Source organism: Mycobacterium sp. 1245111.1, assembly GCF_001673405.1.
Taxonomy (GTDB): Bacteria; Actinomycetota; Actinomycetes; order Mycobacteriales; family Mycobacteriaceae; genus Mycobacterium.
This window is the reverse complement of record NZ_LZLV01000095.1, coordinates 1-103,131: the sequence shown is the minus strand read 5'-3', so window position 1 is coordinate 103,131 and position 103,131 is coordinate 1. Positions and strand designations below refer to the sequence as shown.

The following is a 103,131-nucleotide window of genomic DNA, read 5'->3' as shown; positions in this document are numbered from 1 at the left end:
CTCGTGGGAGACCGTCACCGAGGCGACGATCAACAAGCTGTCGCGCTATGTGGCGGTCGGCAAGACCTGCCGATGCAACCCAGCCCAGTGTGGTCAGCGCCGCTGCCGCAGCGATAGTCGACTTAGACGTCACGAATAGCAGCATACGGACTTCACGAATTGCGCGCCCGAGCCCAAATACTCGGCTAGGCAGTTTTGGTGAAGAGCGGCAGCAATAGACGACGTCGCGCAGTGGTGGCGTCGGCGAAAAACTGAAGCGCCTCGTGGACCGTCGTCGCGGTCGGGAAGCCGATGTCCCCGTGGGTCACCAGCAGCGTGAGGCTCACAGCCTGGCTGGGGATCACCGCCCATTCCAGCCCGGCGGCGGTGCACGCCTCGTCGAGGGCGTACAGCAGCCGCACAGCCGGCGCACCGAAAGTGTCCACGCCGGTCAGATCGAGCACAAAGGGCTTGTCGGGCAGATTGAAGCGCTGGGCGTAGGTGATGACCTGATCGACGTTGCTTGCGTCGATCACGCCGGTGATCGTCACCACGGTTGCCAGGTGTCGGCACTGCGCGCGGACGAGCGCACCGTTGCAGTCGAAGGGCAGATGGGCGTGCCGCGGTGCCAAGTACGCTGCCGTGGCTTTTGAGTCCTTCATCGAAACGCCCCCATCCCCAAAACACTGTTACTGCAATCGGGATCAGCGACGACCCGAACCTGTTTGAGACGCTAATTGGTTACTCTAAGGTCACTTGTTCCAGCGTTTAATACTTCGGTAAGAAACAATTTCCGAGCATCCGCCCGGGGTGGGGCTAGGTCAACCGGGTGACCGTTCCGGCGTAGCGGAGCGCGGTCTCATACGTGTCGATGTTGTCGCGCGAGATCTTCGCGTGGACCGGTCGTTCGAACAGGAGACGAAGTACCGGGTTGACGGCGCGATAGGTCTCGTGGAAGGTGAGCACGGTGCTGCCGTCGGGCTGTTCCTCGAGTTCGTGATAGCCCTCCACGCGTGACCACAACGGCTTGCCGACCGCCACATAGCGCGACAGCTTGTTGATCGTCGCCTCGGTGACGGTCTCCCACGAGCGCCCCTTGCCACCCGATAGCAAGTATTTGGGCACGGGAAAGACGCAGGTGCGCACGAGACCCTGACCGGCTTCGTCGCCTTCGTTGAGGATCTCCATGCTGCCGGTCGGCCACTCAAGCACCCGCGGCCGCGGCGCGTTCGGCGGGGCCGGCGGGTGCAGCACCCGCCATACCTTTCGCGGGGGTGCGTCGACGTGGAATCGCACGGTGAAGGATTGCATCAGTTATCTCCCCAGCTCTCCCAGAAGGTGACCGTTTCCGCGGGCGGCCGTGCGGCAGGGCGGAAGTCGGTGCCGATCGTGTAGGCCACCGGTAAAAGGGCGGCCTGGGTCACGGCGTCGGGGATCCCCAGCAGCTCGGCCACTTCCCGCTCTCTGGCCAAATGCATTGTGGTCCAGACTGATCCGAGGCCGCGGGACCGCAGCGCGAGCAGGAAGCTCCAGGCGGCCGGGATGATCGACGCCCATGCCGACGAGGCGACGACAAGATCGTTGCCGTCGAAACGGCGCTGCAGGCAGGGGATGACGTGCACGGGCACGTCGGCGAGCGTGTCGGTGAGGGTGAGCGCGCTACCCAGCACACGCTGAGTCTGGGGATCGGTCTCGGACTCCGCCATCCGCGGCAGGTACTGCTCGCCGATGCTGCGGTATATCTCGGCGATCGCGGCGCGTTTGGCGGCGTCGGTGATCACCAGCCACCGCCAGTCCTGGGCGTTGCTTGCTGTGGGCGCCTGCATCGCGATCTGCAGGCATTCCATGATCACGCCTCGCCCGACCGGGCGGGTCAGGTCCAGCCGTCGGCGAACCGCGCGGGTGGTGGTCAACAACTCGTCAACCGACGCGATGTCCACTCGCTCTCCCCGGCTGGCTGTCAGACGTCGATCGCGCAGGACTGATCGACACCGAGAACACTCAATGAACGCCCCAGGCCGAGGAACACCGCGACACAGAGCGTCAGATCGAGGATCTCCGGATCGGAGAAGAGTTTCCGTAGCCGCGCGAAGAACGCGTCGTCGATCGAGCCATGGTCGATCGCGAACCGTTCGGCGTACTCGATCGCCAGGCGTTGTCGCGGCGTGTACCCGGGGAAGGTGGCGTGGGCCGCCACGTTCTCGTAAAGCTCGGGCGCGACCGCCGCTTCGATGACCGAGGGCGCGCGAAAGTCGGAGCAGGCGATGCAATCGTTGATTTGCGCGATCCGCATTCGGGCCAGTTCGCGTTCCTCGGGTGGCAGCACGCTCTGCTGGTAGGCGCCGCGAATCATCCGCTCGACCATGTCGCCGAGTTGCGGGCGCAGCGTCCAGATCATCGCCGCCTCGCCACCGGGGCCGTCGGGCACGTCAAGCCTGGCCATGGATCCGAGCCAACCAGATGCGCGTTGCCGATGTCCAGGTTATTCGCTAGACGGTCAGGTTTCGGCTGCTAAGTCGTTGCCACGGCTCAGGATTCGGCTCGCTTCGGTGGCCATTTCGGTGACGATGTCCGCCGCGGGACGTACCGCGTCGATCAGTCCGATCGATTCGCCGATGAGGATGGCGGCAACGCCGAAATCCTCTGCGGCAACGGCTTTTTCGAAGGTGTCGATCGCATCGGGCAGTTCGGCGTGCAGCTCGGCTTCGTTGCCGTGCCACCCGTCGACAAATGGGTTGCTCAACGCCCGCTCGTTGTACTCGGGCGGCCAATCCAGCTGCCGCACGTAGTCGTAGACCCGTGTGCGATACGTGGTGTCCCCGCTGGCGCCGATGGCGCGCTCGTGCGCTCGCGGGGAGACCAGCGCCTCGGGGGAGGCCCAGAACCTGGTCCCCACGACCGCGCCGTCGGCACCGAGCATCAGGGCCGCTGCCAGTCCGCGCCCGTCGGCCACCCCGCCGGCGGCCAGGACCAACGTGTCGGGTGCTCGTTCGGCGGCCAGATCGACGATCTCGGGAACCAATGTGAAGGTGGAACGGACCGTCATGCCATGCCCGCCCGCCTCGCCGCCCTGGGCGACCACGATCTGCGCGCCGGCGTCCAGCGCGTGGCGTGCCTGATCGAGCGTCTGCACCTGTGCCATCAGCGGAATCCCGGCAGCGTGGATCCGCTCGGCGAACGGCTGCAGTTCGCCGAACGACAGCATCACCGTCGCGGGCTGCCGCTCCAGCGTCTCGTCGAACAGTTCGGGTTTGCGGGCCAGGCTCCACGTGATGAAGCCGCACCCGACCCGTGCTCCGTGGGCCAGATCGAACTCGCGCCCGAGCCAGACCGAATCGCCGTAGCCGCCGCCGATCAGGCCGAGTCCGCCGGCCGACGTCACGGCCGCGGCCAGCCTGCCACCCGAGATCAACGCCATCGGCGCGGAGACGATCGGGTGCTCGATGCCGAAGAACTCGGTGAGACGGGTCTTCATGAGAGTTCTCCGGTCAGAAACTGGGCCCGTCCGTGACCGAAAGACCAGTCCTCGTCGTTGTTTTCGGCGATCGACACGATCAGGTCGGCTGGATCGAGCCCGCATTTCGTCGCCAGGTTGGCGGCGGCGAGCTCGTAGAACTTCTGCTTCATCTCCGGCGAGCGCCGTCGACTCACGACGTGCACCACCACGAGCGCGGCGGAGCGCTCGATACCGAGCCCGGTGTCCCACGCCACGACTTCGTGGCTCGGGTGTGTGCGAACCACTTGATAGCGGTCGCGCAGCGGAACACCGAATGCCTCGACCACTGCGTCGTGAATCGCATCCAACAGGGTGCGAATCTCGGCGGGCCCTCGGCCTTCGATCAGGTCGACATACAACAGAGGCAAGGCTTCTCCTTCTCCGGCGGGCGTGGTGTCGGTGCTGACGCTAGACGTCTCAACACACCGCGGCAGCGATCGCTTCCGCGTCCTGCCAGCGCATTCGCTCGACGGCACACCGAGGCGACGGCTCGCTATCGCTCTGGCGCACTGATACCCTGCCAACGCCGTCGTAAGTGACGATGCGCCGCGGTGGATGAGCACCGACGGCCTCAGGGAAAGATTGTTGTGCGCAGCGGAGAGATCAAGGCCCTCACAGGACTTCGCATCATCGCCGCCGTCTGGGTGGTGCTGTTTCATTTCCGTCCGCTGCTTCGCGATGCCGTACCGGGATTCCTCGATGCGCTGACACCCGTGCTCAACTGCGGAGCCCAAGGTGTGGATCTGTTCTTCATCCTGAGTGGGTTCGTGCTGACGTGGAACTACCTCGACCGGATGGGCGGATCCTGGTCGACGCGCGCGACCCTGCATTTTCTCTGGCTGCGGTTGGCCAGGGTGTGGCCGGTGTATCTGGTCACCTTGCATCTGGCGGCGCTGTGGGTGATCTTCACGTTGCACGTCGGCCATATCCCGTCGCAGGAGATTTACCGCTTCACCGCGATCAGCTATGTGCGCCAAGTCTTGATGGTGCAGCTGTGGTTCCAGCCGTTCTTCGACGACTCGAGCTGGGACGGCCCGGCATGGTCGATCAGCGCCGAATGGTTGGCCTATCTGCTGTTCGGGCTGCTGGTGCTGGTGATCTTCCGGATGGCGCGCGCCACCCGAGCCCGCAACCTGGTCTGGTTGGCGGTCGGCGCCTCGCTGCCGCCGGTGGTGTCGCTGCTGGTGACCGGACAGTTCTACACGCCGTGGAGTTGGCTGCCGCGCATCGTCATGCAATTCACCGCCGGCGCGTTGGTCGCCGCCGCGGTCAGTCGTTTGCAACTCTCCGATCGCGGCCGCCGGGTAGCGGGCTATGTGTCCGCACTGCTGCTCGCCGGCGTGGTGGGCTTCCTGTACTGGTCCGACGCGCACCCGCTCCACGGTGTCTCCGATACCGGCGGTCTGGTCGACATTCTGTTCGTGCCGCTGGTGCTGACGCTGGCGATCGGTACCGGCGGCTTGCCGGCGCTGCTCGCCACCCGGCCCCTGGTCTACGGCGGCCAAATCTCGTTCTGCCTGTACATGGTTCACGAGTTGGTGCACACGTCGTGGATATGGACGGCGCAGCAGTTCGAGCTCACGATGTTCGGCAACGAAGGCAAGTTGCTCTTGGCCGCTGTGCTCGCGGTGACCTTAATCGGCGCGGCCGTGCTGTACCACGTGGTCGAGGAGCCGGCCCGGCTCTGGATGCGCAGGATGGTCGGCGACGGCCGTCCTGTGGTCGACGCCGAGCCCGCGACACCGGGCTCGGGTAACACGTTGCAGTCCATCGACGGCGCCCACGACGGACGGCCGAAATCGGTTACGGCCCGCGCTGGCTGAGCCGACGCGGTGACGCGAGCAATACTGCGCCACAACGTAGATCAAGTACGATCCCTGTGGCGCGAGACCTTCGGGTCCTCGCGCCCGTCGACACAGTGGGGCTTCACCAGCGTTGACTGGCTCCCGCGCAGCGTCCAACCGGATCCCGCGCGGTCGACGGCGAAATTCGTCGTAGAGCTCTTACGATGCCGCTGATACAGGCAAGACACGCGGCCGAGGTGGTGGACATTGCAGCTAACAGTGGGCCGGGTAGCCACAGTCGTTGTCGCAGCCGCGGTCGCGGCCGGCATGGTCACGCACAATCCCGTCGCGCCGCAGTCCTTTCGGACGGTCGCCCGCGGAACGCCGATCGACCACGTGGCGGTGATCGGTGACTCCTACACCACGGGCACCGACGAGGGCGGCTGGGGAGCTAACGCGTGGACCAACCGCACCTGGCTGACGCTCGCACGCCAGGGCGTGCAGGTCGCCCCGGAAGTCGCGTGCGAGGGCAGGGCCGGCTACGTCGTCCGTGGTGACCACGGCAGCGTCTTCGAGGACCTGACGAATCGCGCGGTTCACCCGGACGATGCACTGGTGGTGTTCTTCGGTTCGCGAAACGACCACGGCGTCGACCCGATGCAGATGACGGCCATGGCGCACGACACGCTGGATCTGGCCCACCGGATCGCTCCATCGGCGAAGTTGCTCGTGATCGGACCGCCCTGGACTGACTCCGATCCGCCGTTGGACGTCCTGTATATCCGCGACATTCTCAGCGGTCAGGCCCGCGCGGCGGGAGCGACGTTCGTCGACCCGATCAGCGAGGGCTGGTTCGTCGGAAGGCCCGAGTTGATCGGCCCCGACGGCATACACCCCAACGACGCCGGCCATGCGTATATGGCGGAGAAGATCGCTCCGCTTATCCACGCCCAGCTCTCCCGGCGGGGCTGATCCCGCTCGCGGTCAACGCGTTTCTCACCCGCTCGTCTCGGGTACCTCGGAGTGCACGAGACAAGAGTGGGGATTGACATGAAGTCTTTGCGCACGGCGCTGACACTGGTCTTCGGTGCGGCCATGCTTGTACTGGCAGTCGGCTGCGGCGGAGGTGGAAAGAGCGGTCCCACCACCACGACGACAACCACGACCACAACCCCGTCGTCGAGCATGGCGCCCGCTCCATCGACGGCGCCCGGGGGCGGCGGACCCGGCGGTGCCACCGGCGGCGGCGGACCCAACGGCGGGGGCGGCAGCGTCCCCGGCGGACCCACCGGCGGCGGCGGACCCGGCGGTGGCGGCGGCAGCATTCCGGGCGGACCATCCGGTGGTGGCGGACCCGGCGGTGGCGGCGGCAGCATTCCGGGCGGACCGTCCGGTGGTGGCGGACCCGGCGGCGGTGGCGGTTGCGTTCCCGGCGTCGGATGCGGCGGCTGGCCGTGATCGTGAACTAGTAGCGGATTCCCGCAGCGAACCGCTGGTCGCGGACCGCCCATCGGTTTAGGGTCGGGGCAACTCGACTGCTAGGGGACCGCACATGGCCAAGCTCAGGTTTGGGTATTTCATCGCACCGTTTCACCGCGCCGGGACCAACCCCACACTTGCCATGCAACGGGATCTCGAATTCGTCGAGCACCTCGACGCGCTCGGCTTCGACGAAGCGTGGATCGGCGAGCACCACTCCGCGGGCAGCGAGATCATCGCGTCACCAGAGATCTTCATCGCGGCCGCCGCCGAGCGCACCAAGTGGATCAAGCTGGGTACCGGGGTGATCTCGCTGGCGTACCACAACCCGCTTTGGGTCGCGGACCGCTTGATGATGTTGGATCACCTCACCCACGGCCGGGTGATCGGTGGAGTCGGCCCCGGTTCGCTGCCCAGCGACTCGTCGATGATCGGCCTCACGCCGACTGACACCCGAGAACTGCTGGACACCAACCTCGACATCGTGGTGAGGCTGCTGCGTGGCGAGTCGGTGTCGGCGAAAACGCCTACCCACGAACTACATAACGCCCGCCTGCAACTCGCCCCGTACTCCGACGGTGGCGTGCCGCTGGCGGTGGCCGCGGTCGCCTCGCCGACGGGGGCACGACTGGCCGGAAAGCACGGCATCGGCCTGCTGTCCATCGGGGCGACGCTGACCATCGACGGCTTCAACGCGTTGCAGTACCACTGGGACATCGTCGAAGAGCGCGCCTCGGTGTACGGCACCGCCGTCGACCGCAGAAACTGGACCCTGGTCAGCCCGTTCCACGTCGCCGAAACCGAGAAGCAGGCCCGCGAGGACGTGAAATTCGGTCTCGCGCCGTGGTTTAGGTACTTCCAGAAAGTCGCGGCGTTCCCGCAGATGACGATGCCCGGCGAGCAGGTCGACGAGATGATCGACGTGATCAACGGCAATGGCGCCGGTGTGATCGGCACCCCCGAGCAGGCCCGCGAGCAGGTGCAGCGGATGTGGGATCAGTCGGGCGGTTTCGGCTGCATGCTGCAGATGGGCCACGAGTGGGCGAATCCGGCGGCGACCAAGCGGTCCGCGGAATTGTTTGCCGCCGAAGTGATGCCGCATTTCCAGGGCCAGGCGCAGCCGACCCTGGACGCGGCGGCGCGCGCCAGCGAGGTACGCGAAGGTCTCGCCCAGTCGCAGAACGACGCGGTCGCGCATATGACCAAGAAGTACCAGGACGAAGTCGCTTCGAAATAGCCTCCTTTCGGCCTCAGGCGACCTCGATCCCGAACCAGTCGCGCAGGACGGGGCGCAGTTCGTCGACGTCGGGCCGGGACGCCGACGATGCCCACGCCACATAACCGTCCGGCCGCACCAGCAGTGCCGTGGCCGACACGTCACCGACCGCGCGTCCAGCGACCACCGTAATGCGTTCCGCGACATCAGAAATCGCTCCGACGACGACGGCGTCGGGGGTGAGATCGACCAGCAGCGGTCGGCCGGTGCGGGCCAGCTCGGCCACTCGTTGTTCCCCGCCATCGCTCGCCACGGCGAAATCGGGCACCCACCGTCCGGCCAGCGGATGCGCGCCTAGCGGGTAGTGATTGTCGTTGCCGGACAACAGATCACCGATCCGCTTGGCGTTGTTCGGATCTTCGAGCAGCTCCGAGAACATGTCGCGCAGCGCGGAGATTTCCGTTCCCGGCCGCACCAGGGCCAATTGGGCGCGGCTGTGCATGATCACCCGCTCGGCGGCGGGCCGGCGCTCGGCCTGATAAGTGTCGAGCAGCGCGGTATCCGCGCCGCCGGAGATCACAGCGGCCAGCTTCCAGCCGAGGTTGACCGCGTCCTGCAGGCCCAGGTTCAGGCCCGGTCCCCCCATCGGTGAATGGACATGCGCCGCATCGCCGACCAGGAACACCCGCCCCGACCTGTACTGCGCGGCGATCCGTGAGTTGATGCCGTAGAAGCGGCGAAGGTCCAGCGGCTCGTCGGACACGGGCGTCAGCGGTACGTCAACTCCGAGAACACGTTTGAGGCTCGCCTCGATCTCGGCCAGGCTCACCGGTTCTTCGTTGTAGGCCTCGTCGGTCCCGTCGACGCGGTCCTCGTCGGCCGATCGATCCAATTCCATCGTGATGACCATCGCCCGGTTGCCGAGTCGACGGCATGCGAACACGCCGCGCTCGGCGCGGTGGAACGGGGTAGGAGGCAGTTGACCCCAGCCGGGAATGTTGAGCGCGCCGGTGGTCGGGTCCATCCAGTCGGCAGGAGGTGCTACCCCGAATGCCATTCGGGCCACCGCGTCGTGGGAGGTCATCCCCGGAAAGTCGATGCCCGCGAGCTTGCGGGTCTGGCTGGTGCCCCCGTCGGCCCCGATGAGGTATTGCGCAGGCAGTTCGTACGGGCCGTCCGGGCCCTCGACGTGTGCGACGACGCCGTCGGCGTGTTGCTCGAATCCCGCTAGTCGGTGGCCCCAGCGAATATCGGTGCCGCCGGAGCGGACTCGCTCGGCCAGAAGCTGGACCAGCCGGGGCTGTTGAACCGGGACCATGAAGTGCTGCGGATCGGGCACCTTGGTCAGATCCAGCGCCATCGCGGCGAACATGACCCACGGAGACGGCTGCGGGGGATCGGGCGTCCCGGACACGACGCTGTAAAGGCCGCGATGGTCGAGCAGCCGAACCGCTTGGCCGGTAATCCCATTCGCGCGACGTTGCGGGTTGGGTCCGGCCAACGGCTCCAGCACGACGGGTCGGATGCCGGCTAGCCCGAGCTCGTTGGCCAGCATCAGACCATTCGGTCCGGCACCCGCGATGACGACGTCGATCATTTAGGACAGCTTACTGATCTGCCCCAGGGCGAAGCTACGTGTTTTATCCGAACTGGAGGATGGCGGTCGCGACGGCCAGGCCCAGGCCGAGAACCGCGGGCGCCGTCTCGCCCCCACTGTCGGATGCGCGCGTGTGAAAACCGATGGCGCCCAACAGAAGCAGCGCCGAGCCGATGGCTGCCGCGACACCGATCGGCCACCAGGCCAAGCCCACCAGCACGCCTGCGACGGCACAGAGTTCGAGCACGCCGATCGTCCGCCACTGCACCGGGTTGAGGCCGAGGTGGTCGCGGATCGTCAGCGATTGTTGAACGCCGGCAAGCTTGATCAGTCCGGCAAAGCCGAGCATGGCGGCAAGCAGCGCGGTCACGACAATCTTGGCGATCATTGCTACACGGTAATCCTCAGGCCGCGATGCCGGTGGCAGATGCGAACGCGCGCAACTCACGCTCGATGTCGGATCCAGCTGGCTGGTAGGCGACTTCGGTGACCCCGACGGCGGCGAGGCCGCGGACCCACTCGGCAACCTGATCGGCGGTCCCGGTCAGCGCCGCGGCGCTGGCCATCGGGATGAGCTCGGCGACATACGGCTCGTCGCGCGGGTTGGCCTTTACCAGGTGACCTTCATGGATCGCGAGGTGACGTTCGCTCTCCGGATGTTTCTCCACCGACTCGCGCCAGCCGCGCCCACCCGGCAGCCCGTCCACTGCGGCGGCGCCACCACGCTCGTACATGGCGTGATACACCACCACGGCTCCAGGCCCTGCGGCGTCCATGACCCGGGCCGAGGTCAGCTCTTCGCCGTCGTCGAGCACTGTGCCGAACGCCAGCAACGCCCGCCAGTCGGCGGCCTCGACCGCGTCGGGCTGTGGCACGGCGGCCGAGAACACGCCGTCACCCAGTTCGGCCGCGACCGCCAGTCCCTTTGGTCCGTCGGCCCCGATCAGGATCGGCACGTCGAGCGGTCGCGCTGCGCCGTACCCGGACGCGTGCATCATTGTGATCCGCGCGCCGTCCCACTCGGCGGTCTCGCCCGCCAGCAAGGACTTCAGGCAGCGGACGTAGTCGGCGACCTGCCGCCACGGCATCGGCCGCTTGCCTAACGCGAACCGGCCGGTGAAGCCCGATCCGATGGCCACCGCAACCCGGCCGGGTGCCTGGCCCGCGAGTTCGGCGATCGCGGCCGCGTTGACCATCGGGTGCCGCAGGCTGGGAACGAGCACGCCCGGACCGAGGCCGATGCGCGACGTGCGTTCGGCGCATCGGGTCAGGACCATCCACACGTCGGGGTACAGCGCAGGGGAGTCGTAGAGCCACGCGCGCCGGTAGCCGAGCGATTCGGCGAGTTCGACATGCGCCGGGGTGTCGGAGGAGGTGGCGAACGCACAAGAAATGTCCATAGCCGGACCCTAATCGAAACGGGCCATAGTGTTTTCACTCCTCGGTAGGGTTTTCGCCGACGCAGTCGACGACAAGGAGCCGCAGATGGCGGGGATGGCAGAGCTGGTACCAGTGCTGCCTGCGCATCGCTTCGACGAAGCCACGCTGGCCCGGTACCTGCGCGGGCGGCTGCCAGGATTCGACGGTCAGTTGGAAGTTCGGCAGTTTCAGGGCGGTCAGAGCAATCCCACGTTTCATCTGCACACTGCCGGCGGCGAGTACGTGCTGCGCAAGAAGCCACCCGGCAAGCTGCTGCCACGGGCACACGAGGTCGAACGGGAGCACCGGGTGATGGCCGCACTGGCCGACACCGATGTGCCGGTACCGCGCATGCAGCTTTTGTGTGACGACGAATCCGTGCTCGGCACACCATTTTTCGTGATGGATCATGTACCAGGCCGGGTCTTCCCGGACCGGGTGATGCGTGAAGAGACACCGGCGCACCGTGCCGCTGTGTACGAGGACTTGGCGCGGGTGCTTGCGGCACTGCACGGGGTGGATTGGCGCGCCGTCGGACTCGAGGGTTTCGGTCGGCCGGAGGGTTACATGCAGCGCCAGGTCGCGTTGTGGACCCGGCAGTGGGAGGCCGCGCGCATGGAGGACATGCCGGCGATGGACAAGTTGGCAACGTGGCTGCCCGCGCACCCGCCGGCCGATGATGTGCCCCCGTGCATCGCCCACGGCGACTATCGACTGGGCAACGTGCTGCTGCACCCCACCGAGCCGCGGGTGGTGGCGGTGTTGGACTGGGAGCTCTCGACGATCGGCAATCCGCTGGCCGACCTCGGGTATTTCTGCGTGACGTATCACGTGCCGGGCGGGCCCGGCGGCCGAAGCGGCGTTCTCGGCGAAAACCTCACCGGCACTGGCGTTCCCGATCAGCGGGAGTTCCTAAACAGCTACCGTGCGCATGCCGACCGTGAGCTGCCTGAATCGCTTGACGTGTTCGTGGTGTTCTCGATGTTTCGGCTGGCCTCAATCACCGCGGGGGTCTGGCGGCGCGGGGTCGAAGGCAATGCGGCCGATTCACGCGCCGGCACCAGCGAATACCGGGAGCGCTACCGCAGTATGGCCGAAACCGCCTGGAACTTGGCGCAAAAGATCACTGCCCGAACGGCCTACAGGCCGGCGAAGTAGAAGCCCAGAAGCAGTGTGAAAAGCCCGAGCACCCATCCAGTGGTGGTCAAATTCAGCCAGAGCGGTGCGCGCCGGACTTCCATGAAGTGCTGAATCACCAAGTACGCCTTGACCGCAGCCATCAGCAAGACCACCGTCGTGACCGTCGCATTGATCTGGTGCGCGGCACCGCCGTCGACGGAAATGAACGACGAGGCGATCGTGACCGCCGTGAGAAATGCCCAGACGATCGTGAGGGGACTGCGGATCAGCGACGTCACGGATCTACCTCATCAAATACAGCAGCGCGAATAGGACCAACCACAAAACATCGACCATGTGCCAATAGGTGGCGCCGGTCTCGACGAGCGACATCTTGGGCTTGGCCTCGGTCTTGAGATTGCGGATCACGAAACACATGATGACCAGGCCGAGCGCGACATGGCAGAGATGCATGCCGGTCATCACGAAGTAATACATGAAGAACAGATTTTTTCCCGGCGTCAGACCGGCGCTGATCTCAGGGATCCATTCGAACAACTTCAGTAGCGGGAAGGCAGCGCCGAAAGCGAGCGCAATTGCCCACCCGCGCAGCGCATTTCCCGAATTTCCGGCGCGTGCCGCCGCGGTACCCAATGCGACAAACAGCGAACTCGTCAGCAGCACCACGGTATTGACGGCGCCGATGTCGACGTTGAGCCGGGCCTGGCTCTGCAGGAACATCTCCTGGTGCTGACCGCGGAAGTACATGTAGCCGACGAAGTACATCGCGAATATCAGCAGGTCCCCGATGACGAAGAACCACATGCTGGATTCGCCGGGAACGTGACCACGCGCGTCGACGACCGACTCGTCGACGCCAGTGGCGGAGCCTTCGGCGACGTCGGTCATGCGAGTTCACTCTCGGGCTGGTCCTTGATTGCCTTGAAAATGCACACGTACACGATGAGCTGCCACGAGACGTACAGGATCATGGCGAACCAGAAGGTCATCAGGCCGTTCCAGGCGAACGGTCCGGATTTCACGATCCAGACCGGGGCGACAATCAGCTCGCTCACGTATTGCCAAACGGTGTAGTAGCCCAGCCACTTTGGCAGGATGTTGTTCTCGTCGAGGATGATGGCCAGGCCAAAGGCCATCCACATGACGCAGAAGCAGCCCAGTGAGCCGATGAACGCCAGGTAGCCGAAGTCGTAGAGCATCGCCAGGACTGCCGCGCTGTACCCGGGGCGAAAAGCGCCAAGCCCGAAGCAGAACATCGGAAACAGCATCCCGACGATCGCGCCGGTCATCGCGCCGATCATTATCGAATAGCGGAACGCCGGACTGACCGACATTCGGTTGACTTGCATGAGATAGCAGGCATTGGACACCGGCGCCAAACCGTAAGCCAGCGTGAGGATTACGCACGCGATCAGCAGATTGTGAGAGTGCATGAAGTCGACGATGCGTGGCGTGGGACTGCTGGGGGACCGCGGCGGCATCATCCAACTCAGCGGCACGAACACCAGCCCGAACAGGTTGAAGAAGAACGGCACGCTCCAGAATGCGATCCACTGGTCGAGCTTGCGATTCGTACGCCACGACTTTGCCGGGCCGGCTCCCGGTCGAGGAATCGTCGCCACGCTGCCGCTCATGCCAGCGCCACCCGCTCGTCACCCTGGCGGTTGACCGCCCGCAGCAGGGCCCAGAACATCACCGCGATGTACACGGCAAATGTGGTGAGTCGCAACGTGAATGAGAGTGGACCGTTCCAGGCGAGTGGGCCCGATTTGACGAGGATCGAGAACGCGCTGGGCGCCAGGAATGCAAGGGTCGCGACATTGAAGTGCGCGACCCAACGCGGGAAGATCGGATCCGGCCGCTGGTCGAGATAGACGCTGAGGGCGAAGCACAGGTTCTGCACCATGATGGTGCCGACCGGAGCGACGAAGAAGAACCACGCCATGTCGTTGAGAAGGCTGGTCAGCTGCGGGTCGCGGTCGGGCCTGAATGCGGCCATGCCCCAGCAATAATCGGCGAGGATGAACGCCGTCGTTCCCACCCCGACGCAGATGATGTACGCGTAGGTGAACACCGGGCTCGACGTCGCGCTTCGGGAGATCTGCACCGCGGTCACCGCGAACAGCGGCACCAAGGAGCACGCGATGAGGTTGCACAGGATCGAGACACCGAGGATTCCGGTGACGTTGCCCTGGAAGAACGCCGCGACTTGTTCGGGTGTCAACGTCGGTGACAGCGGGGGAGAGAACACCGGAAACGTGAAATAGGCCAGCACGAACAAGGCCACCGCCGGCGGCGCCGTCCACAACAGGATGCGTTGACCTCTGGTATTCATCGATGCCGTCCCTGCTTTGCCGGATGCGAAGTCGCCCGCTCCGACGAGATGTCCTACCGAGAAAGCGTGCGTCCCACATCTAGCACGTTCGCTGACAGATAACAACGAAATCAGCAACTTGTCACTTGGTAACCGGATTCGACTGCACGGATCATCGGGATCAAAATCGCTTTGACGAGGCCTGATGAGTTCAGCGTCATCAGCCGGAGGTTTTCCGCATTCAACTTTGAGTGATATCTGTCAGCGAATGGACGACATGCGGCAGAATAGTGGGGTGCCGGACACCGCCACAGGTCGCGACGCTCAGCGCCAGAAAACCCGTGCGCGGGTGCTCGATGCCGCGATCGTGGAGTTTCAGCGTGCCGGCGCACAGTCGGCGGATATCAACGCGATCGTCGAAGCCGCGGGGGTTGCTCGGAGCACCTTCTATTTTCACTTTCCCACCAAGGAGCACGTCCTGCTCGAGTTGATCCGTCGCGACGAGGACTACCTCGCCGAGGAGCTCAGCCGGTTTCTCAACACCCGCCGCGGCCTGGAGGAGGTGTTGACCGAAATCATCAGACTCGTCGTCGCACTCGAGACCCGGTGGGGCGCAGCATTGTTCCGCGACGTGATCAGTCTCTATTTCTCACCAACCGCACCCAAAGACGAGAATTGGACCAAGCATCCGACTTTCCTGCTGCTCGCCGCCGAGATCGAACGCGCCCGCATCCGCGGCGAGCTCTACGACGACGTCGACCCCTACGACAGTGCGGCGTTCTTTCTGATCGGCGTCCACGGCCAACTGATCAGCGCCGGAGTGCCCGGGTCCGGGCGTGACGAGGTGCTGAAGAAATTCGTCACGAGCACCCTGCGCAGTCTGCGGCGCTGAACTGTCGGCACCCAACGCTCCCGCGGATGTGGTCGCGCCCATAAACTGACCGATCGTGGGCATTCTGTTTGGCTTCGCGCCGTGGATCGTCTATTGGATCCTGGTCGGCAATACACCGGTCCTGGTCGCTGCTCTGGCCGCCTTTGCGCTCGCCATTGCCGGGCTTTCCGCCGCATATCTCATCAGGACACCGCGACGTTCCCTCGAAATCGGTTCCAGTGCAACGTTTCTGGTACTCACTGCACTGACTCTGGTGGCAGGCCAGTCGGTGGTGCTGCAGTGGGCGCTGCCACTCAGCTTCGCCGGCGCACTGCTGACCATCGTGTTCGGCCGGCAATTCGGGACGTCGTTCGTGCACGAGTATGCCGCGGCGAATCAACCGCCCGGGGTGGTCAACAGCGACGTGTTCGGCCAGATCGTCGCGCGCTTGACCTGGATCTGGGTCGCGGTGTTCGCGGGTATGACGGTCTCGGCGTCGATTCCGCCGGTCGTGGCCGCCGACCCCTCGGTTCTCGACGCCACGACGCCGGTGAGCTACCTCAGCTATTGGGTGGTGCCGTTTGCGCTGTTCGGCCTGGGCGCGCTGGCCACCAGGATCCTGCCTGACTGGATGATCGCGGCGGCTGGCGACGTCGAACGCAAGACCACCTTCGTCGCTTATCACGAGGCCACCATCGACGAGCTGTACTACCTGGCCCAGGAGCATGCCAACCGCGAGGTCGGCGCGGGCGAAGAGGCGTACGCCGTCAAGGTGGGCAGCAAGGGCACCGCACTGGTCGGCGACGAAACTCGCCATTCGTGGCCGTCGACGTACAAGGTGCGCCAGTCCCGGCGCTGACGAGCTCAGGCCAGCCAGTCGATCAGCATCTCGGCGGGTAGCTGCCCGACGCGTCGGCGTGCACGGTGGTCCCGGCCGGCATCTCGGGCACAAGCGCAAGGGGATACCTTCTGACCCCCACCAGCCCGGGCACCTACCGCGCTTCTGGCACCATGGCGAGGTGCTCAGCGGGTATCGCAGACGTCTGGTCGCAACACCGCCGCGCGCGTGGCTCGACCCACTGGTCGTCGCGGTGTTGGCCGCCGCCGTGAGCTTGGCTGGTGCAAGCCGTCCGTCGTTCTGGTATGACGAAGCCGCCACAATTTCGGCCTCCTACAGTCGTTCGCTGAGTCAGTTGTGGCAGATGCTCGGCAACGTCGATGCCGTCGAAGGTCTGTACTACCTGTTCATGCACGGCTGGTTCACAGTCTTTCCGCCGACCGAGTTCTGGTCCCGCGCGCCAAGCGGTTTGGCGATCGGCGGCGCGGCAGCCGGACTCGTGGTGCTGGGCAAGCAGTTCTCGACTCGCGCTGTCGCCTTGACCTCCGGAGTTGTCTGCGCGATTTTGCCGCGGTCGACCTGGGCGGGCATCGAAGCCCGGCCGTATGCCTTGTCGATGATGGCCGCCGTCTGGCTGACGGTGCTGTTCGTTTACGCCGTCCGCCGTGACAGCGCCTGGGTGTGGCTGTCTTACGGGATCGTTCTGGCGTCGTCGGTTTTGCTCGACCTGTACCTCGTGTTGATGTCGCCCGTGCATCTCGTTTTCATTCTTCTGTTTCAGCGCGGCAGGCGCGTCGTCACACGTTTCGCGGTGACGACCGCCGTCGCCGGTGGCGCGGTGGCGCCAGTCGTTGTCGCAGCCGTTCGTCAAGCGCACCAGATCAATTGGGTTGCACCGATCGGACACCGCACGATCGAGGACGTGGCGATTCAGCAGTATTTCGAACGGAGCCCCCCGTTCACGATTGTGTCGGCACTAATAGTTGCGATGGCAATTCTGTTGTGGCTCTTCACCTCCGCGCGCCCAACCGTGTCAGATCGCCAGCTGTTGACGTTGTCAATTGCATGGTCGGTATTTCCGACCGCCGCAATCGTCGCATGGTCGGCCTTGGTGCACCCGATTTACACGCCCCGCTATCTGAGCTTCACCGCACCTGCGATCGCACTCGTTCTGGGTGTCTGCATCGGCGCGTTAGCCGTCACAAGATGGGCAGCTGCGGCTATCGTCGGGCTGCTCGCCATCGCCGCAGCGCCGAATTACATTGCGGTGCAACGCGGCCCATACGCCAAGTATGGAATGGACTACAGTCAAGTCGCCGATCTGATCACCGCACAGGCCGCACGGGGCGATTGCTTGCTCGTCAACGACACGGTGACGTTCATGCCCGCCCCGATGCGCCCCTTGCTGGCGGCCCGCCCGGACGCCTACCGAAAGTTGATCGATCTCACCCTGTGGCGACGGGCGACGGACCGCCACGACGTCTTCGACACCAACCTCATTCCGGAAGTTGTCGCGAAGCCGTTAGGCCGTTGCCGCGTGGTGTGGATCATCACCCAAGCCGACGCGTCACGCCCCGATCATGAGCGCGCCGCACAGCTGCCACCCGGCGAGCGTTTCGGAGCGACCCCGTCATTCGCGGTTCCGCACCAGCTCGGTTTCCGCCTGGTCGAGCGCTGGCAGTTCAACCTGGTTCAGGTGATCAAGGCGACGCGGTAACGATCGGCTACCAGACCCGGATGTAGTCGACGAGCATCTGGGACGGAAAATTCCCGAGGGCCGGATCGCCCGCCCCGACTCCGCCGACCGCAAGCGTGAACATCGGCTGCATCCAATATCCGGGATTGTTGAACGGCCACCGGAGGTCCTCGGGGGGCCCACCGTATACGTGGATGGGTTTCGGCGGAACTTTGAAGTACTCAGCACCGTCGCGCGAGAACTTGAAACCGTCTGTATCCCACCGCATTTGCCAGGTGTGCCACGCGCTGTCCACCAAGCCGGGAATCGACTTGCCTTCCCAGGTCTTCCCGTTGGACGCCGCATGGACGGTGCTTCCCGGGGCCCATTCGCCGTTGCCGTACCACTCGAAGATGTCCACCTCGCCGTCGGGCTGGGGATCCTCGTTGACAGTCCAGAACGACGGCCACAGGCCCGGGAACAAGCAGTCCAGCTTTATCCGCGCTTCCCACGTCGTTCCGATGTGGCCCCGCCAATTGCCGCGCAGCTTGCCGCTGTAGTACTGATCGCCTTCTTTGGTGGCCTGCAGCACCAGATTGGAGTTGCCGTCGAGAAACACGTTCTGGGACCGGTATATCCCGTCGACCGGCGGAAAGACGTCGTCCTGCCAGGTCTGCGGCGTCCATTTCGACAGATCGGGGCCTTGTCCGGCCGGCCCGTCGAACTCGTCGTGGAAGAGGTAGGGGCCGGTGGGTCCCGCGGCGGGCGCCGCTGGCGGCGCCTCATGGGTCGGATTCGCGAGCGCTTCCGGCACAGGGAGCGCGGCCGCGGCCGCAAGCATGCCCAACCCGGTTGTCAAAAACATGTTGCGTCGATTCATCTCCGGCACAGCACGACGATATAGGAGATGGCGTGGCAGCACGCGGAAGCAGCGCAAGATCCGCACCACGAAACCTCAAGTTCGCAGCTTGGGCTGCGTGTTGACAGTCCGTGGCGGCGAACACTGGCCCCCGGCCACGATTGCCCTTCCCGGCTTGGCAGACTGTCCGCATGGCACAGATAACTTTGCGCGGAAACACCATCAACACCGTCGGCGACCTGCCGGCCGTCGGGGCGAAAGCACCCGCGTTCAACCTGACCGGATCGGATCTGGGCGCGGTAAACAGCGAGCAATTCGCGGGTAAATCCGTGTTGCTGAACATCTTTCCATCGGTCGACACGCCGGTCTGCGCGACCAGCGTGCGCACCTTCAACGAGCGCGCTGCCGCCGGCGGTGTCGCGGTAGTGAACGTGTCGAACGACCTGCCGTTCGCGCAGGCGCGGTTCTGCGGCGCCGAGGGGATCGAGAATGTGCAGACCGCGTCGGCGTTCCGCGGCAGCTTCGGCCAGGATTACGGCGTCACGATCGCCGACGGCCCCTTCGCCGGCCTGCTCGCGCGGGCGGTCGTGGTGATCGGCGCCGACGGCAATGTCGTCTACGAGGAGCTCGTGCCCGAAATCGCGCAGGAGCCCAACTACGACGCAGCACTGGCCGCGCTGAGCGCCTCCTGACTCGGTTTGTCGTCTACCTCGTAGCGGCGAGGTAGACACCAAACACCCACTGCCACAACGGCGTTGCCTAGGTACGGACGCGATCTGCCGAGGACAGCGCGACCAGCAGCACGCCCGCGCCGAAGATCACCGCAGTCAGCCACGGGTAATGCCCCGACGGGGCGAAGCCTTCGGCAGCGAGGTACGTCAGCCCGTACGCCGCCATCGCAGCGCCGGACAGCAGCGCCGGCGCTGCCCAGCGTCCCCTGAGCACGTTCAGCCCCGGCAGCGGCGCGGCAAACAGGCGACGGCCCCACCAAAGCAGCGCCAACTCGACCGCCGTCGCGAGGCTGAGAATCGTCACCCATTCCAGCCGGGCGAGCCACCAGGCACCGCCGCCCTCGACCGGCTGCGGCAACAGCCCGGCCGGATAGCCGACGACCGCGACGATCACCACCGGAATCATGTGCCACAGATAGAGGGCCATCACGTTGACGTTGGCCCGCGATAACAGGCGCCGAACGGCATCCGGTCGCAGCGCGCGCTCGACCACCGGAGCGGCGCTGATCACCAAGCCTGCCTGTGCGCACCCAAACGCCAGCATTGCCAGCGACGGTGGTTCGGTGTTCTGCACCGCCTGGCCGGGGACGCCGATCATGCTGACCGGGTAGGGCCCGAGCCAGATCAGCAACCACAGTGCGCACGCCGACCCGAAGGCTAGCAGCCTTGGCCGAATTCCCGCCAAAAGACCGCTCTGCCAAGCGATTCCGAGCTGATAAAGCGCTGCCCAACAGAATAGGTAGTTCAGCCAGCCGAGATGGGCGACATGACCAGCCAGCGAAGCGGTGTCCACCGCCACCACCGCCACCGCGAGTGCTGCGGGCACGAGCAGCCCCCAACGGCGTTGTGCTGCAATCGTAATCGGCGTAAGAGAGACCACGATCAGATAGATGGCGAGAAACCACAGATGCATGGCCACCGCCCAGCCCGCATACTCCAGCAGCGAGCCCGAGGCACCCGCGCTCTCGAACGCCACGACACACGCCGATACCAGCACGACGTACATCGCTGAAGGACCCAGCACTCGGGCAAGCCGATGCCGTAGCCATGCCTGGGCGGACATCTCGTCGTCCGCACGGCGATGGCCCCAGGACACGCCAGTGGCGTAGCCCGCAACGAGAAAGAACGTCGGCACAGCTTGGAACAGCCAGGTGAGCCACTGCGTCCACGGCTGGTCCATCAGCGGGTTCTGCCGTCCGAAAGATCCGTCGCGGTAGGTCACCGACCCGGCGAGCCAATGGCCCAAGACGATCAGCACCACCCCGGACACGCGATAAAAGTCCACCGCTAGGTTGCGAGGCGGACTCTCGGCCATAGCCAAAAAGTACCCGTGCGATGCAAAGCTAGGTGTGACCTATGAGGTTCATGAGTCCAGTCTTCGACCAATCCGGCCCCCGAATTGTTCCGCTAAACTGAAATTCTCGGCGCCGAGGTTCGGCGATTCGCAATCCGGAAGGTGTTCCTCATATGGTCACGCGTTCAATGAGCAAGCTGGCTGCTGCAGCCGGGGGTCTGGCATTGGTGGCGCTCGCCGGCGCGGGGATCGCGTCCGCGGACGGGTTGTCGGAGCAGGCGATCAACACCACCTGCAACTACGGTCAGGTGCACGCCGCACTGCAAGCCCAGAACGCGGGGTATGCAAACCTGCTGGACCAGCACCCGGACGCGCAAGCATTCCTGCAGGACTACCTCGCGTCGCCTCCCGCCGCTCGCCGGGCGAAGGCTGCCCAGCAGGCGGCCGCGCACCCGGGCCAGGCCGCGATGTTTTACCCGGTGATCAACAACGTCGCCGCTACCTGCAACGGCTTCTGACGCCTCTCAGGCGACGGGGTGGACCTTCTGGTTCACCCCGTCGTTTGCGTTGTGGACCTACCAGACCCGGATCCAGTCGACCAGCATTTGCGCCGGATAGCTCCCTGGTCCGGGATCACCGCCGCCCGAGCCGGCAACCGCGAGGTTGAACACGGGGTAGACCGTGTAGCCGGGGCCGTTGAACGGCCAGTCCGGCAGCGAGTCCGCCGAAACGGAGAAGTACGGCGCAGCGCCGTCGACGTAGTCCTTCCAGAACCGCATCCCGGTGGCATCCCACTGGCAGCGCCAGGTGTGCCACGCGCTGTCGACCGCGATGTTCTGGGTCTTCCATTCGCCGCCGTTGGCCTTGGCGTGCACGGTAGTGGCCGAGGGCCAGCTGCCATTGCCGTACCACTCGACGATGTCGATCTCGCCCTGGTCGTCATTGCCGAGCCAGTACGCGGGCCAGGCGCCCGCGGTCAGGCAGTCGAGCTTGATCCGCGCTTCCCAGGTATGGCCGACGCCGCCCCTCCAGCGACTCTGGACTTTGCCGCCGTAGAAGGTGGGCCCATCCTTCGCGGCCTTGAGGACCAGGTTGGATTTGCCGTCGAGGAACACGTTGCGGCGGTCGTCGCGGTACTGGCCGATGTTCTCGGGCAGTTCCCAGTGCGTGGGGTCTTTGATGTGCTCGCGCGCCGTGGCCACGGCCCACTTCGACCCGTCGGGCGCTGAGCCGGCCGGGCCGTCGAAGTCATCGGAGAAGACGTAGTTGCCCGACGGAGCCGCCCGGGCCGGCGGGACCGGGGTTGCGGCGGCCAGCACGCCGAATCCCGTCATCAATATCAGGGTGCGACGATCCATCTCCGGCATAGGCACAGCACGATAGCAGCCGTTCCTGCTCTCATCGAGCGCGGTCGCGGCTGTGAAACAGAAGCAGCGGTCGTAGTTTTGGTCGTATCGCAGCCCTGGCTTCTGTTTCGCAAGATCTCACGCCTTCCGGTACACGAGCCAGCGCAGGTCGATGGGGGAGTATTCGGCGTCGAGATCGAACACGTCGAGTCCCTGGGCCCAGCCTTCGAACCAATCCGTTGGTGGCCAGGCGCTTTCGGGGAGATGAATTTTCTCGTACTCGTAGGCCGCGTCATCGCTGACCAGATCGAACGGTAACTCGCTTGTTGCAGCTGCCAATTCGTCACGTGTATAGATCATCGTGTTGCACTGCTGCCCGAGTTCACGGGTCGCGTCGTCGGGGGTGTAGCCAGCTCGCGCCAGGAAGGTGTTGAACACCAACTGCCCTCCCGAAGCCAGGCAGTCGGCCGCGAGTTCGAAGATTCCGCGCAGTTCACCCGTGGTCCGAAAGTCGGGGACTACCTCGGCGAGAATGATCAGCTGATAGTCACGGCGGACCCCGTCCATGGTTTCGAAGACGTCGCCGTTCATGACGCGCACCTGCAGCGATTCGCGCCCGGCTTCCGCGCGAATGATGTCGGCGAACTTCGGGCTCATCTCCACCGCGTCCACCGGGTGGCCACGCCGGGCCAGCGCCAGCGCATTGCGACCGGTTCCGGCGCCGATGTCGAGCACCGGGTGGGATCCGGGATCGGCCATCTCGCGGGCCAATGCCCACACCCGCGCGTCGGGCTCAGTACCGAACAACGGCCCTTCGCGGGTACTGATCCAGCCGTCGTAGGCGCCCCCAAGTGTCACGGATTCGGTTGTGACGCGGTAGTTCATCCCGATGCCGAACGGAGCGTGGAACGAGATCACGATGTTCGACCGCGATGAGGCGGTATAGGCCTTGGTCAACTCGGCCGCCAGCACCGTCCTGAGCTGAGTGGATTGCTCGGGGGTGTACTGCACGCCGGCGGCGGCAAACACGTTGGCGCACATCGTGACGTACTCGTCGAGCATGCTGGGGACGGCGGGAACCGTGATCTGTGCGGTCACCTCTGCTCGCCGATACAACCGCCGGACCGTTGCCTCGTGCAGCGTGGCCGGACTGACGGGCCGATCGTCCATGACACCCTTGTACACGACCCAACCCCGATTCCACCAGCGCCGGAGTGCTATAACGCAACGTATGTCAAACGGCGGGCATGTGATCACTCACGTCTCAGACACGGCCAGGTGGACCGCGCTGTACCGAGCCACCGAATCCACCCGGACCGACGCGCTGTTTCGCGACCCGCTCGCCGCGCGGCTGGCGGGAGAGCAGGGCCGCGCGATCGTCGCCAAGACCCCGATGACGAGCCGCAGCGGCTGGTGGCTTGTCGCGCGCACCAAGATCATCGACGACGCTATTTCCCAAGCGATCGCCGACGGCTGCGACCGGGTGCTGAATCTCGCCGCCGGCTTGGACACGCGGCCGTACCGATTGGATCTTCCGCCCGACTTTCCGTGGATCGAAGCGGACCTTCCGCAGATGCTCGAGGAGAAGGCGGAACTGCTCGCCGACCAGGTGCCCCGTTGCCGGTTGACCCGGTCCGCGGTCGACCTCGCCGACCCCGTCGCCCGCGAAGCGTTCTTGGACGAGGCGCTCGACGGTGCCAGCAATGCGTTGGTCTTGACCGAGGGCCTGCTGATGTATCTCGAAGACGCTGATGTCACAGCACTTTCGGATGCCCTCAACCGGCCAGAGGTGGGCTGGTGGATGTTCGACTTCGCCGGTCCGGGCTTGAAGAGCCTGATGAACAAGAAAATGGACGGCCTGCTGCAGAATGCCCCGTTTGTCTTCGCGCCCGAAAACGGGTTGGCCTATTTCGAAGAGCTGGGCTGGCGAGTCCTCGAATCCGAGTATCTCATGGCCGCCGCCAAGCGATTTCACCGCTTGCCGGTCTTCATGTGGCCGGCCCTGTGGGGTCCGCAGCCCAATCCACGTCATCCAGGCAAGCGGCCGTGGAGTGCGACAGCCCTTCTGACTCGGCGCGGCTGAATCATGATTTCACGACGCGAATTCGCCAAATACGCTGCGGCAGGGGCGGTGTTGGGCCTCACCTCTTTGGATGCGGCTCTCGACGGGCCTAAAGCGTCCGCCGACAACCCCAGGCTGATCGATTTTGCGGAGCGCCGAATCGCGCCCGCCGAGATCAAAGCGGCCGGCTATGCCGGGGTGGTGAATTACGTGTCCGAGTCACGCCCCGGCGCGAACTTCGAAGCGAAGCCGCTCACTCGCGAGTATGCGGACTCGTTGCGCGCGGCCGGTTTACACATCGTCAGCAATTTTCAGTACGGCAAGCCCAACGGAACCGCGCCGTCGGACTTCACCCGCGGTTTCGACGGCGGTGTCGCCGACGCGCATGAGGCGTTGCGTCTGCACAACGCCGCCGGGGGCAGCAATTCTGCGCCGATCTTCTTCAGTGTCGACGACGACATCAACGCTGACACCTGGAACAGCCTGGCGGTCAATTGGTTTCGTGGCATAATCTCCGTGTTGGGTTTACCGCGCACCGGGATCTACGGCGACGCTCAAGTGTGCCGCTGGGCGATCAACGACGGCGTGATCGGCCATTCCAGCACAGCGGGACATCTGTGGGCCTGGCAGACCAAAGCCTGGTCGAACGGACAGCGTGAACCGGCCGCCGTGCTGTACCAAGAGGTGGTGAACAGCCCATCGAACCCCGGACCGCTGCTCGGCGGCATACACATTGACGTCGACGAGGTGCTCGCCGCCGACTACGGGCAATGGGACCTCAATCGATGATCTAGCCCGCTTGCGCTGCGGTTTCCACCAGATCGGCAGCGCAAGAGGCGCTTTCGTCGGTCGAGATCATCTGTCCGGCGATGTTACGGGCGCGGGCGAGGTAATCGAGTGCCAGGATCGTCTTCAACCCGGCGAACAACGATTGCGGACTGACTTCGGAGAAGCACTGTCCCACACCGATCTTCAGCTCCTGGACCCCGGCCGCCCACACCGGCTGGTCGAGCCAGAGCCACAAGATCAGCGACGGCACGCCTGCACGCATGACCGCTGCCGTGGTGCCCGCTCCGCCGTGGTGGACGGCCGCCTCGCAGCGGGGGAGGATCGCGGCGTGACCGACTGCGTCGACGAACTTGACGTGGTCGTGGTGATCGAATTCGGATAGGTCATTGGGTCCGGCGCAGATGAGCAGGCGCCGGTTCAGTCGCGCCGACGCCGCGATGATCATGTCGATGATCTCGGCGGGCGGCGAGATCGGTGTACTGCCCATGCCGAAATAGATTGGCGCCGTTCCCTCGGCGATCCATGACAGCACCGCGGCATCGGCGTCCGTGCGCAATTCGAGGTTGAGCGCACCGGCGAAGGGCTTACCCGGTTCCGCCCAATCCTCGGGCCGCCCGGGCAGGCACCGTTCGTCGTACGCCTGGATTTCCAGAACCGCCGGCGTGGGCTCGGGCGTATCGGGCATGCCCAGCGCCCGCCGCAGCGGCTCCTCGGACATCTTGATCAGACCGGAGTTGAGCTGGCCGGCCGGCTGAAACCGCGGCGGGAATGAATGCAACGCCACCAACGGAATATTGTGGTATTCAGCGATATTCGCGGCGAGCCGCTGCTCGTTCATACCTGACACGAGCAGGTCGGCGTCCTCGGCGAGCGATGCCAGCGCCGTGCCCTTGTCCACCCAGACCTTGCTGACACGTTCGATCATTTCGGGTAGCGCGCTATACGGATTCTTCATGGTGCCGACGAGAAGATCCGCCGCCGTGTCCAACTGCGCGTGGGAATCGGGTCCGTACGCCGTCGCCTCGAGCCCGACCGACTCGACGAACGCGACCATATTGGGCGGTACCGCGATGCGCACGTCGTGGCCACGGCGCTGCAACTCACGCCCGACGACGGCGCACGGCTCGACGTCGCCCCGACTTCCGTACGCGGCCAGCACACATTTCATCGGCGAACCCTCACTCGGGGACGTTGGCGGCGACGAGTCTAGCGTGGCCAAACCAACGCACTGCACCCCGCGAGCGATGCCCACGGGGTGCAGTTGTGGCAGAACGAACAGGCGTTACTTGAGGTCAAACCGATCGTTGTTGCTGACCTTGACCCACGCGGCGACGAAGTCCTCCACGAACTTCCCCTTGGCGTCGTCTTGCGCGTAGACCTCGGCCAACGCGCGCAGCACCGAGTTCGACCCGAACACAAGGTCATTCGCGGTCGCGGTCCACTTCCGAGCGCCGGAGTGTCGGTCGACTACCTCGTAGACATTCTCGGCCGACTCCGATGCCTTCCACGCGTTACCCATGTCGAGCAGGTTGACGAAGAAGTCGTTGGTCAACACACCCGGCTTGTCGGTGAACACACCGTGCTTGCTGCCGCCGTGGTTAGCGCCCAACGCACGCAGGCCACCGACGAGCACGGTCATCTCCGGAGCGGTAACCCCGAGAAGGTAGGCCCGCTCCACCAGCAACTGCTCGAGCGGTGCCTTCTCGCCGGGACGGACGTAGTTGCGGAACCCGTCGGCTCGCGGTTCGAGCACCGCGAACGACTCCACATCGGTGTCCTCCTGCGAGGCATCGGTGCGCCCGGGCACGAAGTGCACGTCGATCTCGTATCCAGCGTCTTTCGCCGCCTTCTCCACGGCCGCAGAACCCGCCAACACGATCAGATCGGCTAGCGAGATCTTCTTCCCGCCGGACGCGGAGCCGTTGAAGTCCTGCTGAATCTTCTCGAGAACCGGCAACACCTTGTCGAGTTCAGACGGTTCGTTGACCTCCCAGTTGCGTTGCGGCTCAAGGCGAAGCCGTCCGCCGTTCGCCCCACCGCGCTTGTCGGTGTTGCGGTAGCTCGACACCGCCGACCACGCCGTCTTGACCAACTGAGGAACGGATAGTCCGGACTCGAGCACCGTCTTCTTCAGGGCCGCAATATCTTTGTCGTCCACCAGTTTGTGGTCGACGGCCGGAACGGGGTCCTGCCACAACTGCGGCTCGGCAACCCACGGGCCGAGATAGCGGCTGATCGGTCCCATGTCGCGGTGCAGCAGCTTGTACCACGCCTTCGCGAACGCCTCCGCCAACTCCTCCGGATGGTCCAGCCACCGCCTGGTGATGTCGCGGTAGATCGGAGACTCGCGCATGGAGATGTCGGTGACCAGCATGGTGGGGGCGCGACCCGGTCCGCCGAACGGGTCGGGGATGGTGCCCGCGCCGGCGCCATCCTTGGCGACGAACTGCCAGGCATCGCCAGGGCTCTTGGTCAGCTCCCACTCGTAGCCGTACAGCGTCTCGAGGAAGGTGTTGTCCCACTTGGTCGGGGTGGGCGTCCAAACCACCTCCAAACCACTGGTGATGGCGTCCTTGCCGACGCCGCTGCCGTAGGAGCTCTTCCAGCCCAGCCCCTGCTGCTCGATGGGGGCGCCTTCCGGCTCGGGACCAACCAGGTCCCCGCTGCCGGCGCCGTGGGTCTTGCCGAAGCTGTGGCCCCCGACGATCAGTGCGGCGGTTTCCTCGTCGTTCATCGCCATCCGGCCGAACGTTTCCCGGATGTCGATCGCGGCGGCGACGGGATCCGGCTTGCCTTCGGGGCCTTCGGGATTCACGTAGATCAAGCCCATCGTGGTAGCGCCGTAGGGCTGGGCGAGATCCCGCTCTCCCGAGTAGCGCTTGTTGGTGCCCAACCATTCGTCCTCTTCACCCCAGAGGATTTCTTCGGGCTCCCAGACGTCTTCGCGGCCGAACGCAAAGCCGAAGGTTTTGAAGCCCATCGACTCCAGAGCACAGTTGCCGGCGAAGATGATCAGGTCGGCCCACGAGATCTTGTTGCCGTACTTCTTCTTGACCGGCCATAGCAACCGGCGCGCCTTGTCCAGGCTCACATTGTCGGGCCAGCTGTTGAGCGGGGCGAACCGCTGCATGCCCTGCCCACCGCCGCCGCGGCCGTCGTGAATGCGGTAGGTACCCGCGGCGTGCCAGCTCATCCGGATGAACAGGCCGCCGTAGTGGCCGTAGTCGGCCGGCCACCAGTCTTGCGACGTGGTCATGATCGAGATCACGTCCGCCTTGAGCGCCTCAACGTCGAGCTTGGCGAACTCGGCCGCATAGTCGAAGTCATCACCGAGCGGGTTGGACTGGGGGGAGTGCGGGTGCAACTTCGACGGGTCGACTTGGTCAGGCCACCAGTCCCGAATAGTCAGTGGCCCGTGCGATTTCGGCTTCGGCGCCTCGATAGTCGGGTTTTCGCTTTCTGACACAGTATTCCTTTCAGGAGTTGTTGAACCGGGCTGGGATCACGGCTGTGATCCGGACGTTGCGCGTGAGCAGTCGGGGCATAGGCCCCAATAGATGACTTCGGCCTCGTCGAGAACGAAGCCATCTAGAGCGTTGTCGTCGTTGGAAGGGGTCAGGCACGGCGCATCACCGACCGCGCAGTCGACGTCGTTGATGACACCACAGGTTCGGCATACGACGTGGTGGTGGTTGTCGCCGACGCGAGACTCGTAGCGGGCAACCAAACCTGATGGCTGAATCCGCCGAACCAAACCGACTGCGGTCAGGGCATTGAGGACGTCGTAGACCGCCTGGCGGGAGACCTCGGGGAGGGCGCCGCGGACCGCGGACAGGATCGTCTCGGTGTCAGCATGCGGATGGTCGTGCACCGCTTCCAGTACAGCGACCCTCGGGCGGGTCACGCGCAGATCGGCCGTTCGCAGCTGTGCCGAGTAATCCGTCTCCATTGACGACACGAGCCCAAATATTCGCTCTCGTCTGGAGTCAGTCAAGACCTAATTTGGAATTGGTCAAGAATTAATCGACGTGCTTATGGCCGTAATCGCGGCGTCGGCCGCCCGTTCAGCGGCGAGCCTGGACCCTCTGGCGTGGCGGAGCAGACGAGCGAGGCCATCGGGATGCCTGACGGGGTAGCGGCCCACCGCAGGTAAGTTCGGCCGGCCGTCGGCGCGGGTGAGGCCGAAGATCTCAGCATCGACGGTGCGGTCGCTGGCCGCGGACGAAAAAGGAACGGAGAGAAAACCCCGTTCCACTTTCAACATATAGCGCACCCGGGGGCTTGCGGCAAGCCCCCGGTTATGACGCAAAATCGCTGGCCGAGGCGATAACTCAGCGACTTCAGGGGGAGTCACATGCGCATTGAACATTCCGTGATCATCGTCGGGGGAGGCCCGACCGGCCTGATGTTGGCAGGTGAATTGGCGTTGGCGGGAGTCGACGTTGCCATCGTCGAGCGGCGCGCCAACCAGGAGCTGATCGGCTCGCGTGCAGGCGGTTTGCATGCACGCACCATCGAGCTACTCGACCAACGCGGAATCGCCGATCGTTTCCTCACGAGCGGCCAGGTCGCACAGGTTGCGGGGTTCGCCCAAATCCGGCTGGACATCAGCGACTTTCCCACCCGGCATCCGTACGGACTTGCGCTGTGGCAGAACCACATCGAACGCATTCTCGGCGACTGGGTCGACGAACTCGACGTTCCGGTATATCGCGAACACGAAGTCGTGGGCGTCGTTCAGGACGGGACCGGGGTCGACGTAAAGCTGTCCGACGGCCGGCGCGGGCGGGCGCAGTATCTGGTCGGGTGCGACGGCGGACGCAGCGCGGTGCGAAAGTCGGCAGGCATCGAATTTCCGGGCTGGGATCCGACGATGAGCTATCTGCTCGCCGAGGCCCAGCTGAACGCAGAACCGCAGTGGGGCATCCGCCACGACGCCGTGGGTGTGCACGCGCTCAGCGAGTCGACCGACGGGGGATCGGTGCGGGTGATGGTGACCGAACGGCAGATCGGAACAGCAACCGAACCCACCCTGGATGAGCTTCGCGAAGCACTCGTGGCCGTCTACGGCACTGACTACGGAATCCACAGCCCCGCTTGGATTTCCAGGTCGACTGACATGGCGCGGCAGGCGGCGTCCTATCGCGACCGCCGGGTGCTGCTGGCGGGTGACGCTGCCCATGTGCACCATCCAATCGGCGGCCAAGGTCTCAACACCGGGGTTCAGGACGCGGTGAATATGGGATGGAAGCTCGCCCTGGTCGTCAACGGGTCGGCGCCGGACAGCCTGCTCGACAGCTATCACGCCGAACGCCATCCGGTCGCTGCCCGGGTGCTGCAGAACACGATGGCCCAAATGACGCTGCTCCGGCATCCCGACGACGATCGCACAAAAGCGTTGCGCGACATCGTGTCTGGCCTGCTTGCCATGGACGAGCCGCGTCGACACTTCGCGGCGATGATGTCGGGATTGGGCATCCACTACGACCTCGGAGCCGAACACCCCCTGCTCGGACGTCGCATGCCCGATCTCGACATCGTCACCGACGATGGTCCGGGTCGGGTGTTCCCGCTGCTGCACTGCGCGCACGCAGTGCTGATCAACTTCGGCGAGCCCGGCGCACTGAACGTATCCGCCTGGGTGGGCCGAGTTCGGCTGACCGATGCGAAATACGTTGGCGAATGGGAACTTCCCGGCCTCGGTGCGGTCTCCGCCCCGGATGCCGTACTGGTCCGGCCCGATGGATACGTCGCGTGGGTTGGCGACGGTTCCGACACCGGCTTGAGCGAGGCGCTAAGCAGGTGGCTCGGCCCGCCGAGCGCATGATTACACTGGGCGCTCAGCGCTCGAGGGCATCCTGCAGTTCACGCACGTGGTCCTGCGTTTGCTGCAACAACGGTCGGAGAGCCTCGGCGACGTCCGGTAGACCCAGATCGTTGGCTTCGATCACCCGCTTGCGGTAACGATCGAGTTGACGCTGCTCTAATTCCACGTCGGCCTTGAGCGCCGCGATGCCGTCAGAGGCGTCGGGCACTTCAGGCACCCGCACGGTTGGCTTACCGCCCAGAAAATCGATCTGCTGGGCGAGGATCTTCGCGTGCTCCAGCTCCTGGGACAGGTGAGTGTCGATCTCTTCGGCAATCGAGTGGTATTCGGGCCCCTTGATCGTCGCCGCGTGCTGGATGTATTGGACGATCGACTGGTACTCCGTGCCGAGATCCTCGTTGAGTCGCTCGATGAAGGCGGTTTTGTCCATGACGGCAGGTTTGACCCGACATGGCGGCGCTGAAACCTGGCAGAGGGCCACAGCTTGGACTTTCCGGCCAACCGTTACGTTCGGGAGGTAACTGTCTGGCCGCAGCGCGGCGGCGACTGTCCAGCAACGGTGCTGGTTGGATGTAACTTCCGGCAACGAGCACGAGGAGACAACGTGGGCAAGAAAGCGGTCATGCCCGAGTCCGACCGCGCGTGGATGATCGACACGCTGCTGGCGCTGCTGCAAACCCCGAGCCCATCAGGGCGGACCGACGCCGTGATGCAGCTGATCGGTGACATCTTCAACGACTTCGGGGTGCCGTTCTCGTTGACCCGCCGCGGCGCGCTCATCGCCGAGCTTCCGGGCAAGTCCGACACCACCGACCGCGCTGTCGTCGTGCACGCCGACACCATCGGCTGCATGGTGCGCGGGCTGAAGGACAACGGCCGCCTCGAGCTGATCCCGGTCGGCACCTTCTCGGCCCGTTTCGCCACCGGCGCCCGCGTGCGCATCTTCAGCGACGACCCGGACGAGTTCATCACCGGCACGGTGCTGCCGCTCAAGTCCAGCGGTCACGCCTTCGGTGACGAGATCGACACTCAGCCAACCGACTGGGATCACGTCGAGGTCCGCATCGACCGCAAGGTGTCGTCACGCGACGATCTGCTGCGGCTCGGCATCCAGGTCGGGGACTTCGTCGGGCTGATCACCAGTCCCGAGCTCGCCGCCGACGGCTTCATCGTCTCGCGGCACCTTGACGGCAAGGCCGGGGTCGCGGTTGCGCTGACACTGGCCCGGAATTTCGCCGAACAGAAGGTTGTGCTGCCGCACCGCACCACGATCATGGTCACGATCACCGAGGAAGTGGGCCACGGCGCCAGTGACGGGTTGCCCGCCGACGTCGCCGAGCTGGTATCGGTCGACAACGCCGTGTGCGCCCCGGGCCAGCATTCGATCGAGGATGGCGTCACGATCCCGATGGCCGATCTGCATGGCCCGTTCGACTATCACCTCACTCGAAAGCTGTGCCGTCTTGCCGAGGAGCACAAGATCCCGCATGCGCGAGACGTGTTCCGCTACTACCGATCCGACGCCGCGGCGGCGATCGAAGCCGGCGCAGGCACGCGCGCCGCGCTGGTCGGCTTCGGACTGGACGGCAGCCACGGCTGGGAGCGCACCCACATCGAGTCGTTGGAGGCGACGTACAACCTGCTGCATGCGTGGCTGCAGACCCCGCTGACCTTCGCGAAATGGGACGCACATCCATCGGGCAAGCTGCGGGACTTCCCGTCGTCGGAGCAACCCGCTCCCACCGAGCAGTGGGTGCCGTTGTCGCGTGGCGAACACGCCGAGCCCGGCCACGCATCCCCGGGCACGCACTGGCCGCCACCCGACGTGCCGTAGAGACTAGCCGCGGCTGGCGAGTCCGCCGTCGACAACCTTTACAGGCTTGTGCGGAAAGCGTTTCTCCGCATGTGACTTCGCGGCGGAGTTCGGCAGTACGTACAGCGTCTCGCGCTTGTCCTGCAATGGTTTGAGAACCCGATCCATGAATTCCTTACGGTCGTCGAGATAAGGCTCGATGACCTCTTCGCCGGCCGGGCACACGGCAAGGCAGTAGGCAGCTTTGTAGTTCGCCTTGAAGGACAGGCTTTGCCACATCGATGCGTTCTCGGAATCGCTGACGCGCGAACGGAATTCGCGGGCATCCGAGCTGTCCGCGATCGTCTGCGCCCAGTCGGTGAAGCCGCCCATGAACTCCCGGTAGTTGTGCGTCGAGCAAGCCATGAAATCGAACTCGCCGTCCTTGCCGATGGCGCCGACCGGACAGGCCGCCACGCACAACTTGCACTCCAGACATGGGGAGTAGTCCAGCGGCTGTCCGTAGGAACTGATGTCGGCGTCGACCAGGATCGTGGCGAGCAGGATGAAGTTGCCGAAGCGGGGATGAATGACGTTGCGGTGTATCCCCATCACGCCGAGACCCGCGGCAACGGCGACCGGCTTGTGGGCCACCACCCAGATTCGGCCCGGGAAGCGGTCCATCTCCATCGGGAAGGACATCGACGGGTTCAGCGCCCGGTAGCGATGATCTTCCAGGACGCGCGTGATCTCGTGCGCGGCCTCGTTGAGAATCTCCCCGCTGCGGTGGAACTCCTGATTCGCCACGCTGCGGGCCGGTGACCGGACGTTCTCGCGATTCATCTTGACCACCAGCGAGATAAAGCTCCGAGTACCCGGCAACGCCTCTTGCACGTGCGGCAGTTCGGAGGCCAGCGCGGGGTCGTCGACCGAGGCGAACGCGACGTCGTCGGCTCCGGCGGCCAGACAGACGGACCTGAGCCAGTCCGCGTCGATGAGGTCGCTGCGCGGCGGTCGCTCCGCTCGCTCAGCGATCACTTTCTGAACCGTGGGGTGTTCGGCAAGGCGGCGGGGCAGCTGAGGCTTCACCCTAGATATAGTAGACTATACTCAGCAGGTCCGTCCAACCAGCCGCGACGCGATCGCCACCGGCAAACAGTGAGGAACCCCTTATGCGGCAATGCATCACGATGCGCCGAACGTCTGGATTGTGACCGCGGTTTCCAGCAGGATGAAGCCATGCGAATTCGCGTGACGCTCGTATGCTTAGCCGCATTGATCGCAAGTGCCGCGCCGGCACACGCCGACCCGGACCCCGACGCACGATTCCTGCACGGGCTCACCAATGCCGGAATCACCTACCACAATGGGCCCGACGCCGAGGCCATCGGTCGGCGGGCGTGCGAATTGATGGACCAGGGCGCCCCGGAAGCCGATGTGATCAAGGCGATGACGCAGCAGAATGCGGGGTTCAGCAACGACGCCGCGTCGAAGTTCACCAGAGTCGCCGAGGCCGTCTACTGCCCGGCGCACCTCGGAGGATCACCTAATCCGCCGCCGCAGTGGTCTCCGCCCATCGATTTCCCGTTGCCCCCGTTAGGCGCGGCCGCATAATCGGGAGGCAAGCGCAAAGGAAAGTCAACGATGAGCCGTAGCACAGTGATCGCACTCCCGGCGCTGGCCACCGCAATTGCCCTCGCGCTCGCGGGCTGCTCGCAATCACCCGGACCGACAGCGCCGAGGGCCGCGGCGGATCCCAACCCGCCGACCACGATGACGGTGGCGGCGACACCGAAAGCCCCCGAGGGCGCGCAGCCTCGGCTGGCGTCGAATCCCGCGCAGGTGGCCGACGACTTGGTCGCCGACGAGCACGCGTTGCGCGACCCGGCGACGGGGGAGGCCGGACTGACGGCAGCGGCGCGTCGCCAGCAGGCCGCCTACCGCGCCATCGGGCTACATCCGGATTGGGACGCCGCCGCACGACCACGCATTCCGGCGGCGCTGCTCGACACCTACGACCGCAACGTCGACGCCCGTCGCGCGCTCAACGCGATAACCCCGGCCCGCACAACCCTCCCGGCGTGGCGCATCGTGCCGCCGGCGCCTGCGGACCAACTGCTCGGCTTCTATCACCAAGCCGAATCGGAAACCGGTGTCGGGTGGAACTATCTGGCCGCGATCAATCTCGTCGAGACCCGGCTGGGCAGTATCGACGGTGTCAGCACCGCTGACGCGCAGGGGCCCATGCAGTTCCTGCCGGCGACGTTTGCAGCCTACGGCCAGGGCGGTGACATTCACTCGCCGCACGACAGCATCATCGCGGCCGCTCGCTATCTGGCCGCGAACAACTTCGTCAACGACCACGATCACGCCATCTATCGCTACAACCACGCGAGCGAATACGTGCGCGCGGTGAACCAATACGCCGCGCTGATCGGCGGCGATCCCGCCGCGTTTGCCGGTTACTACCGATGGGACGTCTACTGCCGCACGACGGCCGGAGATGTGTTGCTGCCCATCGGATATGTTGCGACGTCACCGATTCCGGTTGCGGACTACGTCGCGACGCATCCGCAGTGAATCAGGTTTTCGCGCCTACCAGGTCTTCGGTGAGAGCGTCGTCAGTGAGGTCTTCGAGTTCTTTGGCTTTCGTTTCCGGTCCCAGCAGGTAACCGACCACGGTCAGCACCCACAGTCCGGCCAGCGCCAAGTAGGGCGTCTGCAGCCCGTACCGCGTGATAGCCCAGCCGATGATCGTCGGTGCGGCGATGGATACGATCCGCCCGCCGCCGACCGCGATACCAAAACCCGTGCCGCGCAATACCGTTGGAAACAGCTCCGCGATGTAGGTGTCGCCGACGCCCCACAACCAGCCGAGTGTGGCGATCGCGATCGCGCCGAAGATCTGGTAGTGCGACAGGGAGTCGGACGTGGCGGCCAGGATGGTCGCGACCACCTCGATGACCGCTGCCAGGATCGCCGACGGGCGTCGACCTATCCAGTCGGCGAGCGCCGTGCCGAGGTAGGCAAAGACCGCCTGCAGTAAGAAGAACACCAGCGCGTAGCGGATCGCCTCGATCGGCGTCGCGTGAAACCGCTTCACGATGTACGTCGTCAGGAACACCGTCATGCCCCAGTAGCCGACGGCATTGGCGGTGTAGATCAGCCAGCCGGCGATCAAGCGCCGTCGCACACCGGGTAGATGCCACAGCCGCGGCTTGGCCGTCTCGCGGGCCCGCACGTCGACGTAGCGGTGCGACTCGGTGATGCCCCGTCGGACGAGGAACAAGATGATGGCGGGGACGATCGCCACGATGAACGCCGACTGCCATCCGAAGCGAGGGACCAGTGCCAGCGCGACACCGGCGGCGAGAACATAGCCCAGCGAGAACAGCGAAAAGATCACGCCGCCAACGCCTATCGCGCGGGTCTTGGCCGGCCAGACTTCGGCGGTGTACGGCGCGCCTACCGCGAGTTCGCCGGCCCCGCCGACACCGGTCAGGAACCGCAGCCCGGTAAACGCGGCGATGTTGGTGGTGAGGCCGGCGACGGCGGTGGTGATTCCGTACAGCAGGATCGACGCACCCAGAGTGGCTTTGCGTCCCCACCGGTCGGCCGCCAGGCCGAAACCGATCGTGCCGATCGTGTATCCGAGCAGGAAGATCGAACCGATGTAGCCGGCTTGCGCGTCGGTAATGTGCAACGTCTTTTTGATCTCCGGCAACACCAGGCCGTAGATGTTCACGGCGTAGGAGTCGAAGCCGTAACCCAGGCCCGCAGTCACGGCAACGAAGAGCGCCTGCCGGAACGTGACGGGCGAAGCTCGGGGGACATGGACCGGGATGCTGCCGATGCTCAACGCCACGCGTGAACGGTATGCAGCGGCTCAGCCGCGTAGAAGGGTCACGATCTTCATGATCGAAAGATGCACGTAGCGTTCGAGCGTCGTCTGACAGTTGGCGCCAATGTAGGGAAATCACTTATTGCATCTGCCCCCGCGATGTACACAGGATGACGAAAGCGTTTTCGTAGACAAGTATGGCCGCCCATCGGCTGAGCCGGGCTACACGAATCACTGACGGAGGACAGCATGGCTAACCGAGCACGCAACCTCGTCATAGGTGCGGCTGTGCTGATCGCCGGAATCGTCGGCCTGTTCCTGCCGGTGGGGGCGTGGAACGGGAGCTCGACCGTCGGATGCGGCAACGCCGTCGCCGCTCAACATCCAGCCCCCTCGACGACGAGCCCTGGCCAAACCAACGTGGAGGCCCCCGAACAAGCCGCCCCCCACCCCGATTACGCAGCGCTATGCGACTCAGCGATTTCGTCACGTCGCCACTGGGCCATTCCCCTGGTGATCGTCGGAACGGCTGGGGTGCTGCTCGGCGTCTTCTACCGACCCCGACGCAAGGCGAGCTGACCTTTTGAGCTCGTGCGGTGATCCATCCGAATTTCGTCCGACTCAGCTTCCGGCAGTGAGGATTTTGATCGCGAAGATCAGCGAGTCGCCCTTCTGGATGCCGGCTTGGGGCTGACCCTCGGGGTAACCGTCCGCGGCCGCCATGGCGACGCCGACGGTCGAGCCGACCTTCTGCCCAACGATCGCCTTCTGAAAGCCAGGTACGACTCCGCCGAGCGGGAATTGGGCCGGGGTGCCGCGCTCGTAGGCGCTATCGAACACTTTGCCGTCACGTCCGTCGACACCCATGTAGCACACCGTCACGGTGGCAGTGGGCGCCACGACGGGTCCGTCGCCCTCGTGCAGCGTGTGGACCTGGGTTTCGGACACGCTGAACGGTTGCGTCACGGTGATCAACGGAGCGGTCTTATTCGTGGATCCCGTCACGGCCACGCTGCCGGTTGCCCCGCTCAGCGCCCAGTCCGGCGTGCCGCCTTCGGCTGGAGCCTGGGTAGGGCAGCCGGTGTCAGCGGTCGCGGACGGTGACTCAGCTGCGGTCATGGCGGGAGCGCTGGCCGGTTCGGTGGACGTGTGTGGTGACGACGCCGGCTTGTCGGAGCCGCATGCGGAAAGAGCAACGACCCCCGATGCGGCGCAGGCTGCGAGCCCAACTATGGAGTACAGGCGGGAGAAATTCACGGTCGTCACGTTACAGCTGACGCGGTCGCCGATTCCGGAAGGCCGCCCATGCCCCGGTGCACCACAACGCCCACACCACGAGCAACGGCTGGAACAGCAGCCGGATGCCGCGCGCCAGGTCGGAGTGGAGGCCGAAAGCATCCGTGTGCGTGGCGAATTGAGAGATGTTGCCGGGGAAAACCAGAACGAAGAAGACCGCGACAACCCAGCCAACCTGCACTCGCCACCTGCCCGGTGCCAGGAGGGCCGCTGCGAGCAGAATCTCGACGACGCCGGAGGCGATGATCACGAAATCAGCGTTCAGCGGCAGCCATGGAGGCACCTGGGCGTGAAACTGCGCCCGGGCGAAGCTCAGATGGCTGATTCCAGCGAAAGCCAGGAATGCGCCAAGGATGAGGCGGGCGGCGGTTCGCGCTGGGGAGCGATGCATCAACGCATCCTGTCAGGACGTCGTTGAGGTAGTCGACGACCAATAGTTTCGCGACGGTTTCGGTTGAGCAAAGGAACGGCAGCGTACCCGCGATCCGACGGCCACCATCTCCTGTTTGGTTTTAGTGTTGTCCGCTATGGCCGGACCGCAGAATTGCGTGAAGCGCTGGCGCACAGCACTTCACGCAGCGCTGTCGGCTGTGATGGTTGGCGTCCTCGGATTCGTCGTCGCGCCGGTAGCTCACGCGGCCGCGGCCAGTGCCACGTTGTCGGTGGAACATGCATGGCAGACCGGTTTCATCGCGCGCTTCGCGATCACCAATTCGAGCGCGGTCCCACTCTCCGATTGGAAGCTCGAATTCGACTTGCCGGCAGGAGAATCCATTTCCCACACCTGGAACAGCACCCTCGCACAGGCTGGCACGCACTACGTTCTCAGCCCCGCGAATTGGAATCGGACCATTGCCCCCGGCGGTTCGGCCACCGGTGGTTTCAGAGGAGTGCTGACCGGCTCCTACTCGCCACCGTCGAACTGCATGCTCAACCGGCAATATTTCTGCACCTAGAGATGACGGGCGCGTGACGTCACTTCTGTGGGACCAGCATCTATGTCTGCCTTTGCAGCCCGACACCGAGGTCACTCCGCTGAGCCGCTATCGGCGACCCGGAGGAGCGTTGGTCTCAGTCAATGCGGGTTATTCACCGCATAGCCTGCATGACACGTTGGGGCTGCGTCGCCACCAAACATCCTCAGCGTGAGGCGGTTTCGGGTCGAGAATCTCGCACGTCAGCGTCGTTATTCGATGAGGTCGTCGGCGGGCGGCCGTAAGCCGTCGTTGGTGAACGCGGGAAGCACGTCCGTGAAGGCGGGCATCAGGTTCGTCGGATCGCCGTCCCAGGGGAGCGCTAGCAGTTGCGCGACGCTGCGTCGTCCACCGAAGACGCGCAAGGCCTCGAAATCCGAGATGCTGAGTGCGAGGTGACCGGGCCCCGCATGCGGGTCACCGAGTTGTACGGATCCGATTGCGGGAGTGGTTAATCGGAGCGCAGGCAACTCCGCCTGCCGGATGAACTGGTCACCCATCGTCGTCACGAAGCCCAATGCGGCCTTGAACGCGAGATCGCCGGCGCGAGAACTCGGTTCGCCGAGTGCACCGCGAATGTCGTGCTCATGAGTCAAGGTGTCGAACGCGAGCTGGCATACCCCGGCGTCAGACGCCAAAGCGAGGTTCGCCGACACCGCGTCGAGCGACTGCCCCCACAGGTCGAGGAGGTCGTCGATGTTGCGCTCGCCCAGTCGTGCGACCTGCGCGTCAGCCCAAGGCCCCGTGCCCTTCTTGTCCAAGTTCAGCGAAACGATGTCCTGTGCAACACCCGCCACGTGTGCAACCACCTGTCGGATGTTCCACCCGGGACACGCGGGGACCGCGAGTTCGGCGATGCCATCACGCCCGCGGACCAGCGCGTCAATACGTCCGTGGACGAGACGATATGCCGGCTCTGCATCGCTGATCGGCATGAGTTGGGGCGGCTGGCCGTAATGCGGACTCACAGGGTTTTCCCTCTCGTCAATGATCAAAATTCGCGAGTGAGTCCGACGCTATCGCAAGATTAAGAAAAATAAGGAAACTATGTGATAACGATAAGGCCGGGGCTGGGGAATGTGGTGCGGCCTGATGGTGGCCTAGAGCGCACCAGCCTCCGCGGCGCTCGTCACCGTCGGATAGAGAGGGCGAAAGCCAAGCTCGCGGCGGATCCGTGCCGTGCTTACAGTGTGCTGCCATGGCGATGGGTCCGCGAAAGGCGAAGCCGTTTGGTCTGCCGCTCCCGCGTGCTCAGGCAGCCGAAGATTGTGCAGTTCGTAGATCTCGTAGAGGGTCATGGGAGCGTCGTCGCACAGGTTGTATGTACGGCCGCCGACGCCTTCCGCGCGCAGTGCTCGCAGCAGTGCCTGACTCACGTCGGCATGGTGAGCGGTGGGCATTCGTTGGTGCAGCGGTCGGCCCTCGAGCATCCGGGCCGCATCTGCGACGTGCGGGTCCCCATCACCGTAGACGAACGGCAGCCGAACGATCCTTAGGTCCAAGCCGCGTTGCTGATGGTACGTACGAAGCCGGCGCTCGACCTCGACCTTGGCGGCGGGGTAGGGGTGCAGGTCGGTGCCGACAAGGTCATCCTCGGTCGCGGGCCGGCCGTAGTCGCAGCCGTCGTACACCTGGTTGGTGCTGGTATAGACGAATCTAGTAATGCCTGCGTCCAGCGCTGCGTTGACTAGTCCGTCGGTGCCGGCGATGTCCGTCGCTGACATTTCCTCGGCCGAGAAGGCCCGAAAGGCACTGGCGATATGCACAATCGCGGTGACCCCGCTGAGCGCGTTGCGAACGCGAGTCTCGTCGCGCAGATCGGCGACCGCGATGTCAGCGCCCTGCGGCACCGCACTGTCTTTGCTGCGTATGAGCAGCCGGACGGGCTCGCCCACAGCAAGCATCCGCCTCGCGAATCGACTGCCTACTTTGCCGGTCGCGCCTGTGATCAAGGTGGTCATACATACGACTGTGCGGTCAATCGGTCACGTGTGGCAGAGACCTGTTGAGGCCGGGACTGGCGGTCCCTGGCTGAGCCGCCGGATGGAGGCCAGGATGGAGCGATGGACGCTGCGAACCTCGCCGACTTCCTACGGCGCCGACGGGCCGCACTGCAGCCTGAGGCGGTCGGCTTGCCGACCGGTCGGCGACGACGTACGCCAGGCCTGCGACGTGAGGAGATCGCTGCGCTCGCCGGCATGTCGTGCGACTACTACACCCGGCTGGAGCAGGCCCGAGGTCCGCGCCCGTCCCGCCAATTGCTGGCTGCACTGGCCCGTGGGCTGCGGCTGACCGACGACGAGCGGGATCACCTGTTCCATCTTGTCGACGAGGAGGCGCCGCGGTTAGGCCGCAGCTCCGACCATGTACGACCCGGCGTGCTGCGGTTGCTGGACCGTCTCAGCGACCTGCCTGCCACCGTCGTCGATGACCTAGGGTTCATCTTGGCGTGGACCCCCACCGCGGTCGCACTGGTGGGCACCGATTTCAGCGCGTTGTCGGACGCCGATCGCAACGTGAATTTGCTCTTCTTCTGCCGCCGCCCCTCCGGCCACAACCCGTTTAGGCAAGCTGATCACGCGGCGACGGCCCGCAGTCATGTCGCCAACCTGCGGGCAGCCGTAGCGACCCATCCTGCCGATCCGCGCGCTGCTGAGCTGGTCCGCCGACTGCGTACCGGCAGTGCTGAATTCGCCCGACTGTGGGACGAACACGAGGTGTCCGTACGTCGTTCCTCGACCAAGGTGTTCGTCCATCAAGAAGTCGGCGAGATCGAGTTGGACTGCGAGATGTTCCATCTGCCCGAAGTCGGTCAGAAACTCATCGTCCACTCCGCTGAGCCGGGCAGCAGCGCAGCGCAGGCCCTCGAACTTCTTCGGGTACTCGGCACCCAACGCACTGTGGTCTGACGCCTGTCTTTTCCTCGCGGCCTCCTGTACCACCAGAGGTTCGGTTAGAGTCGCCGCCGAGCGAGGACGTCTGCAGGAGCTTGACCTCCACCTACGAAAACCGCGAGAGGAAGCCCGTGAGAACGATCGCATACCGCCACGCGGCCGGCGTCGGCCTGACCACCATCGCGCTGATCGCTGTGGGCTGCAGCAACGGCAAGAGCGTCGACGCGTCGGCACGACCTCAGGTCGGCGTGAACGCCGCGTCGACGTCTGCGACCCCAACGCTGCCCACCGAGGTGAGGCTCATGGGGGACGGTGACGTCGAGGTGACTTTGACCGGCCCGATCGCCGCCAAGTACTCGTCGGCAACCGACGCTCAGAAGCAGGCTCTCGGCAAGCCGCTCACCGGTGACCGCAACGCGGGCACGCGGGAGAGCGGCCTGGTCTTCCAGCAGTTCCAGGGCGGCGTGATCACCGCCAAGAACGACCAGGCCGGCACCCCGGCGTACATCACCCTGGGCAAGATCCGGGAGGTCTGGAATGTCCCACGCGATCCGGCCGGCGTTCCTGCCGTCACCGGCACGAATGGTTCGGCGGGTCCACTGGGTTTCCCCACCAGCGACGAGAACGCCGTCGGCGATCTGCGCGTGTCGAATTTCGAGCACGGCAAGATCGAGTACAACCCACAGACCGGCCAGGTCGAAGTGACGGTCAACGGCGGGGTCGTACCGTCCGGGCTGTAGCCCGAATCAGGCGCTCATAAGCGCAATGCCACAGGGCATTGCCGCAGGGCGAGCCATGAGGGTTAGCGCGAACGTCGCGGCGTTGAGAGCCAGCAAGAACCCGGCGAATACGAACTGGCCCGAGATGTCGTTGGCAAGCACGTGGGTATACACCGCGCAGACGAAGAAGATCGTCAGCCCTGCCGCCGCAGCGAGACCGATTGGCGGAAGCCACAAGCCGACGACAAGCCCTACAGCGCCGAGGGTCTTGAGCGTGCCAATGGGGAATGTCAGCCACGACACCGGCACTCCCGCCCGCTGCATGGGCGGAAGTATCGGCGCGAAGTGGACGAGGGCGCTGACGCCTGAAAAGCCGTCGATACCAATGGCAATCAGCGTCACGACGACATATGCGGTGTGCATGGTTAGGCTGCCGAGATCGGATCGAATCGGAAGACGGCGATGCGACCGGCCAGTGCCTCGACTTCCTCCGGAGTGCCCCGCTGCACAAGGCCCGATCGCTTCAGGAAGCCGACACCGACCGGCACCTCGATCGGATATACACGTAGCACCGGCCGGGCCTGATCAGCGGTGAGCTCCGTAATCCGTATGCGCCGGGCCTTTCGGCCCTTGCTGAGGGTTCCGATGCCAGCGGCTCGCGCGTTGCTTGCCCAATCGGCGTCCGGGAACCCCGCCACGGCGTAGAGGTGCCCGTCGAGGGTGAACGGTGTCATCGGCGTGCTGCGAGGTCGACCTGTTTTGCGACCCGGCACCGTCAATACCATCGGCGGCCCCGTTGGTACGCCGAGCTTTTGCACCGCAATCATGAACTTGTTCATTGGTTTTAGCCAGCGAGGTGGCTTCGGGTTGGACACCTTTTCTCCTTGGCGTTCTGGCGCAGTGAACTAGTTGGCGAACATGTTCTTGTGCTCGATGACCCATTGCTCCAACGATTGCGCGGGCCGGCCCAGGATCCTCTGCACGTCATCGGTTACCACGGCGGGTTGATCGATCGTCGCGGCCAGCATTGCGATGTAGGCGTCCCCGAACTCGCGCGGAAACCCCAGCCCGACAAAGCGTTGACGAACCAACTCGTTTGGAGCTTCCTGGTACTGCAGTGACCGACCCAGAACTGCCCCAATGATCTCCACCATCTCGACATTGGTCAGAGACTGTGGCCCGGTGAGCGGAATCTTCTGGCCGACAAGGTCATCGGTGAGCAATGCGCAGGCGGCTACCGCTGCGATATCACTCTCGACGATCGGGGCGCTGGATGCCGCGGCATACGGGCCGCGGACGATGTCGCCCGTGTGTAGCTGTGCCGACCACATGCCGACGAAGTTGGTCACAAAAACCGACGGCCGCAGGCTGACCCACTCCAGCCCCGAGTCGACGGCCAGTTGCTCTACCTCCTTGTTGCGGTCGCCGCGAAACCGCGACGGTTGCCGCGAGAAGTCGTCGTCGGCGTTAATGGCCGACAGGGCGACCAATCGGGCGACTCCTTCACGGCGGGCCGCGTCGATCACCGTGGCCAATTCGCCGCCGAGCGCACGCGAATTCAATAAGACTGCAGAGGCCCCGGCGACCGCCTCGGAGGCCGACTCGACCAGCTCCACCTCGGCGGGGAGATCAGCCGATTGCGGCCGGCGGGTGACCGCACGCACTTTGGCGCCGGCGTCGACAAGCTGATTGACGAGTGGTCGGCCGACATTGCCGGTCGCTCCGGTAACGACGATGGTCATGATCTCTCTCCTGGATTTAACGTTGTGTGCGGGCCGCGTCGAGCAGCTCTGCATCCAAGGACGGAGTCGCGGCGCAGAAAGTTACCGGCGCTCGCGTGTAACTTTTCGACACGGCGCTTCGTCGTTACTGCATGAACACGACCCGTATCTTGGCTCGCGCCACCACCGCAACGCTGGCAGTCCTGGCGTTGACCCAAGCCATATTTGCCGGCAGTTTCCTGGGCGGGCAATACAACGCGCTGATGCTGCACTCGTTAGGCGCCAAAGCCAGCACCGTGCTGTCGGTGGTGCAACTGATCGTGTTGTGGTTCGTGCGCAGGACCGGCGGGCCTCGATCACTGGTAGCGGTGGGGGCACTGGTGACTGCGCTGTTGGTCGCCGAATTCGCCTCGGGCGAACTGCGATTGACCGCCCTGCATGTTCCCCTTGGCGTGCTCCTGATCGCCGGAATTCTGCGGCTGACCGCGTCGGTGTGGCGCCTGCCGCTCACGGCACGACGGACCGAGCAACAACTGGAGGCCGCCCTGTGAATCGTCGCCGCGCATTACAGCTGGGTGTCGCTGCGACGGCCGGTATCGGCCTCGTGGGTGCTGGCTGGCCGCTGGCCGATGCGCTGCTGGGTTCGGCGGAGCCGGGGCGGTTGCTGCGCAGCCAAACCCGACTGCCCGATCCCTATCGGGCTCCGTTACCCATACCAAAACAGTTGAGGCCGTCCAGCATTGACGCCGCCGGCGACTATTACGAGATCACTCAACAGATCACAAAGCTGCGTATACTGCCCGATCTGCCCACGCCGGCGTGGACCTACAACGGCACCTTTCCCGGGCCCACCATCGTGTCGCGATCTGGCCGACGCACAACCGTGCGGCACCGCAACGCTTTGCCGGTGCCAGTGGTGGTGCACCTGCATGGTGGGCACACCCCTGCAGACCACGATGGCTACCCCATCGACTTCATCATGCCGACGGGGGGCCACGCGATGATGGATGACATGGGACGCAATAGCGTTGTCGGACAGCGCGACTACGTCTATCCAATGAATCAGCGGGCCGCCACCTTGTGGTACCACGATCACCGCATGGGCTATACCGGTGTCGCCGTGTGGCATGGGCTGGCCGGATTCCACCTGATCCACGACGATGAGGAAGACGTGCTACCGCTGCCAGGTGGCCATCGCGATATCCCGCTGATGATCACCGACCGCGCGTTCGCCGCCGATGGCTCCTTTCTCTATCCGGCCGTTGAAACCGGCGGCGTCACAGATGATTACATGAACGGCGTCCTCGGCGACGTCATACTCGTCAACGGTGCGCCATGGCCCGTGCTGCATACCGACCCTGCCCGGTATCGCCTGCGGCTACTCAACGCATCCAACGCACGGCGATACCGGTTACAGTTAGACCCGCAACCCCCCGGCGGGTCAGGGCTTGTGCAAATCGGCAGTGACGGCGGATTGCTCGCGCGACCCGTAGGCCACGATTTCATCGACATCGCTCCGGCCGAACGCGTTGAGGTCGTGGTCGATTTCTCTCGCTACCAACACGGCACGCAGGTCCGCCTGGTCAACCGGCTAGGTAGCGAAAGCAGCACTGAGGTCATGCGATTCGATGTCGACGGCACCGATCGATCCGATGACTCGACCATCCCCGAGCGGCTAGGCACACACCTCCCTCAGCTCGACCCGCAGCACGCCGTCACCACCCGCACGTTCGTCTTCCGGCAAGGCAAAAGTGGCGTGTGGACGATCAACGACTCGCCGTATCAGCCGGGCCGGCCGGTAGCCCGGCCCAAGCTTGGCACGACCGAGATCTGGCGGTTCATCACCGAATTCCACCACCCCGTCCACGTGCACCTGAACTCGATGCGCGTGCTGTCCCGTAACAACCGCGGACCCGGACAGTTTGACCACGGCTGGAAAGACACCATCGATATTCGCCCGGCCGAAGCGGTCGAGGTTGCGGTCCAGTTCACCGACTATGCGGGCTCATACCTTCTGCACTGCCACAACCTTGAACACGAAGACATGGCCATGATGGCCGACTTCGTTACCGAGCGTTAGCCACTCTCACGGCGAGCGAGAATTGTGGCGGTCTCGCGATCGGCGGGCAGAAACGCCTCCAACCGCAGCTCGGAAACCGTGACATCCAGCGCCGTCACGAACGTCGAGATCGTCGCGACCAGCCGCACCTCGCCGTCGGCGGAGCGCAGGTGTAGCGGCACTGCGAAACCCAGCGATTCGACGGGCCGGCCGCCCGGCGTCGGGACACCGTAGCCCTCGAGTTCCTCGATCAGGGCATCGATGCGCGGATGCGGCCCACGCTCGCGCAGACCATGCAAGATGTGGCGTCGCCAATCGTCGAGGTTCACAATGCGCGCCGCCATGCCGTCCGGGTGCAGCGCGACCCGTAACACGTTGATCGGGGGCTGAAGTAGCGACTCAGCCACCCCTTCGGTCAACAAGCCAAAAGCGCCGTTGGCAGCAACTAGCTCGCCGAAACCGTCCATGACGATCGCGGGGTAGGGGAGGTGGCCGTTGAGGACATGCTGAAGCGCCTCGCGAACCGGTTGCAGCAGCGGAGCTTCCGGCGCTGACTCCGGATGCGCCGGCGCAAATCCCGCCGTCGACAGCAGCGCGTTCCGTTGCCGCAGAGTCAGCTGCAGCGAGTCCGCCAACCGGCTCACAATGTCACGGCCCGGTGCCGACCGGCCTTGCTCCAGAAAACTCACGTGTCGCTGGGTGGTGCCGGCGTCGATGGCCAGGTCGATTTGGCTGAGTCGGCGCCGGGTGCGCCATTCGCGCAGTGCCGTGCCGAATTCAGGCGGCGCTGAAACAGTCATGCAACCCAGTCAACCCATTTCCGGCGCTGACCGCTATTCCTTGGCGGGAATTGCTGAGCACCAGCGCTGACGTCACGATCACGGCATGGATCAGACTGTTCGCGTTGGTGTCATCCCGCCGCTGGCCGCCGAACCGTGGGCCGGCGCCGATCTTCGCCGGCTTCTCGACTGCGCCCGCGCGGTGGAGGATTTGGGGTTCGACTCGCTGTGGGCCAACGACTCGTTAGTGCGGCCGCGAATCGAAGCGTTGACGTTCCTGTCGGCGGCGGCCGCCGTCACCGACCGGATCATCCTGGGCACCGCCGCCCTGCAACCGGCGCTGCGGCGCCCGGTGCAGACGGCGCGAGTGCTGGCTTCCATCGATCAGCTGTCGCAGGGGCGGCTGGCGGTGGCGGTCGGCGCCGGCTTCCCCGGACTGTCGGAGGTGGAATACGCTGCCTCCGAAGTGCCGTGGGCACGACGATTTGCGCGTCTCGACGACACCGTCGCATTGTGGCGCCAACTCTGGAATACCAAGGAGAACAGCTCATTTCACGGGGCGGTCCTGCACTTAGACAACATTCCGGCTGGCATCACGCCGTTCAGTGCGGCCGGTCCGCCGGTATGGCTGGCGGGCGATACGCCCATCGCGAGGGCCCGTGCAGGCGGCATTTACGACGGATGGTTGCCGTATCCTCCTCGACCGCAGGACTATCGATCGGGCCTGGCGGAGGTGCGCACCGCAGCCGCGCGCGCTGAGCGCGCCCCCGACGCCGTCACACCGGCGCTGTTCGTCACCGTTTTGGTGACCAATGATGCCGACGGGGGGCGCGCCGCGCTGGACTACTTCGCTACCGAGACATATGGATTCGGCATCGAGGCCGTCGAGCAGATCCAAACATTTGCAACAGGGACGCCCGATGCCGTCGCCGGCCGGTTGGCGAGCTTCGTCGATGCCGGCGCCCGGCATCTGGTCTGCCGCGTGGGTGTGCTGGGGCCAGACGGGTTCGTCGAGCAATTGAAGCAGTTGCGAGCGGTCAAAGACGCACTGGCATGACGACGTCGTCGATGACGCGGCTGGGGCCCGACCGTCACCGCACACTCACCGGCCTGGTCTACGAATACCGTTCGTTCGCTGAACTTATTGCCCCACTACGTAATTCAGACTGGACCCGTGAAACTCGCTGCATCGGGTGGCAGGTGCGCGACGTCGCCGCGCACGTCGTCGGGCAGGCGACCGACATGGTCAGCGGCACCATCGGCACTCGCACGCCGGACGACCAGGCAACGGCCCTGCGTGGCGAATTCCCGGCGGTGCTCGCGACACAACTAGACATCGCTGTGGCTTCAATCGCCCAGCTGGCGACGGTGCTCGACGATTCGGCCTGGCGCGCGCCCAGTCCGGTGCCCGGTCTCACACTGGGCCAAGGCATCCATGCACTGCTGCAGGACGCCCATGTCCACGGCGACGACGTCCGCGCCGCCTTGGGTTTGTCGAGTGACGCCGGCCCAGGCCTCTACGCCAGCCTGGACTTCGTGCTCGGCGCGCTGCTACGAGACGCCACCGCCCGCACCGAACCCGCTCTCGCACGGCTTCTGGCCGTACCGGCCCGTGATTTCACACAGCAAACGGGGATAGCTGCATACGATTTCCTGCTCGCGGCCACCGGCCGGGCTGATCCAGCACCGCTTCGACTACCCCAGAGCGTCAACATCTTCCGGTGACGGCGCGGTAGAGGCCGTGGACAAAAGGGGGTTAGCGATTGCGCTCAGGTGTCAGTTCTCGATATCGATGTAGTCGATGTCTAGTGCGACCAGCGTTGGCGCGGGTAGAGATCGGTTACGGCGGCCTCGTGGGCGTACCCGCCGGCGGGTGGGAAAGACTAGCCCGCCGAATTGCCGGTGATGGTCACAATAATGGGCGGCGCGCGCCCACGGCCCGACCGGTTGTGCGGTGTAGTCGTGTCGGCGAAGAAGCCCGTCGTCGTCGACGTAGAAAGTCTGCCGTGGGGAATGGGTGTGAAGGTGGCCGGGAAAGCTGACCTCAAGGCGGTGCCACCGTTTTCCCGCTTCTTGCCAGGCGCCGGCTTCGATGACCTTGATGTCGTCGCGGGCGAGTAGCAGTGGGGTGCTGAAGTAGTTCCAGAAGGCGTACCCGGCGAAATAGGCGGCGTCGAGCCCGTCCCAACGCACGGCGCGGCGCACGGCTCCCACACCCGTGAAGGCGTTGCGCGCGTTGGAGCGAGCCGCAACCAGTCGCCCGTCGCTGGTTTCGATTCGAACGTCACCGTGCTCGAATATGGCCTGTAGGTCGTCTCGCGGGAAGCCGTACAACACCGTGAGCTGGTCCGCCATCCGAACGCGAGCAGTGACGTTGGTCATTCGGTTTCCGGGGAAGCGGGTTCGCAGCAAACCGCCGAACGTGGCATGGACGGTGAGAGCGGTGACCGCGCGCCACCGTTCCAAGCCCCCATGGGTGGCGAGCACATCGTCAAGTAATCCGTTCATCATGTGCTGCCTAGATGAACCTGGGCACGAAGACGTCGGCAGTTCGCAGGGCGAAACCGAGGGGGCTGGCGAGCGCGGCGACGAGCGCGCCCTTCGCGCGTCCGCGACGCCGTGTCGTGACTCTGGGGGGCAACGTCGCGAAAAGTGTTGCCACCGCGGGCAATGGTCGGGCAAAGATAGTGAATTCGACCAGCTTTCCGTGGTCGTCGGCGCGGACCAGATTCATGGCATCGAGTTGCAGTCCGCGCACGGTTCCGCTGAACGTGAACACTCCTGTGTTGCCGCGAATCAGCGGCTCGGTAGTGGATAGGTTTTCGATGACCGCGAAGATATCGCGGTGCAGCGCCACGACTTCGTCTCTGCCCTCGAAGTGGATGCGCGAGGTCAACGGACTGTGAAAGACGACGTCGGGAGCCAGAATCGGCGCGAGGATTCCGGCGTCGGCATTTTTCGCGGCGGCACGCAGGGTGGTGATCGCGGCTGACAATCCTGGTGCGTTCGCAGAACCTGATGTGGGCATCGATACTCCTTGGTCGATCCGTCTTTTACCTTTACGACGAATGACCAAGCCTCAATCCGACAGCAGGGGAGCGGCAGAGGCCAGGGCGACCAGCTTGATGTGTGGTTGCTAGCCGCTGTGTCCCATAATCGCCCGCGCTGCGCGCTCTGCTATGAGCATCACCGGCGCGTTTGTGTTGCCAGAGGTGATGGTGGGCATCGCCGACGCATCGACCACTCGAAGACCGGCGACGCGGTACACACGGCAGTCGGTGTCGAGCACGGCGGTGGATGAACGCGGCCGACCGTGGGCGTCAAAGGCTCCCATCGCGCAGGTACCCACCGGGTGGAAAATTGTCGTACCCAGTTCACCGGCCGCCCTCTGCAATTCGTCGTCGCTCACCAGTTCCGGGCCGGGAAGCATCTCTTGCGGGCGGTAGCGGGCGAGAGCCGGCGCCGCCATGATCTGCCGGGTCATCCGGAGGCCGCGCACGGCGGTAAGACGATCGGCGTCAGTCGATAGGTAATTGCAGTGAATCTTCGGGGCGGTCAGGGGATCTGCCTTGGCCATCCGCACGTGGCCGCGCGAGCTGGGGCGCAGATTGCAGACCGAGGGAGTGATCGCGCCGAAATGATGCAGTGGATCGCCGAACTTCGCCAACGACAAGGGCTGCACATGCCACTCCATATCTGGACTGGACAGCGCGGGGTCGCTCTTGGCGAAGGCACCGAGCGTCGAGGGCGGCATGGTCATGGGGCCCGATCGCAACATCAGGTACTGAAATCCCATGCCGCCGCGGGTGATCCAATTCCGGTACAGCGTGTTGACGGTCCGGGCGCCCTGCACCCGAAAGATCGTTCGAATCTGCAGGTGGTCCTGGAGGTTTTCACCGACGCCTGGCAGGTCGACAGCAACTGGCACCTGATGCTGGGTGAGCAGCCCAGCCGGCCCTAGACCCGAGACCTGCATCAGATGCGGCGAGCCAATTGCTCCGGCGCTGAGGATCACCTCTTGACGGGCTCTGACGTCGATGATGTGGCCGCCTTTGAGCAGCCGCAGGCCGACGGCGCGGCGCTGCGCGGTGGTCCAGGCACCGCGCCGCTGATCCTCGTGGACCTGGTCATCCATCAGAAGCTGCAAGGCCTGGGTCTGTATGTAGACCGTGAGATTCGGTCGGTGGGCGACGGGATGCAGGAAGGCATCAGCCATCGACCAGCGGCGGCCGCGCCGTTGGTTGACGTGGAAGTACGCAGAGCCGGTGTTGTCGCCCCGATTGAATTCTTCGATTGGCGCAATGCCCACCTGGGCGGCGGCGGCCTGCCAGGCGTCCAGAATCTTCCAGCGCACGCGCGGCCGCTCAACGCGGATCTCACCACCGACACCGTGCCAGTCGTCGGCTCCGCCGAAGTAGTCTTCCAATTCTTTGTAGATCGCCAGCGTTTCGCCGGGCCGGTTCGAGCCGCCCCACAGCCATCGCTCGTCACCGGTGGCCTGTGCCCACAGGGCGTAATCGCTTGCCTGACCCCGCATGTGGATCATGGCGTTGATCGACGAGCAGCCTCCGATCACACGGCCGCGCGCGTAGTGAATGCTGCGGCCGGCCAGGCCTGGGTCGGCCTCTGTCGTGAAACACCAGTCGGTGCGGGGGTTAGCGATCGTGTACAGATAGCCCACGGGCACCTTGATCCAGAACCAGTCATCTTTGCCGCCGGCCTCGATCAACAGCACGCGGTGATCCGGGTTGGCGCTGAGCCGGTTGGCGAGCAGGCAGCCCGCGCTGCCTGCTCCCACGATGATGAAGTCGTATTCGGCGACCGGGCTCATATCCGGCATCGGTCCTCCATGGCGAAAAATATTGTGGCACAGGTGAAAAACGTGTAGGCCTTTTCCGATTCAATGTTCGCTACGACAGCGGCCCGCAAAGCACCGAGTCCAGGCCGTCAGCCGTCGTCAGTGCGGCGATCAGCTCGGTCGATCCGCTGACCCGTGTCGCGCACAGGTCGTGATCGGTATATACCAGCCAGGATCGGTCGGATGGCCAGAAGTTGTTCGGCGTATAGCCGGTGTCGTCGACAAGGGATCGCACCTCGCGCAGGTCTCCGGTGAACATCCTCGGCCCGTCGTACAACGGTGGGCACCCGAAGAAGAAGTCGCAGTGCGCCAGGGCTGCAGGGGGAGTGTGGCGGCTTAGCGCCGCGACCAGTGCCCGCAGGCTCTCCTCGTCCAGTGATCCCTCCGCGGGTGGCAGCAACGTCACGGGCCAGCTCGACTGCTCAATGGGACCGATCCGAGGGTCGCTGTCGGGCGGGAGCACCTTGGGATCGTCCCACTGTTCCTGCGGGACGTAGCGCTGATGGGCCCAACGGCCCGTCACCGCCCAAACTTCGAAATCGGCGCGCCGGCCGACCTCAGCCCACCGCACCCTGCGCCACGGTTCTCTCGGCACCTCAGCGAATCCGAGCGATTGTCCGGTGGTGACCGCCAACTCGTCGAGATTGACCCCGTTCACGACGGCGGGCTCTCGCAGTCCGAGTTCGACGGCCCGCTGGTGCAGTTCGTGATGGGTCATGTCCGGCGGGAAGGTCCTCGCCCGCCAACCAGGCGATCCGCTGCCGGCCCTCGTCGTCAGTGAGATCACGCACCACAGCATTGTTTTCGACGCGGGGCTGGCGTGTCCAGCAGCAGCACTCAAGGTGCGGTGTCCGGTCTGCAGTGCGCCCACACTAGACGGACAGAGCGGGAGGTCCCGCGCCGTGAGGACCAGAGTCCGCTGCACCCGGGAGCACGCCGCCTTGTGGGCCGCCAAGCGGTCACCGCGTTCTGGGATGCGACGTTCGAATGCTCCCCGGGTAGCCGGATCGAGAACCTCGACGTGCAGGAGGTGACTTGACGGGCGATCGAAACCTGAAGGTGCACAGGGAAAGCAGGATGCACTGCCTCAGCGCGTAGCACCGTGCAGATTTTTGGCTGTCGGAGAGGTCGATACCGTTGACTGGTCCGGGTACGTGCCGAGCAGCCGGTCGGCAGTTCCGGTGGTGGTGACGGTGAACCAGTAGTGCTCGTTCTTAAAGTGGTGCCGTCGGTGATTGCGCCAAATCGCCCGGTACAGACTGGTTTTCGCCTTGTAGTCGGTGTGGATGAGGTAATGCGTCCACTCGTAGACCAGCCCGAGGGCGGTTATGGCCACAAGGTACGTCAGCCCAAGGCCGAGTCGAGGGAAGGCCACTAACGCTATGGCGACGGCCGTCGGGATCACCCAGAACAACGACTGCCACGGTATGAAGATGAGCTCAATTTTCCGTGGGTCGCAATGATGCTCGCGATGTTTGCGCGCCAGCAAAGGGTCCAAGGCCAAGCGGCCGACACCGCGCGGACGCCAGTGCAGGATCGCGACATGAATGATCCACTCGAAAACCGGAAAGGCGGCGACCATGAGTACCGGCAGCACGATGTCGGTGAGCTGCCAGACGCCGACGACGATTCGGGCCGTCAACGCCCCGGCGCACGTCAGTGCGAGAACCAGGGGGGAGGGGTGGCGCCAAAACTCCCGGGCCGCCTCGGACAGGGTGACGCCGCTGCGTACGGATGTGGTCATGGCCGTTCATCCAAACCAGACAGGGCGGTGAGCACGCCGTAGGTGGCAGGCTCGAGCAGTTCGGTCGCGGCGCGTTTGGCATCCGCAGGATCGCCGGCGGTGATCGCCTGAGCCACCTGCCGGTACAGCTCTGGGCGACTGACCTCGGCAGCCATCACTGTGGCAAGGGCCGAAAGTGCAGGTTCGTAGGTAGCACGCAGGGTGTTGAACATCAGCCGGAAGACGATGGAGTCGGCGGCGTCGACGACGTGGTCCCAGAACGTCAGCGCGGCGCGCTGGCGTTCCACCGGATCCTCTTCGGCGGCCAGCGCATCCACGGCGCCGTCGAGCAGGCCGGCCGCCTGAGGGCCGCCGCGTTCCGCAGCCAGTTCGGCGACTTTGGGCCCGTTGTGCAGCCGGGCCTCCAAAATGCTGCGCACTACCGTGAGGTCCAGCTCGTCAGCACGATCGCCACCGCGGAGCAGCAAGCGTGGCAGCAGGTCCAGGCCTGCGTGACGACGGTAGTCCCGCACGGTGGTGGCGTCCCCCTGCCGGACCTCGACCAGGCCGGCAGCGGTGAGACGCTTGAGCGCCTCACGGACCACCGGTCGGGACACACCCAGTACTTCCGCGAGTCTGCGCTCGCTGGGGAGAATCTCTCCGGGCGCCATTTCGCCGCTGAGTACGTCCGACATGATCTGCTCGAAAACGTGTTCAGGGATCGATCGTCGAGTTACGGGCTGCAAAGCCATACGACGACCATGCCCGATAAGTGGCCAAGACGTCAAGTGGTCAGACCAATACGCCTCCAACGGCATGAAACATGCGTTACATGTACATGATGAGATGACGGTGCGGGAACGGGTCGGAGAGTACCGGCGAAGGATGCGGGAGCGTGGGTTATGTCCGGTGCAAATCTGGGTGCCGGACGTGCGAACCAAGGCTTTCGCCGCCGAGGCGCACCGGCAGTCCGCTTTGGCCGCGGGAGTAGATGAAAGCGGTGACGCCCAGGCGTTCATCGAGGCGATCCCTGCGCACTGGGATGAGGAGTGAATCGAGGGGAAATCTGGACGGTCGCCGGCGACGTCTATGCGACCAAGCCGCGCCGGGCGGTCATCGTCCAGGACGATCTGTTCGATGCAACAAGTTCGGTAACGATCGCTCCGCTGACGACCGCACTGTTAGACGCTCCGCTCATCCGCATTCGGGTCAGCTGCGAAAGCGGAAGGCCTTCGGGACTCGATCACGATAGCGATGTGATGATCGACAAGCTCGCCACCGTACGCAGGTCGAATGTTCAGACGCGTGTCGGCCGACTGACGACAGAGCAGCTGGTCGAGGTCGAGCGGGGCAATGATGGCACTTCTGGGTCTTGCCAGGTAAATGAAACCCGTTGGGCGACAGGGGAATATGGATACCTTACCCGGTAACCCGCCATATTCGATTCCGCCGTATTCCACGCGCGTGAATGAGGACTATCCGGACGTTTGGCGATCGACAGAGGGCCTGATTGCGGGGCTCACGGCGGCGGGTGGATTTGACCATCCAGTGTGGCGCGGCGCGCGGTTTAGTTGTTTGCTGGTGACGTCACATTACCGAGAGGCAAATACTGCTGCGAGGTCGTGTCGGTCACCGTCGAGGTTTCCCGCAGCGATCGCCTGCTCAACTGTGAGCATGCCGGTGGCCAGGCCCAGTATCACCAACGGTTCAGCGCGGAGCACGGTCTTGGGTTGTTCATCGACGGGTGGTCCAATGTGGGTGCCGGCTTGGTCGATGCGCATTATCAGGGTTGTGCCGTCGACCTCGACACCAGCCGCTGCAGGAACCTTGGCCCGATTACTGCCCAACAGCGACTGAAGTGCCACGACCAGCCACTGGGGTTGGAAGCTGTCATTTTGCGGGCCGGAAACCATGAGGGGTGTACTCCAGTTCACCAGCGCGGCAACGGTATTTCGGAGTTCGTGGCCCCAGGCAGTGAGCGCGTAGGCGATGCCGTTGGTGTCGTTGTCTAGCTGGCGCTGAACAACGCCAGCGTCTTCGAGTTCACGCAGGCGATCGGTCAGCAGGTTGGTGGAAATTCCGGGGAGTCCGGCTTGGAGTTGCCCGTAGCGCGCGGGGCCGGTGAGCAATTCGCGCACCACGAGGAGGCTCCACCGGTTGCCCACGACGTCGAGTGCGCGAGCCAGACCGCAGTACTGTCCGTAAGACCGCATGAGTGCCGCCTCCATCTTTACTTTCCTGGGTTCAATGCCTGATTTCGATCTGGTCGAAGTCCAGCGCTAGCAGGGTCGGCCAGGACAGCACACTCTGTCCGGGACCCCGTGGGAATACGCGTCGTTGAGTGGGGAAAACGATCCCGTCGATGCGGCGATATTGGTTGCAGTAGAGCGCTGCGTTGGCCCAGGCGCCGACGGGTTCGGCGAGGAAGTCGTGGCGAGCGATCAGGCCGTCGGTGTCCACGTAAAAGGTCTGCTGCCGGCAGTGGGTGTTGATGTCGGCGGGGAATGTGGCCAGGAGTCGCCGCCATTGATGGCCTGATTTCTGGCAGGGTCCGCCGTCGGTCACGGTGACGCCGTGGTGGGTGAGCAGGTGCGGTGAGGTGAGGTAGTTCCAGAAGGCGTATCCGGCAAAGTAGGTGGCGTCTAGGGGATCCCAATGGATGTTGCGACGGATTCCGCTGAGCCCGGAGAAGGCTGAACGAGGGTCGGTTCGGACGTCGATCACCTCACCGTCCGGGGTTTCTATCCGCGCCTCGCCGTGGTCGAACACGCCGCGCCGGCCGGCCTGCGGGAAGTCGTGAAGGATGGTGCGCTGCTCGGCGACGGTGACCTCAACGGTGAAGTTCGACAACTTGTTGCCGGGAAAACGTGTGGGCAGCAGGCCGCGCAATCGACCGCGGGCGGTGATGGCTGCAACCGACCGCCAACGTTCAGTCCCGCCATATGCGTCAAGCACCTCGCTGAGTAGCTCGTTCATCGCACCCGCTTTCAGAAGTACTTCATTTTTGATTGTGAGCTTGTATATTACACGTGAAGTGCATAAGCGCCCATGGAGGAGACGCACGACGTGTGCAGATCGCACGAAACGTGCAACATCGCGCATCACGACCGCCAGGCTCAATGCCGAGCCTGCCCACAATTAGTCGAGGAGCCTTGATATGCATGTGAATTGGCTCGGTATCGTGATCGCCACCGTCGCGGGGATGGCGGTAGCCGGCGTGTGGTACGGGAAGCTTTTCGTCACCACGTGGTCGAACCTGACCGGCATCACGCCAGAGCAATCGAAAGCCGCCAGCAGACGAAACATGGCTCAGCTAATGCTCGCCAATACGGTGACTGCGATAGGGCTGGCGGCAGCGGTCGAGGTCACTTTCACGGCCACTGGGAGCCATTCCGCGTGGCTCGCGGTTGTCGTCGGCGCCGGGGTGTGGTTGGCATTCTCGGCCACAACGCTGCTGCAACACAACGCATTTGAGCTGAAGCCACCGCGACTAACCATCATCAACAACGCCTACCAACTCACGCTGTTCCTCGCGATGGCTCTCGCGATCGGGCTGCTCTCGTGACTTTTCGTGGTGCCGCAGCAACGCGTATCGTCCCGCTGATTCCGCCAAGCAGCTGCAGTACCTGAATGTCGCGTTTCCAGGACAGGATGCTTTCGGGCCGGTCGACGCCGCAGAGTACTTCGATCAACGTCTGCATGGCGGTGAGGTCGGCGGGATGGTGGAGAAGAATCTTGCAGAGATCGTCGTGTAGAGCGCAGCGGGCGCATTGGCCGCGGCGGTACATCTCGCCTTCGCATTGGCAGATTGTGCAGGTGAAGTTACCGGGGACACCTGCGCAGGTCAGGCAGACCGGGCGTGAGTCGGTGCGGTTCAGGCGGCCGGGCAGGACGCCGTCGTGTCCGCAGATCGGGCAGAGCCCGTGGGTGCGCATACCCGGCCGCCTGCGATCGCCATCCGCGACCAACCCGACAGATCAAAGACGCTGCGGCGCAAGAGCTATGACGAACCAACGCAAGGTGACAGGGATCAACAAGTTCCGGCCGGGGATGATTCATCGGATGAACACGGCGACGTTAAGTTGACATAATGTCGCTTATCGGCAAAAGCGGGGGTACCAGGTGCATCGAAGTGAAATCGCTCGCGACCCCTCTGGTCGTGATCCACGAAGACCTGGTAGTAATCCGATCTCGCCGCTACTCGCATACGGCGAGCCGTGCCGTCCAGTTCGATCACTCGTAGATGGGATTGATGAGTTGGCGTTTGGGTTGAAGCGTTGAGCACGCCGTAGACGATCAACCCGCTAGTCGACCCTCGACCAACCCCCTCCCTGGTCTCCGTGGGCCCGCGCTATTACGTCACTGTGACAAATTAGCCTGCAGCGCAAGGCTATTGAGCAATGGGTTGCATCGATGGTCGGCCGGGCTTCGTCCGGCCTGGCCTGCATTTCGTACCGCAATCCCACAGGTTCTGCCGGCCCTTCCGGCCGCCGCAGCAGTGTCGCCCGAATAGTTAAGCAACCGCTTGACTATTCAGAGGTCTACGTGAATAGTTAAGTACATGCCTAACCAATCCGGGCTTGATCGGGTCGGACGCGTTTTTCACGCACTCGCCGACCCAACCCGCCGAGCGATCGTGGAACGGCTCGTCGGAAGGCCGGCGCCGGTGAAGGCGTTGGCCGACCCGCTCGCGATGTCCCTGCCGGCGGTGATGCAACACCTGAAGGTGCTTGAGGACGCGGGAGTCATCGTCACCGAGAAGGTCGGTCGCGTCCGCAGCTGCCGGATCGAACCAAAGGCGCTCCGTGTTGCGGAGCGGTGGCTCAGCGGGCAACGCACGGAATGGGAACGGCAGCTCGATCAGCTCGATGACTACTTGAAAGGAAACTGATCATGGAAGTTACGCACTCGACCTTCACGCTCGAACGCCGCTATCCGGCTCCGGTGGAGCGCGTGTTCGAGGCATGGGCGGATCCGGAGGCGCGCCGACGCTGGATGGCTCAAGGAGCAGACCACTCGCAGAACTTCGTTGTCGGTGGTCTCGAGACGGTCAAGGGGTTCGATCCACAGGGCCGCCCGTTGACCTACGAAGCGCAGTACGCCGAGATCGTGCCGAATGACCGAATTCTCACGACATCCACGCTGCACACCGAAGACCGGCTGTCGACTGTCTCGGTTACCAGTGTCGAATTCCAAGCAGAGGACTCCGGCACGCTGCTGGTACTGACCGAGCACGGGATCTATCTGCCTGGCCAGGAGCAACCAGAATGGCGTGAGCATGGAACCGCCACGCAACTGGACAGTCTGGCTGCGGAATTCGCAAACGACCACTAGGACAAAGGAGAACTGACGATGGGTGGAATCATCAACGCCAACAAGAGAGTACGACTTTCCGCGATCACGGAGCTGTCCGGCTGCGACCGGTGACCAAAGCGATGCGGGCCACCCCGCGCACGAGCCGCGGCGCGCGCATCGCTATCAGCTCGGCAACACGATCCGATCGGCGCATTGTCGTCCGACGGCCAGGAGTGGGCGTTGACGCCAGTCTCGCCTCAGCCGATCCCGCCCGCGGGCCGTGGCGGTTGACTGCCAGCAGCTGCCAGCTGCCGGGCACGCCTCGTAGCTCGACGCTGCCACGGTCCTCGAAGCCGGTGCCCGAGCCGACCACCAGGTCACGCACGGTGCGCGAGACCAGGATTTCACCCGCGCCGGCGTGACCAAGGATCCGCGCCGCAATGTGTACAGCGATTCCCCCGATGTCTGCATCCAGCAGTTCACACTCGCCGGTGTGGATACCGGCGCGAATCTGGATACCCAGCGTCTCGGCGTCGTCGCGCACGGCCTCGGCGCAGCGGATGGCCTGCGTCGGACCGTCGAACGTGGCGAGGTGGCCGTCGCCGGTGCTTTTGACCACCGTGCCACCGAATCGTTCCGTGCGGTCTGCAGTGACCTCGCCGAAGCGGTGCAGCACCGCCCGCCATCGCTCGTCGCCGTTCGCTGCGGCGTGTTGCGTCGACGCGACGATATCGGTAAATAGCACGGTGCGTAGGGCACGATGTGACTGCGCCGGCGCCGTATGGCTCCCGGTGAGGAACTCCTCGACCGCGGTCAGGATTCTGTCGGGCTCAGTCAAAAAGGGTGCGTGGTCCACACCCTCGACCTCCAGGTACCGCGCGCCAGGGATGTGGTCGGCGAGATACCGTCCGCCCTGCACCGGAACCGCGTTGTCTTCGCGGGCATGAATGACCAGGGTTGGCGCGGTGAGCGTGGGCAAGATCGGCCGCACGTCGGTCAGAAACGCCGCTTCGAACGAGGCACGCGCCATTCCCGGGCTCGCGCACATGCGCTCCAACATTGCGAGCTGGCGTATCGGCCGGACCGACGGCGCGCTGAGGCTGGCGGCCACGCCGCTGCCCCATCCGGAGCGCACGGCACGGCCACCTTCCTGGAAGCGCGCGAGTTGCTCGATCGACGGCGTGTAGTCCTCGCCCAACTCGGCAAGGAATCGTTCCCGTAGCTCGGCCGGGTCGCGATCCATGTCTTCCCACCCCGTGAAGCTCCAATACGCGACGGTGCCGTGAAGGATGAGCGCGCGCACTCGCTCGGGCCGCGTTGCCGCGAACATCATGGCGCCCGGTCCACCGTCACTCAGACCGCATACGACGGCCTGGTCGAAGCCGACGGCATCCATGACAGCCTCGATCTCGGCCGCTCGATCCTCCAGCGTGCGAACTTTTGACACCGGGTCCGACATCCCGACCCCAGCCTTATCGAACAGGGCAACGCGGCAGAACCTGCCGAGCTGATCAGCAAACGCTTTGAATTCGGGCAGGATCCAGACCAGCTCGACGTGGCTGACGAACGGCTCGACGATGATCATCTCGACCGGCCCGTCGCCGAACACCTGATATGCCAGGCTGAGGTCGCCGCACGGGGCGTACGCGGTTTCCGCCACAGTCACGAGAGTATGGGGGCCAGATGCTACGAATACCGACTTTCGCGCATTTTCCCGCAAACTTAACCGGGTTCGCCGGCAGGCACCACGATCTGAGCATGACAGCCCACGCGTGGGCCGCTAATCCGTCGCAAGCCCGACTCCGCCATCGAGACGACCAGCGCGACCGGGTTATAGCTCGGACGGCTCGCGCCGCCTGACCCTGTGTCCACTAATCGCCGGGGCGAGTCGGCATCCCCGACGATCACCCGCTCGGCCCGCCACCATCATTGCGCACAACATGTTTGACGCGAAGGTGATAGTGAGGTTGACAGATGCTGCTGGAATGCGCTGTTACACGGGGCTTCTCCCCTTTTTGGGTGTGACCGAGAACCTCGTTGTTAGACCCGGAGGCTATCGAGGTTCAGCTGACGGCAGCCGATGTCGGGCGGAAGATTATGGGTTGCGACGACGACCGTTTTCCCTGCCGCCATTAATTGCGAGGCGGGGTCCAGAAGATCACGCAGGACAACGTCGGAATCGACCGCATCGAGATGCTCGGTGGGCTCGTCTAGCAATATGACTCGGGCCGGCGCTATCACCGCGCGGGCCAGCAGCACTCGTCGGCGCTGACCCGCGGAAAGCGCCTGTGCCCCACCGGCGAGCACAGTCGAGAGTCCGTCGGTCAGATTGACGAGCCAATCCCCCAGCCCGACCCGCTTCAACGCCGCGACAAGATCTTCATCCGCGCAATCTCCCCGCGCGACCAACAGATTGTCGCGCACGGTCGTGGCGAAGATGTGTGCGTCCTCAGCGAAAAAGCCGACGGCACTGCGCAATTCGGCTTCATCGAACGCGCTTAACTCGATGCCGTCCAGTGCCACCTCTCCGTCGAGCGCAGGTATCAGACCGGCAAGGGTCATCAGCAGCGTTGTTTTGCCGGAGCCGCTGGTACCGGTAACAGCCCACCGCTCACCGGGTCGTATATCCAGCGTCACGCGGACGGACCCGCTTCCGCGGGTGTGGCCGGTAAGAACATGCGCGGACAAGGACGCTGTCGCTCCGTTAACCGGCGTTCTCGCGCCTGACCGCGGAGTGCCGCTCTGGTCGCTTCCAGCGAGATCGAGCAGGCGCGCCGCGGCGATCCGTGATCGAGTGAGCTGGATCGCAGCGGCCGGCAGCGGTGTCGTTGCCTCGAAGGCGGACAGCGGCAACAGCATCAGTACCGCGAGAGTGGTGGGCGCGACGGCATTCGATATGCCGATCCCAGCCACCACCGCACCGAGCACGCTGACGCCGACCGCCGCAGTCGGGATCGCCTCGGCGATGGCAGCCGTTTTGGTGGCGGCGTCGATGGCGGCAGCCCATGCGCGTTGGTGCCGTTGGGATTCGGCGATGACGGTAGACAGCATGCCGGCTACCCGGAGCTCGGGCGCGTGTTCGAGGGCGATCATCGCAGCGACGTCGCGCTCGGAATAGTGCTGTTGTGCCACGGTTTCCTCGGCGGCAGCGGCCCTCCCCGCCAGGCGCGGCGCCGCGTAGCCGGCGATCAGCAGGCAAAGCGCGAGAACGATCCCGGCCGGCACCGAAATCACCGCGACGGCCGCGGTTGCCGCGCACCCCAGTACTGCTGCCACCACGATTGGCACCACCGCTCGCGCCAGGACATCGGCCAGCTCATCGACGTCGGCGCCCACGCGAGCCATGAGTTCACCGCTGTGGAATCGGACAGCGGCCGCGGCGGGTCCGATCGCTAAACGACGATAGATCTGCGAACGAGCGGAACCTGCCGCGCGCAGTGCGGCGTCGTGGGTGGCCAGCCGTCCGCAGTAGTTCAGCACAGCACGCGAGATCGCGAAAGCGCGCACTGCAACGGCCGCGACCGAGAGATCCAGCACGGGCGGCATCTGACTGGCCCGGGTGATCAGCCAGGCCGCCGTTCCCGCCAGCGCCAAGGCGCTGATTAACGAGAGCACACCTAACGAGACGGCGGCGAACAGCCGAGATAGCCGTGGGCGCAACAGGTCTCGCACAGCGATCAGCACGGGTCGGTGCGTGACGATGTCACCCTGGGACATGTTGCACCCCGCTGCTTGCAACCACCTCGACGACAGTGTCCCCGATTGCGAGAACCGATTCCCGGTGCGCGGCGATGACAACGGTTGCGCCCGCACGGGCACAATCTACGAGGGCCCGCAAGACTCGGTCCTCGGTCAAAGGATCCAGGTGAGCGGTCGGCTCGTCCAGCAACAGCACCGGAGCCGAGGATCCTAGAGCGCGAGCGAGCCCCAACCGTTGCCGCTGCCCGAGGGATAAGCCCACACCGTCACGTCCCAGCTTAGTATGTAGACCCTCGGGTAACTCGCTTAAGACCGCGTCGAATCCTGCTTTTTCACAGGCAATTTGAAGATCATCTATCTGCCCCAGCAATAGTAGATTGGCACCCACTGTATCTGCTACCAGCACCGGTCGCTGCGGAAGCCAGGACAGCTGGCGCCACCAGCCGGTCGGATCCAGGTCGGCCACGTCGGCGCCGGCGACGGTTACCCGGCCGGACGTCGGAACGACGAGACCGGTGATTGCTTGGAGCGTAGTGCTTTTGCCGGCACCATTGCGACCCGTCAAGATCGTTACCGCACCAGGCTCGATCACCGCATTCAACTCGTCGGGAGCGCGACCATCTCGGCCCGCGACCGTGAGACGCTCGAGGCGGATACGCGCCCCGCGTGCAGTGATCGACCCAGAGCGCGCCGTCGATACCGTAGGCTCGCCGATCAGCGCGAAAGCGGCGTCCGCCGCCGCCTTACCATCTTGCGCTGCATGAAATTCCACGCCGACGCGGCGCAGCGGCCAATACACGTCAGGGGCGAGTAAAAGCACCGTCAACCCGGTCGTCAGGGTCAGCTCCCCGAACGCCAGACGCAACCCGATGCCTACGGCGATCAACGCGACGCCCAGCGTGGCCAGAAACTCCAGTACCAGGCCGGACAGGAAGGCGACGCGGAGAGCTGACATGGTCGAACGACGATGTGCTGCGGACAATTCGGCGATCCGCCGTTCGGGCCCTCGGGCACGACCCAGCGCGCGCAGAGTAGGGATCCCGGCGATCAGATCCAGCAACCGCGCCTGAAGAGTCGTCATCGCAGCCAAGGCTGCCGCGGACCGGTCCGCAGTCGCCATGCCTATCAGCGCCATGAAAATCGGTATCAGCGGAAGTGTGATCACCACGATCACAGTCGATTTCAGGTCATACCCGGCGATCACCGCGATGGTGGCCGGCGTCAAAACGGCGGCCAGCAGCAGTGTCGGCAAGTATCGCGAGAAGTAGGGGCGCAAGCTATCCAGACCCCACGTGACTACCGCTGCGGCCGCATCACGCTGCGCGACTAATTCACGGGGTTGCTTAGCCGTCACTGCTGACAGCACCTGGCCCGACAGGTCGGCGATCACGTTAGTCGCGCCGCGTTGCCCCAGCCGCGCCTGAAGCCAATGCGTCGCCGTACGAACAACCCATAACGCCAACAGGATTGACAGAGATCCCTCGACTGCAGGCACGCTGCGTGCAGTCGGGTCGCTGATGACACGCGCCACAACGCCTGCAAGAACCACTGCCGAACCGATCGCACAGCACGAGACAACAACCCCGCAGGCCACCGTGGTGATCAGGTAGCGGCGCAATGCGCCCGATACCCGCCAAAGTCGCGGGTCTACGGGCCCCCGTCCGCTCGCCTTAGCCGACGACTCCTTCAAGTTCAGGATGGGCGCCTAGCCAGCCCGATCGACGGCGGTATCCGCTCGGCGGAGATCCGTTGCCGGAAAACCCAATACGACCATGCCTGGTATACGACTGTCAGCGGCGCCATGAATGCCGTCACCCAGGTCATCACCTTAAGTGTGTAAGCAGTCGACGAGGCGTTGTATACGGTCAGGCTCCAGTGTCCATTCAGCGTGGATGGCAGCAGATTCGGATATAAGCAACCAAATAACAAGATCACGACGGCGACGACCACCGCCGCGGTGCAGGCGAAAGCCCAGCCATCGGATGTGCGGCGCCAGACCAGCACCGCGGCGCACAACTGCGCCACGACAGCCACCCCCAGTACCAGCCAGGTCCACCCTTTGCCGTGAGCTAGTTGCGTCCAAAGACCGAACCCCCCGACCAGCCCGGTGACTGGCAGCGCCAGCCGCGCCCCGAATCGGTACGCACCGTCGCGGATGGCACCAGAAGTCTTCAACGCCAGGAATGTCGCACCGTAGAACAGAAACAGTCCGGTGGTGGCTACACCACCTAGCAGTGTGTAGGGATTGATCACATCGGTTATCGAAAGGCGGATCTGTCCGTCGCTCGTTACGGGAAGCCCGCGAACCAAGATGGCGAATGCGACACCCCACAACAGGGCGGGCAACCATGATCCGGTCGCAATGGCGACGTCCGCCCAGCCACGCCATTTTGTGTCGTCGATCTTGCCGCGCCATTCGATCGCCACAACTCGCACGATCATGCCCACCAAAATTGCCAGCAGCGGCAGATACAGCGACGAAAACACGCTCGCGTACCAAGCGGGAAAGGCGGCGAACATCGCTGCGCCGGCGACGATTAGCCACACCTCATTGCCATCCCACACCGGTCCTATGGTGTTGAGCGCCGTGCGGCGCAGCGTTTCGCGTTCACCGTCGCCGGCTCGGGCGAGCGGTTCCATTAACATGCCCACGCCGAAGTCGAAGCCCTCAAGCACAAAGAAGCCTAGGAACAACATGCCGATGATGCCGAACCACACTTCTTGCAGTCCCATCGGTCAACTCCTTTCAACGCCGATTCGCTTCATTGGCGTTAGTAAGCGAACGAAAGCGGCGCTACCTCGTCGTCGCCGGACGTGTGCGGCGCCGCCGGTTCCGCATCGTGTTCTTGTGGGCCCTCCTTCACGTAGCGCTTGAGCAAAAAGAACCAGATCACCGCCAGCACCGCATAAACCAGCGTGAATGTTGTCAGCGATGTGACCACCATGCTTGGTGACAGGTGCGAGACCCCTTCGCGAACGGTGATCCGAATTAGTTGGTCACCAGTGGGATTGGGGGCGACAACCCACGGTTGGCGGCCCATCTCGGTGAACACCCAACCCGCGATGTTGGCCAGAAACGGAGTGGGGATCGTGAGGAGCGCGAACCATCCGAAGCGCCGGCCACCCGGTACTCGGTCACCTCGGGTAAGCCATAGCGCGCCCAATGCGAATAGCACCGGGATTGCCAAGAAACCGATCATGGCGCGAAACGACCAGTAGGTGACAAATAGGTTGGGGCGGTAGTCGTCCGGCCCGAACCGCTGCTGGTATTGCTTCTGCAGGTCGTTCACGCCCTGCAGGGTCACGCCACTGAGCTTGCCTTCAGCCAAAAATGGCAACACATAGTGGACCTTGACCACTTCTGTCGTGCTGCCGCAGTTGTTGTGCGTACCGATGGTCAGTATCGAGAAGTCGGGATCAGTTGTGGTGGTGCACAGTGACTCTGCCGATGCCATCTTCATCGGCTGCTGCACGAACATCAGCTTGCCCTGACGGTCGCCGGTGAAGAACAGGCCGACTGAGGCAAGCAGTACCACCAGGCACCCCAGGATGACGGCCGGACGGAAGACGATGTGGGCGTCGGTATCGTCCAGGCGCGCCGATGATCCGGGCTTGCGCGTTCGGACCAGCCACCACGCACTCACCGCAGCGACGAACGTCCCCGCGGTCAGCAGCGAACCGGCGACGGTGTGTGAAAACGCCGCTCGGGCAGTGTTATTGGCCAGCAGCGCCCCGATGCTATCCAGCTCGGCGCGCCGCGTCGCTGGATTGTAGTGTGCGCCGACGGGGTGTTGCATGAATGAGTTCGCGACGATGATGAAAAACGCCGACGCGTTGACGCCAAATGCAACGATCCAAATACAGGCCAGATGAACGAGCTTCGGTAGCCTTTCCCAGCCGAAGATCCACAAGCCGATGAACGTGGACTCGAAGAAGAACGCAAACAGCCCTTCCATCGCCAGCGGGGCACCGAACACGTCACCGACAAACCGCGAGTACTCACTCCAGTTCATCCCGAACTGAAATTCTTGAACGATCCCGGTCGCCACGCCTATGGCGAAGTTGATCAAGAACAGCTTGCCGAAGAACTTTGTCAGTCGATACCACGCGGTATTGCCCGTGGCGGCCCACGCCGTTTGCATAATGGCAATGAGGGGCGCCAGACCGATCGTGAGCGGCACGAAGATGAAGTGGTAGACGGTCGTAATACCGAACTGCCACCGTGATATATCGACGACACTCATCCGTCATCTCCTACAACGGCCGACCCCCGGCTACGACATAGTGTAGTAACGCGGGCCCACCTACACCAGACGCAATTTTGCGCGACACCGCTACGGCGGTCATTGCCCGCACAACCGCCTGTTCGTCCCCGCCCATCGTCGGCATCAGCGGAGCCGGGTCCCGGCCAAGCCGATGGAAAGGACCAACACCCCGCTGAATAGGGACCAAAGGCTCACTCCGTCGCGACGTGATTTTCATAACGTAGTCCTCGACGAAAGGACCGAAATGTCACCCAACACAGAGAATTACGGCGTCATCGTCGGCGTCGACGGATCGCCGGCCTCTGATACCGCGGTGACCTGGGCTGCCCAGGACGCGGCGATGCGCGGGGTGCCGCTGACCCTGGTGCACGTCGAGAACCCCAAAGCGCCGACCTGGTCGCAAATCCTCATCCTCGAGCAGGTACGCGGATGGCAGCAAGCCGAGGGCCACGAGGTCCTAGCTAATGCCTTCAAAATCGCGAACGACGCTATCGGCGAAAATGCCGGCATCCACATCAACGGCGAACTGCTCTTTGCCGCAACCGTTCCCAAGCTCATCGAGCTCTCCAAACGCGCCGATCTGGTCGTCGTCGGAACCGACGGGCGGGGCGCCCTGACCCGCGGCCTGCTCGGCTCGGTCAGCTCCGGGCTTGTCCGGCATGCTCATTGCCCGGTCGCAGTCATCCACGAGCAACAGCCGGCAAGTCCACTTCCGGTTGATGCGCCGGTGCTCGTCGGAATCGACGACTCGTCAAGCTCAGAGCTCGCTACCAAGATCGCTTTCGATGAGGCCTCGCGCCGCCATGTCGGCGTGGTCGCCTTGCACGCCTGGAGCAACAGGGAGCTCGTCGAGCTTCCCGGCATCGATTGGCTGCAAGTCAAGGCCGAAGAGGAGCGCCTCCTCAGCGAGGCACTCGCAGGTTGGCACGAGCGCTATCCAGATGTAGTTGTGACCAAGTCGCTGGTCTGCGACCCGCCCGCCCGTGCTCTCGTCGACGCGTCGCATTCCGCTCAGCTTGTCGTAGTCGGAAGCCACGATCGGAGCCTCGCTGGTCGGGTGGTGCTGGGATCGGTGAGCAACGCCGTCGTTCAATCTGCCCGCAGACCGGTGATGGTGGCGCGGACCTACAGGTAATGCTCACACCGAACCACTCCAAAACTACCGGGCGACTGGACTACCGACGCCACTACATGTTCAGCCGACGACCGCGGATCTAGTCCTGCCCTCCCCTCAGAAAACCCATCGATCAAAGACAGTCGGGAGCGCCGATGTCCAAGCATTGTCTGCCGAAGTCAGTCGTGGTGGGAATCGATGGGTCACAAGCCGCGATCCGGGCCGCACGCTGGGCTGTCCGTGAGGTGGCCGGCACGCCCACTCCCCTGCGGCTTCTCTATTGCTCGGAACTCGCTCCTGAGGCAAACCGGAACGCAAGATCAGAAATGGTTGCGGCAGCTGACAAGTCGATCCATGACGCCTGCCTCGCCATCGAAGCACTGGGGCAGTCTGTCAAAGTCGAAATAGACATCGTTGAGGACCACCCACTGCGCGCACTCGTCGAAGCGTCTAGGTCAGCCCGGCTGTTATGCATCGGCAATGCGGAGTCGGGCAATCCGTGCGGCAGTGGATTCGGCTCGACTGCAGCGCGATTGGCGCGGTCGACGTGCTGTCCCCTGGCGGTGGTGAGAGATGAGCACCATACGGATCGGCCGGCGATCCGATCAATCGTGACCTTTCTCGACGGGTCAGCCGAGGATGACGCGGTACTAGAGTGGGCCTTCGACGAGGCAAACCGCAGGGATGCCGCCTTAGTGCTCACGACGGCATACCGCACGGGATTTGACCTGCTGCAAAAGCATAGCGTTCTCCTAGAACACGATCGACGCATGCAGGCGGTCCTCGATCGCTACGTCTTGGCGCGAGGACCACGCTATCCTCACGTGCAGGTGCGCACCGTTACCGCGTTCAATACCTTTCTCGGCTACCTCGCCGACCGTGCGGCGTTTACTCAACTAGCGGTGATCAGCGCTCAGAAAACCAGCGAGATTTCCCAGCTGTTCGGCGCCAGTGGAGCAGTTGCGCTGAGCCACAGCGACTTTTCTCTACTCGTCGTCCGCTAGCAGCGCCCTCGGCCCCTAGAACTGAGCTCTAGCTGATCACCGTGGAGCGGGCCCGACTTGCGAGCGGGTGCTTGCGGTTGTTGTCTCCCTCTTGTTCAGCGGAATGGGTAATGAGAACGGAACAGTTTGCATGCGCAGTGATGGGCAGGTGGTGCGGTCCGATCAGACGAGCAACGCCGGCCGCGTCGCCCCGCCCGATGACTACGAGTTGTATCGCGCCGACGAAACTCTCGAGGTAACGGCGCGCGCTCATGCGCGTCGTCGCGACTTCGACCGTCACGTCCGGGTATCGGTGTAGCCAGTGGTCCAGTCGGTCATAGAAGCGCTCATCATCGATGTCGAAAAGCGGCCACGGGAAAATGCCCAGCGCCAGCACGGGGGCCCGGTGCACTCGAGCTTCCTCCATGGCCCAGCTAATCGCGGCGTCGTCGTTGGAGTGACCGTCGAGGACGGCGACTATGAAGCCGGCCTCCGAAGGAGGTCTGTCGGAGTAGGACCGGATGATCGCCACCGGGCAGCGTGCTCGCTCGGCAAGCGTTGTCGCAGTCGAGCCGAACGCCGCGGCGGCCAGGCGGCCGATACCCGAAGACCCGATACAAATCAGGATTGCGCTCGCCGATTCGACAATCAACGTGGCACCGACATCTCCGTCTAGCACCGCGGTCTCGATCGTCACTGGAAGACCCGTCGCCTTCACAGCCATACAAGCTTTTCGCAAGCAGTCTTCGGCGTATTGCTGCGCGACGCCATCGAGCGACCCGGACGCGTGTTGGGATACGTGCACGATCCGTATCGGGACATCTTGATGGACGGCTTCCTTTGCCGCCCATTCAGCGGCACTGATCGCCGCCGTCGAACCGTCGACCGCGACAACCACCGGTCGAAGCGATAATTGGTCGTTCATGAAGCACTCCTGACACCGACCATGGACAGAAACGACGCTATCCGGGTCACCGCTGGCGGACAGGAGGCGTAGGACTCCGTGCGAATGGACGTTGGGCCCTACGATTCGAAATGCCGAATCGCGATGCTGAGGCAATGTCGCACCCAAGACGAGGCGAGATCGCTATGGACAGTTTCGCCATCCGGCCTCACACGTGGCCGGTCCTTCGAATCTTCTGCCGTAGCCCGCTCATGAGGGCCAGTGACCGTATCGAGGCGGCCATCGTCCCCCTCGCCGCACTGCTAGTCATCGTCGCGGTCGCATGTGCAGGTGTTTTAGGCACATTCGTCTACGGGGCCGAAAAACAGCAATACCTCGAAGAGGCTGCGGCGCGGCATACCGTGGTGGCCACCGCGCTAGATGACAGCATTCCCGGTGTTCGGCCCACGTCCGCAGACTCCACCGTGCTAGCGCGTTGGCGGACCAACGGTGTGGACCGCGTCGAATCCGTCGGCTCGGATTATCCGATCAAAGCGACTGACTCTGTGTCGATTTGGGTTGACGCCCAAGGAAACAAAGTCGATGCGCCAACTCCGGTCACACAGGCTGCCCGGACTGCGGTGGATATCGCATTCCTGGCTTGGTGGGTCACAGTCTTAGCTGTCATTCAGGCCGTCGGCATGCTACGGGCGCGCATCACGCGCTCGCGGGATATGCAGTGGGAGCGTGATATTCGAGATCTCGTAGACGGCGAAAACGGACGCACCAACCGCCCGTAATCGATAACCGAAGCGAAAGCGTGCACCAACCCCGCGAGATGCCTTATGGCTCACTGTATTAGGACTAATTGCTCCTACCAGACCGCAGCCAACGTACCTAGCATTACCAACGTCAAGCGTTAACAGAGTGTTAGGGAGCCCGCAATGCCTGATCTCGCTGGGCAACAAACAATTGTCGTCGGCGTCGACGGGTCGCCTTCGTCCGACAAAGCGCTGAGCTGGGCCGCGCGCGAAGCCAGCATGCGCAATATCGCGCTCGATATCACCCACGTCATTGCGACGCCGCCATGGGGCCTGGTTGGCCTGAGCGGCGGTCCTCTACCGCCCCTCGCAGGAAACGGCGACTGGCGCAAAAAGGACGGAGCAGAGGTGATTTCGGCGGCGATCAGGATAGCCCAAGACAGTGCCCCCGGCCTCGCCCGCTCCGAGATTCGTGGCGAGGTGTGTTTCGGCGCAACTATTCCGACACTGGCTGACCTGTCCAAAGACGCGAAGATGCTAGTGGTGGGCACCCGCGGGCAAGGGACCGTCCGGCGGCTCTTACTGGGATCGGTCAGCACCGGATTGGTGCATCACGCGTACTGCCCGGTGGCAGTGATTCGCGACGTATCCCCCGTCACCGCGCTAAGTCCCACGCAGCTGCCGGTCGTGGTTGGCATCGACGGATCGCCGGCGTCAGAGTTGGCAACGGCCATCGCCTTCGACGAGGCGTCTTGGCGTCGAGTGCATTTGGTTGCACTGCATTCCTGGTCTCACGGGGATGTGGCCGACATCCCGAGCCTGGAATGGTCGGCGCTGCAACAAGTTGCGCGCGAAGCCCTCTCCTAACGACTGGCTGGCTGGCACCAGCGTTACCCGGACGTCGCGGTGCAACGCAGAATCGTGTACAACGATCCCGCACGCCATCTGTTGGAGGAGGCGGAGTCTGCCCAGCTTGTGGTCGTGGGAAGTCATGGCCGGGGCGGGTTTTCGGGCATGCTTTTAGGCTCAGTGAGCACCGCGGTGGTACATGTCGCCGGCGCGCCGGTGATCGTGGCTCGACAGCGCTGAGCGCTCCGCCGGGCCTAGGCCAGTGGCGCGGACCAACGCAGGACCGTGCCGCCGGTTGCGGGGGTGTCGATGCTGAAGGTGCCGTTTGTCTGCTGGGCGCGGTAACGCATCGTCATCAGGCCGTGACGCTTGGTGCGCTCGGAGATTCCACGGCCGTCGTCTCGCACTTCGATGGAAAGACCATCCTCGACTTTGACGATGACATGGAGCTCGGTTGCATGCGCGTGCTGTACGGCGTTGCTAACGGCTTCACGCACGACGGCTTCAGCATGGTCGGCCAGTGGGACGCCGATCACCGACAGCGGTCCCACGAACTGCGTGGTGATGCGCAAACTTTCATTGGAATACTGGGCGATAGCCTCGTCGAGGCGCTGGCGTAACGTCGCCGTGCCGATAGTTGGCCCGTGGAGATCGAATATCGTGGTCCGGATTTCGCCAATGGTGGCTTGCAAGTCGTCGACATATTCCGAGAGCCGCTGTTGGACTTCGGAAGAACGTGCTCGAGGAATCGTCGCCTGAAGCCCTAGCCCTACGGCAAACAGCCGCTGAATCACGTGGTCGTGCAGGTCGCGAGCGATGCGGTCCCGGTCACTCAACACGTCCAACTCGCGCGCCGTGCGCTGTGCAATCGCCAATTGCCAGGCAACTGCGGCCTGGTCGGCGAAAGCGGTCATCATCTCTTCCTCGTCGTCGGTGAAGGGCGTTGCGCGGCTGGGACGCAGCGCGACAAGCACACCGGCGACCTTGTCGGCGGCTCGCAGTGGCAACACCAGCGCGGGACCCGGCCGCGCCCGCACGCCACCAACCTCGAGGTCAAGCCGGTCAAAGCGGCGCGGAGTACGGTTCACGAATACGTCACCAACCTCTGTCGCACCGATTGTGATCGTTGGCGGCTGTGAGAATTCGGGCAGTTCGCCTGAAATCTCGGTAATCAGTAATCCAGCGTTCTCCGTAGAGGTTGGCTCCGAGTCAACCGGCACCGCAACGAAAGTCGCTTCGGCCTCAGACAACTTCAGGGCTTCGTCGGACACCATTCGAAACACGGTGGCGGGGTCAGTACCCGACAGCAACTCCGTCGCGATGTCACGAGTCGCGGCAACCCAGGCCTGACGAGCCCGGGACTGCGCATAGAGCCGTGCGTTATCGATGGCAATGCCGGCGGCGGCAGCAAGCGCTTCGACCAGCACCTCGTCGTCTTCGCTGAACGACTGGCCGTTCACCTTCTCCGTCAAATAGAGATTGCCGTATACCTCGTCGCGGATCCGGATGGGAACACCCAAGAACCCCTTCATTGGCGGATGATGTGGCGGGAAACCGACGGACGATGGGTGATATGCGATGTTGTCCAAGCGGATCGGCTTCGGATCGCTGATCAGAGCCCCGAGGACGCCGCGGCCTGTAGGTAGATGTCCGATTCGTTCGTGCGTCTCCGGGTCGATCCCCTCGTGGATGAACGCGACCAGATCCGGCCCGCTCCCCCGCACGCCGAGCGCACCATAACGGGCCTCCGCGACGGTGATCGCGGTGCGCACGATTGTGCGTAGCGTGGTCTCCAGGTCGAGACCCGCCGTCACCGCCAGCATCGCCTCTACCAATCCGTCGAGCCGGTCACGTCCCTCCACGATTTGGGCGATACGGTCTTGCACTTCGGCAAGGAGCTCCCGTAAGCGAAGCTGCGACAACGTACCTCGCACCGAGTGTCCCGCCCCAGGCGTGATCGCTGAATCTGTCACGAGGTCACGGCGAACGCGCGGGGATGATGTTGGTGATCATCGAGTCGGACGCTCGGTGGACTCGAGTTTGGATGCGAACACCGCAGCCTGTGTTCGTCGCTCCATGCCAAGCTTCGCCAGCAGTCGGGACACGTAGTTCTTGACGGTCTTTTCGGCGAGGAACATGCGTGCGGCGATCTGTTTGTTGGTCAGACCCTCGCTGAGCAGGCCCAGCAAAGTGCGTTCCTGGTCCGTCAACCCCACGAGCGGATCGCTGCGTTCAGCCGCACCGCGGAGTTTCGCCATCAGCGCCGCAGCAGCACGATTGTCCAGTAGTGACTTGCCGGCACCGACGTCCTTGATGGCCTGGGCAAGTTCCATGCCCTTGATGTCCTTCACCACATAGCCGCTGGCACCGGCCAGTATCGCGTCGAGCATCGCCTCATCGGAGGTAAACGACGTCAGCATCAGGCATCGCAGATCGGGAATGTCTGAGAGTAGATCTCTGCACAATTCGATTCCGCTGCCATCGGGTAGCCGGACGTCGAGCACTGCGACATCGGGCCTCACCGCCGCTATCCGAGTCATCGCCTCGGCCACCGATCCTGCTTCGCCGACAACTTCTAGCTCCGGATCGGCTCCGAGCAGATCGACAATCCCGCGGCGAACGACCTCATGGTCATCGACGAGAAAGACACTTACAACCATGGTGGACCCTCCATGACATCGGTCTGCGGCGCTGGGTTCTTGGTCTCGACGTTCATCATGCTCGCTGTGCCTCATAGATGCTGATGATCAACGACTAAAACCACACAGTCGGAGCTGGCCAGGGCGCCATGGCCGGGCGCCCCGACGACCTCGCGCACATGACCCGGGCCGCGCGCGCTCACGATCAGTAATTGCACCTGCGCGGCGTGCCTTGCGAGGTAGCCGGACAGGGGGCCATGCACGGCGGTGGCCTCCGTCCGAAGATCTGGATACCGAGTTCGCCATCGTGCCAGGCGACGTTCGAGCTGCGCTTGGATCTCCAGGTCGCCTTTTCTGGTGGCTGCGGGGTCCGAGCGAGGGGGTTGCCAACACGTGATCACCCGCAAGAGTGCGCCCCGCATTGCCGCCTCGTGCGCAGCAGTCTCTAGCAGTACTCCGTTGTCCGGCGAGTCGTCGGTGGCGGCCAGGATGATATTCCCATTCGGATGGATAGCTGGTGAGCGGCCGTGGGTGATGGCCACGGCGCAGTGGGCGGAGCCAGCCAAGGCCGCGGCAGTCGAGCCGATCCGCCCATGCTGGAAGTGATTTGCGCCGACGGCGCCGACGCAGATCATCTCCGCGAACCGAGAAAGGCGGATCAAGGCCGCAGCTGGTCGTCCGCGCATGACGTCGGTTTCAACTTTCACTGCCTTGCCCGTGTTCTCGATTGCCTTGACGGCGCCGCCGATCGACTGTTCGGCCTTAGCCAGCTGGGAAGGAATCAGGTCCCGTTGTAGATCGTCGTCTTCGACAATATGGACCAGCCGAAGCGGGATGTCGCGGCTGACAGCCTCATCGACAGCCCACAGTGCGGCGCGCAGGGCCATCGCTGAGCCGTCGATGCCGACCACCACCGTCGGCTGTGTAGGTAGATCGTCCATCGGAAACTGTGGCCTCCCCGCACCGGCGGGCCGGCGCCGTCGGTATTCCGAAAACCCTATTGGTTGACGCGGAAGATTCTCTGGGGCCATAAGTCCTCACCTGGTGACCGTAGGTCCCACCGCAGCGACGTGCGCGGCGTCGAACAACGCCGCCAGGAGGTGCGTCCAGATGAGGACCGGTAGCCCCAGGCACCGCTTGTCACGGCGCACTGCTTGGACAAAAAGACTGTGCCTCAACCACTTCAGACCGACCGCTGACGTTTGCGCCGTAAAGCGGCTCAGGCAAAGGTAGATTCGCGTTCGGGCTCGGGACCGAAGTGAAACCGTCGCCCGGTGACCGACGTCGGCAGCACGCGGACATAATGCTGTTTCAACGTCGCGGTCCAGGGCAATAACTGCGCACGGTCGGCGCGCTGGATCTCCTCATCGCCGCGAACCATTCGAGCCGTACCCCTCACTATCACACTCCAACCCTCGTCGACGCCATGATCGTCAGCCTCGAAGAGGACGCGGTTGTTGATCGCCGAACTCACCAGCTTGGTACCCTCCGCCGTTCGGAAAAGCACCGTCCGATCCTGGACGACGAAGTTGACAGGGAAAATCTGGGGCTCGCCATCGACACTCGTAACGAGCCTGCCTAGTGCCGCGCCGCTCAGCAGATCCCAACTCTCTTTCGCTGATAAGATCGCGACCGGTTCGATAGTCGTCATCTGAAAAAGGCTAGGGTGGCCCAGGCCGTACCCACAGCGGCGGATGTCGTCAAAGCAAAGGACTTTCGGCCCTCGAAGCCTATAGCGCTGCGCCGGTCACCGTATGTGCAGCACCTCGGCCAAAGGCAGCCGCGGCGTCGGAGCCGGCAATGGTTCCATCGGTAACGAGATGCCAACCCGGATCAGTGCCTGCGGCTCGCCGTCCCGGGCGATCAGACCTCGAACGATATCGCGGCTTTCATCGAGCTCGATCATGTGGGTAAGAGTGCAGGTCGCCATCCCTTCGGTCGTGCACTCCAAAAGCACTCTGGACAGTGCCTCCCCGCTGCGCAATACCGACATTCGGGAATCGTCCGCAGTTGACACGGCCAAGATCCGCGACGAGTCCACGCCATCATGTCGACGTCGATCGACCGTGGTGACGGTGGGAAAGTCTCTTCTGACGTCGACCCGCGCAGCTTCGGATGCGGTCGCGAGGTCGTCTGGCGGTATCCCCTCATAGAGCGCGAACGGCGCTGTCCAACAGCGTAGTTCGATCTCATAGGACGTGTCGTCCTGACGCAACTCTGAGGTAAGGCGGGACGCTCGGGCAAGGCGGGGCCGCGCTTCATCAGAGATTTCGTCCAGCCCGACGACGCCGTCTTCGATCGACTTCACCAGGACGGCCAGAAACCGCATCCAATGGGCGGGCTGACGGAAGGGAAGCCGGTCGGTGCGGCGCTCCAAGATGGCTTCGGCGCGGTTGCGTTGCTCGTCGGTGACAGAATCAAGCGGTCGAAATACCAGTGTTGCCAGATGATCCCGGTTATGGCGGTCGGGCAATCGTTCGATTGTCGCCTCCCAGCCAGCGGCCTCCATAGCGACCCGTGCATGATCGAGCATTGCGCCACAACTCATAATCGCCTCGCGACCGGATCGGTCTGCGAATGGGACAAGCCGGCGCCGGTCGACGTACAGCTGCAGCGCTTGCCGCTCGAACACCCACTGCCAGGGCTGGCTGTTGTGTATCGAGGGTGCGCGGGATGCCACACTCAACGCGTTCTTGACGACCGTGGCGCTCGGCACCTGATCTGACACGATCAACCCTCCCAATTCCACGCTGTCCGTTGGACGTTACCGCTCCTCTCGCACACCACTAGGGCCGTTAGGCCCTCGCTGCCGATGGCGTGAGCGCGCGAATGGCCAAATACCTCCTGAAAAGCCCTGGAACGAAGCGCTTTAAGCATCCGTCGCCTAGGAGAGTCCGACGTCCCTCGGATGAAGGACTAATGCATCACGAGCGGCCGCATCGGGGACGGCTAACGTCCATCGGAAAGCGAAGGAGATCGAAATGGCGGCATCCATCCGCAAGGGTGTAGTGGTCGGTGTCGACGGATCTTCCCAACGTGGCAGGAATAAGGCAGGAAGTCGCAGGGCGCCGAATCCTTGACGAGGCGTTGAAGCTTTCCCAACGACAGCGCGTCGGACAGTCACGCGATTGACATTGACACCGAACTGCTGACTGCGCGTCCTGCTGTGGGGCTCATCGGGTTGTCCAAACAAGTGGAGCTGTTGGAGGTGGGCAGCAGGGCGCGCAGATTCGGCGCACCGGCGCCTGTCCGGTCGCGCGAAGCTCATGTGCTCACCGCCCGACGGGTCGACCAGCGTTGGCTACTCGACTTGCATTAGCCGGAGCCGCTGCTTTCAGCCTTGCGGCCGGGCCTGCTGCCACTCTCCAAAGATGTGCCGGTGTTCGGCATTGCGCCCCTTTCCGGGCGTAAAATGCTGCCAGCGACGGGGGCCGCGGAGGTTGTAAGCCGGTGAGTAGTAGCGAGAGCGAAGTGTCGCCTGCCGAGGCACGCCAACGGAAGATGACCGGCCAGCTTCCCGACAGTCTCGACAAGCTCCTGGAATCGACCGAACAGACCGAGCGGGTGCTGCAGGCGATAGCAAGAATCGGCTCTCGTCTCGATGTCGACCCGACGCTGCAGAGCGTTGTAGCGGAGGCAATGGAACTGACCGGGTGCCGCTATGGCGCGCTAGCGACACGCGACCCCGATGGCAGGCTGACCTCATTCGTCCATATGGGAATGAGTACGGAATCAATCGCGGATAGCGATAGTCCGCCGACCGGCAAGGGCCTTATCGGCGTAGTACTGGACCAGTTATCGCCCCTTCGCCTGGAGGATCTCACCGCACACCCGGCAGCGGTTGGGCTCCCCGAAGGCTACCCCCGTATGCGCGCCTTCCTGGGTCTTCCGATTGTGATCCGAGGCCAGGCTTGTGGTGCCCTGTATCTGACCGACGACCGGCCGGGATGGACGTTCAGCGAGTCGCACGAGGTTGCGGTGCGTGTGTTCGCGTCTGCAGCAGCGGTGGCCATCGATAATGCTCACCTCTTGGAACACAGTGTGCGGCGGGCGGACTGGTTGGAAGCCAGCCGTGGCGTTATTACCGAGCTTCTGTTGGGTTCTGACTCAACGCAATTGCCCCTACAGCTGATCGCAGCGCAGTTACAAAAGCTGACGCGCGCCGAGCAAGCGATTGTGCTCACCCCCTCCGATTCCGACCTGCCGCCCGAGGAAATTGAGACGCTCATCGTGTCCGCGGCGGTCGGGGTGCACGCCGGCGAGGTTATCGGTCAGGAGGTGCCCGTCGACGGGTCGACTACGGGCCACGTTTTTCGCACCGGATCGCCACTGATCACGGAATCCTTTCGTTATCCCATTCAGGCGTTCACCGACGCCGGTGAACGCTCGGCCATCGTCATGCCATTGCTATACGAACGAACGGTCAAAGGGGTCATCGCTGTCGCACGCAGCACCGACGAGATGCCCTTCGACTCAAGCTATCTCGATTTGGTGGGTGACTTCGCGAGTCAGGCCGCTCTGGCACTGGCTCTGGCGGGCAACAGCGAGAACGCTCGCGAGCTATCGGTCCTGGCAGATCGTGAACGAATTGCCCACGATCTCCACGACTACGTCATCCAACGTCTGTTCGCGATCGGCCTCGACGTCCAGGGCACCATAGCGCGCACCCGAGACCCCGATCTGGTAGCACGTCTCAATCGCACAATCGACGATCTACAGAGCACCATCGAGGACATCCGCAACACGATCTTTGACTTGCAATCCTCGAGTACCAGTGACGGCGGATTCCGCAGGAGAATTCAGGACACCGTCGCCGATCTGGCCGAGAATCGCAGCATCACCACCTCGCTGCATATGTCAGGCCCTATGACCGCTGTCGGTTCCCAATTGGCCCAGCACGCGGAAGCCGTTGTCGCGGAGGCTGTCAGCAATGCTGTTCGGCATTCTGGCGCGATGCATCTGAACATCGAGATAGCAGTCGCCGATGAACTTTGCATCGATGTTGTCGATGACGGCTGCGGAATCCCAGCAGCGAACCACCGAAGAAGCGGTTTGGCGAACATGCATCGACGTGCCGAGCAGGTAGGCGGAGTCTGCACTATCGGCACACCGGCAGAGGGTGGAACCGCGATCCGGTGGACGGCGCCGCTCATCGACTTATAGACGGCGTCGTTCGACTATCAAAATGGCGCCACCCGAGCTTCGCGCATGGAGGCCGTATGCCTGCCGAGTCGGTGACTAATGACTCTGCGTCGTTGCGGAAGCAGCTCCTACCGTGGCTGTCAGAGCACATAAGCGCCCACGCTGAGGGAACTCCCATGCGAGGTAAGGAAACGAAATGTCGAGCACGGAAAAGCATTACGGTGTCGTCGTGGGCGTCGACGGATCGGGTGATGCCGATGTTGCGATCCGGTGGGCGGCGTACGAAGCAGCTATGCGCAAAGGGCGGCTCACGCTAGTGCAAGCCATTGCGATGCCGTCGCCGGGGTGGACCAACTCGGAGCTACGTGAACGCTACGAAACCGATGCCGACGCAATCCTCGACGACGCGGTTACCACCATCAAGGACTTCATGAAAGCCGAGGCGCCAACCGATGTCCGGCGCCAGGTGTTTTTCTCTCGGCCCGCTTCGGCGCTTGTCGACATGTCGAAAGATGCGGACATGGTTGTCGTTGGCGCTCGCGGGCGGGGCGCATTGCGCCGGCTGCTTTTGGGATCGGTCAGCAATGCCCTGATCCACCACTCTCACTGTCCGGTCGCCGTACTTGATCGCGACGCTTCTTTGTACGCCCAGGCCAAGCGCGCGCCGGTGCTACTGGGCTTCGATGGATCGGCCGGGTCGGCAGCCGCGGCTGAAATCGCTTTCGAGGAAGCATCCATGCGCGGAGTTGAATTGGTGGTACTTCACGCTGCAAGTGACTCCGATATGTCCGAGGTTCTCAACACGAGGTATTCGGAGGGCCTCGCCGGTGTTGGCGACATGTTGACTGAGCGCTTGGCCGGCTATCAGCAGCGCTATCCCGGCGTCCACGTTCAGCGGGTAGTCATGGACGATCGGCCCGCCACACACTTGCTCAACCTTTCGGCGACCGCCCAGCTCGTCGTCGTCGGCAGCCACGGCCGTGGTGGGTTCGCCGGTATGGCCCTCGGCTCCGTCAGCTCCGCGGTAGCCCATGCGTCACGGACGCCGGTGATTGTCGCTCGCGGCCAATAGCGTCAGAGCCGCGCCGGTCTTGTTGCCTGGCCTCGGGCTCCGTCCGGCGCGAGTCTAGCGTTATCGACCCGGTGCTAATGTTCGTTCAGCTCGCGTCGTGATTTTCGGGGTCTACCAATCACCGTTGCACGACAGCATGTTTGACAAGAAGGTGATGGCGAGATGACGGAAGGCAAGTCCGCCGCGCAGCGGATTGATGCCCGTATCGCAGAGCTCGACGACTGGCGGGGCGAGACGCTCGCACGGATCAGAAAGCTCATCAAAGAGGTCGATCCGGATGTGACCGAAGATTGGAAGTGGCGCGGCGTACCCGTCTGGTATCACGACGGGATGCTATGCACCGGAGAGACTTACAAAAGCGTCGTGAAAATGACCTTCGCCAAGGGTGCTTCTCTCGATGATCCGGCAAGACTTTTCAACTCCAGCCTGGACGGAAATACGCGGCGCGCCATCGATATTCATGAACATGACACGATCAACGATGAAGCATTGAAGGAACTCATTCGCGCCGCAGTCGAATTGAACACGTCGAAGTAAGCAGGCGTCGGCCTAGATCGTTGCATCCTCAACGACCGCAGGCCGCGGCGGCAACACCGCCAGCCACGAGTCCGCCAGCAATTCCAGCAACTGGCCGTCTGGATCGCGAATCATCGCCGACTGATCGGACACCGATTCCTCGATTACCGACCCGCCATAACGATCCACCGCAGTGAGCACCGCGGCAAGGTCGGACACCGACAACGACAGGTGGGTGAGCCCGATCTGGTCCATCACCCGATCCGATCCCGCGCGCAGCACACGATGGGAGTAGGCGAGCAACTCCAGCACCAGGCCATCTCGAACGAGGTATGTCGCGTGCAATCCGATCGGCTTGCCCAGTTGCAGCAACTGTCCGGTGCTCTCGTCGGGCGGCGCAAGCTCCCACCAGAACGTGAAACCCAGCAGGCCCTCGTAGAACCGGCGCGACCGGGCGGTGTCGGCGACGCACAGCCCGACATGGTTGAACGCTATTCGCTGTCCGGTCATTGCACCCTCCTACAACACAAACCCGCCGCTCTACGGAATCTTCAGCGGGAACTGGTCATTCGCGAAATCGATCTGGGCTGCCGGATTCGCGACCGCGGTCGTCATGCCCGATCCGAACGCGCCGGACTGATCGAAGAGCGTCGCCGTGCCGACCGCCACCCCATCGTTAGCCCAGTGTGAATCAGCTTGCACGCCAATCCATTCCCCGATTGGCAGCCGAGCCAATCCGACCGTCAGGTCGCCGTTGATGTAGCCAATCCCTTGGGTGCCGAGGTTAGTCACCAGACTGGTTGCCTCGGCAACCATGACGGCGCGGACGAACGGGGAATTCGACTGGCCCGATACGATGTCAATAGCACTGTTGTAGAAGCGTTTTCGGGAGTCGTTCTGATGATCGCCGGGTGAGCGACTCCAATCTCCCGCATCGCTGTCAACCGCGGTCTGTACCCCGTGCGATCGTGGCGGGAAGGGAATCGTCGTCGGCACGCTCCATAAACGTCCCGGCGGTGCGGACGACCGACGGTATTGCAGCAGGGTGGCGCGGGCGACCAAGCGCCCCTCTTGTGCGACATCGCACTCCGCACTGCGCACCCGCCTGCCGTCACGCACCATCCGGACGTCCACCGAGGTCGCGACGTTTCGCGCCGCCCGGAACAGATCGACCGTCAGCCGGGCCGGCATGAAATCAGGTGATCCGCAGTAGCTTTCAAGGTTTTGTGCGGCCAGACCGACGACAGCCGGTCCATTGAGGTGGTCGTCCCCCCAGTGGCTGCCAGCGAACGGAGTCGGCTCGAATTCGCCGCTCTGGCTCAGGGTGAAGTGCGCGGGTGGCTCCACTAGGGCGCCCGCAGCGCGTTGACGGCCTTGACCAGCATGCCGCTCAGGAGGTCTTCCGCAGCCGGGTCACCGGGAAGAATGCCCTCCGACGTGACGGCCACCGTGTCGCTGAGAAACGCCGCGAAGACATAGGACTTGGTTGCACCCTGCGCGGCGACTGCGATCGATTCGGTGGTGACGATGCCATCGATCGCGGGACCGGGTTGACGCGTGACCGACGAGACCACCAGCCGACCGCCAACTCGCTGGGTCAACGAGACCTGCTCGCAGCCTTTGGGGACTACCGCTTTGCCAAGCGGCGTAGGCGAACTCACGGCCCCGACCAGGATCGCTCCTCGGCCGATCCCACCGATCATGGTGTACTGCGCATCCTCGGGTGCTCGCACCGGCTGCAGCACAGACCGGCACAACGGAGGGTCGACCTTGACGATGTCACCCACACCGACGGCGAAGAACTTCTCCGCGTCCTCCCCCAGAGGCGCGATAGTGCTGTTTTGGACGCGGTCGAATCCTGGCGGAAACTGGTCTTGCAACTTGCTGAGCTGACTGATGTCGAAGTAGCGCCGTTGTTGCGGCGGTGGAGCTTTCGGTGCGGGCAGCATCGACGGCGGCATCGCAACATCTGACGATGCCACCGGTGTGCCGTCGATCGAGTGCGCGCATCCCGGCAGTGTGCCGATGGCGGCCGCCAGCAGCACAGCGCAGGCACGTGATTGTCGGGGGTAGCGCCTCACGGGCCTGCCGGCTTGTTCCAGGTGAAGCTGTTGACCGAGTTACCCATCAGTTGCGCGATGATCATGTTGACCGCAGACGGGTGCGCCGAGGTACGCGGCGTGAACCTGACCATCGGCCCCTCGGCGACCGCGACCAGAGCCAGATCATTTTTCACCGCGGTCATCACGAGCAGGCGTCCACGGGTGGAAGTGGCGTTGGGATTCTCATTGGAGAAGTCGTCGACCTCCCCATACCCGGGTTCGTAACCCACCATCGCGTTCGGAATCTGGTACGCGGTCTTGGCGGTCCGATAATTCTTTTCGATGTATTGCTCGACGATCTGGCGCGGCGTCCGATTGTTCGCCGGGGTGCCGAACAGGCGAATCTCCCCTTCGATCCGGTCGAAGGTCATCGTGATGCCGTCATCGCTTTTGGTCACGTCCGCTGCCGGAAGATAGGCGACCGAGAACGCTCCGTCCTTGGAGGTGAATCGCGGATACGTCTGGACAGCGACCGGCGGCGCGGTCGGGGGCGTCGCGGCGGGCGGCTCCGGAGTCGGCGCCTGCCCGGGTTCGCCGCCGACCGGCGGCCCGATCGGCGGCCGACCGCAATCCGGCGGGCATGCGTAATGCACCGCGGCCGGAGTGACGTTTACCGAGATCGCGGAAACCGCCACCACCGCAACCGTCAACGCCGCGGCCACCGCCGCGATCAGTCCGGCCGGCGACGTTGAATGTGGCAGCGGCGCACTGTAAGACCCGGGCGGCACACCGTAGCCGGGGAACAGGGCAGCCGGCGCCGCACCCATCGGCGCTTCGGCCACCGCACGTCTGGCACCGCGCGCAACTCTGCTCGACGCCCGCGACGCCGCGCCGCAGTTCGGGCAGAACGCCATGTCCGGAACGACGTGGCGGCAATGAACGCACAACGCCGCTTCGCCGTGTGTGGCGTCGGGCTGCTCATGCAGTAGCGCGAAATGCACACCAATTCGCAACGCCAGCAAGGCAATCGCCGCGAACACCAGATGCCACCACAGCTGCACCGCCGGCGTCAGGCTGGCGACGTCGACAACGCCCAAGGCCGCGTAGATGACGACGACAAGCGTCAACGCTGCTACCACGGCACGCCGTTTCGGCCCGCGCTGAAAGTGTCCGCGACCGCTGAACCACAGCGCGAGGCCGATTAGTCCACCGGCTGCGGCGGCGGTCAGCGGCATCGCGAGACCTTGCACGCCTGCCTGCATCAGAAGCACACCAGCCGGTTTGTGGTGCGCGACAAGCCCACTCGACAGCTGAGGGGCGGCGCGAACGGCGATCGCAGCCGCGGTGAAGAACAACGCCGACCGCGCACCGACGGCATACCCGTCGAGAGATTCGCGGCTGGCGGGCCGATAGACACGCGCAAGCACCGCGGGAACCAGCATCAACAGCGCTCCGAGCACCGGGATGCTCAGGCCTTGCGCGAGAAGTCGCCCACTACCGTTGCCCGCGCCGAGCGCACTGAGGTAAGTGTTGGCCAGCACGGGACCTGTCAGGTACGCCCAGCCCGCCCCGAGCGCCAACCCCGTCAACGACGTCCACGCGATCACCGGTCGACCGAGGTCGCTACCGACGCCGGCCTGCCGAACGTAGGCGATGAACAGCGCGGGCACACCGAACACGCTGACCGCGATCAGCGCCGCCTGCCAGCGCATCAGGGCCACTACCACGAGCACCACGATCAACAGGCCCAGCGTGACCCGAAATGCCGTCCGCGACCGCGGCACCAAATGCGGAAAGAGGCTGCTGATCAACGAGAGTCGGACCAGTTGCTCGTTCGGCTCGGCGACGTATGAGTCGGCCCGCCACCGATCCGGTCCACTGCCGGGCAGCGGATAAAGATGCGCGCCGCAGTAACCGCAGAATGCCCCCCCGGGGACATCGCTGTGACAGGCCTGGCACTGCACAATCACCGAGTCCTGTTGGGCGGCAGTGCTACTCGTCGTCATTGCCGAACCCCTTTCTGGACATCGAGAATATCGTGCGCGAGGTTGTCGGTGTCAGGAGTGCCCAGGCCGGTCACCAGGTCGTAGCCGGGCACCGCGATGTGAACGGCGTTGCCGCCCACGACCACATCGTGGAAGGCCGGTCTGGCCGCGCCGCTCGCGACCTGATAGAGCACCGGGTTGATGTTGCCCACTGGCTGTCCGCCGTTGGCCGACAGGAATTGGTTGACCAATACGGTCAACCCCGCCCAGATCGGCGCCGACTGGGATGTGCCGCCGCCGGCCATCCAATGCCCGTCGACCAGGATGCTGACGCCGCTGTAGGGGTCGGCGTCCGCGGCGACGTCGGGCGTCAGTCGATGCGTCGAGTCCCAGGCCGAGGACACCGCGCTTTGCCACCGCGGTCGGGGGAACAACCGGGAAACTCCCCCACCGGTGCCCTGCGACATGGGCGAGTCGAACCAGCTGGCTTCGGACACCCAGACTCCGTTGGCGTCCGTACTCAGCGTCGTGCCTCCGACGTCGGTCATCGCGGGAACCGAGCCGACGGCGTTGATCCCTTGGTCCTTCTCACCAGGGGGTGTCGACCAATCACCGTTGAAGTCAGCACATTCCAGTCCGCCGGAGTCACCGCTCGACATGAAGGCCGACGTGCCGTGGGACTCCGCGATTTGAACGGCCGATTCGACTGGGGCGAGGTCGGCCGCGGTGGCCATCCGGTCGCAGCCGATCCCCAACGACGTGCTCCACACCGCCCCCGGGAACTGTCGGTCGGCGAGCTGGTACATCTGCCCCGCCTGCGCATAGCTGGTCGACCCACCGAACGCGAGCGCGTTGACGACGACCAGCCTGGCGTCGGGAACGATGGCGTGAACGACTTCGAGGTCCATCTCGGTCTCGCCGAGTACCTTGCCCGGTTGTCCCCCGATGAGCTCCGGGGTGAAACGCGGCGAGCCCAACTTGTCGGCCCACTGGTCGAGATCGGTTTGCTTGTACCCGTCGATCTCGAAGAACACCACGGTCTGCCCCTTGCCGGTGAAGCCGTCGCGCGCCAACGGTTCGGCGTTGTACGTACGCAGCAGCGCGGGTGGCCTGAGCCCGCCGCGCGGGACGTCAACGGGGATGTTCGGCGGCTGCGCGCGGTGCATCAGCTGATAGCCCAGAATGCTCCCGAGCTCGCTGACCTCCCCCTTCAACGCGGCCGGGATGGACGGCTGCTGCGTCGCTGCGTAGAAGACCTCACCGCTTCGGCTGCGGTAGTCGTGGATCGCGACGTCGAACGCCGATCCAAGGTTGCCCGGTGTCCCCTCGATGTACGCCCAGTCGGCGCCCGGCTGCCACTGCACGGTCAGGTGGTGCCGTTGGGTCCAGCCGATCAAGGCGTCGGGGCGCTCCGAGTGATGCAGGGCAGCGGCCAGCGAGATCGCGGCCTTGTGCGCCGGACCCATGTCCTTGGAAGCGCTCAGCAGCCATGCCATCGGTCCGGTGATCAGGCGCGGACGGCTGGCCCCGGTAGGTCCGGTTCCCATGGCGAATACCAGGTACACCGCGGCCAGCAACGCCACCAGACGCAGGCCCGCACGATTGACAACGGCGCCCGCCGGGCCCCACAGTCGAATCACCGCTACTCCTTCGACGATTGATTCCGCATGAGTGCCGGCCATCGGCAAAAGTACTTCACATCCAAACCGCTCTTGTGCCGATTCAGCGAATTTTGCTCACGCGCTGCCGTTTACGCTACCGCGGGCGGTAGACATATGAATCACACAAAATTGGCAAGCAGGCTAACATCAGCCTGCCCTACTTCCCGCGTGCACCGGAACGACGAGAGGACCGCAACTGATGATGCATGGACTACGGCGTCGATTTTTGGTGGTGGGCAGTACGGCAGTGATTGCGTTGACGCTCGCGGCCTGCGGCACCCACACGACCGCCGGGATTCCGGTGCAGGCGAAGAAGACCACCGCGGGACATGCCCCGGATGCGGCTCCAACCAGTCCCGCGCCGCCGCCAAAACCGTTGTCCGCCAGCAGCATCAAAAACCTCACACTGTCCACCGAAGATGTCGATGAGATCGCCGGTCTGCCACTGGACGACCGGACGGAATTTGCGTCCCCGGGCTCGGCGGCGGGCGACTACAGCAAGCCCGACTGCGCCCTGGCCATGGGACTCACCAAGGATGCGCTCGGCGGTGGCGAGTTCACTGCCTATCGCGGAATTAAAAACAACGGGACCAAAGGCGACAGCCTCATCGGATCGCTCACTCAACACGTGGCCACATTCGAAACATCCGCCAAAGCCAGCGAACTCTTCCACAATGCGTACAACGCGTTGGGCAAGTGCAATGCAACGCTGATCAACGCTAATTCGGATCCGACCGTGTGGAAGATATTGGCACCCGGGCCATTCAACGGCGATGTGGTGACGTTCAGCTCACTCCAGCAGACCGATAAACAACAAAATCTCGGATGGCGTTGCGACCACAACGTGCGGGTCAAAAACAACGTCATCATCGAGGCATACTTCTGCGCCTGGGCCAACGGAACCCCGACGGCGGCGGCGGTAGTCGATCAGATCAGTGCCCGAATCCCACCCCCCGACAAGCCGGCCCCCAAGGCACCGTCGGATTTCCTCGGACCGGACAAGATCAAGTCCGTCATCGTGAGTGTCGCGCAGCTCGGAAAGGTCATCGGCGCCAACCTCGGCTCGATCGAGAAGGGTTACTACCCGCCCGATCCCGTCGACTTGGGCGCCCAGTCCCATTGCGGCCCACTATTGGGGCCCGATACCACGTCGTTCGGTGTCAACGTCGATTACACCGCATTTCGCGAAGTTGATGCACGCGAAGACAAGGACAGTTGGCAACACATCGTCAACCAAAGAGTCGCCACCTATGTGGACGCTCAAGCCGCATTGAACGCCTTCCAGAACGCGTTCAAAGGTGTCGGCGGTTGCGATGGCGCCCGAGTTCCGACCGCACAGGCGAACCAGCAGTTCCAGTTGTCCGCCCCGATCATCAACGGCAACGATGCCCAATGGTCGTTTGCCGAGCTGACCAATGGACAACCGGACACCTGGCACTGCGGATTCGATTTCCGCGCACAAAGCAACGTGCTTTTCGTCGCCAAGGTCTGCCAGTACGGCAATCCGGCGGATGTGGTGTCGCAGATAGCCAACGAAATGGCGGATTCCATTCCCAAGTGAGCGGACCTGTCCAGCACGCAATGGTCGTGAGCGCCCGAGTGCACGAGACATGTTGGATAGACCAGAGTTTCATGCAATCCGCCCGCGCAAAACTTGTGTGCCGGATAGGCTTCCCACCGCACTAAGCTCCCTACAGAACGCACGTGCTCGTAAACGTTGAGGGTTGAGATCACAGGAGGCAAGAATCTCGATGAAACGTGAACTTCTAACGCTGGGCTGCGCCGGCTTAGTCGCGTTGATATCAGCGGCATCACCCGCCACAGCCGATTCGTCATCGGGTCGTGTGACGGGCTCAAACATCGACTCTGTACTGCTGTCCGCAGACACCGTCGGCGACATCCTCGGCACCAACCTGCCGGTCCAGCTCAAAGGCAAGCGTCCGTTGCCGGAAGCGCAACTAGACCAGCATCAGGAATGCAGCACGCTGATCGAGCCGGGCACCAAATTCTATGGATCTGATTTGAATCTGTTCCGTATCACCTTGTTCAAAGACGACAAGGATTCTCCGGACTACATCGTGCTGCAGACGGTAGCGACCTACCCCGACGCACAAACCGCTCAGAACGTATTCACCAAGGGCATCCAACCAACCGCGGGCTGCAATTCGGTCGTCCAGATCACCGACATCGACAGCAAGCCGTCATGGCAACTCTCAGCCCCCAAGATCACCACCGACGACGCCAAATGGCACCAAGGCCAGTTGTACGAAGGCGACCCCTTCGGATGGAACTGCTACGTGGATCTGCACACCGCCGAGAACGCGATTCTGAAGGCCCAGGTGTGTCAGATGGGTAACGCAGGTCCGTCGGTCAGCCAAATGATGGACCAGATGGTGGGCGGGCTGCCGTCTTGAGTCGCGAAAGAGCCAACTACCAAACGCCGGGTTTGAATGACATGAAAGGGCAAATTCAATGAAGCGGGTAAAACTTATCTCTACCTGCGCGGGCCTGATTGTGGTGGCCGCTGTCGGGTGTTCGCATTCCAAGAACGGCGAAGAAGACACCGTGCACCCCTCTGTCAACAAGCCCGCACCGACACCGACCTCACAGCAGGCCGCGGCCGGCGACCCGACCGCCCCGGCGTCGGCACCCCCGTCTTCGTCGGCACCGGCCACGCCGCCGCCACCACCGATGGTCTCTCCCGGGAAGGTCGACGGCCTGCTGCTGCCGCTGGACGAAACCGGCGGAATCATCAGCAGCACTTTGGATTACGAGCAGAAGTTCAAGACCCCGCTGCAACCCTACGCACTCGGTAACCAGTCGGGTTGTGCGGTGCTGTTCGGGCTCAACACGGCCGCAGTGGGCAACGACTTCACCACGTTCCGCGCGCTGCGTCAGCAAGAGAGCAAGGACAACTTCACGCACGTCGTCGAGCAGGAGATTGCCACCTACGCCGACGCCGCGGCCGCGACCGCGGCCTTTCAGAACGCATTCAAGGCGCTCGACCAGTGCAATAACGTCTCGGTGCACCGCCCGACCGACAACGCCGGGACCACCTGGCAGTTCCAGGTCCAACCGGGCGACCCGGCGAGCGCGAACTGGCACAACACCGAGTTGACGAACAACAACGCCGACGGTTGGGGCTGCTCGCACGGTGCGCGGGTGAAAAACAACGTGATCTACGCGGCCCGGGTGTGCCAGCGCGGCGACACCGGTGCCGCGGTGCCCACCATCCTGGATCGAATCGGAAACTCGATTCCCGCCTAGCGCATCAGGTCAGTAGCCGGGGCCGGGGCGAGCATCGCCCGGCCCCGGCCGCCTCTGTGCTCACCGCAGCCGGCGGCCGTCGACGCCGAAGAAGTGCAGGTGTCCCGGTTGCGGGCGCAACCGCACACGAGAACCGCGCGCCGGCGGGTCCTGCCCGCCGGCGCGTGCGACGATCGGCTGCGCGAACGTGTTGTCGCCAAGCGTGATTCGGCCGTAGAGATAGGCGTCCGCACCGAGTTCCTCGACCACATCAATCTGCATCTCGATGCCGCTGCCGCCGATGTCCAGATGCTCCGGCCGCACACCTATCACCAGTTCGTCTGTCGCAGCGCTGATCTCGCGAGGCAGCGGGATCGACCAGTCCCCCAGTGCCACGCAGCGGTCGACCACCGGCGCGGCCAGCAGATTCATGGCCGGCGAGCCGATGAACTCCGCCACGAACGTGTTGACGGGATTGCGGTAGAGCTCACGAGGCGCTGCGCATTGCTGCAGAACCCCGTCGCGCAACACCGCGACGCGATCGCCCATTGTCATCGCCTCGACTTGGTCGTGGGTCACGTAGACGGTGGTGGTCTCCAGCCTGCGTTGCAGGCCCGCGATCTGGTTGCGGGTCTGCACCCGCAATTTCGCGTCCAGGTTGGACAGCGGCTCGTCCATCAAGAACACCTGTGGCCGACGAACGATGGCGCGCCCCATGGCAACCCGCTGACGCTGGCCGCCGGACAGCTCCTTCGGTTTGCGATCGAGGTATCGCTCGAGGTCGAGCAAACGCGCCGCGTCCACGACCCGTTCCCGGATTTCGCTTTTCGCCAGCCCGGCGATCTTGAGTGCGAACCCCATGTTCTGCGCGACGGTCATGTGGGGGTACAACGCGTAGTTCTGGAAGACCATCGCCACGTCGCGGTCCTTGGGATCGTCGCCGGTGACGTCCCGGCCGCCGATGAGGATTCGCCCGGAGTCGACGGTTTCCAGTCCGGCGATCATGCGCAGCGACGTGGTCTTGCCGCATCCGGACGGCCCGACCAACACGACGAATTCGCCGTCGCCGACGTCGAGGTCCAAGCGGTCGACCGCGGGGCGCTCCGCGCCGGCGTAGCGCCTGGTCGCTTGGTCGAATGTCACCACCGCCATGTGCTACCCACCTAGCCCGGTAACCGCGATGCCGCGGATGAAAGCGCGCTGCGCGACCGCGTACACCAACAACAGCGGCAACAGAATCAGCACGGATGCGGCCATCAGCACGGGCCAACGGGCGGAGTATTCACCTTGCATCCGAACCAGCCCAAGGGTCAGCGTTGAGATACTGCTGCGCTGAATCATCAACAGCGGCCACAAAAAATCGTTCCAGACGTTGACCCAGGTGAGCACCGCCAACACCATCACCGCGGGTCTGGCGTGCGGGAGCAGTATCCGCCAGTAAATCTGCCACGGGGAGCAGCCGTCGAGAATCGCTGCCTCTTCGAGTTCGTCCGGCAGCGTGCGGAAGAACTGGCGCATCAGGTAGGTACCGAATGCGCTACCGAACAATCCAGGAACGATCATGGCCCACGGTGTATCGGTCAATCCGGCGACGCGCATCAGGATGAATTGTGGGATCACTGTCACGGTCAGCGGTACCATCAACGTTCCCAGGTATAGGACGAACAACGTGTCGCGGCCTCGAAAGCGGAGGCGTGCGAATGCATATCCGGCCAGTGAACAGAAGAACACCTGGCCGATGCTGACGCAGGCGGCATACAGCACCGAGTTGACGAACATCCGCCAGAACGGCATCACAGCGAACACCTCGCCGTAGTTGGACCACTGCGGATGCGCGGGGAACAGCGTCGGCATGGTCACCTCGCCCGCCGTCTTCAGCGAACCCGACACCGCCCACAGGATCGGAAACAGCGCACACGTCGCGATCGCCGTCAGCACCACATACAGCACGACACCGCGAAATACCTTGGGCCTGAGCGCCCGTCCGGCTAGGCCCACGATCGTTCCTCCTGCGCAGCCCGACGTCGACCCAACCGCAATTGCACAACGGTCAATACAAGCAGGATCGCGAACATCACCCACGCCAGCGCTGACGCGTACCCGAATTCCAGGAAGGCGAACGCGTGCTGAAACAACATGATGCCTAACACATACGTCGCGGTTTCCGGACCGCCGTTGCGTCCGGTGAGCACGTAGATCAGATCAAATGCCTGAAACGCGTGGATGATCGAGATGACGACCACGAATGAGACGGCGCTACGAATCAGCGGCACCGTGATCGACAAGAACTGCCGCAGCTCCCCCGCGCCGTCGAGGCGCGCAGCCTCGTACAGGTTTTCCGGCACACCCTGCATGGCGGCCAACAGAATGACCGTCGCGAAAGGCACGCTGCGCCATACGCTGACGATGCACAGCGACGCCATGGCGTACTTCGGGTCGACCAGCCACGGGATCGGCTCGATACCGATCCACCCGAGGACGATGTTGAGCAGGCCGTTGTTGGTGTTGAAGACGAACTGCCAGACGACCGCCATCACCACCGACGACACCGCCAGCGGCACGAAGATGACGGTTCGAAATATGGCGATACCCTTGATTTTTCGATTGAGCAGGCCGGCCACGGCCAGGCTGATGAGCACGGTGGGTAGGACGGTGCCCACCGTGTAGACCACGCTGTTACGTAACGCGATGCGCAGCAGCGGGTCTTCGGCGAAGAGGCTGCGGTAGTTCGCCACGCCGACGAACTTGGCGCGGCTGAACATGTCCCAGTTGTGAAAGCTCATGTAGAGCGAGAATCCGAGCGGAAACAACATGAAGACCGCGACGCCCGCCAAGTTCGGCGCGACGAACAGGCGACCGTAGCGGGCGCGGCGCCGCGACGGTCCGCGCCTGCGAGGCGCGTCCGTGCGGTGCGCGTCGATCACAGTCATGGCGTCCGAAGCACCTCGTCGATCTTGGGCGTCAATTCACCCGTCAGGGCCGTTGCCGGCCGCGAACCCCGGAGCACCGGGCCGAGGTTGCGGTCCATCAATGCAACGATCTTGGGCCATGCCGGAGTTATCGGCTGCCCCTCGGAGTGCGCCGGGCCGCCGGTCAACACCGCGATATTGCTGATTCTGTTGTGCGCCTTGGCGAAGCCGGCCGATCGGACCGCCGATCGCAGCGCCGGGACAAAAAGGCCCGTCTCCCCGATCACCGCCTGCCCGACCGGCCCGGTGGCGAACTTCACGAACTCCCACGCCTGTTGTTTGCGCGGACTGCTGGAGGCGATCGCCAGCCCGGTGGTGCCGATGTTCGAGCGGGCCGCATGCCCTTTCGGTCCGGTCGGCAACACCGCGATGTCGAAATCCAGATCGTTGGCGCGCTCGAGTGTCTGATAACGCCAGTGCCCGCCGAGCGCCATCGCGGCATGACCCGACGTGAATAGGTCCGTCTGTGACATCGACTGCGACTCCGATGCACTAGGCGCAACCCGGTACTTGTTGTTGAGGTCGGCATAGAACTGGATGCCCTCGATGAACGCCGGATCGTCGAAATTGAGGTGCGTCGGGCTCATCCGCGGATTCGACCATGGCACACCGTTGTTCATCCCGAACAGCAGCGCCGAATAGTAAGGGGCCCAGGTATCGACAAACCCCCACTGGCTGACCCGACCCGACCGGTCGCGTTTGGTGAGCGCCGTTGCCGCATCGAGGAATTCGCCGAAGCTCCACGTCTCGCCCCATCGCCCCGGCGGTGGTCGCAGCCCAGCTTCGTCGAACAGCTTTTTGTTGTAATACAGGAAGACGCCCGACCACTGCTCCGGGAACGCATACTGCCCACCGTTGTAGGTGAATGTCTCGTACATCGACGGGACGCTGTCGGCTCGGAGTTCGGCGGCGAAGTCCTTGTCACCGGCGAGCATCGTGTTGAGATCGAGCAACACATCCCGTTCGGCGAGCCCCGAGTAGGTGAATTCCCACGCCATCAGCACATCGGGGCACTTGCCCCCGGCGCAGTAGATCGACACGTGCTGCAGCGCATCGGGACCGGACAACAGCGTCCGGACCTTGACGCCGGGATGGCTGCGCCGGAAGGCCTCGACGACCCGCAGCCGGGCATCGGCTTCTTCCGGGTTCGCCGCGAAGAAGAACGTCAGCGCGTCGTCGTCATCGGAACCGCAGGCGGTGGGCAACAGCGCTATCGAGGCCGCGCCGATCGCGCCGGCACCGCGTAGCAAGGTCCGTCGATCGAAAGGCCCACCGCGACCGAGACCGGTGGGCGCGGTGCCCCGGACATCACTGCGGGAAATAGCGCACCCGCGCAATCCCACAGCCCCGCCGTGCCCCGTCGGCGAACAGAACGCCGCGATGCGACCCCGATGCGACCGAGGCCGCGACGGTAGCACCAGCGGCGACCAGCTTGGTCGTCGCCGCGCCCGGACATCGCTCGATGAGCGCGCCGAGATCAGCGACCTCGTCGTCACCGAAAGTGATTGTCGCATCGGACGACAATGCCTCCAGTGCGCCGAATCCGTCGCCCCGTCCCACGGCGTTCACAAATGTGTCGACCAATGTTTTCTGGCGTCCACCCACGCGACGGAAGCCGGCGACAAATCCGGCCGTACCGCGCAGTCGCTGATTGCGAATCAGGCCCCGCGACAGCTGGACTCCCGCCGGGACCGCCGACACCCCGTTGCCCAGGAACTGCAGCACCATCGTGGGCAGCTCCCAATAGGCGCGCAACGTCGCGATCTTCCATTCGCCGTCGACCTGCCGCAGGTCGTATCGAAGGACAGCCGGAATCGTCATGGTGACAGCCGAACCCATTGCCACCTCGAGCGTGAGGTCGCGGATCGCCGACGATCCGCGGACGACATCGAGATCGCGATGGAAAGCGATATCGCGCGGTTCGATGAACGTGTCGTAGAACCGTCCGATCTCGATCGGTCCGGTATGCGGCCGCGAACCCACCGGGTCTTCGACGCGACCATCGGCGGCGAAAAGGCCCACCCACCCCCGACGGTCATGCGCCGCTGCGGCTTCCGGCGATCGCTCCACCGCCCTCATCAACGCCGACCCCGTCGCGCCCGTCATCGGCTTCCCACAATCTCGACACCTGCCGCGCGCAGTGCATCGATGGCTGCGGCGACGGACTGCTCCCCTACCCCCGCCGTGAGGTCGACCAGCACGCGCGTCGCAAAGCCTTGCCTCGCAGCGTCTTCGGCGGTCCGGCGCACGCAGTGATCGGTGGCGATGCCGACGACGTCGACCTCGTCGACATCGCGTTGTCGGAGCCAGTCACCCAACGGGGTTCCGCGATCGTCGACTCCGCTGAACCCGCTGTAGCCGGCGTCGTAGGCGCCTTTACGGAAGACCGCCTCGAACCGGCCGATATCAAGATCGGGGTGGAGTTCCGCGCCGACCGTATCGGCGCGACAGTGCGGCGGCCACGACGAGATGTAATCCGGATGATCGGAGAAGTGGTCACCGGGGTCGATGTGGAAATCCTGTGTGGCCACCACGTGGCCGTACTCGGAACCGTCCGCTAGGTACGCATCGATGGCGCCCGCCAGCGCCGCCCCACCGGCGACGGCCAGTGAGCCGCCTTCGCAAAAGTCGTTCTGAACGTCGACGACGATCAGCGCGCGCATGAGACCACGTTATCGCCGATAGCTCGGGTACCCGAGCCGTCGCGATCATTCGGCTGAGTAGGATCGGCAAAGTTAACGCCGCTAGCTGCGCGTTGCATAAGGTAGTTCGTCAAACTATAGTCCAGACACGTGTCCAGAAAGTTCGTTGACGCCTCGCCCGAATCTTTCACGGTGCTAAATCTCGGCTCCTCTACAACAGATCGGGCGTGAGCATGCGGATTGCATTGCTGTCCTATCGCAGCAAGCCGCACTGCGGTGGCCAGGGAGTTTACGTCCGGCATCTCAGCCGCAGCCTGGTCGATCTCGGACACTACGTCGAAGTGTTCTCTGGTCAGCCCTACCCCGAGGAACTCGACCCCCGGGTCGTGCTGACCGAGGTCCCCAGCCTCGACATGTACCGCGAGCCCGACCCCTGGCGCATCCCACACCCACGAGAAATTCGCGATCGCATCGATCTGCTCGAGCTGGCCGGGGTGTGGACCGCGGGCTTCCCTGAGCCGCGCACCTTCAGCCTGCGGGCAGCCCGGCTGCTGGGCGATCGGCTCGACGACTTCGATGTGGTGCACGACAACCAGAGCCTGGGAGTCGGGTTGCTGAAAATCGCGGCCGCCGGCTTACCGGTCGTCGCGACCGTGCATCACCCGATCACCCGCGACCGAGTGGTGGATCTGGCCGCGGCACGTTGGTGGCGCAAGCCGTCGGTGCGCAGGTGGTACGGATTTCTCGCGATGCAGCAGCGGGTGGCTCGCCAGATCCCGGAGTTGCTGACCGTGTCTTCGTCCTCGGCGACCGACATCACCACCGACTTCGGCGTGCACCCAGACCAGCTTCATGTAGTGCCGCTGGGCGTGGAGACCGACGTGTTCGCGCCCTCGGCGCAACCACGGGTCCCAGGCCGCATCATGGCAATCGCCAGCGCCGACGTCCCGCTCAAGGGCGTCGGTCACCTGCTGCAGGCGATCGCCAAGCTCCGCCATCACTACGACGTCGAACTGCAACTGGTGGCCAAGTTGGAGCCCAACGGCCCCACCGAGAAGCTGATCGCCGAGCTGGGCATCTCCGACATCGTGCACATCTCCAGCGGGCTCACCGACGAAGAACTTGCCGGGCTGTTCGCCACCGCTGAAATTGCCTGTATCCCTTCACTTTACGAAGGCTTCTCGCTCCCGGCCGTGGAAGCGATGGCAAGCGGGACCCCGATCGTGGCCAGCCGCGCGGGCGCGTTACCCGAGGTGCTCGGCGCCGACGGCCTGTGCGCCCGGCTGGTTCCGCCCGGTGACGTCGAGGAACTGACCCGGGTTGTCGGCGAGCTGCTGGATTCCCCCGACCAGCTCAGTCGGCTGGGCGCGGCCGGACGTCGTCGCGCTGTCGAGGTGTTCAGCTGGGAATCGGTTGCCGCCCAGACGGTGCGGGTATACGAGCAGGCCATCGCGCGCCCTTCATCGATCGGCGAACCCAGCCCGGCGGTGGGCGAGCTGTGCTGACAGTCGATTTCGACCGTCTCGGGATCGGTCCCGGCAGCAAGGTCATCGACGTCGGCTGCGGTGCCGGCCGGCACAGCTTCGAGGCCTACCGGCGCGGAGCCGACGTGACGGCCTTCGACCAGAACGCCACCGAACTCGGCGACGTCGACACGATGTTCCGCGGCATGGCGGAGGCCGGCGAGATACCGCCGTCGGGTCACGCGGAAACCGTCATTGGCGACGCGCGGGCCCTGCCGTACCCCGATCAGACTTTCGACTGCGTGATCGCGTCCGAAATCCTCGAACACATTCCCGCCGACGAGACGGTGATCGCGGAGTTGATTCGGGTGCTCAAAGTCGGCGGCAAGCTAGCGGTCACGGTGCCCCGGTGGTTGCCCGAGCAGGTCTGCTGGCTGCTCTCCGAGGACTACCACAGCAACGACGGTGGCCACATCCGGATCTACCGGGCGCATCAGCTGCGACACAAGATCGCCGAACGCGGAATGACCTTCACCCACACCCACCACGCGCACGCGTTGCACTCACCGTTCTGGTGGCTGAAATGCGCGGTGGGCGTGGAGAAGTCGGACCATCCCGCCGTGACCGCCTACCACAAACTGCTGGTGTGGGACATGATGCGGCGTCCATTGCTGACCCGGCTTGCCGAATCAACCCTGAACCCATTGATCGGCAAGAGCGTCGCTTTGTACTTCGAGAAACCGGTACCCGCCGTTGAGCTGGTCTAGAGTTCCGGGCGTCACCGGCGTCCTCTCCCCCGAACAATGCCGCCAGACGGCGGAATCGATTGCGGCGCTGCAATACTCGTCGGGCGAGATTCCATGGTCCGACGGTGGCCACACCGACCCGTGGGACCACGTCGAGTGCGCGATGGCACTTACTGCGGCCGGGCTGGTCGAACCGGCGCGACGCGCCTTCGACTGGTGCCGCCGCCAGCAACGCGCGGACGGGTCCTGGCCGATTCAATTGCGCGCGGGCGTGATCGAAGACGCCAACAGCGACAGCAACTTCTGCGCGTACGTGGCTGTGGGTGTGTGGCATCACGTATTGGTCACCGGCGACCGGGCGTTTGCCCACGCAATGTGGCCCACGGTACGCACCGCCATCGACTTCGTACTCGATCTTCAGCTCGAAGGTGGCGAAATTTGTTGGGCGCGTAGCTCTTCGGGCCCGTTGCAGGAGGCGTTGCTCACCGGTTGCGCCAGTATCTTCCACAGCATCCGGTGCGCGCTCGCGCTGGCGAATCTGATGGACGAGCCACAACCGGAATGGGAGCTGGCCCTTGGCCGGTTGGGCCACGCCATTGCGGTCCATCCCTCGGCGTTCACCGAGAAGCCGCACCATTCGATGGACTGGTACTACCCCATCCTCGGCGGCGCGCTGCGCGGCCCCGCGGCGAAGGCCCGAATCGCCGACCGGTGGCACGATTTCGTCGTCGACGGGCTGGGCATCCGATGCGTGGACGACCGGCCCTGGGTGACCGGTGCGGAAACGTGCGAACTGGTGCTGGCGCTGGATGCGATCGGTGACCGACAGTCGGCACTGACCCAGTTCGCCGCGATGCAGCATCTGCGCGAAAAGGACGGCTCGTACTGGACGGGGTTGGTCTTCAGCGACGGAAAGCGCTGGCCTGTCGAGCGCACCACCTGGACCGGGGCGGCGGTCATCCTGGCCGCCGATGCGCTGTCATCGACCACGCCGGGCAGCGGCATCTTCCGCGGCGCCGACCTGCCTCGTGGACTGGAGGGCGACTACGACTGCGAATGCGCGACCAGCCAGTCGGATCGCTAAACCGCGGCCCCGGCGTTGCCGGAGGTGCGCTCCAGCACTCGCATCGAACCCAGCGCCGATCTCTCCGTAAACGCGCCGCTTTCCAGTGCGCGGCAATAGATCTCATACGGCGGTCGCCCGCCATCACGTGGATCCGGGAACACGTCGTGGATGACCAGCGCGCCCCCGGCGCTCACCCACTTCGCCCAACCGTCGTAGTCCTTGCGCGCGGCCTCCTCGCTGTGACCACCGTCGATGAACAGCAGTTGCAGCGGCGTGCGCCAGCCGCGAGCCACCACCGCCGATTTGCCGACCACCGCAACGACGTTGTCGTCGAGTCCCGCTTCGTCGAGCGTGTGCCGCAAGCTGGGCAAGGTGTCGAAACGTCCGGTCACGGAGTCGACCAGCGAGGTGTCGTGATACTCCCACCCGGGCTGATGCTCCTCGGAGCCGTGGTGGTGATCGACGGTGAACAGAACACTGCCGCGCGCCCTGGCCGCCGCGCCCAGCAGCACCGTCGACTTACCGCAGTATGTCCCGATTTCCACGCCGATGCCGTGGTCGAGGTAGCTCATGGCCACCTCGTGCAAGGCCTGGCCTTCGTCGGCGGGCATGAAGCCGGTCACCCGGTCGGCCAGCGCGAATAACCGACTGGTCGGCTCGTCGTAGGCGGCCCGGTCTGGGGAAGTCGTCATTCCCAGCACGGTAACGCATCCGGTTGCCGCTCCCGGGACGGTGTAGTAGTGTCCGGACACGTGTCCAACCCGGTGGCTCGGGAATCGACCAGGCGGCGCCTGACCGCCAAGCAAGCCGACACCGTCGACCGGCTGGGTAATGCCGCGATCGGTGTGTTGAGCCGAGAAGGCTTCTCCGGGTTGACGATTCGCATGGTAGCGGCAGAAGCCGGTGTTGGCGCTGCCACGGCGTACACGTACTTTTCTTCGAAGGAACACCTCGTCGCGGAAGTTTTCTGGCGGCGGTTGGCGTCCAGTCCCGTCGCGTCAACCGAGTCACCCGATCAGACCGTGCGGGTGGTCGCCGTGCTGCGCCAGATCGCGTTGCTGGTTGCCGACGAACCGACGCTGGCCGGTGCGGTCACCAACGCGTTGCTCAGCCAGGACCCTGAGGTCGAGCACCTGAGGCTGCGCATCGGCCGCGAGATCCACCAGCGCCTGATCGCCGCGTTGGGTGACGAACCCACGCCTGACCTGGTCGAATCGCTCGAGCTGCTGTACGCCGGAGCCCTGGTGCGGGCCGGCATGGGATATGCGTCCTACAGCGATATCGCCGATCGACTCGACAGATCCGCGCGACTTCTGATGGCCGAGACGCCGTAGCACCACGCCGCGAGCTGGCATGATCAACGCCCATGGGCATCGTCGATCACCCCGAACGCGACCAGGCCTGGGATTCCGCGCAACGCGGCGGTGAGACCGAAACCCAACGCCTGGACCGCAATTGGGTCAGCCTGCTGCAAGAGTTGCGGGTCGTTCAGACTGGGGTCCAGCTGCTCACCGGGTTCTTGTTGACGCTGCCATTTCAGCCTCGGTTCGACGTGCTGAGCACCACCATGCGGGTGACCTACCTGGTGACGGTCGGAGCTTCGGTCGCCGCGACCGTGCTGCTGGAAGCGCCGGTTGCGCTGCATCGATTGTTGTTTCGACGGCATCGGACCGTGTTCGTGGTGGCCGCGGCGCATAAATTCGCGTACATGGGACTGTTACTGATGGGAACGGCGCTCACCGGTGTCACGGTGATCATCTTCGGCACGGTGGCCGGTGCCGCTGCCGGCGCTACCGCCGGGGCCTGCGCGGTGCTAGCGCTGATCAGTTTCTGGGTGCTGTTCCCCCTCTATATGCGGCGTGAGACCCTCCCACCGGACAACTGAGCGCTTTATCGCGCCGGTTTGCGCGACGCACAAGCCGGGAACCCCGCTGCCATGTTGATCCGCCGAATCGCTCGTCCTTTGCTGTCCGCCGCCTTTATCGGCCAAGGTGTCGAGACATTGCGCAATCCCGCGGTCTCGCTTGACGCGACGGAGCCAACCGTCACAGCGCTCCGGCAGCTGCCGGAGCCCTACGGGGATAAGGTTCCGTCAAATCCCGAGACCGCCGCGAGAATCAATGCCGCAGTTCAGGTCGCTGGGGGCATATTGCTGGCCACCGGCAAGATGCCCCGAGTCGCGTCAGCGGCACTGGCGTTCACGGTGATACCAGGAAGCCTTGGCGGGCATCTGTTTTGGACCGAGAGCGACCCGGAGCGCAAAGCCCAGAAGCGACGTGACCTGCTCACCGACCTGAGCCTGCTCGGCGGACTGATCATCGCCTCGGCCGACACCGCGGGCAAGCCGTCGTTGGGATGGCGCGGAAGGCAAGCGGCAGGCCGTATTTCGGAGGCGGTGTCCTCGGCGATGCCGCTGAACGGATCTGACGACTCGTTGCTCGATTCCGAGCTGGCCGACCGGCTCGCGCACGGCTTGCACGTCGGCGCCGAGCGCGGCCGCGAATTGGCCAGCACCGCAGCCGAGCGCAGCGCACCGCTGGTCGAGGCGGCCCGCAAGCGCGGTGAAGAACTGGCGCACACGGCGGCAGAGAAAAGCGCGCCAGCGATCAAGAAGGCCCGCAAGCGGGCACGTAAGCAGGGCACGCAGCTGGCCGAGACGGTCCGCGACCGCGGCAGCGAATGGGCCGACATCGCCCGCGACCGCGGCAGCGAATGGGCCGACATCGCCCGTGACCGCGGCAGCGAACTCGGCGAACGGGCCTACGAGCGCGGCAGCGAGCTGGCAGAACTGGCGCGAGATCGCGGAGAAGAGCTGGCGCACCGGGGGCGGGCCAAAGCGCGTCGCTGGCGCTGATCGAGCCCATCGACGAGGCTGATTAGCGGAGGTACATTAGCTGGCACCGCTGCGAGGAGCCCCGCATGACATCAGCTGACTTCAACCCCAACTACGGCTATGCACCGCACGGCGCCGGTGGCCGAGCCGGCGGTCTCGGCGCGCGATTCTTTGCCCGCCTGATCGACGGCGTGCTGGTCAACATTGTCGCGTTCGTCCTGTCACTGTTCCTGTTCGAGGATGACTACCCGTGGCTGGTCACCGGGCTGTTCTCCGGCGCGCTGATGTTCGGCTACTTCGTGCTGTTCGAAGTCACGTATGGCACAAGCGTAGGCAAACGACTGCTCGGCTTGCGGGTTCACGGCCCTGGCGGCGCGCCAAAGCCGAACTTCAACCAGTCGGCCATGCGCAACTCGTTCACGCTGTTGTCGGTGATTCCCTACCTCGGCACGCTGCTGGCGATCATCGCCTACATCGTGATCGCCGTGACCATCAGCGGCAGTCCCACCAAGCAGGGCAAGCACGATGAATTGGCCGGCGGCACACAGGTCGTCAAGACCTGAGATTCAGATACTGGACAAACGTTTCGACGATAGCGTCGACGCTGTATCCCACGTCGATACTCATGCCGCGCTCGTCTGGATCCAGCGGTTCCAGCGCGCCGAATTGCGACCTCATCAGCGACGCAGGCATGAAGTGACCTAATCGGCCGGCTTGCCTGCTGCCGACCAACTCTGGCGAACCGGTGAGGTGCAGGAACTCGATATCCCCTCGGCGCGAACGTAATTGGTCGCGGTATCGGCGTTTGAGCGCTGAGCAACTCATGACGCCGCTGTTATGGTCCGCGAGCCATTGCCCGACGGCTGCCAGCCAGGGACGGCGGTCGTTGTCATCGAGGGGCACGCCCGCGGACATCTTGGCGACGTTGGCTGCGGGATGGAAGGTGTCGGCATCGGCGAATGGAACATTGAGGCGATGGGCCAGCGCCGCGCCGACGGTCGATTTCCCGGAGCCCGAAACCCCCATCACCACGATCGACGCCTCGGGCGGACAGTGCTTTTCAGCGGTCACGACGTGGTCAGGTTGCGGTTCCACTCCACCCAGCCGATGCCGGTCCTCCCGTCGGCGGTGCTCACTGTGGCCCACACCCGCGGGAACTGACTGATCCGGCCATCTTTGGCGACGAGACGAAGTGGCGCGTGTCCTCGCACGTCAACCGTTGCCGTGATATCGCCGGGCTCGAGGACCAGCGTTGCGCCGACCGGCAATCCGGCCGCATCGAATGTCTCGGTGCGAGAGATCTTTTGCAACTCGTCGACCGTTTCACGTTGCACGTAGCCGACGCTCATCGGCGGAATGCCCGGTATCGAGATGTCCACCGCGTGCAGGTGTGTGCCGTCTTCGAGGTGCAACGCGCTCCAGAGCCAGTCCATGCTCCACCAGTCCCGCACTCCCCAGGAGTGGTCTCGCTGTCCCGGTACGGCGTCGAACTCATACCGGCGACCGTCCACGACGACCGATCCCGTTACTGTGCAGGGTATTTCATAGCGGGTGGTCACCCGGTACTGGTAGGGCGTGCCAGCGGTGGACCATTCCAGCTCCAGCGCCACGTCGACCGGTGCGCCCTCCTCTGCCCGCAGTAGTCCGGCCGGGTCCGGGAAGGACTGGCCCAGCCCACGCGCCTCCACCCGATAAGTGCGCAGCGGGTCCCCGACAGAGTGGGCGAAGTCGATTCCGCTGGTGTGCACCGACCACGGGTCGGCCGGCACCGGAACCTCGAAGTCGACCAGCGCGACCGTGGGAACATCGGGGCCGCACAGGGATTCGGGGGCTGGATGCGTTTGGGCCTGATCCCCAACCAGCAGACGGCCTGGCTGAATGTCCTCCT

The 103,131-nt window shown here is 64.2% G+C and carries 108 protein-coding genes and 3 pseudogenes; 46 read left to right on the top strand and 65 right to left on the bottom strand.

Annotated elements, in window-relative coordinates:
• Positions 1 to 185 precede the first annotated feature (185 nt).
• From A5658_RS13850 to A5658_RS13825, 6 genes are all read right to left on the bottom strand, one after another.
• The gene (locus A5658_RS13850; RefSeq protein WP_067335677.1) at positions 186 to 641 is read right to left on the bottom strand and encodes an STAS domain-containing protein; all 456 of its coding nucleotides are present in this window, start codon (positions 639 to 641) and stop codon (positions 186 to 188) included.
• 154 nt (positions 642 to 795) lie between these two features.
• On the bottom strand, positions 796 to 1,290 hold the full coding sequence (locus A5658_RS13845; protein WP_067335675.1) for an SRPBCC family protein: 495 nt from the start codon (positions 1,288 to 1,290) through the stop codon (positions 796 to 798).
• On the bottom strand, positions 1,290 to 1,919 hold the full coding sequence (locus A5658_RS13840) for a nitroreductase family protein (RefSeq protein ID WP_067335672.1): 630 nt from the start codon (positions 1,917 to 1,919) through the stop codon (positions 1,290 to 1,292). Before A5658_RS13840 ends, A5658_RS13845 begins: the two co-directional genes overlap by 1 nt.
• Positions 1,920 to 1,939: 20 nt before the next feature.
• The gene (locus A5658_RS13835; protein ID WP_067335671.1) at positions 1,940 to 2,422 is read right to left on the bottom strand and encodes a carboxymuconolactone decarboxylase family protein; all 483 of its coding nucleotides are present in this window, start codon (positions 2,420 to 2,422) and stop codon (positions 1,940 to 1,942) included.
• Positions 2,423 to 2,476: 54 nt separating this feature from the next.
• Positions 2,477 to 3,454, bottom strand: a complete 978-nt coding sequence (locus tag A5658_RS13830) for a nitronate monooxygenase family protein (protein ID WP_067335668.1) — start codon at positions 3,452 to 3,454, stop codon at positions 2,477 to 2,479.
• Positions 3,451 to 3,843: a tautomerase family protein gene (locus A5658_RS13825; protein WP_067335666.1), complete on the bottom strand. Its 393-nt coding sequence runs from the start codon at positions 3,841 to 3,843 to the stop codon at positions 3,451 to 3,453. Before A5658_RS13825 ends, A5658_RS13830 begins: the two co-directional genes overlap by 4 nt.
• 219 nt (positions 3,844 to 4,062) lie before the next feature.
• Here A5658_RS13825 and A5658_RS13820 point away from each other — a divergent pair, with 219 nt between their 5' ends.
• The 4 genes from A5658_RS13820 to A5658_RS13805 all read left to right on the top strand — a co-directional run bounded on the left by A5658_RS13820 (position 4,063) and on the right by A5658_RS13805 (position 7,975).
• Positions 4,063 to 5,298 carry an acyltransferase gene (locus A5658_RS13820; protein WP_067335664.1) on the top strand — a complete coding sequence of 412 codons (1,236 nt, stop codon included), beginning with the start codon at positions 4,063 to 4,065 and terminating at the stop codon, positions 5,296 to 5,298.
• A gap of 240 nt (positions 5,299 to 5,538) precedes the next feature.
• Positions 5,539 to 6,231, top strand: a complete 693-nt coding sequence (locus tag A5658_RS13815) for a GDSL lipase (protein ID WP_067335662.1) — start codon at positions 5,539 to 5,541, stop codon at positions 6,229 to 6,231.
• Between the two features lie 78 nt (positions 6,232 to 6,309).
• Positions 6,310 to 6,717 carry a hypothetical protein gene (locus A5658_RS28110; RefSeq protein WP_067335660.1) on the top strand — a complete coding sequence of 136 codons (408 nt, stop codon included), beginning with the start codon at positions 6,310 to 6,312 and terminating at the stop codon, positions 6,715 to 6,717.
• Positions 6,718 to 6,811: 94 nt separating this feature from the next.
• A complete protein-coding gene (locus tag A5658_RS13805) occupies positions 6,812 to 7,975 on the top strand; it encodes an LLM class flavin-dependent oxidoreductase (protein WP_067335657.1) in 1,164 nt (387 codons plus the stop codon).
• A 13-nt stretch (positions 7,976 to 7,988) separates the two neighbouring features.
• On the opposite strand, the gene A5658_RS13800 is transcribed toward A5658_RS13805, so the two are convergent.
• From A5658_RS13800 to A5658_RS13790, 3 genes are read right to left on the bottom strand one after another with little or no spacing between them, the layout of a single operon-like run.
• Positions 7,989 to 9,551, bottom strand: coding sequence for an FAD-dependent monooxygenase (locus A5658_RS13800; protein WP_067335654.1), 1,563 nt, complete (start codon positions 9,549 to 9,551; stop codon positions 7,989 to 7,991).
• Positions 9,552 to 9,594: 43 nt separating this feature from the next.
• A complete protein-coding gene (locus tag A5658_RS13795) occupies positions 9,595 to 9,939 on the bottom strand; it encodes a DoxX family protein (RefSeq protein ID WP_067335652.1) in 345 nt (114 codons plus the stop codon).
• A gap of 16 nt (positions 9,940 to 9,955) precedes the next feature.
• Positions 9,956 to 10,951 (bottom strand): LLM class flavin-dependent oxidoreductase, encoded by a 996-nt coding sequence (locus A5658_RS13790; protein WP_067335649.1) that lies wholly within the window; start codon positions 10,949 to 10,951, stop codon positions 9,956 to 9,958.
• 85 nt (positions 10,952 to 11,036) lie between these two features.
• Here A5658_RS13790 and A5658_RS13785 point away from each other — a divergent pair, with 85 nt between their 5' ends.
• Positions 11,037 to 12,128 (top strand): phosphotransferase family protein, encoded by a 1,092-nt coding sequence (locus A5658_RS13785; protein WP_067335721.1) that lies wholly within the window; start codon positions 11,037 to 11,039, stop codon positions 12,126 to 12,128.
• On the opposite strand, the gene A5658_RS13780 is transcribed toward A5658_RS13785, so the two are convergent.
• Genes A5658_RS13780 through A5658_RS13765 form a run of 4 tightly spaced genes read right to left on the bottom strand, consistent with a single transcriptional unit; the run spans position 12,110 to position 14,445 of the window.
• Positions 12,110 to 12,388, bottom strand: a complete 279-nt coding sequence (locus tag A5658_RS13780; RefSeq protein WP_067335647.1) for a cytochrome C oxidase subunit IV family protein — start codon at positions 12,386 to 12,388, stop codon at positions 12,110 to 12,112. The genes A5658_RS13785 and A5658_RS13780 overlap by 19 nt on opposite strands.
• Positions 12,389 to 12,392: 4 nt before the next feature.
• Complete coding sequence (locus A5658_RS13775) at positions 12,393 to 12,998, bottom strand: cytochrome c oxidase subunit 3 (RefSeq protein WP_067335644.1); 606 nt, start codon at positions 12,996 to 12,998, stop codon at positions 12,393 to 12,395.
• Positions 12,995 to 13,744 (bottom strand): hypothetical protein, encoded by a 750-nt coding sequence (locus A5658_RS13770; RefSeq protein ID WP_067335642.1) that lies wholly within the window; start codon positions 13,742 to 13,744, stop codon positions 12,995 to 12,997. The genes A5658_RS13775 and A5658_RS13770 overlap by 4 nt, the downstream gene beginning before the upstream one ends.
• Positions 13,741 to 14,445: a hypothetical protein gene (locus tag A5658_RS13765; protein WP_067335639.1), complete on the bottom strand. Its 705-nt coding sequence runs from the start codon at positions 14,443 to 14,445 to the stop codon at positions 13,741 to 13,743. Before A5658_RS13765 ends, A5658_RS13770 begins: the two co-directional genes overlap by 4 nt.
• Positions 14,446 to 14,701: 256 nt before the next feature.
• Here A5658_RS13765 and A5658_RS13760 point away from each other — a divergent pair, with 256 nt between their 5' ends.
• From A5658_RS13760 to A5658_RS13750, 3 genes are all read left to right on the top strand, one after another.
• Complete coding sequence (locus A5658_RS13760) at positions 14,702 to 15,316, top strand: TetR/AcrR family transcriptional regulator (protein ID WP_067335718.1); 615 nt, start codon at positions 14,702 to 14,704, stop codon at positions 15,314 to 15,316.
• Between the two features lie 55 nt (positions 15,317 to 15,371).
• Complete coding sequence (locus tag A5658_RS13755) at positions 15,372 to 16,154, top strand: hypothetical protein (RefSeq protein WP_067335636.1); 783 nt, start codon at positions 15,372 to 15,374, stop codon at positions 16,152 to 16,154.
• 160 nt (positions 16,155 to 16,314) lie between these two features.
• The gene (locus tag A5658_RS13750) at positions 16,315 to 17,850 is read left to right on the top strand and encodes a glycosyltransferase family 39 protein (protein WP_156751457.1); all 1,536 of its coding nucleotides are present in this window, start codon (positions 16,315 to 16,317) and stop codon (positions 17,848 to 17,850) included.
• Positions 17,851 to 17,857: 7 nt separating this feature from the next.
• On the opposite strand, the gene A5658_RS13745 is transcribed toward A5658_RS13750, so the two are convergent.
• On the bottom strand, positions 17,858 to 18,688 hold the full coding sequence (locus tag A5658_RS13745) for a family 16 glycosylhydrolase (protein ID WP_067335633.1): 831 nt from the start codon (positions 18,686 to 18,688) through the stop codon (positions 17,858 to 17,860).
• Positions 18,689 to 18,858: 170 nt separating this feature from the next.
• Here A5658_RS13745 and tpx point away from each other — a divergent pair, with 170 nt between their 5' ends.
• Positions 18,859 to 19,359 (top strand): thiol peroxidase, encoded by a 501-nt coding sequence (gene tpx / locus A5658_RS13740; RefSeq protein WP_067335631.1) that lies wholly within the window; start codon positions 18,859 to 18,861, stop codon positions 19,357 to 19,359.
• Between the two features lie 67 nt (positions 19,360 to 19,426).
• On the opposite strand, the gene A5658_RS13735 is transcribed toward tpx, so the two are convergent.
• Entirely contained in the window at positions 19,427 to 20,713 is a 1,287-nt protein-coding gene (locus tag A5658_RS13735; protein ID WP_067335628.1) for an acyltransferase, read from the bottom strand.
• Positions 20,714 to 20,865: 152 nt separating this feature from the next.
• Here A5658_RS13735 and A5658_RS13730 point away from each other — a divergent pair, with 152 nt between their 5' ends.
• Complete coding sequence (locus tag A5658_RS13730) at positions 20,866 to 21,210, top strand: hemophore-related protein (protein ID WP_067335625.1); 345 nt, start codon at positions 20,866 to 20,868, stop codon at positions 21,208 to 21,210.
• 57 nt (positions 21,211 to 21,267) lie between these two features.
• On the opposite strand, the gene A5658_RS13725 is transcribed toward A5658_RS13730, so the two are convergent.
• Both A5658_RS13725 and A5658_RS13720 read right to left on the bottom strand, forming a co-directional pair.
• The gene (locus A5658_RS13725; RefSeq protein ID WP_067335623.1) at positions 21,268 to 22,059 is read right to left on the bottom strand and encodes a family 16 glycosylhydrolase; all 792 of its coding nucleotides are present in this window, start codon (positions 22,057 to 22,059) and stop codon (positions 21,268 to 21,270) included.
• A 117-nt stretch (positions 22,060 to 22,176) separates the two neighbouring features.
• Positions 22,177 to 23,208 (bottom strand): bifunctional 2-polyprenyl-6-hydroxyphenol methylase/3-demethylubiquinol 3-O-methyltransferase UbiG, encoded by a 1,032-nt coding sequence (locus A5658_RS13720; protein WP_067335713.1) that lies wholly within the window; start codon positions 23,206 to 23,208, stop codon positions 22,177 to 22,179.
• A gap of 61 nt (positions 23,209 to 23,269) precedes the next feature.
• Here A5658_RS13720 and A5658_RS13715 point away from each other — a divergent pair, with 61 nt between their 5' ends.
• Together A5658_RS13715 and A5658_RS13710 are read left to right on the top strand one after the other, a co-directional pair.
• On the top strand, positions 23,270 to 24,121 hold the full coding sequence (locus tag A5658_RS13715; RefSeq protein WP_067335619.1) for an SAM-dependent methyltransferase: 852 nt from the start codon (positions 23,270 to 23,272) through the stop codon (positions 24,119 to 24,121).
• A gap of 3 nt (positions 24,122 to 24,124) precedes the next feature.
• The gene (locus tag A5658_RS13710; RefSeq protein ID WP_067335615.1) at positions 24,125 to 24,889 is read left to right on the top strand and encodes a DUF1906 domain-containing protein; all 765 of its coding nucleotides are present in this window, start codon (positions 24,125 to 24,127) and stop codon (positions 24,887 to 24,889) included.
• Position 24,890: 1 nt separating this feature from the next.
• On the opposite strand, the gene A5658_RS13705 is transcribed toward A5658_RS13710, so the two are convergent.
• The 3 genes from A5658_RS13705 to A5658_RS13695 form a co-directional block, all read right to left on the bottom strand.
• Entirely contained in the window at positions 24,891 to 26,057 is a 1,167-nt protein-coding gene (locus A5658_RS13705; protein ID WP_067335611.1) for a glycosyltransferase, read from the bottom strand.
• Positions 26,058 to 26,171: 114 nt separating this feature from the next.
• Positions 26,172 to 28,355 (bottom strand): catalase/peroxidase HPI, encoded by a 2,184-nt coding sequence (gene katG / locus A5658_RS13700; RefSeq protein WP_082993170.1) that lies wholly within the window; start codon positions 28,353 to 28,355, stop codon positions 26,172 to 26,174.
• Between the two features lie 36 nt (positions 28,356 to 28,391).
• Positions 28,392 to 28,838, bottom strand: coding sequence for a Fur family transcriptional regulator (locus A5658_RS13695; protein ID WP_067335610.1), 447 nt, complete (start codon positions 28,836 to 28,838; stop codon positions 28,392 to 28,394).
• 405 nt (positions 28,839 to 29,243) lie between these two features.
• On the opposite strand from A5658_RS13695, the gene A5658_RS13690 reads away from it, so the two are divergent.
• Entirely contained in the window at positions 29,244 to 30,716 is a 1,473-nt protein-coding gene (locus A5658_RS13690) for an FAD-dependent monooxygenase (protein WP_067335607.1), read from the top strand.
• Between the two features lie 13 nt (positions 30,717 to 30,729).
• Here the strand turns inward: A5658_RS13690 and A5658_RS13685 are convergent, their stop codons facing one another.
• Positions 30,730 to 31,146 carry a ferritin-like domain-containing protein gene (locus A5658_RS13685; protein WP_067335605.1) on the bottom strand — a complete coding sequence of 139 codons (417 nt, stop codon included), beginning with the start codon at positions 31,144 to 31,146 and terminating at the stop codon, positions 30,730 to 30,732.
• Between the two features lie 174 nt (positions 31,147 to 31,320).
• On the opposite strand from A5658_RS13685, the gene A5658_RS13680 reads away from it, so the two are divergent.
• The gene (locus A5658_RS13680) at positions 31,321 to 32,550 is read left to right on the top strand and encodes an osmoprotectant NAGGN system M42 family peptidase (RefSeq protein ID WP_067335601.1); all 1,230 of its coding nucleotides are present in this window, start codon (positions 31,321 to 31,323) and stop codon (positions 32,548 to 32,550) included.
• Between the two features lie 3 nt (positions 32,551 to 32,553).
• Here A5658_RS13680 and A5658_RS13675 read toward each other — a convergent pair whose 3' ends face one another.
• Positions 32,554 to 33,597, bottom strand: coding sequence for an epoxyqueuosine reductase (locus A5658_RS13675; protein WP_082993169.1), 1,044 nt, complete (start codon positions 33,595 to 33,597; stop codon positions 32,554 to 32,556).
• Between the two features lie 186 nt (positions 33,598 to 33,783).
• Here A5658_RS13675 and A5658_RS13670 point away from each other — a divergent pair, with 186 nt between their 5' ends.
• Positions 33,784 to 34,122, top strand: coding sequence for a DUF732 domain-containing protein (locus tag A5658_RS13670; protein ID WP_231997320.1), 339 nt, complete (start codon positions 33,784 to 33,786; stop codon positions 34,120 to 34,122).
• A 30-nt stretch (positions 34,123 to 34,152) separates the two neighbouring features.
• On the top strand, positions 34,153 to 35,088 hold the full coding sequence (locus A5658_RS13665; protein WP_067335596.1) for a lytic transglycosylase domain-containing protein: 936 nt from the start codon (positions 34,153 to 34,155) through the stop codon (positions 35,086 to 35,088).
• 1 nt (position 35,089) lies between these two features.
• On the opposite strand, the gene A5658_RS13660 is transcribed toward A5658_RS13665, so the two are convergent.
• Positions 35,090 to 36,373 carry an MFS transporter gene (locus A5658_RS13660; RefSeq protein ID WP_067335593.1) on the bottom strand — a complete coding sequence of 428 codons (1,284 nt, stop codon included), beginning with the start codon at positions 36,371 to 36,373 and terminating at the stop codon, positions 35,090 to 35,092.
• 225 nt (positions 36,374 to 36,598) lie between these two features.
• On the opposite strand from A5658_RS13660, the gene A5658_RS13655 reads away from it, so the two are divergent.
• Positions 36,599 to 36,928, top strand: a complete 330-nt coding sequence (locus A5658_RS13655; RefSeq protein ID WP_067335591.1) for a hypothetical protein — start codon at positions 36,599 to 36,601, stop codon at positions 36,926 to 36,928.
• Positions 36,929 to 36,970: 42 nt separating this feature from the next.
• Here A5658_RS13655 and A5658_RS13650 read toward each other — a convergent pair whose 3' ends face one another.
• A complete protein-coding gene (locus tag A5658_RS13650; RefSeq protein WP_369830521.1) occupies positions 36,971 to 37,615 on the bottom strand; it encodes an FKBP-type peptidyl-prolyl cis-trans isomerase in 645 nt (214 codons plus the stop codon).
• Between the two features lies 1 nt (position 37,616).
• Complete coding sequence (locus A5658_RS13645; RefSeq protein WP_067335588.1) at positions 37,617 to 38,036, bottom strand: hypothetical protein; 420 nt, start codon at positions 38,034 to 38,036, stop codon at positions 37,617 to 37,619.
• 136 nt (positions 38,037 to 38,172) lie between these two features.
• On the opposite strand from A5658_RS13645, the gene A5658_RS13640 reads away from it, so the two are divergent.
• Positions 38,173 to 38,601: a cellulose-binding domain-containing protein gene (locus tag A5658_RS13640; RefSeq protein WP_067335585.1), complete on the top strand. Its 429-nt coding sequence runs from the start codon at positions 38,173 to 38,175 to the stop codon at positions 38,599 to 38,601.
• Between the two features lie 230 nt (positions 38,602 to 38,831).
• On the opposite strand, the gene A5658_RS13635 is transcribed toward A5658_RS13640, so the two are convergent.
• Together A5658_RS13635 and A5658_RS13630 are read right to left on the bottom strand one after the other, a co-directional pair.
• On the bottom strand, positions 38,832 to 39,587 hold the full coding sequence (locus A5658_RS13635) for a maleylpyruvate isomerase family mycothiol-dependent enzyme (RefSeq protein ID WP_067335582.1): 756 nt from the start codon (positions 39,585 to 39,587) through the stop codon (positions 38,832 to 38,834).
• A gap of 132 nt (positions 39,588 to 39,719) precedes the next feature.
• Entirely contained in the window at positions 39,720 to 40,580 is an 861-nt protein-coding gene (locus tag A5658_RS13630) for an NAD(P)-dependent oxidoreductase (RefSeq protein WP_067335579.1), read from the bottom strand.
• Between the two features lie 102 nt (positions 40,581 to 40,682).
• On the opposite strand from A5658_RS13630, the gene A5658_RS13625 reads away from it, so the two are divergent.
• Together A5658_RS13625 and A5658_RS13620 are read left to right on the top strand one after the other, a co-directional pair.
• Positions 40,683 to 41,528 carry a helix-turn-helix transcriptional regulator gene (locus A5658_RS13625; RefSeq protein ID WP_067335576.1) on the top strand — a complete coding sequence of 282 codons (846 nt, stop codon included), beginning with the start codon at positions 40,683 to 40,685 and terminating at the stop codon, positions 41,526 to 41,528.
• 116 nt (positions 41,529 to 41,644) lie between these two features.
• Positions 41,645 to 42,253 (top strand): LGFP repeat-containing protein, encoded by a 609-nt coding sequence (locus tag A5658_RS13620; RefSeq protein ID WP_067335573.1) that lies wholly within the window; start codon positions 41,645 to 41,647, stop codon positions 42,251 to 42,253.
• Between the two features lie 6 nt (positions 42,254 to 42,259).
• On the opposite strand, the gene A5658_RS13615 is transcribed toward A5658_RS13620, so the two are convergent.
• From A5658_RS13615 to A5658_RS13605, 3 genes are read right to left on the bottom strand one after another with little or no spacing between them, the layout of a single operon-like run.
• Positions 42,260 to 42,634 carry a DoxX family protein gene (locus tag A5658_RS13615; RefSeq protein WP_231997319.1) on the bottom strand — a complete coding sequence of 125 codons (375 nt, stop codon included), beginning with the start codon at positions 42,632 to 42,634 and terminating at the stop codon, positions 42,260 to 42,262.
• 23 nt (positions 42,635 to 42,657) lie between these two features.
• Positions 42,658 to 43,107, bottom strand: coding sequence for a nitroreductase/quinone reductase family protein (locus A5658_RS13610; protein ID WP_067335567.1), 450 nt, complete (start codon positions 43,105 to 43,107; stop codon positions 42,658 to 42,660).
• Between the two features lie 30 nt (positions 43,108 to 43,137).
• A complete protein-coding gene (locus A5658_RS13605; protein WP_067335565.1) occupies positions 43,138 to 43,974 on the bottom strand; it encodes an NAD(P)H-binding protein in 837 nt (278 codons plus the stop codon).
• A 131-nt stretch (positions 43,975 to 44,105) separates the two neighbouring features.
• Here A5658_RS13605 and A5658_RS13600 point away from each other — a divergent pair, with 131 nt between their 5' ends.
• Both A5658_RS13600 and A5658_RS13595 read left to right on the top strand, forming a co-directional pair.
• Positions 44,106 to 44,504, top strand: a complete 399-nt coding sequence (locus A5658_RS13600; protein ID WP_067335561.1) for a hypothetical protein — start codon at positions 44,106 to 44,108, stop codon at positions 44,502 to 44,504.
• Positions 44,501 to 46,033 (top strand): multicopper oxidase family protein, encoded by a 1,533-nt coding sequence (locus tag A5658_RS13595; protein ID WP_067335558.1) that lies wholly within the window; start codon positions 44,501 to 44,503, stop codon positions 46,031 to 46,033. Before A5658_RS13600 ends, A5658_RS13595 begins: the two co-directional genes overlap by 4 nt.
• Here A5658_RS13595 and A5658_RS13590 read toward each other — a convergent pair.
• Complete coding sequence (locus A5658_RS13590) at positions 46,030 to 46,812, bottom strand: helix-turn-helix domain-containing protein (RefSeq protein ID WP_067335555.1); 783 nt, start codon at positions 46,810 to 46,812, stop codon at positions 46,030 to 46,032. The genes A5658_RS13595 and A5658_RS13590 overlap by 4 nt on opposite strands.
• A gap of 85 nt (positions 46,813 to 46,897) precedes the next feature.
• On the opposite strand from A5658_RS13590, the gene A5658_RS13585 reads away from it, so the two are divergent.
• Entirely contained in the window at positions 46,898 to 47,848 is a 951-nt protein-coding gene (locus A5658_RS13585; RefSeq protein ID WP_067335552.1) for an LLM class flavin-dependent oxidoreductase, read from the top strand.
• Positions 47,845 to 48,516 (top strand): maleylpyruvate isomerase family mycothiol-dependent enzyme, encoded by a 672-nt coding sequence (locus tag A5658_RS13580; protein ID WP_231997318.1) that lies wholly within the window; start codon positions 47,845 to 47,847, stop codon positions 48,514 to 48,516. Before A5658_RS13585 ends, A5658_RS13580 begins: the two co-directional genes overlap by 4 nt.
• A 51-nt stretch (positions 48,517 to 48,567) precedes the next feature.
• Here the strand turns inward: A5658_RS13580 and A5658_RS13575 are convergent, their stop codons facing one another.
• The 6 genes from A5658_RS13575 to A5658_RS13545 form a co-directional block, all read right to left on the bottom strand.
• Positions 48,568 to 49,299, bottom strand: a complete 732-nt coding sequence (locus A5658_RS13575) for a hypothetical protein (RefSeq protein WP_067335698.1) — start codon at positions 49,297 to 49,299, stop codon at positions 48,568 to 48,570.
• 10 nt (positions 49,300 to 49,309) lie between these two features.
• On the bottom strand, positions 49,310 to 49,819 hold the full coding sequence (locus tag A5658_RS13570; RefSeq protein WP_156751456.1) for a nuclear transport factor 2 family protein: 510 nt from the start codon (positions 49,817 to 49,819) through the stop codon (positions 49,310 to 49,312).
• A gap of 108 nt (positions 49,820 to 49,927) precedes the next feature.
• Complete coding sequence (locus A5658_RS13565; RefSeq protein ID WP_197503120.1) at positions 49,928 to 51,622, bottom strand: GMC family oxidoreductase; 1,695 nt, start codon at positions 51,620 to 51,622, stop codon at positions 49,928 to 49,930.
• A gap of 79 nt (positions 51,623 to 51,701) precedes the next feature.
• Entirely contained in the window at positions 51,702 to 52,367 is a 666-nt protein-coding gene (locus A5658_RS13560) for a hypothetical protein (RefSeq protein WP_067335544.1), read from the bottom strand.
• Between the two features lie 369 nt (positions 52,368 to 52,736).
• A complete protein-coding gene (locus A5658_RS13550; RefSeq protein ID WP_067335538.1) occupies positions 52,737 to 53,393 on the bottom strand; it encodes a sterol desaturase family protein in 657 nt (218 codons plus the stop codon).
• On the bottom strand, positions 53,390 to 54,124 hold the full coding sequence (locus A5658_RS13545; protein WP_067335535.1) for a FadR/GntR family transcriptional regulator: 735 nt from the start codon (positions 54,122 to 54,124) through the stop codon (positions 53,390 to 53,392). Before A5658_RS13545 ends, A5658_RS13550 begins: the two co-directional genes overlap by 4 nt.
• On the opposite strand from A5658_RS13545, the gene A5658_RS29375 reads away from it, so the two are divergent.
• On the top strand, positions 54,066 to 54,425 hold the full coding sequence (locus tag A5658_RS29375; protein WP_369830520.1) for an antitoxin MazE family protein: 360 nt from the start codon (positions 54,066 to 54,068) through the stop codon (positions 54,423 to 54,425). The genes A5658_RS13545 and A5658_RS29375 overlap by 59 nt on opposite strands.
• Positions 54,422 to 54,802, top strand: a complete 381-nt coding sequence (locus tag A5658_RS13535; protein WP_231997317.1) for a type II toxin-antitoxin system PemK/MazF family toxin — start codon at positions 54,422 to 54,424, stop codon at positions 54,800 to 54,802. The genes A5658_RS29375 and A5658_RS13535 overlap by 4 nt, the downstream gene beginning before the upstream one ends.
• A 162-nt stretch (positions 54,803 to 54,964) precedes the next feature.
• Here A5658_RS13535 and A5658_RS13530 read toward each other — a convergent pair whose 3' ends face one another.
• Both A5658_RS13530 and A5658_RS13525 read right to left on the bottom strand, forming a co-directional pair.
• Positions 54,965 to 55,585, bottom strand: a complete 621-nt coding sequence (locus A5658_RS13530; RefSeq protein ID WP_067335696.1) for a helix-turn-helix domain-containing protein — start codon at positions 55,583 to 55,585, stop codon at positions 54,965 to 54,967.
• 31 nt (positions 55,586 to 55,616) lie between these two features.
• Complete coding sequence (locus tag A5658_RS13525) at positions 55,617 to 56,348, bottom strand: hypothetical protein (RefSeq protein ID WP_067335530.1); 732 nt, start codon at positions 56,346 to 56,348, stop codon at positions 55,617 to 55,619.
• Positions 56,349 to 56,529: 181 nt separating this feature from the next.
• On the opposite strand from A5658_RS13525, the gene A5658_RS13520 reads away from it, so the two are divergent.
• Positions 56,530 to 56,937, top strand: coding sequence for a DUF1761 domain-containing protein (locus tag A5658_RS13520; RefSeq protein WP_067335527.1), 408 nt, complete (start codon positions 56,530 to 56,532; stop codon positions 56,935 to 56,937).
• Positions 56,938 to 56,962: 25 nt separating this feature from the next.
• On the opposite strand, the pseudogene A5658_RS29370 reads toward A5658_RS13520, so the two are convergent.
• Positions 56,963 to 57,307: pseudogene (locus tag A5658_RS29370) on the bottom strand (hypothetical protein); the annotation flags it as partial.
• A 626-nt stretch (positions 57,308 to 57,933) separates the two neighbouring features.
• Between A5658_RS29370 and A5658_RS13515 the strand changes: the two are divergent.
• Together A5658_RS13515 and A5658_RS13510 are read left to right on the top strand one after the other, a co-directional pair.
• Complete coding sequence (locus A5658_RS13515) at positions 57,934 to 58,263, top strand: helix-turn-helix transcriptional regulator (RefSeq protein ID WP_067335523.1); 330 nt, start codon at positions 57,934 to 57,936, stop codon at positions 58,261 to 58,263.
• Positions 58,264 to 58,265: 2 nt separating this feature from the next.
• Positions 58,266 to 58,706, top strand: a complete 441-nt coding sequence (locus tag A5658_RS13510; RefSeq protein ID WP_067335519.1) for an SRPBCC family protein — start codon at positions 58,266 to 58,268, stop codon at positions 58,704 to 58,706.
• 64 nt (positions 58,707 to 58,770) lie between these two features.
• Here the strand turns inward: A5658_RS13510 and A5658_RS13505 are convergent, their stop codons facing one another.
• The 5 genes from A5658_RS13505 to A5658_RS13485 all read right to left on the bottom strand — a co-directional run bounded on the left by A5658_RS13505 (position 58,771) and on the right by A5658_RS13485 (position 66,610).
• Positions 58,771 to 60,327 carry an adenylate/guanylate cyclase domain-containing protein gene (locus tag A5658_RS13505; RefSeq protein WP_067335694.1) on the bottom strand — a complete coding sequence of 519 codons (1,557 nt, stop codon included), beginning with the start codon at positions 60,325 to 60,327 and terminating at the stop codon, positions 58,771 to 58,773.
• A gap of 380 nt (positions 60,328 to 60,707) precedes the next feature.
• A complete protein-coding gene (cydC, locus tag A5658_RS13500; RefSeq protein WP_067335516.1) occupies positions 60,708 to 62,384 on the bottom strand; it encodes a thiol reductant ABC exporter subunit CydC in 1,677 nt (558 codons plus the stop codon).
• Positions 62,371 to 63,960: a thiol reductant ABC exporter subunit CydD gene (gene cydD, locus A5658_RS13495; protein ID WP_067335691.1), complete on the bottom strand. Its 1,590-nt coding sequence runs from the start codon at positions 63,958 to 63,960 to the stop codon at positions 62,371 to 62,373. The genes cydC and cydD overlap by 14 nt, the downstream gene beginning before the upstream one ends.
• Before the next feature lie 98 nt (positions 63,961 to 64,058).
• Positions 64,059 to 65,099: a cytochrome d ubiquinol oxidase subunit II gene (gene cydB, locus A5658_RS13490; protein WP_067335513.1), complete on the bottom strand. Its 1,041-nt coding sequence runs from the start codon at positions 65,097 to 65,099 to the stop codon at positions 64,059 to 64,061.
• A 38-nt stretch (positions 65,100 to 65,137) separates the two neighbouring features.
• The gene (locus A5658_RS13485) at positions 65,138 to 66,610 is read right to left on the bottom strand and encodes a cytochrome ubiquinol oxidase subunit I (RefSeq protein ID WP_067335511.1); all 1,473 of its coding nucleotides are present in this window, start codon (positions 66,608 to 66,610) and stop codon (positions 65,138 to 65,140) included.
• A 265-nt stretch (positions 66,611 to 66,875) separates the two neighbouring features.
• Between A5658_RS13485 and A5658_RS13480 the strand changes: the two genes are divergently transcribed.
• Complete coding sequence (locus A5658_RS13480) at positions 66,876 to 67,766, top strand: universal stress protein (RefSeq protein WP_067335509.1); 891 nt, start codon at positions 66,876 to 66,878, stop codon at positions 67,764 to 67,766.
• Positions 67,767 to 67,900: 134 nt separating this feature from the next.
• The gene (locus tag A5658_RS27570; RefSeq protein ID WP_082993165.1) at positions 67,901 to 68,749 is read left to right on the top strand and encodes a universal stress protein; all 849 of its coding nucleotides are present in this window, start codon (positions 67,901 to 67,903) and stop codon (positions 68,747 to 68,749) included.
• A 28-nt stretch (positions 68,750 to 68,777) separates the two neighbouring features.
• On the opposite strand, the gene A5658_RS13470 is transcribed toward A5658_RS27570, so the two are convergent.
• The gene (locus A5658_RS13470; RefSeq protein WP_067335504.1) at positions 68,778 to 69,653 is read right to left on the bottom strand and encodes a universal stress protein; all 876 of its coding nucleotides are present in this window, start codon (positions 69,651 to 69,653) and stop codon (positions 68,778 to 68,780) included.
• Between the two features lie 164 nt (positions 69,654 to 69,817).
• Between A5658_RS13470 and A5658_RS13465 the strand changes: the two genes are divergently transcribed.
• Both A5658_RS13465 and A5658_RS13460 read left to right on the top strand, forming a co-directional pair.
• Positions 69,818 to 70,411, top strand: coding sequence for a hypothetical protein (locus A5658_RS13465; protein ID WP_156751455.1), 594 nt, complete (start codon positions 69,818 to 69,820; stop codon positions 70,409 to 70,411).
• 144 nt (positions 70,412 to 70,555) lie between these two features.
• Positions 70,556 to 71,461: pseudogene (locus A5658_RS13460) on the top strand (universal stress protein).
• A gap of 14 nt (positions 71,462 to 71,475) precedes the next feature.
• Here the strand turns inward: A5658_RS13460 and A5658_RS13455 are convergent.
• The 5 genes from A5658_RS13455 to A5658_RS13435 form a co-directional block, all read right to left on the bottom strand.
• Positions 71,476 to 73,194, bottom strand: a complete 1,719-nt coding sequence (locus A5658_RS13455; RefSeq protein WP_197503118.1) for a GAF domain-containing sensor histidine kinase — start codon at positions 73,192 to 73,194, stop codon at positions 71,476 to 71,478.
• A gap of 36 nt (positions 73,195 to 73,230) precedes the next feature.
• Positions 73,231 to 73,881, bottom strand: coding sequence for a response regulator transcription factor (locus A5658_RS13450; RefSeq protein ID WP_067335496.1), 651 nt, complete (start codon positions 73,879 to 73,881; stop codon positions 73,231 to 73,233).
• A gap of 71 nt (positions 73,882 to 73,952) precedes the next feature.
• Entirely contained in the window at positions 73,953 to 74,774 is an 822-nt protein-coding gene (locus tag A5658_RS13445; protein ID WP_197503117.1) for a universal stress protein, read from the bottom strand.
• A 305-nt stretch (positions 74,775 to 75,079) separates the two neighbouring features.
• Positions 75,080 to 75,511, bottom strand: coding sequence for a pyridoxamine 5'-phosphate oxidase family protein (locus tag A5658_RS13440; protein WP_067335490.1), 432 nt, complete (start codon positions 75,509 to 75,511; stop codon positions 75,080 to 75,082).
• Between the two features lie 96 nt (positions 75,512 to 75,607).
• Positions 75,608 to 76,393: an NAD(P)H nitroreductase gene (locus tag A5658_RS13435; RefSeq protein ID WP_304442071.1), complete on the bottom strand. Its 786-nt coding sequence runs from the start codon at positions 76,391 to 76,393 to the stop codon at positions 75,608 to 75,610.
• Between the two features lie 968 nt (positions 76,394 to 77,361).
• Between A5658_RS13435 and A5658_RS13430 the strand changes: the two genes are divergently transcribed.
• The 3 genes from A5658_RS13430 (at position 77,362) to A5658_RS13420 (ending at position 80,611) form a co-directional block, all read left to right on the top strand.
• Complete coding sequence (locus A5658_RS13430; RefSeq protein WP_067335488.1) at positions 77,362 to 79,023, top strand: GAF domain-containing protein; 1,662 nt, start codon at positions 77,362 to 77,364, stop codon at positions 79,021 to 79,023.
• A 175-nt stretch (positions 79,024 to 79,198) separates the two neighbouring features.
• Positions 79,199 to 80,074 carry a universal stress protein gene (locus tag A5658_RS13425; RefSeq protein ID WP_067335484.1) on the top strand — a complete coding sequence of 292 codons (876 nt, stop codon included), beginning with the start codon at positions 79,199 to 79,201 and terminating at the stop codon, positions 80,072 to 80,074.
• A 162-nt stretch (positions 80,075 to 80,236) separates the two neighbouring features.
• Positions 80,237 to 80,611, top strand: a complete 375-nt coding sequence (locus A5658_RS13420; protein ID WP_067335480.1) for a DUF1801 domain-containing protein — start codon at positions 80,237 to 80,239, stop codon at positions 80,609 to 80,611.
• A 12-nt stretch (positions 80,612 to 80,623) separates the two neighbouring features.
• On the opposite strand, the gene A5658_RS13415 is transcribed toward A5658_RS13420, so the two are convergent.
• Genes A5658_RS13415 through A5658_RS13395 form a run of 5 tightly spaced genes read right to left on the bottom strand, consistent with a single transcriptional unit; the run spans position 80,624 to position 86,257 of the window.
• On the bottom strand, positions 80,624 to 81,100 hold the full coding sequence (locus A5658_RS13415; protein ID WP_067335478.1) for a VOC family protein: 477 nt from the start codon (positions 81,098 to 81,100) through the stop codon (positions 80,624 to 80,626).
• Between the two features lie 30 nt (positions 81,101 to 81,130).
• Complete coding sequence (locus tag A5658_RS13410) at positions 81,131 to 81,937, bottom strand: acyl-CoA thioesterase domain-containing protein (protein WP_067335476.1); 807 nt, start codon at positions 81,935 to 81,937, stop codon at positions 81,131 to 81,133.
• Positions 81,937 to 82,671 (bottom strand): DUF5642 family protein, encoded by a 735-nt coding sequence (locus tag A5658_RS13405; RefSeq protein ID WP_156751454.1) that lies wholly within the window; start codon positions 82,669 to 82,671, stop codon positions 81,937 to 81,939. The genes A5658_RS13410 and A5658_RS13405 overlap by 1 nt, the downstream gene beginning before the upstream one ends.
• Positions 82,668 to 84,638, bottom strand: a complete 1,971-nt coding sequence (locus tag A5658_RS13400) for a hypothetical protein (protein WP_067335469.1) — start codon at positions 84,636 to 84,638, stop codon at positions 82,668 to 82,670. Before A5658_RS13400 ends, A5658_RS13405 begins: the two co-directional genes overlap by 4 nt.
• Complete coding sequence (locus tag A5658_RS13395; protein WP_231997315.1) at positions 84,635 to 86,257, bottom strand: protease pro-enzyme activation domain-containing protein; 1,623 nt, start codon at positions 86,255 to 86,257, stop codon at positions 84,635 to 84,637. Before A5658_RS13395 ends, A5658_RS13400 begins: the two co-directional genes overlap by 4 nt.
• 253 nt (positions 86,258 to 86,510) lie before the next feature.
• On the opposite strand from A5658_RS13395, the gene A5658_RS13390 reads away from it, so the two are divergent.
• From A5658_RS13390 to A5658_RS13380, 3 genes are all read left to right on the top strand, one after another.
• Complete coding sequence (locus A5658_RS13390) at positions 86,511 to 87,839, top strand: sensor domain-containing protein (protein WP_197503115.1); 1,329 nt, start codon at positions 86,511 to 86,513, stop codon at positions 87,837 to 87,839.
• Between the two features lie 283 nt (positions 87,840 to 88,122).
• A complete protein-coding gene (locus A5658_RS13385; RefSeq protein ID WP_067335462.1) occupies positions 88,123 to 88,692 on the top strand; it encodes a sensor domain-containing protein in 570 nt (189 codons plus the stop codon).
• Between the two features lie 58 nt (positions 88,693 to 88,750).
• The gene (locus A5658_RS13380; RefSeq protein ID WP_067335458.1) at positions 88,751 to 89,545 is read left to right on the top strand and encodes a sensor domain-containing protein; all 795 of its coding nucleotides are present in this window, start codon (positions 88,751 to 88,753) and stop codon (positions 89,543 to 89,545) included.
• Between the two features lie 60 nt (positions 89,546 to 89,605).
• Here A5658_RS13380 and A5658_RS13375 read toward each other — a convergent pair whose 3' ends face one another.
• Genes A5658_RS13375 through pncA form a run of 6 tightly spaced genes read right to left on the bottom strand, consistent with a single transcriptional unit; the run spans position 89,606 to position 95,156 of the window.
• Positions 89,606 to 90,676 carry an ABC transporter ATP-binding protein gene (locus A5658_RS13375; protein ID WP_067335452.1) on the bottom strand — a complete coding sequence of 357 codons (1,071 nt, stop codon included), beginning with the start codon at positions 90,674 to 90,676 and terminating at the stop codon, positions 89,606 to 89,608.
• A 3-nt stretch (positions 90,677 to 90,679) separates the two neighbouring features.
• Positions 90,680 to 91,522, bottom strand: coding sequence for a carbohydrate ABC transporter permease (locus tag A5658_RS13370; RefSeq protein WP_067335448.1), 843 nt, complete (start codon positions 91,520 to 91,522; stop codon positions 90,680 to 90,682).
• Positions 91,513 to 92,454, bottom strand: coding sequence for a carbohydrate ABC transporter permease (locus tag A5658_RS13365; protein ID WP_067335445.1), 942 nt, complete (start codon positions 92,452 to 92,454; stop codon positions 91,513 to 91,515). The genes A5658_RS13370 and A5658_RS13365 overlap by 10 nt, the downstream gene beginning before the upstream one ends.
• The gene (locus A5658_RS13360; protein WP_369830522.1) at positions 92,451 to 93,815 is read right to left on the bottom strand and encodes a sugar ABC transporter substrate-binding protein; all 1,365 of its coding nucleotides are present in this window, start codon (positions 93,813 to 93,815) and stop codon (positions 92,451 to 92,453) included. Before A5658_RS13360 ends, A5658_RS13365 begins: the two co-directional genes overlap by 4 nt.
• Positions 93,802 to 94,599, bottom strand: a complete 798-nt coding sequence (locus A5658_RS13355; RefSeq protein ID WP_067335440.1) for a ketosteroid isomerase family protein — start codon at positions 94,597 to 94,599, stop codon at positions 93,802 to 93,804. The genes A5658_RS13360 and A5658_RS13355 overlap by 14 nt, the downstream gene beginning before the upstream one ends.
• The gene (pncA, locus tag A5658_RS13350) at positions 94,596 to 95,156 is read right to left on the bottom strand and encodes a pyrazinamidase PncA (protein WP_067335437.1); all 561 of its coding nucleotides are present in this window, start codon (positions 95,154 to 95,156) and stop codon (positions 94,596 to 94,598) included. The genes A5658_RS13355 and pncA overlap by 4 nt, the downstream gene beginning before the upstream one ends.
• Before the next feature lie 212 nt (positions 95,157 to 95,368).
• Here pncA and A5658_RS13345 point away from each other — a divergent pair, with 212 nt between their 5' ends.
• Genes A5658_RS13345 through A5658_RS13335 form a run of 3 tightly spaced genes read left to right on the top strand, consistent with a single transcriptional unit; the run spans position 95,369 to position 98,428 of the window.
• On the top strand, positions 95,369 to 96,640 hold the full coding sequence (locus A5658_RS13345; RefSeq protein WP_067335434.1) for a glycosyltransferase family 4 protein: 1,272 nt from the start codon (positions 95,369 to 95,371) through the stop codon (positions 96,638 to 96,640).
• Positions 96,634 to 97,365, top strand: coding sequence for a class I SAM-dependent methyltransferase (locus A5658_RS13340; protein ID WP_067335431.1), 732 nt, complete (start codon positions 96,634 to 96,636; stop codon positions 97,363 to 97,365). The genes A5658_RS13345 and A5658_RS13340 overlap by 7 nt, the downstream gene beginning before the upstream one ends.
• Complete coding sequence (locus tag A5658_RS13335; protein ID WP_067335427.1) at positions 97,352 to 98,428, top strand: prenyltransferase; 1,077 nt, start codon at positions 97,352 to 97,354, stop codon at positions 98,426 to 98,428. The genes A5658_RS13340 and A5658_RS13335 overlap by 14 nt, the downstream gene beginning before the upstream one ends.
• Here A5658_RS13335 and A5658_RS13330 read toward each other — a convergent pair.
• Complete coding sequence (locus tag A5658_RS13330) at positions 98,425 to 99,102, bottom strand: class I SAM-dependent methyltransferase (RefSeq protein ID WP_067335683.1); 678 nt, start codon at positions 99,100 to 99,102, stop codon at positions 98,425 to 98,427. The two genes, A5658_RS13335 and A5658_RS13330, sit on opposite strands and share 4 nt — an antisense overlap.
• Positions 99,103 to 99,162: 60 nt before the next feature.
• On the opposite strand from A5658_RS13330, the gene A5658_RS13325 reads away from it, so the two are divergent.
• The 4 genes from A5658_RS13325 to A5658_RS13310 all read left to right on the top strand — a co-directional run bounded on the left by A5658_RS13325 (position 99,163) and on the right by A5658_RS13310 (position 101,806).
• Complete coding sequence (locus A5658_RS13325; protein WP_067335424.1) at positions 99,163 to 99,744, top strand: TetR family transcriptional regulator; 582 nt, start codon at positions 99,163 to 99,165, stop codon at positions 99,742 to 99,744.
• A 32-nt stretch (positions 99,745 to 99,776) separates the two neighbouring features.
• Positions 99,777 to 100,295 carry a DUF6328 family protein gene (locus A5658_RS13320; RefSeq protein WP_067335421.1) on the top strand — a complete coding sequence of 173 codons (519 nt, stop codon included), beginning with the start codon at positions 99,777 to 99,779 and terminating at the stop codon, positions 100,293 to 100,295.
• A gap of 51 nt (positions 100,296 to 100,346) precedes the next feature.
• Positions 100,347 to 101,264, top strand: coding sequence for a DoxX family protein (locus A5658_RS13315; protein ID WP_067335417.1), 918 nt, complete (start codon positions 100,347 to 100,349; stop codon positions 101,262 to 101,264).
• A 65-nt stretch (positions 101,265 to 101,329) separates the two neighbouring features.
• Positions 101,330 to 101,806 (top strand): RDD family protein, encoded by a 477-nt coding sequence (locus A5658_RS13310; protein ID WP_067335413.1) that lies wholly within the window; start codon positions 101,330 to 101,332, stop codon positions 101,804 to 101,806.
• On the opposite strand, the gene A5658_RS13305 is transcribed toward A5658_RS13310, so the two are convergent.
• Positions 101,796 to 102,269 (bottom strand): gluconokinase, encoded by a 474-nt coding sequence (locus A5658_RS13305; RefSeq protein WP_067335680.1) that lies wholly within the window; start codon positions 102,267 to 102,269, stop codon positions 101,796 to 101,798. The two genes, A5658_RS13310 and A5658_RS13305, sit on opposite strands and share 11 nt — an antisense overlap.
• Before the next feature lie 41 nt (positions 102,270 to 102,310).
• A pseudogene (locus A5658_RS28445) lies at positions 102,311 to 103,131 on the bottom strand (phosphotransferase); the annotation flags it as partial.

Bases quoted from the DNA above. Each gene is read 5' to 3' on its own strand.
- A5658_RS13850 (WP_067335677.1), bottom strand. From the start codon at position 641: ATGAAGGACTCAAAAGCCACGGCAGCGTACTTGGCACCGCGGCACGCC.
- A5658_RS13845 (WP_067335675.1), bottom strand. From the start codon at position 1,290: ATGCAATCCTTCACCGTGCGATTCCACGTCGACGCACCCCCGCGAAAG.
- A5658_RS13835 (WP_067335671.1), bottom strand. From the start codon at position 2,422: ATGGCCAGGCTTGACGTGCCCGACGGCCCCGGTGGCGAGGCGGCGATG.
- A5658_RS13830 (WP_067335668.1), bottom strand. From the start codon at position 3,454: ATGAAGACCCGTCTCACCGAGTTCTTCGGCATCGAGCACCCGATCGTC.
- A5658_RS28110 (WP_067335660.1), top strand. From the start codon at position 6,310: ATGAAGTCTTTGCGCACGGCGCTGACACTGGTCTTCGGTGCGGCCATG.
- A5658_RS13805 (WP_067335657.1), top strand. From the start codon at position 6,812: ATGGCCAAGCTCAGGTTTGGGTATTTCATCGCACCGTTTCACCGCGCC.
- A5658_RS13800 (WP_067335654.1), bottom strand. From the start codon at position 9,551: ATGATCGACGTCGTCATCGCGGGTGCCGGACCGAATGGTCTGATGCTG.
- A5658_RS13795 (WP_067335652.1), bottom strand. From the start codon at position 9,939: ATGATCGCCAAGATTGTCGTGACCGCGCTGCTTGCCGCCATGCTCGGC.
- A5658_RS13790 (WP_067335649.1), bottom strand. From the start codon at position 10,951: ATGGACATTTCTTGTGCGTTCGCCACCTCCTCCGACACCCCGGCGCAT.
- A5658_RS13785 (WP_067335721.1), top strand. From the start codon at position 11,037: ATGGCGGGGATGGCAGAGCTGGTACCAGTGCTGCCTGCGCATCGCTTC.
- A5658_RS13775 (WP_067335644.1), bottom strand. From the start codon at position 12,998: ATGACCGACGTCGCCGAAGGCTCCGCCACTGGCGTCGACGAGTCGGTC.
- A5658_RS13770 (WP_067335642.1), bottom strand. From the start codon at position 13,744: ATGAGCGGCAGCGTGGCGACGATTCCTCGACCGGGAGCCGGCCCGGCA.
- A5658_RS13765 (WP_067335639.1), bottom strand. From the start codon at position 14,445: ATGAATACCAGAGGTCAACGCATCCTGTTGTGGACGGCGCCGCCGGCG.
- A5658_RS13760 (WP_067335718.1), top strand. From the start codon at position 14,702: ATGCGGCAGAATAGTGGGGTGCCGGACACCGCCACAGGTCGCGACGCT.
- A5658_RS13745 (WP_067335633.1), bottom strand. From the start codon at position 18,688: ATGAATCGACGCAACATGTTTTTGACAACCGGGTTGGGCATGCTTGCG.
- tpx (WP_067335631.1), top strand. From the start codon at position 18,859: ATGGCACAGATAACTTTGCGCGGAAACACCATCAACACCGTCGGCGAC.
- A5658_RS13735 (WP_067335628.1), bottom strand. From the start codon at position 20,713: ATGGCCGAGAGTCCGCCTCGCAACCTAGCGGTGGACTTTTATCGCGTG.
- A5658_RS13730 (WP_067335625.1), top strand. From the start codon at position 20,866: ATGGTCACGCGTTCAATGAGCAAGCTGGCTGCTGCAGCCGGGGGTCTG.
- A5658_RS13725 (WP_067335623.1), bottom strand. From the start codon at position 22,059: ATGCCGGAGATGGATCGTCGCACCCTGATATTGATGACGGGATTCGGC.
- A5658_RS13720 (WP_067335713.1), bottom strand. From the start codon at position 23,208: ATGGACGATCGGCCCGTCAGTCCGGCCACGCTGCACGAGGCAACGGTC.
- A5658_RS13715 (WP_067335619.1), top strand. From the start codon at position 23,270: ATGTCAAACGGCGGGCATGTGATCACTCACGTCTCAGACACGGCCAGG.
- A5658_RS13710 (WP_067335615.1), top strand. From the start codon at position 24,125: ATGATTTCACGACGCGAATTCGCCAAATACGCTGCGGCAGGGGCGGTG.
- A5658_RS13705 (WP_067335611.1), bottom strand. From the start codon at position 26,057: ATGAAATGTGTGCTGGCCGCGTACGGAAGTCGGGGCGACGTCGAGCCG.
- A5658_RS13695 (WP_067335610.1), bottom strand. From the start codon at position 28,838: ATGGAGACGGATTACTCGGCACAGCTGCGAACGGCCGATCTGCGCGTG.
- A5658_RS13690 (WP_067335607.1), top strand. From the start codon at position 29,244: ATGCGCATTGAACATTCCGTGATCATCGTCGGGGGAGGCCCGACCGGC.
- A5658_RS13685 (WP_067335605.1), bottom strand. From the start codon at position 31,146: ATGGACAAAACCGCCTTCATCGAGCGACTCAACGAGGATCTCGGCACG.
- A5658_RS13665 (WP_067335596.1), top strand. From the start codon at position 34,153: ATGAGCCGTAGCACAGTGATCGCACTCCCGGCGCTGGCCACCGCAATT.
- A5658_RS13655 (WP_067335591.1), top strand. From the start codon at position 36,599: ATGGCTAACCGAGCACGCAACCTCGTCATAGGTGCGGCTGTGCTGATC.
- A5658_RS13645 (WP_067335588.1), bottom strand. From the start codon at position 38,036: ATGCATCGCTCCCCAGCGCGAACCGCCGCCCGCCTCATCCTTGGCGCA.
- A5658_RS13640 (WP_067335585.1), top strand. From the start codon at position 38,173: ATGGCCGGACCGCAGAATTGCGTGAAGCGCTGGCGCACAGCACTTCAC.
- A5658_RS13630 (WP_067335579.1), bottom strand. From the start codon at position 40,580: ATGACCACCTTGATCACAGGCGCGACCGGCAAAGTAGGCAGTCGATTC.
- A5658_RS13625 (WP_067335576.1), top strand. From the start codon at position 40,683: ATGGACGCTGCGAACCTCGCCGACTTCCTACGGCGCCGACGGGCCGCA.
- A5658_RS13605 (WP_067335565.1), bottom strand. From the start codon at position 43,974: ATGACCATCGTCGTTACCGGAGCGACCGGCAATGTCGGCCGACCACTC.
- A5658_RS13600 (WP_067335561.1), top strand. From the start codon at position 44,106: ATGAACACGACCCGTATCTTGGCTCGCGCCACCACCGCAACGCTGGCA.
- A5658_RS13590 (WP_067335555.1), bottom strand. From the start codon at position 46,812: ATGACTGTTTCAGCGCCGCCTGAATTCGGCACGGCACTGCGCGAATGG.
- A5658_RS13585 (WP_067335552.1), top strand. From the start codon at position 46,898: ATGGATCAGACTGTTCGCGTTGGTGTCATCCCGCCGCTGGCCGCCGAA.
- A5658_RS13580 (WP_231997318.1), top strand. From the start codon at position 47,845: ATGACGACGTCGTCGATGACGCGGCTGGGGCCCGACCGTCACCGCACA.
- A5658_RS13575 (WP_067335698.1), bottom strand. From the start codon at position 49,299: ATGAACGGATTACTTGACGATGTGCTCGCCACCCATGGGGGCTTGGAA.
- A5658_RS13570 (WP_156751456.1), bottom strand. From the start codon at position 49,819: ATGCCCACATCAGGTTCTGCGAACGCACCAGGATTGTCAGCCGCGATC.
- A5658_RS13565 (WP_197503120.1), bottom strand. From the start codon at position 51,622: ATGAGCCCGGTCGCCGAATACGACTTCATCATCGTGGGAGCAGGCAGC.
- A5658_RS13560 (WP_067335544.1), bottom strand. From the start codon at position 52,367: ATGACCCATCACGAACTGCACCAGCGGGCCGTCGAACTCGGACTGCGA.
- A5658_RS13550 (WP_067335538.1), bottom strand. From the start codon at position 53,393: ATGACCACATCCGTACGCAGCGGCGTCACCCTGTCCGAGGCGGCCCGG.
- A5658_RS29375 (WP_369830520.1), top strand. From the start codon at position 54,066: ATGATCTGCTCGAAAACGTGTTCAGGGATCGATCGTCGAGTTACGGGC.
- A5658_RS13545 (WP_067335535.1), bottom strand. From the start codon at position 54,124: ATGGCTTTGCAGCCCGTAACTCGACGATCGATCCCTGAACACGTTTTC.
- A5658_RS13530 (WP_067335696.1), bottom strand. From the start codon at position 55,585: ATGCGGTCTTACGGACAGTACTGCGGTCTGGCTCGCGCACTCGACGTC.
- A5658_RS13525 (WP_067335530.1), bottom strand. From the start codon at position 56,348: ATGAACGAGCTACTCAGCGAGGTGCTTGACGCATATGGCGGGACTGAA.
- A5658_RS13520 (WP_067335527.1), top strand. From the start codon at position 56,530: ATGCATGTGAATTGGCTCGGTATCGTGATCGCCACCGTCGCGGGGATG.
- A5658_RS13515 (WP_067335523.1), top strand. From the start codon at position 57,934: ATGCCTAACCAATCCGGGCTTGATCGGGTCGGACGCGTTTTTCACGCA.
- A5658_RS13510 (WP_067335519.1), top strand. From the start codon at position 58,266: ATGGAAGTTACGCACTCGACCTTCACGCTCGAACGCCGCTATCCGGCT.
- cydC (WP_067335516.1), bottom strand. From the start codon at position 62,384: ATGTCCCAGGGTGACATCGTCACGCACCGACCCGTGCTGATCGCTGTG.
- cydB (WP_067335513.1), bottom strand. From the start codon at position 65,099: ATGGGACTGCAAGAAGTGTGGTTCGGCATCATCGGCATGTTGTTCCTA.
- A5658_RS13485 (WP_067335511.1), bottom strand. From the start codon at position 66,610: ATGAGTGTCGTCGATATATCACGGTGGCAGTTCGGTATTACGACCGTC.
- A5658_RS13480 (WP_067335509.1), top strand. From the start codon at position 66,876: ATGTCACCCAACACAGAGAATTACGGCGTCATCGTCGGCGTCGACGGA.
- A5658_RS27570 (WP_082993165.1), top strand. From the start codon at position 67,901: ATGTCCAAGCATTGTCTGCCGAAGTCAGTCGTGGTGGGAATCGATGGG.
- A5658_RS13470 (WP_067335504.1), bottom strand. From the start codon at position 69,653: ATGAACGACCAATTATCGCTTCGACCGGTGGTTGTCGCGGTCGACGGT.
- A5658_RS13465 (WP_156751455.1), top strand. From the start codon at position 69,818: ATGGACAGTTTCGCCATCCGGCCTCACACGTGGCCGGTCCTTCGAATC.
- A5658_RS13450 (WP_067335496.1), bottom strand. From the start codon at position 73,881: ATGGTTGTAAGTGTCTTTCTCGTCGATGACCATGAGGTCGTTCGCCGC.
- A5658_RS13440 (WP_067335490.1), bottom strand. From the start codon at position 75,511: ATGACGACTATCGAACCGGTCGCGATCTTATCAGCGAAAGAGAGTTGG.
- A5658_RS13435 (WP_304442071.1), bottom strand. From the start codon at position 76,393: ATGCTCGATCATGCACGGGTCGCTATGGAGGCCGCTGGCTGGGAGGCG.
- A5658_RS13430 (WP_067335488.1), top strand. From the start codon at position 77,362: ATGACCGGCCAGCTTCCCGACAGTCTCGACAAGCTCCTGGAATCGACC.
- A5658_RS13425 (WP_067335484.1), top strand. From the start codon at position 79,199: ATGTCGAGCACGGAAAAGCATTACGGTGTCGTCGTGGGCGTCGACGGA.
- A5658_RS13420 (WP_067335480.1), top strand. From the start codon at position 80,237: ATGACGGAAGGCAAGTCCGCCGCGCAGCGGATTGATGCCCGTATCGCA.
- A5658_RS13415 (WP_067335478.1), bottom strand. From the start codon at position 81,100: ATGACCGGACAGCGAATAGCGTTCAACCATGTCGGGCTGTGCGTCGCC.
- A5658_RS13400 (WP_067335469.1), bottom strand. From the start codon at position 84,638: ATGACGACGAGTAGCACTGCCGCCCAACAGGACTCGGTGATTGTGCAG.
- A5658_RS13380 (WP_067335458.1), top strand. From the start codon at position 88,751: ATGAAGCGGGTAAAACTTATCTCTACCTGCGCGGGCCTGATTGTGGTG.
- A5658_RS13375 (WP_067335452.1), bottom strand. From the start codon at position 90,676: ATGGCGGTGGTGACATTCGACCAAGCGACCAGGCGCTACGCCGGCGCG.
- A5658_RS13365 (WP_067335445.1), bottom strand. From the start codon at position 92,454: ATGACTGTGATCGACGCGCACCGCACGGACGCGCCTCGCAGGCGCGGA.
- A5658_RS13355 (WP_067335440.1), bottom strand. From the start codon at position 94,599: ATGACGGGCGCGACGGGGTCGGCGTTGATGAGGGCGGTGGAGCGATCG.
- pncA (WP_067335437.1), bottom strand. From the start codon at position 95,156: ATGCGCGCGCTGATCGTCGTCGACGTTCAGAACGACTTTTGCGAAGGC.
- A5658_RS13345 (WP_067335434.1), top strand. From the start codon at position 95,369: ATGCGGATTGCATTGCTGTCCTATCGCAGCAAGCCGCACTGCGGTGGC.
- A5658_RS13330 (WP_067335683.1), bottom strand. From the start codon at position 99,102: ATGACGACTTCCCCAGACCGGGCCGCCTACGACGAGCCGACCAGTCGG.
- A5658_RS13320 (WP_067335421.1), top strand. From the start codon at position 99,777: ATGGGCATCGTCGATCACCCCGAACGCGACCAGGCCTGGGATTCCGCG.
- A5658_RS13315 (WP_067335417.1), top strand. From the start codon at position 100,347: ATGTTGATCCGCCGAATCGCTCGTCCTTTGCTGTCCGCCGCCTTTATC.
- A5658_RS13310 (WP_067335413.1), top strand. From the start codon at position 101,330: ATGACATCAGCTGACTTCAACCCCAACTACGGCTATGCACCGCACGGC.
- A5658_RS13305 (WP_067335680.1), bottom strand. From the start codon at position 102,269: ATGGGGGTTTCGGGCTCCGGGAAATCGACCGTCGGCGCGGCGCTGGCC.